Here is a 99,235-nt window from a genome sequence, read left to right as displayed (position 1 = left end):
GTGCCGAGTGGTGGGGCGAGGACCTTTTGGTTACTTTTGGGTCCTTCCAAAAGTGACCCGCTGTAAGAGCGGAACCACCAGCAGCCGTTACCACAGGAATGGATATGTACACCGACCCAACGCCTTCGCGGGCAAGCCCACTCCCACATTTGGAACGTGGGGCATCAGTTAAATAGGGGTCGGCTATCACGCCGCTATCGCAGGCAAGCCCGCTCCCACACTGGAATCGCGTGCACACCGTCAAATCCCACATAGCTCACGTAACAGTTCAGTATCCAAATGGTTTTCCACCAAGTCAGCCAGACGCTCGATATCACGCTCGCGCAAAGCGTGATAGTCCACTGCCTGCACATCCTCCAACCCCGCCCAACGCAGCAAAGCACTGCACGCCGCCGCTGTTTCGAACAAACCGTGCAGGTAAGTGCCAAGGATCTGCCCATCCGCACTCTGGGCACCATCGCTGCGCCCGTCATCCAACAACACCGCAGCATTCGACAAGCCATCGCCGGTCGTCACGCCCGCATGGATCTCATACCCGCTGACCTGCGCATCCTCGAGCAACAAACGCCCGCGCACGTTGCGCAGCTGCTTCTCTTCTTCCAGCGTGGTGCTGAACGCCAGCAACCCCAGGCCATCGCTGGAACCGGCGGGCCCTTCGAGGCCCAGCGGGTCATGCACCTGCTCGCCGAGCATCTGCAAACCGCCGCAAATACCGAGCACCTTGCCGCCATAGCGCAGGTGCCGTGCCACGGCGGTTTCCCAGCCGTTGGCGCGCAGATAGGCCAGGTCACTGCGCACGCTTTTTGAGCCTGGCAGGATGATCAGGTCGGCGGCAGGAATCGGCTGGCCTGGGCCGACGAACTGCAGATCCACTTGGGGATGCAGGCGCAGCGGATCGAAATCCGTGTGGTTGCTGATACGCGGCAACACCGGCACCACCACCTTGAGCACCTGCGCCGCCTTGTCGATCTGACGCCGGTCGATGCCGTCTTCGGCTTCCAGGTGCAGGTCCATCACGTAAGGCAATACGCCCACCACCGGTTTGCCGGTGCGTGCTTCCAGCCAATCCAATCCCGGTTGCAGCAATGCAATGTCGCCGCGAAAACGGTTGATGATGAACCCTTTGACCCGCGCCTGTTCCGTGGGCGACAGCAATTCCAGGGTGCCGACCAGGTGGGCAAAAACACCGCCGCGATTGATGTCGGCGATCAGCAGCACCGGGCAATCCACCGCCTCGGCGAAGCCCATGTTGGCGATGTCATTGGCGCGCAGGTTGATCTCGGCCGGAGAGCCTGCGCCTTCTACCATCACCACCGGGTAGGCCTCGCTCAACCGTGCGTGGGAGGCCAGCACCGCTTGCATCGCGATGGCTTTGTAGTCGTGATAGGCCACCGCGTTCATGCTGGTCACGGCGCGGCCATGGATGATCACTTGGGAGCCGGTGTCGCTGTTGGGCTTGAGCAGCACCGGGTTCATATCGGTGTGCGGCGCCAGGTTGGCGGCCTGGGCCTGCACCGCCTGGGCGCGACCGATCTCGCCGCCTTCGGCCGTCACCGCGCTGTTGAGCGCCATGTTCTGCGGTTTGAACGGCGCGACCGCCACGCCCTGGCGTATCAGCCAGCGGCACAGCGCCGTCACCAAGGTACTTTTGCCGGCGTCGGAGGTGGTGCCTTGCACCATCAGCGTACTCATGCAGCTTCCTTATAGGCGGCCAGGGCCTCGTCGAGGCGCAGCCAGTCGACCTCAGTGCCGGGCAAGCCAAAACGCAGGCTACTGTCGTGAACAAACAGGCGCAGCAGAATACCGCGCTGGGCCATGAATTCGTACAGGCGTTCGGCGTGGGGCGTGATCAGCCATTGGAATAAGGCGCAGCCGCCCTGGGGTTGAAAGCCGTGGCGCTCAAGCAAGGCGAACAAACGCTGTCCCGCCTCAATGCAACGCACGCGTTGCCGCGCCTGCCCGGCGGTGTCGCGCAGGCACACTTGGCCCAACACCCGCGTCGGGCCGCTGACGGCCCAAGGCCCGACCTGTTCGGCGAGCAGCTTGAGCAGCTTGCGTTCGGCCAATACAAAGCCCAGTCGCACGCCGGCCAGGCCGAAGAATTTACCGAACGAGCGCAGCACAATCAGGCCGACTTGATGCGCCTGGCCCGCCAGGCTCAGTTGCGGGGTGACGTCCATGAAGGCTTCGTCCACCACCAGCCAGCCGCCGCGCCGGGCCAGCCGCGAATGCCAGTCCAGCAAGCGTTGCGGGGTGAGGCTCAGGCCAGTGGGATTGTTGGGATTGACCACCACCAGCACGTCGAGGCTATCGAGAAAGAAATCGACTTCCTGCTCCTGCACTTCGCGCACCACGTAACCGGCACGGCGCCAGGCTTCGGCGTGTTCGGCATAGCACGGCGACAACACCCCGACCTTGCCGGCGCGGCGCAGGCGTGGCAGCAACTGGATGGCCGCCTGGGAGCCCGGCACCGGCAATAGGTGCGCAGCGCCGTAATACTCGCCGGCAGCCTGCTCCAGGCCGTCGTCGGTTTCCGGCAGGCGCGCCCAGGCGCGCAAGGGGATCTCGGGAATCGGCCAGGGCCAGGGCGCGAGGCCGCTGGACAGGTCAAGCCAATTGGCTTCGGCTATCCCGTACTGAATCGCTGCCTTGCGCAGCCGGCCACCGTGTTCAAGCATAGAATTGCGCCCCCGCACATAGGATCAGCAGCCACAACCATACGCCGCGCTGCACCAGTTGCCAGCCCCGGTCGATGGAATCGGCATCCGCCGCCGGGCCTTCGCCCAATGGCGGGCGCTGGTGCACTTCACCGTGATAGATCGCCGCGCCGCCCAGCTCCACGCCCAGGGCGCCGGCACCGGCAGCCATCACCGGACCGGCGTTGGGGCTGTCCCACGTCGGGCCTTGAGTGCGCCAGCATTGAAGCGCCAGTCGGGTTTTGCCGAGTACGGCGTAGGTCAACGCCACCAGGCGCGCGGGAATGTAGTTCAACACATCGTCGATTTTTGCCGCCGCCCAGCCGAAACGTTCAAAGCGCTCGTTGCGATAGCCCCACATGGCATCCAGGGTGTTGCTCAGGCGGTAAAGCACTACGCCCGGCACGCCAGCGACCACAAACCAGAAAATCGCGGCGAATACCGCATCGCTGCCGTTTTCCAGCACCGACTCGGTGGCGGCGCGGGCGACTTCGGTGCGGTCCAGCTCACTGGTCTGGCGACTGACCAGGTAGCTCACACGCTTGCGCGCTTCCTCCAGGTCATCGCTGCGCAGGGCCTGGGCCACGGGCATCACATGTTCGCCGAGGCTGCGCATGCCGAGTGCGCAGTACAACGCCAGGATCTCCAGGACCCAACCGATATACGGCGCCCACGACAAGGCGGTGGCCAGCAGCGTCAACGGCACCACGGCGATCACCCACGCGGTCACGCCATGGCTGCGCCAGCCGCGACCGCCGCTGTTGAAACGTTGCTCGATGCGCCCGGCGAAATTGCCGAACGCCACCAGCGGATGCCAGCGCCTCGGTTCACCCAGCAGCGCGTCCAGCGCCACGGCAGCGACACACAGCAAGGCCACACTCATTGACTCACTCCCCACACATTCTCATACAACATGTCACTTAATGGCCGAGGTTCGGTCCAGCCTTCGAGCTGCAACATCGGTGCCGGGTAGAACGCGTCCACTGGCCCCAGGCACAGCACGGCCAAGGGTTTCGCGCCGGGCGGCAAACCCAGCAGATCGGCCAAGGCCTGAGGCTCGAACAGCGACACCCAGCCCATGCCCAGGCCTTCGACGCGGGTCGCCAGCCACAGGTTCTGGATTGCACAGGACAACGACGCCATGTCCATTTCCGGCAAGGTACGCCGGCCGAAGATGTGCCGCTCGCGATCGTCCATCAACGCCGCCACCAAGACTTCGGCGCAATCGTGAATACCTTCGACCTTGAGCTTCATGAACGCGTCGGAACGTTCGCCCAGGGCCTCGGCAGTGCGCACGCGCTCTTCCTCCACCAACTGTTGAATCTGGCTACGTAACACGCGGTCGCTGATGCGAATAAAGCGCCAGGGCTGCATCAGGCCAACGCTGGGGGCCTGGTGTGCAGCCTGCAGCAGGCGGTGGAGCAATTCGGGGGCGACAGTGCCGCCGCTGAAGTGGCGCATGTCGCGGCGTTCGGCGATGGCACGGTAGACGGCCTGGCGGTCGGCCTCGGGGAAGGCGTTGTCGGTCATGGCCTCTTCGCGGGCAAGTCGAATCCTCGCACCGCCCCTCCCACAGGTTGATCTGTGAACACTGTCGCGGTGGGAGCTGGCTTGCCTGCGATGGCGGTCTCAAGGTCCGGCGCAAACAAGGCGGCCACCGCGGCCGGATTCGACGGGAAATAAAAATGCACGTAGGAAGCCGTCATCCGTCCCTGCCGATACACCGCCTCGGCCCCGCGCCCACCGTTGGGGCTCAGGCCACGGGCAATCGGTTGCCACTCGGTGCTGGTCAGGGAGTGATGATAGGTATGGCCGCGCAGGGTGCCTTCCGGCAATTCGACACTTTGCAGCGCCAGGGCCGCCAGTTTCTTTTGCATCACGGCATCGCCCTGCAGCAGGCCGAGCAGTTTGGCACGGGTGCCTTCAACGTCAGTCAACGAGTCGAGCAGGTAGAGCATGCCGCCGCACTCGGCGAGCAAGGGTTTGCCGGCCACGTGATGGGCACGGATGGCGTCAAGCATCGAGGTATTTTCCGACAGCGCCTGATGATGCAATTCCGGGTAACCACCCGGCAGATAGAGACTGTCGGCGTCAGGCAATTCGCGATCGTGGATCGGCGAGAAGAAGCTCAACTCGGCCCCCATCGCACGTAGCAGGTCGAGGCTGGCGCCGTAGGTAAAGGCAAAGGCTTCGTCGCGGGCCACAGCGATGCGCACGCCATTGAGCAACGGCTCAGCGGGGATCATTTGCGGCGCGGCAAAGGTCACGGGTGGCGGCAAGGCCACTTCGCAACTGCTGCCCAGCGCTTGCGCAGCGGCGTCCAGGCGCACATCGAGGTCATTCAGTTCACTGGCCTGCACCAGGCCGAGGTGCCGGCTGGGTAATTCGATACCGGTCTCGCGGGACAATGCGCCGTACCAGCGCAAGCCTTCGGTGAGGCTGCCTTCAAGCAATTGCGCATGCCGCAGGGTGCCGACGCGGTTGGCCAGCACGCCCGCGAACGGCAGGTCCGGCTGATAACGCGCCAAGCCCAACGCCAGCGCGCCGAACGTCTGCGCCATCGCGGTGCCGTCGATCACACCCAGCACCGGCACGCCGAAGTGCCGCGCCAGGTCGGCGCTCGAGGGTGTACCGTCGAACAGGCCCATCACGCCTTCGATGAGGATCAGGTCCGCCTCCCCTGCCGCTTCCCACAGCAAACGGCGACTTTCCTGCTCGCCGACCATCCACATGTCCAATTGATACACCGGCGCACCGCTGGCACGTTCGTGGATCATCGGGTCGAGGAAGTCCGGGCCGCATTTGAACACGCGCACCTTGCGCCCCAGGTTGCGGTGCAAACGGGCCAGTGCGGCGGTGACGGTGGTTTTGCCCTGGCCGGACGCCGGTGCGGCGATCAATACGGCCGGGCAATGACGGGGCTGATTCAAAGTTCGACGCCCTTCTGTGCCTTGATACCGGCCTGGAACGCGTGCTTGAGCATGCCCATTTCGGTGACGGTGTCGCCCATTTCGATCAGCTCAGGCTTGGCGCCACGGCCGGTGACTACCACGTGTTGCATCGGCGGGCGGGCTTGCAGGTCGCTGAGGACCTGGTCCAAGTCAAGGTAGCCGTGCTTGAGGGCGATGTTCAATTCGTCCAGCACCACCAGGCCGATGGTCGGGTCTTGCAGCAATTCACGGGAAACCGCCCAGGCGGCTTCGGCGGCGGCGATGTCGCGCTGGCGGTCCTGTGTTTCCCAGGTGAAGCCTTCGCCCATCACATGGAAGCGCACTTGCTCGGGGAAGCGGCGGAAGAACAATTCTTCGCCGGTGCTGTTGCGCCCCTTGATGAACTGCACCACGCCGCACTGCATGCCGTGGCCCATGGCCCGCGCCAGCATGCCGAACGCGGAGCTGCTCTTGCCTTTGCCGTTGCCGGTCAATACCAGCAGCAAACCGCATTCGTTGGGGGAATTGGCGATGCGTTCGTCGATCACGGCTTTTTTGCGCAGCATGCGCGCCAGGTGGCGTTCGTCGCGTTCGGGGGAATCGGTCATGGCAGCTCTCCGTTGGGGCTGGACAAAAACGGCGGGCAGGAAAAAGAAACACAGACAGCCAAGCATCGCCCACCGTGATGCTGTTGGATGTTTCAGGCCGGTCTCCGGGCTCATGAGTGGCGCTTGCGTTAATCAAGCAGGCAGGCCGACGGTGCGCCTTCCCATATCGCTGGCGATACAGTGGCAAAAGGCACCGTCTTGACTCATTTACCGTTGCGGGGGCAGCGCCGGAATTGCGGCAGCACTGTGTACAAGTGCGCTCACTCACCGGCTTCCCTGTTTCACTCCGTCGACCCATGGGTCACGGAGCACCTGGAACAAGCCGCGAAGGTTAGTGGGTTGGGGGTGGAGCGTCAATTAAAGCTGGCTTTGGACTTGAACCAACGCCTCGGCTACCTCCTCTACCCTTACAGGTATTAAGGAGAACACCATGCATAAAACCAGACTTGCCCTACTCATCATGGTCGCCGGCACCGTCGCCGCCTGCGGTGAAAGCTCCACCCTCCAGGTCTCCGACGGCACCGGGCCTTCGCCCAAATTGCCGGAACCGAACAAAACCCTGATCCCCACGGTGAATATCGCGCCCGCCATCGGCTGGCCCGAAGGCGTGAAGCCAACCGCCGCTGCCGGCACTCAGGTGGCGGCGTTCGCCGAGGGCCTCGACCACCCGCGCTGGCTGTATGTACTGCCCAACGGCGACGTGCTGGTGGCGGAAACCAACGCGCCACCCAAGCCGGATGATTCCAAAGGCATTCGTGGCTGGGTCATGGAAAAGGTCATGGGCCGCGCCGGTGCCGGGGTACCGAGCCCGAATCGCATCACACTGCTGCGTGATGCCGACCACGACGGCGTCGCGGAAACCCGCACGGTATTCCTGGAAAATCTTAATTCGCCCTTTGGCATGACACTGGTCGGCAACGACCTGTACGTGGCGGACTCGGACAAGCTGTTGCGCTTTGCCTATCAACCGGGCGAAACCGCGATCAAGCAAGCCGGTACTAAGGTGGTCGACCTGCCAGGCGGGCCGTTGAACCACCACTGGACGAAAAACGTGGTGGCCAGCAAGGATGGCAGCAAGCTGTACGTGAGTGTCGGTTCCAACAGCAACGTGGGGGAAAACGGCCTTGAAGCGGAACAGGGCCGTGCGGCGATCTGGGAAGTGGACCGCGCCAGCGGCCAGCACCGCATTTTCGCCTCCGGCCTGCGCAACCCCAACGGCATGGCCTGGGAACCGCAGACAGGCAAGCTGTGGACAGCGGTCAACGAGCGCGATGAGATCGGCAGCGACCTGGTGCCGGACTACATCACCTCGGTCAAGGATGGCGCCTTCTATGGCTGGCCGTTCAGCTACTACGGCCAGCATGTAGACGTGCGCGTCAACCCACAGAATCTCGACTTGGTGGCCAAAGCGATTGCACCGGATTACGCGGTAGGCCCGCATACGGCGTCGTTAGGCCTGACATTCGCAGAGGGCAGCAAGCTTCCAGCGCAATTCAGCCACGGCGCGTTCATCGGCCAGCATGGTTCGTGGAACCGCAAGCCGCACAGTGGCTACAAGGTGATCTTCGTGCCGTTCGAAAGTGGGCAACCCAAAGGACAGCCGGTGGACGTGCTGACCGGGTTCCTCGACAAGGATGAGAAAGCCATGGGCCGGCCGGTAGGTGTGGTGATTGATCAGCAGGGGGATTTGCTGGTGGCGGATGACGTGGGGAATAAGGTGTGGCGCGTGTCGGCGGCTAAATAAACACCGCAAAGCCAATGTGGGAGGAGGTTTGCTGTGATTAGGGAGGCGCGACGATTCGACTTGTCCCCCGCCGGGTTCACTGAGGATCCGGTGGGGCCGCTTCGCAGCCCAGCGCAGGGCAAGCCTGCTCACCACAGCAAGCCCACCTTTGGGCCTGGGTTTAATTCAGGGATTACGCGCCAGATTCGCCGGCAACACGCGTTTGGCGCTCAGGTAGGCATTCTGCCAATACGCCTTGGACAGGGTATCCAGCTTCACCGTACCGCCGGTTTGCGGCGCGTGCACAAAGCGGCCCTCCCCCACGTAGATCCCGGCATGGCTGACCTGGGAACCGCCACCGGTGGCGAAGAACAAGAGGTCGCCGGTCTGCAGGTTTTGCTCGCTGACATCCTGGGCGCGCATCACAATCAGTTCACGGGTGGTACGCGGCAAGGAGATCCCGGCAGCATCACGGAAGACAAACCCAATCAGGCCGCTGCAATCAAACCCCGAGTCCGGGGTATTCCCCCCCCAACGGTACGGCGTACCAACCAGGCCAAGCGCACGAAAAAGCACGTCTTCGGCCGCAGGCGAGAAATTCTGGGTGGAGTAGTTGAACACCGGCTTAGGTTTCACCGCGACAGGCGCGGGCGGCGGTGGACGGCTTGCGCAGGCGCTGAGCAGCGCGGCGCAAACAATAAGAATCAGGCGGGCCGAGGTCGACATGTGCAGAACAATCCTGGTCTGGATGCGGCTTTCGCTGCCGAACGCTGAAAACCAGAACGCGCAAGCAAAGCTCGCGCGAACGGATTACAACAATGTCCAGGGATTCTAGCGCTTACACGTCAAACTTCAAGTATCACTTTAAGTTTACTTGCTAGCAGTAACCGTAGTCGGGGCCATGGCGAGTGCGCGCTTGGCTTCGATGAAGGTTTTGCTCCAGTAGCTGTCACCCAGGTTGTCGACTCGAACACCGCCACTGCGACGGCTGCTGGAGTGGATAAACTGGTTATCGCCCAGGTAGATACCGGCATGGCTCACTCGACCACGGCCAGCTGTACTGAAGAAAAGCAGATCACCGGGCTTGAGGTTGTTGCGTGCGACCAACGGTGCATTCACGTTGATCATTTCGCGGGTAGAACGCGGCAGGTTCATGCCAGCTTCTTCGCGAAACAGGTAACCGATGAAGCCGCTGCAGTCGAAACCGGCTTCAGAGGTACCACCGAAACGGTAACGGGTACCGATCAGGGACATGCCGCGTTCGAGGATGCTGTCGGCCAGCACAGGAAGCTGATAAGGCTTGCTGCCGGCGAAGTTGGCCAGCTCTTTTTCGGTTGCCATTTCTTCTTCGTAAACAGAAGCAGACTGTGCAGCAACGAACTTTGCCTGATTTTGAACCTGTGGTTTTTGCTGTTCCGCCACCTGCTGAGGGTGGGAGGCGCAACCAAACAACAGGGTAACGAGTGCGAGAGGCACGAGGGGTGCGAAGCGATTTAGCATGGGCACGACCGTGGCTGATATGTAAAGAAGTCGAGACTATGCCCACTATCACATCGATTTGCAAATTCAATCGTGATCTATGTGACTTCGCGATTGGACTATGACATCTAAGCCGTAATTCCATTTATCGGTTCAAATGCGTAGCCAACGCGGCTCAAACGCAGGTTTCCTGGCGCCTGAAAACTGGCGAAACCCGTAAATTCAACGAGTTACCAGCCCAACGTTTCCTTGAGAAAAGGGATCGTCAATTTTCGTTGAGCTTGCAAAGAAGCCTGGTCGAGCTGTTCGAGCAAGTCGAACAACGCGCTCATGCTGCGCGTGCCACGGGTGAGGATAAAATGCCCGACCTCGTCGGTGAGGTGCAGGCCGCGACGGGAGGCGCGCAGTTGCAAGGCACGCAACTTATCTTCGTCGGACAGCGGGCGCATTTGGAAGATCAGTGCCAAGGTCAGCCGTGACTTGAGGTCGGCCAGCTTGATCGGCAGCTCACGTGGCGAGCTGGACGCCGCAATCAGCAGGCGCCGACCGCTGTCCCGCAAGCGGTTGAATAAGTGAAACAGCGCTTCTTCCCAATCGGCCTTGCCGGCGATCGCTTGCAGATCGTCCAGGCATACCAGCTCGTATTGCTCGAGGTGGTCGAAGATGCCGATGCCACGGTCCATCAACTCAGCCAGAGGCAAGTAAACCGCCGGCTCACCCATCTGCTCGAAACGCAGGCAAGCGGCCTGCAACAGGTGGGTACGCCCTACGCCGTGCTTGCCCCACAGATAGATCAGGCTTTCGGTCCACCCGGCGTCGGCTTCGCAAAGCCGCTCGACATAGCCGAGTGCAGCGGCATTGGCGCCTGGGTAGTAGTTGATAAAGGTGGCGTCATCACGCAGACGCACACCCAAGGGCAGCTGAATCGGTTTCATGCTGACTGAACGGCTCCAAACGAACCGTTAGTGGCCTCTGTGTAAAGTTTGCAAAGTTTATACCCGTGACGCCGGGCGCACAATGCAACAGACCCCAAGCAAAATCAAAGGTTTGCGTTAACTTGTTGGATTTACGCAGATTGTTTGACGCCGCCGCTCCAGAAACAACAAACCCGGCCTGGGCCGGGTTTGCAAAGAAGCGGTTACAGGTCGGGGTCTTCGACCCCTGTATACACCTCCGAATCCTTGTACAGATCATGCACATGACGCACCAGCACCATGATCACCGCCGCCACCGGCAGCGCCAGCAGGATGCCGGTAAAGCCGAACAGCTCCCCGCCCGCCAGGATCGCAAAGATCACCGCCACCGGGTGCAGGCCAATCCGATCGCCTACCAGCAACGGCGTCAGCACCATGCCTTCCAGGGCCTGGCCGACCATGAACACCGCCACAATGCCCAGCATCGGATACAGGTCACCGCCAAACTGGAACAGCCCGGCCACCAGTGCCGCACCGATACCGATCACAAAGCCCATGTACGGCACGATCGCGGCGAGGCCGGCGATCAGGCCGATCAACAGGCCCAGTTCCAGGCCGATGGCCATCAAGCCGGCCGCGTAGATGATCCCCAGGGCCAGCATCACCAGCAACTGCCCACGCACGAATGCACCGAGCACCTCATGGCATTCCTCGGCGAGCGAGACGATTCGCTCCTCACGGTTGCGCGGCAGCAGGCTGCGGATCTTGGCCATCATGATGTCCCAGTCGCGCAGCAGGTAGAACGCGACCACCGGGATCAGCACCAGGTTGGTCAACCAGCCAATCAGCGCCAGGCTGGATGCGGTTGCCTGACTGAGAATGACACCGACGATATCGGTGGTCTGCCCCATGTGTTCGCTGATGGCCGCCTTGACCTTGTCGAACTTCCAGAAGCCATCCGCCAGGCCTAACTTAGCCTGGGCCCACGGCATGGCCGTGTGCTGCAGCCAATCGAGCATCTGCGGCGCCAATTCATACAAGCGGAACAGCTGCTTGGCCAACATCGGCACCAGCACCAACACCAACGCCGTGATAATCAAGGTAAACAGCGCGAACACCGCCACCACCCCCCAGGTCCGCGACAGCCCGGCCTTCTCCAAGCGATCCACCACCGGATCGAACAGGTAGGCCAGCAGCAACGCGACCAGGAACGGCGTCAGGATCGAATGCAGCAAGAAGACAAAAACGCACAGCAGGACGATCCCGCCAAGCCACACCCAACGACGCGTATCCGCCATATACCACTCCACCTATATAAAGAAGAAAACTTCTACCAACGAAAACGCAGCTGCGCCTGAGGCTCAGGTGCTACCGCAGGCTGCGTGCCATCTGTCACGGGTTGCTGGGCCGGCGCCTCGCCTGCGGGAATCTCCTGCAACTTGGCCAAGCTCAACTGGGTGCGCAACTGATCGGCACTGCCGTTGACGCGATACACAATGCGATTGCCATCCACTAACTGTGGTTGGCCGCCAAAAGGCTCCAGCAGATGGCCCAGCGCTGCATAGCGCTCCAGGGTCATGCCTTGCACTTCGAGCAGTTGTTCCGTGCTCACACCCGGCTTGACCGCAAAACGTGGCGCCAGCTTCTGGCTGACCGCCAGCATCACCGCATCCGCCACGGCGCCGGTGTCGGCCCCTTGGGCGGTGCCCTGCTCGCTCTTGTCGCCCAACCACAAACGCCATTTGGCTTGCCATTGACTCCCTTCCTGGCGCGCATGCACAGCCAGCAAGGCGTCGGCGCCGTAACGCTCGGAAGCGGCACGCAAAGGTGTGGCGTCAGCACTTTCCAGATTCGGTGCGGTGGCGACCACCTGCTCATCCAAGTCACCCAGCGGCAGGCGCAGCGGCAGGCCACGGTGTTGTGCCGCACGACGCAGCGCCTGGGCCACGGTCTGGCCATCGCCCACCAGGCTGCTGCCTTCGGTGGAGTCGTTCAGCCACCAGCCGAGGATCGATGGCCGATTGCTGCCCCAGATCGACAGGCCCGCTTCACGCAGGACGCGATCAGTGCTCACCGGGTCGAAATCCACTTGCAGGCTTTCCGGCGGGCCGGCGTCGTAGCCGTATTGGCTGATGATTTGTTGCGGGTCCTTGCGAACCGCCGCCAGGCCCGGGCCATCGGCGGCCTTGGCGTCGCCGGTCAGGCGGATCACCAGGGTCTGCACGGCACGCTGGGTGGCTTGGTCGCGCTCTTGCGGCGATTGGCTGCTGACGGGTTCGAGTACTTGATAAAGGCCATTGAGGGTTTCGGCATGACTCGCCAGGCTGACCAACGACAAGCAGCCTACAAAGAAGAATTTACACAGACGCATGGAAGATTCCCGAACGACAAATTTAGCGGCTGAAACAGACCGCGTGAACTCGGTTTGGCAAGGCTGTGACCACAGCCACCGGTAAAACATTCACAGGGTCTTGGTAAGTTTTCGTACTGTCATAACGATAGCGGGTTAAAGGCTATACCTTAATACGCGCCGAAGCAGACCCCATCAGCATTTTTTTAACCGGCTTTTTTAACCTATATGGCCCTGCCCGTCGGCCCGAGGATGGCCGCTGCCCCTCAAGCCTGATAAAATCGCGCGCCTTCGCAGACCGTCAACGGCTGGGCCTTTTACCAAAAGCGCCTGCCCGCTCGGTCGTTACCCCTGAATCCCCCCTAAAGGCCTGGATCATGAGCAAGCAACCCTCCCTGAGCTACAAGGACGCCGGTGTAGACATCGACGCCGGTGAAGCATTGGTCGAACGCATCAAGAGCGTCGCCAAGCGCACTGCGCGCCCCGAAGTCATGGGCGGCCTGGGCGGTTTTGGCGCCCTCTGCGAAATCCCGGCCGGCTACAAGCAGCCTGTCCTGGTGTCCGGCACCGACGGCGTGGGCACCAAGCTGCGCCTGGCACTGAACCTGAACAAGCACGACACCATCGGCATCGACCTGGTTGCCATGTGCGTCAACGACCTGGTGGTGTGCGGCGCCGAGCCGTTGTTCTTCCTGGACTACTACGCCACCGGCAAGCTGAACGTGGACACCGCTGCCCAAGTGGTCACCGGCATCGGCGCGGGTTGCGAGCTGTCGGGTTGCTCCCTGGTCGGCGGCGAAACCGCTGAAATGCCAGGCATGTACGAAGGCGAAGACTACGACCTGGCCGGCTTCTGCGTCGGCGTGGTGGAAAAAGCCGAAATCATCGACGGCTCCAAAGTCGCTGCCGGTGACGCCCTGCTGGCCCTGCCCTCTTCCGGCCCACACTCCAACGGTTACTCGCTGATCCGCAAGATCATCGAAGTGTCCGGCGCCGACATCGAGAACACCCAGCTCGACGGCAAGCCGCTGACCGACCTGCTGATGGCCCCGACCCGCATCTACGTCAAGCCACTGCTCAAGCTGATCAAGGACACTGGCGCAGTCAAAGCCATGGCCCACATCACTGGCGGCGGTCTGCTGGACAACATCCCGCGCGTACTGCCAAAAGGCGCCCAGGCGATCGTCGACGTGGCCAGCTGGCAGCGTCCTGCGGTATTCGACTGGCTGCAAGAGAAAGGCAACGTTGACGAAACCGAAATGCACCGCGTGCTGAACTGCGGCGTCGGCATGGTCATCTGCGTGGCGCAAGAACACGTTGAAACCGCGCTGAACGTATTGCGTGAAGCCGGCGAGCAGCCATGGGTCATCGGCCAGATCGCCACTGCCCCGGAAGGCGCAGCTCAGGTCGAACTGAAGAACCTCAAGGCTCACTGATGCCTCAGACCTGTGATGTCGTGGTGCTGCTTTCCGGCACCGGCAGTAACTTGCAGGCCTTGATCGACAGCACGCGCACCGGCGACAGCCCGGTGCGCATTGCTGCGGTGATCTCCAACCGCAGCGACGCCTACGGCCTGCAACGCGCCAGGGACGCGGGTATCGAAACCCGCTCTCTGGATCACAAGACGTTCGATGGCCGCGAGGCCTTCGACAGTGCCTTGATCGAACTCATCGACGCCTTCAACCCCAAACTCGTGGTACTCGCCGGTTTCATGCGCATCCTCAGCGCTGATTTCGTGCGGCATTACGAAGGGCGCCTGCTCAATATCCACCCTTCCCTGCTGCCCAAGTACAAAGGCATGCACACGCACCAGCGTGCGCTCGACGCCGGCGACAGCGAGCATGGCTGCAGCGTGCACTTCGTCACCGAGGAACTCGATGGCGGGCCTCTGGTCGTACAGGCAGTGGTTCCGGTAGAGTCTGACGACTCGGCGCAGAGCCTTGCGCAACGGGTTCACACCCAGGAACACAGGATTTACCCGCTGGCCGTTCGCTGGTTTGCCGAGGGGCGGTTGATTCTCGGTGACCAGGGTGCATTATTGGACGGTCAGTTACTTGCGGCCAGCGGCCACTTGATTCGAACCTAGGAGATTTTATGCGTCGCGCCCTGCTCTTCGCTTTTGCGCTGTTCGCCTTGCCTGCCGTGCAAGCAGCAGACCTACACCCTTTCTCCGTCAGCTACACCGCCGACTGGAAACAGTTGCCCATGAGTGGTTCGGCCGAACGCAGCCTTGCCAAGAATGGCGATGGCACTTGGACCTTGAACTTCAAGGCGTCCATGATGATCGCCAGCCTGACCGAAACCAGCGTGATCCAGTTTGACAAGGACACCCTGCAACCGAAGAGCTACACCTTCGAGCGCGGTGGCCTGGGCAAGGCGAAGAAGATCAACCTGGACTTCGACCAGACCGCCAAGAAAGTCACCGGTTTTGAAAACAAAGATCCGGTCAACGTCGCCCTGCAAAGCGGCATGCTCGACAAGTCGACCTACCAGTTGGCCCTGCAGCGCGATGTGGCTGCCGGCAAGAAGAGCATGAGCTACAACGTGGTCGAAGGCACCGACGTCGACACCTACGACTTCCGCGTGATCGGCCCGGAAAAGGTCCAGACCAAGGTCGGCTCCATCGACGCCATCAAGGTCGAGCGCGTGCGTGACCCGACACAAAGCAAGCGCATCACCCAGATGTGGTTTGCCAAGGACCAGGGCGGCATCCTGGTTGCCCTGCGCCAGGTGGAAACCGACGGCAAGGAATACAACATCATGCTGCAGGACGGCACCGTTGACGGTAAGGCTGTCAAAGGTAGCTGATCGGTAGATGGAACAAGGAGCCTCGCGAATGCGGGGCTTTTTTTCGCCTGTCGATTGAGCTGCCCCTGACGCGAACATGAAACTTTTGTCATAAAACTCAGCACCCTGCGGCGCAATGTCGCGGTTTACGCGGCCTACAGGACTGTTGCATTTGCTGCAATGAATTGTTGCGCGAAAAGTCGGTTTACTTAGCAAGCTAACAAAACATATAACAAAGGCCTGCGACGACTTGCCGCAGATCCACCAGAGATTGGAGCAAGCAGATGACTGTAAAAGTAACTGAACGCGACGACGAACATATGTCCCACGAAGCACTGGGCCATGGGATTCACATCTGGGATGTACACCAGCAAGACCTGCTGGTCGGCATGTTTCACAATGAGAGCGACGCTCATAATTATAAAAACGAGCTTGAATCGCTTGAGATGAAACGCCAGGCACAAAGCTCCTGAAGCTAACGTGTAGTGAGCGGGCTTGCCCCGCGCTGGGTGGCGAAGCCGCCCCACAAAAAACGCCGCATTCTTTCAGGGAGAATGCGGCGTTTGCGTTTTCGGGGCCGCTTCGCAGCCCAACGCAGGGCAAGCCTGCTCACCCCAGGCAAGCGCGCTCACCAAAGGACAAGCGCGCTCACCACAATGGGTTGCTACCGCCTTACCACATCAGATCATCCGGGATCTGGTAGGCGGCGTACGGATCATCCTCGTCAGGCACCTGGCTTTCGGTGAGGATGTTGAGCTGCACGATACGCTCCGGTGCGCGCTCCTGGATCTTCAGCGCCGCTTCGCGCGGGATCACCTCATAGCTGCCACCGTGATGCACGATCGCCAGGGAGCCGTTGCTCAGCTTGTTGCGCATCAGCGTGTTGACCGACAGGCGCTTGACCTTCTTGTCATCCACGAAGTTGTAGTAGTCCTCGGTGGTCAGCTTAGGCAGGCGCGAGGTCTCGATCAGTTGCTTGACCTGCGCCGTACGGGCCTTGGCCTCGGCTTTTTCCTGCTGCTGGCGGTTCAGTTCCTGGTCGCGCTTGACCTTCTCGGCATGTGCCTCGGCTGCCAGGCGGGCCTGGGTGTCATCGACCTCGGCCTGGCCTTTGTGAACCAGGCGTTGCTGTTTCTGTTTCTCTTTGCCGACCTGCTTGGCCTGCTTTTGGTTGACCAGACCTGCTTTGAGCAACTGGTCGCGAAGGGAAAGGCTCATGGTGCTTACTCACTTAGGCAACTGCTCAACCGCAGCTGGACACGTTCTTTTCCTGACGTTTGGCTTCGCCCCAGAGGGCATCCAACGTTTCGAGGGTGCAATCTTCTATGGGTTGGTGCGTGTCGCGCAATGCCTGTTCGATAAATCGGAAACGTCGTTCGAACTTGGCATTGGCCCCACGCAAAGCGGTTTCCGGGTCGACCTTGAGGTGACGGGCCAGGTTGACCGCGGCAAACAGCAGGTCACCGACCTCATCGGCAATGGCCGACGGATCGTTATCGGCCATGGCCTCGAGCACTTCATCCAACTCTTCGCGCACGTTATCCACCACCGGCAAGGCAGACGGCCAGTCGAAACCGACCTGGCTGGCGCGCTTTTGCAATTTGGCGGCACGGGACAAGGACGGCAACGCGGTAGGCACATCGTCCAGCAGGGATAGTTGCTCCGGTGCGTCGGACTTTTCCGCGCGCTCCTCGGCCTTGATCTGCTCCCAACGCGCCTTGACCTGCTCTTCGCTCAGGTGCGGGATATCCAGCGGCGCATACAGATCGCCGGTGGGGAACACATGGGGATGGCGACGGATAAGCTTGCGCGTAATGCTGTCGACCACTCCGGCAAATTCGAAGCGACCTTCCTCCCGTGCCAGCTGGCTGTAATACACCACCTGGAACAACAGGTCGCCCAGCTCGCCTTGCAGGTGATCGAAGTCACCGCGCTCGATGGCGTCGGCGACTTCATAGGCTTCTTCCAACGTGTGCGGGACGATAGTCGCGTAGGTTTGCTTGATGTCCCATGGGCACCCGTATTGCGGGTCGCGCAGGCGGTTCATCAGGTGCAGCAGGTCTTCGAGTGAATACATCGGTCTCTTTCCGCTGACGATCAAATGTGGGAGGGGGCAAGCCCTCTCCCACATTTATGACCGCATCAAGGGGTGCGGTTGCGCCGGGTTTCAATGATGTTCGGCAACTGGGAAATCCGCCCCAGCAACCGCCCCAATGCGTCCAACCCCGGAATCTCGATGGTCAGGGACATCAACGCGGTGTTGTCCTCTTTATTCGAGCGGGTGTTGACCGCCAGCACGTTGATGCGCTCGTTGAGCAGCACTTGCGACACGTCACGCAGCAAGCCGGAACGGTCGTAGGCGCGGATGATGATGTCCACCGGGTAGGTGAGCACCGGTACCGGCCCCCAGCTGACCTGGATGATCCGCTCCGGCTCACGCCCACCCAGTTGCAGCACCGAGGCGCAGTCCTGGCGGTGAATACTCACGCCACGGCCCTGGGTGATGTAACCGACGATGGCATCGCCCGGCAACGGCTGGCAGCAGCCGGCTATTTGCGTCATCAGGTTGCCCACGCCCTGGATCTGGATATCGCCGCGCTTGCCGGGCTTGTAGCCGGTGGCCTTGCGTGGGATCAGTTCCAGCTGTTCGCTGCCGCGCTCCGGCTCGACCAGCTGCTGGGCCAGGTTGACCAGTTGCGCCAGGCGCAAGTCGCCGGCACCCAGCGCGGCAAACATGTCTTCGGCGATCTTCATGTTGGCTTTTTCGGCCAACTTGTCGAAGTCCACCTGAGGCAGGCCCAGGCGTGCCAGTTCGCGTTCAAGCAAGGTTTTACCCGCCGCGACGTTCTGGTCACGCGCCTGCAACTTGAACCAATGGACGATCTTCGCCCGCGCCCGCGACGTGGTGATGTAGCCGAGGTTGGGGTTCAGCCAGTCACGGCTCGGCGTGCCGTGCTTGCTGGTGATGATCTCGACCTGCTCACCGGTCTGCAGGCTGTAGTTGAGCGGCACGATGCGCCCGTTGATCTTGGCGCCCCGGCAGTTGTGACCGATTTCGGTGTGTACGCGGTAGGCAAAATCCAGCGGCGTGGCGCCCTTGGGCAGGTCGATGGCGTGTCCGTCGGGCGTGAAGATATAGACCCGGTCCGGTTCGATATCCACACGCAACTGTTCGGCCAGGCCGCCGATGTCGCCGAGTTCTTCGTGCCATTCCAGCACTTGGCGCAGCCAGGAGATCTTCTCTTCGTATTGGTTGGACCCGGCCTTGACGTCGGTGCCCTTGTAGCGCCAGTGCGCACAGACACCCAGCTCGGCCTCTTCGTGCATGGCGTGCGTGCGGATCTGCACTTCCAGCACCTTGCCCTCGGGGCCGATCACCGCCGTGTGCAAGGAGCGATAGCCGTTTTCCTTGGGGTTGGCGATGTAGTCGTCAAACTCCTTGGGAATGTGCCGCCACAGGGTATGGACGATACCGAGCGCGGTGTAGCAGTCACGCATTTCCGGCACCAGCACACGCACGGCACGCACGTCGTAGATCTGGCTGAAGGCCAGGCCCTTGCGCTGCATTTTGCGCCAGATGGAATAGATGTGTTTGGCGCGACCGCTGATGTCGGCCTCGACGCCGGTGGCCTGCAACTCGGAGCGCAACTGGTTCATCACGTCGGCGATAAAGCGCTCACGGTCGAGCCGCCGCTCGTGCAGCAAGGTGGCAATCTGTTTGTATTGATCGGGTTCGAGGTAGCGGAAGGACAGGTCCTCCAACTCCCATTTGATATGGCCGATACCCAAGCGGTGCGCCAGGGGTGCATAGATGTCGAAGACTTCGCGGGCAACGCGGTTGCGCTTTTCATCGTCGGCCGTCTTCACCGCCCGGATGGCACAGGTGCGTTCGGCCAGCTTGATCAGGGCGACACGAACGTCGTCGACCATCGCCACCAGCATCTTGCGCAGGTTCTCGACCTGGCCCTGGGTGCCCAGCACCATGGATTGACGCGGGCTGAGGCTGGCGCTGATCGCGGCCATGCGCAGCACGCCGTCGATCAGCTTGGCCACCACGGTGCCGAAACGCTGGCTGACGATGGGCAACGCGATGTGCCCTTCGCGTACGCCGCGATAGAGTACGGCGGCGATCAGCGAGTCCTGGTCCAGTTTAAGATCGGCGAGGATCTCGGCGATCTCCAAGCCGGTGCGAAAACTTGAAGTGCCTTCGGCCCACAGGTTCTTGGCCGCATTGTCTTGCTGCTCAGACTCACGAGCGAACTCGCAGGCTGCTTTCAAGGCTTCACGGTCCAGTGCCGGGTCGACACTGACGGCATGATCCAGCCATGCCTCGAGATTGATACTGCCGTCGGTGTTGATCGGCTGGTGTGCTCTCACCTGTACCATCTTGCTTACCTTCCCTACGACGCACCTTGGATGCGTCAAAAATCATCGCTGACCTGCTTTACCTTGATAAAGCTTACACACACTCCCTGGCAGGTCGCGGCCTTGGAGAATGCAGGCCAGTCGGATTAAACGGGCATCCTAGCCCGCTTCAAATAACGCCATGGCCTCGACATGCGCGGTTTGCGGAAACATGTCGAGGATCCCGGCACGTTTTAGCCGGTAGCCTTGCTTGACCAACTCAACCGTGTCCCGCGCCAGCGTGGCCGGGTTGCAGGACACATACACCAGACGCTTGGCCTTGAGGGTAGCGAGCTTGCGCACAACCTCCAGGGCACCGTCACGAGGTGGGTCCAAGAGTACCGCAGAAAAGCCCTGTTTGGCCCATTCCGCGTCGGTCAAAGGCTGAGACAAATCGGCCTGAAAAAACTGCGCATTATGCAAATTGTTGCTGACGGCGTTGACGGCCGCCCGGTCCACCATGGTCTGTACGCCTTCCACCGCCACCACTTCCCGCACTTGGCGAGCGAGCGGCAGGGCGAAATTGCCCAGGCCGCAAAACAGGTCCAACACCCGCTCATCGGGTTGGGGCGCCAGCCATTCCAGGGCCTGGGCGACCATCGCCGCGTTGACCCCGGCGTTGACTTGGACGAAGTCTCCAGGCCGGTAAGCCAGCTCCAGATCCCACTGGTCCAATCGAAACCCCAGAACCGCATCGGCGTCGACCGGTTCCGGCTGACCCTCGCCATGCAGCCACAGCTGGGCATCATGGAAGGTGCAGAATTCTTTCAAAATGTGCAGGTCCGCTTCGGACAGCGGCGCCATATGCCGCAGCAACACGGCGATGGAGGTCCCACTGAACACTTCCACATGCCCCAGCGCCTGAGGTTTGCTCAGGCGGCGGAGCATGTTGGGCAGACGCTGCATGATCGGTTGCAAGGCCTGTACCAGTACCGGGCAATCGTCAATGGCGACGATGTCCTGGCTGGCCACGGCGCGGAAACCGACTGCCAGATGTTTCGCCTTGGCGTCCCAACGCACGGCCACACGGGCGCGGCGACGGTAGCCGAATTCCGGCCCACTCAACGGTGCGGCCCACTCTTGCGGTTCGACATCGGCCACACGGGACAGTTGCTCGGCGAGCATGCGCTGTTTCAGGGCAAGTTGTTCGGCGTGGGGCAAGTGCTGCACGCTGCAACCGCCGCAGCGGCCGAAGTGCGCGCACGGCGCCGGACGCCGCAGTTCGCCGGACTTGAACACCCGTTCGGTGCGCGCCTCCACGATTTTGCCGTGGGTGCCCAGCACGCGCGCTTCCACGTCTTCGCCGGCCAGCGCGCCGTTCACAAACCAGGTGCGGCCTTCAAAGAACACGATGCCGCGGCCGTCATTGGCCAGGCGCTCGATGGTCAAGCGTTGTTTCTTGCCTACCGGAATCTGCGGGGCCCGGCTGCCGCCCGTCGGCTGGAAGCGCAGGCCTCTCTCGTGCTTGGCCATCAGTTGGGTTCGTCGAAAATGCCGGTCGACAAGTATCGGTCGCCTCGGTCACAGATGATCGCGACGATCACCGCGTTTTCCACCTCTTTGGACAAGCGCAACATGCCGGCCACGGCACCACCGGAGGACACACCGCAGAAGATGCCTTCTTCACGGGCCAGGCGGCGCGTGGTGTCTTCGGCTTCACGCTGGGCCATGTCGATGATGCGGTCCACGCGGGTCGCGTTGTAGATCTTCGGCAGATACTCTTCGGGCCAGCGGCGGATGCCCGGGATGGCCGCGCCTTCCATCGGTTGCAGCCCAACGATCTGGATCGCCGGGTTCTGCTCCTTGAGGTAGCGCGAGTTGCCCATGATGGTACCGGTGGTGCCCATGGAGCTGACGAAATGGGTGATGGTGCCCTGGGTCTGGCGCCAGATTTCCGGACCGGTGGTGGTGTAGTGCGCCTCGGGGTTGTCACCGTTGGCGAACTGGTCCAGCACCTGGCCACGGCCTTCGGCGGCCATGCGCTCGGCGAGGTCGCGGGCACCTTCCATGCCCTCTTCCTGGGTCACCAGCACCAGTTCGGCGCCATAGGCGGTCATCGCCGCCTTGCGCTCGGCGCTGCCGTTGTCGGGCATGATCAGCACCATCTTGTAACCCTTGATCGCCGCGGCCATGGCCAGCGCGATCCCGGTGTTACCGGAGGTGGCTTCGATCAGGGTGTCGCCGGGCTTGATCTGCCCGCGCAACTCGGCGCGGGTGATCATCGACAGCGCCGGGCGGTCTTTTACCGAACCGGCCGGGTTGTTCCCTTCAAGCTTGAGCAACAGGGTATTGCTGGTTTCACCCGCCATGCGTTGCAAGCGGACCAGGGGGGTGTTGCCGACGCAATCGGCGATTGTAGGGTACTGCAAGGTCATGGCGTATTCGCAATCCAGACTGCGGGGGCGAACATCATACCGGGAAAGGCCGGCGGGCCATATCACGCAAAGTGCGGTGCTTATGGCTTATAGGAATAAGCGAGCGAGGTGGTGGCTGGGCAGACGCTATCGGGGGCAAGCCCCCTCCCACATTCGCGCGCATTCTCGTGCTGGAATTCGGTCAACTGTAAGAGGGGGCTTGCCCCCGATGGCCGCACCTCGACAACCCGCCTAGCCCAAATGCCGATCGCCATGATTTTTCTGAAAAACCTCCTCCCCCATCGCTGCAATCTGCCCGTCGATCAGCGCCTCAAAGGGTTTGAGCAGCAGCTCGAACGATGCCGGTGCCTCCAGCACCTGCAACGCCTGCACAATGGCCTCAACCGTTGACAGGGCTCCCGGCCCGGGCGCTTTGCGCAGCCGATAACGCGATACAGCGCCCTCGGCCAGCGTCACCCGTGGCAGCGCTGCCAGCAACGGATTGAGGTGCAGCAATTTGCGCGCCTTGCGCCAGGTGCCGTCGGGGACCACCAGCAACAGCGGTTGATCCCCAGGCACATAGGCTTGCAGCGGCTGGGCGTCGTCAGCCGGAAACAACAGCCGCGCCTGATAGCCAGGCGGGTTCAATAAGGCCGGCAGATCATCAAAGACCTCACCCACTATCAACTGCGCATTGTTCAAGCCCAACGCCGCCAACCGCGCGGTATTGAGCGCATGGTTGACCTCGCTCGGGTGCTGCAACAGCAACACGCGGGTGCGGCTGTCGAGGCTGGGGATCAACGCGCACAGGCAATGGGTGGCGGGTCGCAGGCAGCGCGGGCATTGGGGTCTGGACATGGATTATCAGGCCTGGTTGAGCTGGGCTTTGAGCAGATCGCGGAAGGTCTGGATCAACGGTTCACGGCTGCGCCCGCGGCGCATGATCATCGAAAACGGCGCCTGGTAACCGAAGGTGGCCGGCAGCAATACGCGCAAATCCCCCTTGTCGGCCCAGGCCTGGGCGTAGTGCTCAGGCAGGTAGCCGATATAGGCGCCGGACAGCACCAGGATCAACTGAGCCTCCATACTTTCCACGGTCGCCGCGCTGTGTTTGAAACCATGGCGCGCCAGTTCGGCCTGGCTCCAGTAGCCGCGACCGACCATGCGTTGCTGGGTGATCACTTGCTCCGGGATGCGGCGCTCGTTGAACAGCGGGTGCCGGGTGCTGCAATACAACCAGTGCTGCTCGCGGTACAACGGCATGTAGATCAGCCCACTCATGCGGTTGGAGAAAGCACCGATGGCCAGGTCGAGGCGATTGTCCTGCACACCGAGTTGCAGTTCGTAGGGGCTCATCACCGACAAATGCAGGTGCACCGCCGGGTGCTCCTGGCTGTAGGCGCCGATGACTTCGGCGAACGGCAGCGCCTTGTCGCTGACGGTGGAGTCGAGCACCCCGAGCTTGAGGGTGCCGCGCAACTCGCCTTTCAAGGCTGCGGCGTATTGCTCGAAACCTTCCAGTTCGCCCAGTAACCGCAGGGTTTCCTGATGGAACAGCTCGCCTTTGCTGGTCAGGCTGAAACCGCCCCGGCCGCGATGGCACAGCACCAGGCCCAACGCCGATTCCAGTTGGCTCATGTAAGTGCTGATGGCCGACGTGGATAGGTTGAGTTCGTGCTGGGCATTGGCGAATCCCTGGTGCCGCACGACGCTGACGAAGATCCGCAGGAGTTTCAGGTCGGGCAAGGCGTTGGCCATGGGGTCTCCAAGATGATCGGGCTACTTGTAGTGAGCGGGCTTGTCCCGCGCTGGGGGGCGAAGCCGCCCTAATGAGGACGCCGCAGTGTTTCAGAGAGACCGAGGTGCCTGGGTTTAGGGCGGCTTCGCCCCCCAGCGCGGGGCAAGCCCGCTCACTACAGTCCAGCTGTCGTAGTTTAACCGCTGGTATTAGTTTAGAAAAATCTGAACTAAGTATTTGCCCCTGCCGATTCTTTCGTATCGGTGTATTTCGCAGAATCGGCCCCTAATAAACAAAACAACGATGAGGCACTCCCGTGGACAAGATTTTCCACCAACCACTGGGCGGCAACGAAATGCCGCGCTTTGCCGGCATCGCCACCATGATGCGTCTTCCCCACCTGCAAACGGCCAAGGGCCTGGATGCCGCCTTTATCGGCGTGCCGCTGGACATCGGCACCTCGCTGCGCGCCGGCACCCGATTCGGGCCGCGTGAAATCCGCGCCGAATCCGTCATGATCCGCCCCTACAACATGGCCACCGGCGCCGCACCGTTCGACTCGCTGTCGGTCGCGGACATTGGTGACGTGGCGATCAACACCTTCAACCTGCTGGACGCCGTGCGCATCATCGAAGAGGCCTACGACGAGATCCTCGAGCACAACGTAGTCCCGATGACATTGGGCGGCGACCACACCATCACCCTGCCGATCCTGCGGGCGATCCACAAGAAACACGGCAAGGTCGGGCTGGTGCACATCGATGCCCACGCCGATGTGAACGACCATATGTTCGGCGAGAAAATCGCCCACGGCACCACCTTCCGCCGCGCGGTTGAAGAGGGCTTGCTGGACTGCGACCGTGTGGTGCAGATCGGCCTGCGCGCCCAGGGCTACACCGCCGAAGACTTCAACTGGAGCCGCAAACAGGGCTTCCGTGTGGTCCAGGCCGAAGAATGCTGGCACCACTCCCTCGCGCCGTTGATGGCCGAAGTGCGTGAGAAAGTCGGCGGCGGCCCGGTGTACCTGAGCTTTGATATCGATGGCATCGACCCGGCTTGGGCGCCGGGCACCGGTACGCCGGAAATCGGCGGGCTGACCACCATCCAGGCGATTGAGATCATCCGCGGCTGCCAGGGCCTCGACCTGATTGGTTGCGACCTGGTCGAAGTTTCGCCGCCCTACGACACCACCGGCAACACTTCGCTGCTGGGCGCCAACCTGCTGTACGAAATGCTCTGCGTACTGCCTGGCGTGGCCCATCGCTGATGAGCACCCACGAAGTGCTGCAAGCCGCCGCCGACCTGGTCGCGGCCTTTGCGCGCAATGACCGCGCCGCCTACTTCGGCGCGTTCACCGCCGATGCGAGCTTTGTGTTCTACACCCTCCCCCAGCCGCTGCTGAGTCGCGATGCCTACCAGGCGTTGTGGGACAGCTGGCGCCGGGACGAGGGGTTCGAGGTGCTGTCCTGCACCTCAAGCAACGCCGTGGTCAGCCTGCAGGGTGACGTGGCGATTTTCATGCATGACGTGGCCACCGAGCTGCGCATGAACGGGGAGCAATTTTTTAGCCAGGAACGCGAGACCATTGTCTTCACACGGCAAGGGTCTGGCACACAACAAAAACAAGGCCTGTGGCTGGCCTGTCACGAACATTTGTCCGCTATGCCGGAAGGGCTGCCGCCCCCTTAGCCAATGTGATCGGAGCTGATCATGAATAATAAAAACAACGATAAAAGTATTCGAAAGATAGAAACCAACGGGGTCGAGCAGATCCCGGACCACGAACGTACCGCCGGCCCCAAGGATCTGTTCCGACTGATCTTCGGCGGTGCCAACACCTTTGCCACCGCCGTGCTGGGCTCCTTCCCGGTGTTGTTCGGCTTGTCGTTCCAGGCCGGCGTCTGGGCGATTGTGCTGGGCGTGCTGGTGGGTGCGCTGATCCTGGCGCCCATGGGTCTGTTCGGGCCGATCAACGGCACCAACAATGCGGTGTCTTCCGGTGCGCACTTTGGTGTACACGGGCGGATTGTCGGCTCGTTTCTCTCACTGCTGACGGCGATTGCCTTCTTCTCACTGTCGGTGTGGAGTTCGGGCGATGCGCTGGTGGGGGGTGCGAAACGTCTGATCGGCCTGCCGGAAACCGACTTGACCCTGGGCCTGGCCTACGGCGTGTTCGCCATTCTCGTACTGACGGTGTGCATCTACGGCTTTCGCTTCATGCTGTGGGTCAACCGCATTGCGGTGTGGGCGGCGAGCCTGTTGTTCCTGTTGGGCATCTTTGCCTTCGCGCCGGCGTTCGACAGCCACTTCGCGGGCACTGTAGCCCTGGGCCAGACGGGCTTCTGGGCCGCCTTCATCGGCGCCGCGCTGGTGGCCATGAGCAACCCGATTTCCTTCGGTGCGTTCCTGGGTGACTGGTCACGCTACATCCCGCGTGAGACGCCGAAAATGCGCATCATGCTGGCAGTGGTGCTGGCGCAAATCGCGACGTTAATCCCTTTCCTGTTTGGCCTGGCCACCGCGACCATCGTCGCGATCAAGGCGCCGGACTACATCGCGGCGAATAACTATGTCGGCGGGTTGCTGGCGGTAGCGCCGACCTGGTTCTTCTTGCCGGTGTGCCTGATCGCGGTGATCGGCGGCATGTCCACCGGCACCACGTCGCTGTATGGCACCGGGCTGGACATGTCCAGCGTGTTCCCGCGCCTGTTGTCGCGGGTGAAAGCCACGCTGCTGATCGGGGTGATGTCGATTACCTTCATCTTTATCGGACGTTTCGCCGCCAACCTGGTGCAAAGCGTGTCGACGTTCGCGGTACTGATCATCACCTGCACCACGCCGTGGATGGTGATGATGATCATCGGCCTGATCGTGCGTCGCGGCTTCTACTGCCCGGATGACCTGCAGGTGTTTACCCGCGGTGAGACCGGCGGGCGCTACTGGTTCAGCCATGGCTGGAACTGGCGCGGGTTGGGGGCGTGGATTCCGAGTGCATTGGTGGGCCTGTGTTTCGTCAATTTGCCGGGGCAGTTTGTGGGACCGCTGGGCAATTTGGCCGATGGCATTGATATCAGCTTGCCGGTGACGCTGGGGTTGGCGTCGGTGGTGTACCTGACCTTGCTGCGGGTGTTTCCGGAACCGACGGCTGTCTACGGGCCGACCGTTGTGGCGAGGGAGCTTGCTCCCGTTCGACCGCGAAGCTGGAGCCGGCTTTTTTGGGGCCGCTTCGCAGCCCAGCGGGAGCAAGCTCCCTCGCCACAACACGCGCCTTCACCACAGCAAGCACGCTCACCACAATAAAAAATAATTGGAGAACCGCCGTCATGGCTTTGGATTTATTCGTCGTACTCATCTACGCCGCCGGCATGCTCGTGCTCGGCTATTACGGCATGCGCCGCGCCAAGACCCACGAAGATTACCTGGTGGCCGGACGTAACCTGGGCCCGTCGCTGTACATGGGCACCATGGCCGCCACGGTATTGGGCGGTGCCTCTACCGTCGGCACCGTGCGCCTGGGCTATGTGCATGGCATCTCCGGCTTCTGGCTGTGTGCCGCGCTGGGCATGGGCATCATTGCGCTCAACCTGTTCCTGGCCAAGCCGCTGTTGAAGCTGAAGATCTTCACCGTGACCCAGGTCCTCGAAAAACGCTACAACCCCATGGCCCGCCAGGCCAGTGCGGTGATCATGCTGGCCTACGCGCTGATGATCGGCGTGACCTCGATCCTGGCCATCGGCACCGTGCTGCAAGTGCTGTTCGGCCTGCCGTTCTGGATCTCGGTGCTGCTCGGCGGCGGTGTGGTGGTGGTGTACTCGACCATCGGCGGCATGTGGTCGCTGACCCTCACCGATATCGTGCAGTTCGTGATCAAGACCGTCGGCCTGATGTTTATCCTGCTGCCGATCTGCCTGTACCGCGTCGGCGGCTGGGATGAGCTGGTGGCCAAGCTGCCCGCGTCGAGCTTCAGCTTCACCGCGATCGGCTGGGACACGATCATCACCTACTTCATGATCTACTTCTTCGGCATCCTGATCGGCCAGGATATCTGGCAGCGCGTGTTCACCGCCCGTGACGAAAAGGTCGCCAAGTACGCAGGCACTTTCGCCGGTTTCTACTGCATCCTCTACGGCCTGGCCTGTGCGTTGATCGGCATGGCGGCACACGTGCTGATCCCAGACCTGGATAACGTCAACAACGCGTTTGCCGCTATCGTGAAAGCCTCGCTGCCAGACGGCATTCGTGGCCTGGTGATTGCCGCCGCCCTCGCAGCGATGATGTCCACCGCCAGTGCCGGCCTGCTCGCCGCCTCCACCGTGCTGACTGAAGACCTGTTGCCGCGTTTGCGTGGCGGCAAACAGTCGAGCCTGGCCGTCAACCGCCTGTTTACGATGCTGACCGGCATCGCCGTGCTGGGCATTGCGCTGGTGGTGAGCGATGTGATCAGCGCACTGACACTGGCCTACAACCTGCTGGTGGGCGGTATGTTGATCCCACTGATTGGCGCGATCTTCTGGAAACGCGCGACCACGTCGGGGGCGATCACCTCCATGACCCTGGGATTCGTGACCGCGCTGGTGTTTATGCTCAAGGATGGGCTGGACGCGAACACGCCGATCTACTACAGCCTGGCCATTGGGCTGGTGAGTTTTGTGCTGGTGAGCGTGTTGTCGCGCCGGCCAGAGGGTGTGGCGACCCGCGCCGTTTGATCAGCAACAGGCGTTAAAGCGGTTTCTTCAGCGGGTGCGACGTCGGATGTCGCACCCGTTTTTTTATTCGTCGCTATTGCGCCGCGCCTTCAAACAAATCACCGCAATCCTTGCAGCCAAAATACTGCTCGGTCGCCGGGCACTCAATTTCCCCGGTAGCCCCCGCCCTCACCCGCCAGACGCAGGCCGTTTGCTGATATTTCAGCGTGCCTTCAAGGTAACAAGGGGCCCAGTCAAACTCATCGTGCAGCGTGCGACCATCAATAAGCGCGGCGCGTTTGAAAAAGGACGCTATCTGCCGCTCATCCAGCGCAACGTCACTGGGTCGGCAGCGTTCGGGCTCTTCGGAGTGAAAGCCAGAGATGCGAATGTCGTCGAGATCCAGCTGGGAGGATGAGCATCCGGCGAGTAATGCGCACACGCCAAACAACGCTGACCGTAGACTCATTGCCACTCCGCAGTACTGGCTTCACCTGGGTGTTTGTATGAGATTTGCGGATGCGTGTAGACATCTTTCGGCGTCAGGCGGAAATGGCCATGCAGCTCAGACACCAACCACCGCAGAGACTGCTTCTGCATAGCAGTCACCTCCTCATAACGTGCAGCATCCAGATGTTTGCCGACCAATTCGATGCCCAGGGAGTCCGCATTCATCGGGTATCGCTCAGGATAGTCCTTGGTGCGCTCATACCGGTCCAGCGCCCGAATCTGTAATGTCCACGTGAGCGCCTGAATGCTTTGGACCTCACGGCTATCGCAGGTGGCTTTATCCAGCGCCAGGCACTTGGAACGCAGGTAGCGCCCAACGTGATAACAACGCTTCTTGACGCTGGCTGTCTGGTAGATGGCGCCGTCTTTTTCAATCAAAAAGTGCGCACCATTACCTTTGGAGAGGTAACCGTTAAAGGTGTGCCGGGCCGTCGGTGCGTCGGTCTGGTGGATCACCAAAGCGCGCACACCCAGCAGATCACCATGCTCAATCGTTTGAAACCGACGGAGTTCGACTCGGTCGGAAATCAGCATACCTTCGCTATCAATGCTCGACATTTCAATGCCTCTTCGTCCATGAAAAGGCAAAAATATAGAAGCACGAACAGGGAAAAAGTGAGGATGACGGAGTAAGCAGAAGGGTCCGACAATGAAGCGCACCTCATCACACAGGGGACGCATCAAATGCCGGCTGCGCGCGGATTACAGGCGCCTCATCACGCCATGAAAAACGCCCGATAGTACAACGCCCGCACGATTCGACTCCGCGAGCGCTTCAGGGCTTACCTGCGACGTGGGCGACGCTGCTCATCATCGGTGCGAATCGGCACGGGTTGCAACGGCGGCTCGATCAAGCCCAGTGCAACACCCAGATCATGGAGCCAGTTTTGAATTTTCTCTTTCATGGTTGCCCCCTTTGAGGGTAATGCTGGTAGGCGCAAGTTCTTTCGCCTTTTCCTACACTGATAGTAGCCCTAAGTCCTACGTATTGCTTGAACGAAAACACAACGAACTATTACTGAATTGATCCAAATCCTGACGGATCGCTCAAGCAATCGCGCGTGCGTCGTGCAGCGCCTCGGCCCTGTCAGCTTGCTGCAGGTCGATCCATGCGTTGAGGTTAGCGCCGAGCATACCCTTTCGCCACATCAGCCAGGTGGTCGCAGTGGCAAAAGGCCCTGTCAACGGATGAACGGACACACTGTCCTTGCCTGGCAGGCTGTTGAGCATGGACTCGGACATCAACGCCACCCCGGACCCGGCGATCACACAGGCGAGCATGCCTTGATAGGACTCGATCTCAATCGCCCGCCCCATGGCCACGTGCTCGTGGGAAAACCAGGTTTCCAGCCGCGCGCGATAGGCGCAACTGCGGCGGAAGGTGAACACCGACCGGCCCGCCACATCCTGCGGCCCGCGTACCGGCGGGTGATCGGCTTCGCAGATCAGCACCAGACGCTCCTCGCACAGGGGAACACCGTCCAGGGACGCGATGGTGATAGGACCGTCCACAAAGGCAGCATCGAGGCGACCGGTAATCAAGCCTTCGAGCAGCTCGCCGCTCGGCGCCGATTGCACCTGTAGGTTCACCGTCGGGTAAGCCTTGTGGTAACGCGCCAGCAGCTTCGGTAAATGAACGGCGCCCGTGCTGTACATGCTGCCTAATACAAAGTCGCCAGCCGGTTGCCCACCCTGCACGGCGCCGTGAGCTTCGTCGTGCAGGGCCAGCAGTCGGGCGCTGTAGTCCAGCAACACTTTGCCCGCCGGAGAAAGCTGCAGGCGTTGGCGCTCGCGCACGAACAGCTCTACACCGAGCTGTTCCTCCATCTGCTTGAGCCGGGTCGACAGGTTTGACGGCACGCGATGCAGGCGCTCGGCGGCACGGGTAATGGAGCCCTCTTCCGCCACCGCCTGGAAAATGCGCAATTGACTGAACTCCATACCTTTCTCCAAAACTGAACAAGTTGCTCACTATTATTCAATTTTACAGAAAGTCAATGCGCTTTAGCCTGAGGGTATTCGCTTATCCGCAGGAAACCTGACCATGTCCCCCTTGATTCGCTTACTTGCCAGTGGTGTCGCCTTGATGATGGCGATGGGCATCGGCCGTTTCGCCCTCACCCCACAAATGCCGCATCTGCTCAGCGAGGGGCAGATCGACCTGACCGGCGCTGGCCTGATCGCCGCCGCCAACTACTTGGGCTACTTCGTCGGGGCGGTGGATTCGATCTTTGCGCGCAGCCATCAGCATGTGCGTGGGCGCTTGTACGGCGGGTTGTGGCTGTGTGTGCTGCTGACCCTGGCGTCGTACTGGGCTCATGGCTTCTGGCCGCATCTGTTGCTGCGCTTTGGTACCGGTGTCGCGAGTGCCTGGGCATTGGTGATGATCACCAGCCTGAGCCAGCCACTGGCGATTGCCGCCGGGCGTCCGCGCCTGGGCGCATTGGTATTCGCCGGGCCCGGACTGGGGATCCTGCTGACCGGGTTGCTGGCGTTGGGCTCCAACTTGCTGGGGCAAAGCTCGGCAACCTTGTGGTGGGTGTACGGCACGGTGGCACTGGTGATGTTGTTGGCGATTCTGCCGTTCCTGCCCAAGCCTTCTGCCGCCAGTGCCGCGGTTGCCAGCCCTACGGACGCGGGCAGCAACGGCAGCATTGCGCATTTGTGCTGGATCTATGTGTTGTTCGGCCTTGGCTACATCATCCCGGCGACGTTCCTGTCGCAGATGGCCAGTGCGCAGTTCAAGGGCGCCTGGCAGGCCGATCTGTTCTGGCCGTGCTTTGGTCTGGCAGCCGCGATGGGCGTCGGCGTGGCGACCCTGCGCCGCAAGGATCCGCACACGACTCGCCGCTGGCTGATGACCACCCTATGGCTGCAAGCGGCCGGCGTGTTTGCCTGCTTGCTGGGCAATGGCTGGGGCCTGGCATTGGGGGTGTTGCTGTGCGGCGGGCCATTCCTGGCGTGCATGCAACTCGTGATGGCACGTTTGCGGGACGTCGCGCCCCACGGCTACCAGCGCAGCACCGGGCTGCTGACCGCAAGCTTTGCCATCGGCCAATTGAGCGGCCCTTTGTTGGCATCGGTGAGCAGCCACCTGAGCGGCGGCCTGCAACCGGCGCTGGTAGTCGCCGGTGCAGGCTTGCTGGTGGCGGGTTCGGTGTTGGTCAGCCGGCAACCAAAGGCGCAGGTGCGCGCACCTGTTCACGCCGTGCCAGCACCAGGAAAAACAGCCCACCCAGGAAGCATCCGGTAAACCAGGCGAAGTTGGCCATGCCCTGCAACGCAGGGGTGAAGGTGATCGCAACGCCCGCCAGCGTCGCGGGCACCAACGCCTTGACCGCCGTCCAGTTCACGCCACCGTCGAAGTAATAGCGCCCGCTGGGGCTCTCATCAAACAGCGCATCCACATCGATCTTCTGCTTTTTGATCAGGTAGAAATCCACCAACAGGATCCCGAACAGCGGTCCGATAAAGGCCGCGAGGATATCCAGGGTGTAGTGGATCATCAGCGGGTTATTGAACAGGTTCCACGGTGTAATGAAGATCGATGCCACGGCAGCGATCATCCCGCCTGCGCGCCAGCTGATTTTGCTGGGGGCGACGTTGGCGAAGTCAAACGCCGGGGAGACGAAGTTGGCAACGATATTGATGCCAATGGTCGCAGTGACAAACGCAAAGGCGCCGAGCAATACCGCCACGTTGTTATCGATGCGCGAAACCGTGGCGATCGGGTCGTGGAGCATTTCACCAAACACCGGCAACGTGCCCGAGACGATCACGACGGTGACCAGGGAAAACGCCAGGAAATTCACCGGCAGCCCCCAGAAATTGCCGCGTCGTACGTCGTTCATACTGCGGCAGTAGCGGCTGAAGTCACCGAAGTTCAGGGTCGGCCCGGAGAAATACGACACCACCAGCGCCGTCGCCACGATCACCTGGCCAAACGCCTGCCATCCCGACAGCGACTTCTCCGCCAAGGTAAAGCTGATGTTCGACCAACCGGCCTTCCACACGATCCAGCCGGCCAAGGCAAACATCACCGCATACACCACCGGCCCCGCCCAATCGATAAAACGGCGGATGGACTCCATGCCCGCCCAGAACACCGCCGCTTGCAACAGCCACAGGCTGAGGAAACCAAACCAACCGAGGTAGGAAAGCCCAGCGAAATGCGGCTCTGCGTACACGGCCATCTGTGGGAAGAAACGCAGCACCACGATGATCAAGGCACTCGACGCCAAATACGTCTGAATTCCGTACCAGGCCACCGCGATCAAGCCGCGAATCACCGCAGGAATATTCGCGCCGAACACCCCAAACGCCAACCGACAAATGACGGGGTAAGGCACTGCGGCTTGCTGGCTCGGCTTGGCCACTAGATTAGCGATCAATTGCACAATGCAGATACCGGCGAGCAAGGCGATCAACACCTGCCAACTGGCCAGCCCCAAGGCGAACAGGCTGGCGGCAAACACATAACCGCCGACGCTGTGCACGTCACTCATCCAGAAGGCGAAGATGTTGTACCAGTTCCACTTTTGCGGCAGTGGCCCAAGGTCCTGGTTATACAGGCGCGGGCTGTAGCCTTTGGGCAATTGTTCGGTCATCGCTGGGCTCCTCGAAATACCAGCCTGCACGTGCGTCGCGGTGTGCATACGGAAGGCGGCATGGTTTGTATACGAGAGAGTCAGCAGAATACGTGCCAATTGAACGCAATCCCTCTGGCACGGCGCTCCAAAGGGATTGATATGGGTATAGACATGGGACGATGCTCAGCAACGGTGCACCGAAATCCTGTACACAATCAGCGGTGCACTCGATGTGCACACCAATGACCCACCGTGCAGCACGCGGCAGTCAGGAAGGTGCCCCAGGCCATGTCCATGATCGCTAACTGGGCTGACCAGCCCTGCAGCGTGGCCCAGTTACTCAGGTCGTAGGTGCCATAAGCGACCAGCCCAAGCAACGCCCCCCTGCGCGCAGCGCGCTGCCAACTGGCACTGGGCAGAACCACGAATACCACGCAACCGAACACATAGAGGAGGTAGAAGAGCAGAGCCGGCAATAGGCGGGGCTGGTCCAGCATCAGCGGGCCCAGCAGGGACTTGTAGGTTGGCCCCATGAGCACGCCGAGCCAAAGGCCGTCGAGGACCAGGAAAGCCAGCAACGTGCCGAGGTAGGCGAAAGATGTTTTCTTGGTCATTGATGCACCTCTGTAAGCGCCAACGGGCGCCTACAGAAGAGCAAAGCGTACTCAGCTTAGTTCAATGCGATCCGCGTGAATCACAATATGGCCCTGCTTATACAGCGCACCAATGGCTTTCTTGAAGTTACCCTTGCTCACGCCGAACAAGTTGCTGATCACCGCCGGGTCGCTCTTGTCGCTGACCGGCAAGGTGCCGTTGTTTTCACGCAACTTGGCAAGGATCTTCGAGTTCAGGCTCGAGGCTGCTTCCTGGCCAACCGGTTGCAGGCTCAGGCTGATATTGCCATCCGCACGGATCTCCTTGATAAAGCCTTTTTCTTCCTTGCCCGGGCGCAGGAACTTGAACACTTCATTCTTGTGGATCAGGCCCCAATGCTTGTTGTTGATGATCGCCTTGAAGCCCATGTCGGTGGCTTCGGCCACCAGCAGGTCGACTTCCTGGCCCACCTGGTAATTGGCAGGCGTCTTGTCCAGGTAGCGGTCCAGGCGTGCGGTGGCCGTGATGCGCTTGGTGTGTTTGTCGAGATAAACGTGCACCACGCAGTATTCGCCAGCGGTCATCTGACGCTTTTCTTCCGAATACGGCAGCAACAGATCCTTGGGCAAGCCCCAGTCGAGAAACACGCCGATGCTGTTGACTTCCACCACTTTCAAACTGGCGAATTCGCCCACTTGGACTTTGGGCTTTTCGGTCGTGGCGATAAGTTTGTCATCGCTGTCCAGATAAATGAAAACGTTTAGCCAGTCTTCATCTTCACTGGGAATATCTTTGGGGATATACCGATTAGGCAAGAGGATTTCGCCATCTTGCGCACCGTCTAGGTACAAACCAAAGTTAGTGTGTTTAACCACTTGCAAGCTGTTGTAGCGCCCGACTAAAGCCATTTCCAAATACCCTCATTGCGTGGGCGGCATTCTACCCGAGTTGCGCTCGTCACGCGCGCGCGCCTGAAAAATCACGGCCTGGCGTGGCCTTGCGATGGCATCGCCCCGCTCGTCCGATCAATCCGGCTGATTTTTCTCAGGCAACCCACCGCAGCCAGCACCAGGGTTTCGAATTAAAACAGTAAGTTAGGGGTTCATTTCAAAGATGAAACTTGGCTGTTTTCAGCCGCCGCACTTATTCTTCGAGGATATTTACCAAGCAATTGTCAAGTATTTCCTGTACGATGCCTGGCCAAGTTAATTTTCTACAGGTTAGTGGCCGCCATGCGTGTAAAAGCATCCAACAGCAAAGCAAAGCCAGCTCCCGCCGTTGAAACCAGCGAATCGATCAACAGCCAGATTGCTGCTTTCCTCAAGTCCGGCGGCGAAATCCAGCAAATTGCCAAGGGCGTCAGCGGCCAGACTTTCGGCCCATCCAAGCAGATCAGCCTGGGTAAAAAGTAATACCGCGCAACACCACTGGTCCCTAAGCGTCTTGCCTTCAAGGCGCTAGGACTAGAGCCCGAAATACCCTCGCTGCCTATTTTCCATTAGCGCTAATCGACGAACGGGCCTCACCTCCCGACATTCGCCGGTATCCTTGCACACGTCTAGCACGGGCATCTGCCCGATTCCTTCGTCACTGCTCCTCGCTTTTCATGGAGTGAAGCATGCTCAAACCGTGCATTTTTCTGGTCAGCGCCCTTGTCGCGTGCCCCCTTGCCCAAGCGCAAATATTCCAGCGTGAACTGGGCGACTTCGACCTGAAATTGGGCACCACCCCCAGCCGCAGCATGGCCCAGGGCCTGGTCAAGCCGACGTCTCCCGGCAGCGACTCGTTCCACGGCGGGCTGGACCTGAGTCATGACAGCGGCCTGTATTTCGGCCAATTCTCACCGAACATGGGCCTGTCCTCGGCCAGCACCCTTGAAGTCGATTCCTACATGGGCTTCAAACACCCTTTCGACCAGACCCTGGGCTATGAAGTCGGCTTGATCCACTACAGCTACCCCAAGCTCAGCCCGCTCGACAGCCAGGAGTTCTACGGCGGCCTGAACCTGCTGGGTAATCGCTTCGGTGCCTCTTTCAGCAACGACCCGGATCGCCAGGACAGCACACTGTTCGCCGACCTGGGTGGCACCCAGCCTTTCGGTATTGGCGTCAGCATGAAGTACACCACGCATCAGTTGGGCACGCCGGTCTCGGTGGACGGCGGCTCCATTCGCAGCTTCAGCGACTGGTCGGTGCAATTCTCCCGAGAATGGATGGGCGTTGACCTGAACCTCATCTACAGCGACTCCAGCCTCAGCGGCGGGGACTGCTCGGCCTATTCCGGACACAATTCGCAATGCGATGGTCTGTTGACGCTGAAGGCGGCGCGGTCGTTTTATTAATCGGCTGAACTGTCGCCCCCCGCGCAGGCTCACATGTGATAACCCACATTGCGAAGGACCCGCCCATGCTGCGTCGGCTCAAATTACTCGTCGTACTGCTGACCCTGAGCCTGGTGCTCGCCGGCTGCAATCGCGTAGGCTTGGCCTATCGCAACCTGGACGTGATCATTCCTTGGACCCTCAACGACTACCTGGACATGAACGCCGGGCAGAAGAGCTGGTTCAACGACAAGCTCAAGGAGCATCTGGCCTGGCATTGCACCACACAACTGCCGGGCTACCTGGACTGGCTGGACCGCCTGCAGCAGATGGTCGACGACAACCAGGTTACCGACGCGGCCTTGCAGACGCGCACCGTAGAGGCCAAGCAGGCCATCGCCGAGGTCGCCCGCGAGGTCACACCGTCGGCCATCGAGTTGTTGCAGGGGCTGGACGATCAACAGGTCAAAGAGATGAACGACGCGTTGGCCAAAGACCTGCGCAAGCGCCAGGACGAGTACCTCAAGCCACCGCTGGCCAAGCAGATCCAAGAACGCGCCGAGCGCATGAATAAACGCCTGGATGCGTGGATGGGGCCGCTGAGCGATAGCCAGAAAAACCGCGTCACGGCCTGGTCTATCAGCCTGGGTGAGCAAAACCAGCAATGGATCGGTAACCGCGCGCATTGGCAGGCGCAATTTATCGACGCCGTGAAACAACGCGAGGGCGCCGACTTCCCGCAGAAAATGCAGCAACTGCTGGTGGACCGGGAAAGCCTGTGGACGCCGGAGTACCGCGTCGCTTACGCCGAGACAGAAGCGGCGGCACGCAGCCTGATCGTCGACCTGATGGCGCAAAGCAGCGTGCAACAGCGCCTGAAACTGACGCAAAAAATCGACGGCGTACGCAGCGACTTCAAGGCACTGAAATGCCTCAAGGGCAGCGCAAGCTAATGTGAGAGAGGCTGGCCCCCGCCCACATTAGATGAGCGCGGTGGCCGATCAGGCAATCTGAGCCTTGGAAGCCACCTCGGCAAAGGTCGCCGGATCCAGCGCGTCCGCCTGCTCATCCAGCACCTGACGCGGGTGATCATTGCCGGGAATCGAACTGTCGATCAGCGCCAACAGTTGTGCGCCCAGCGGAGTGAGGATGAAATTCTCGCCATTTCCGCCCTCTTCCTCAGGGCGCGACTCAATAAAGCCACGCTTGAACAGCAGCGCTTCATAATCGGCCGCCGTCTTCTTGAGCGCATCCAGGTTGCCGGTGGACTCGCCCGCCGTGGCCTTTTCGGCCGCTTCCTGCTCGGCGTATTTGCGCGGGGCGAAGCTGCCCTCGCCGTTCTGCACTTCATGCAGCAGACGTTCGATCAGATCCCAGTTGTAAGTCGTCATCCTGATTCCTCCTGCAGGCTGGTGGAAAGTAGCCCGTCAAGGTTGTGACAGGCCACGTCACTGGCCGTTCAGCCGAATAGACGGACGTCATTTCTCTGAACTTTCCAGACGTTCGCGGCCTCAACAGCACATAACCGCCAAGGAGGTCTGCCCATGAAAACCCTGATGAACCTAGCCATCGTCGCCACGCTAACTGCCGCCCTGCCCGCTTGGGCCTGCACGCCCGACGAGGCCACGGCCAAGCGCGAGCAACTGGCCCAGGAAGTGGCCAAGCTGACCGAACAGAACCCGACCAAGGCCAAGGAGATGAACGACGAGCTGCAGAAGATGGACCTGGATACCGAAAGCGCTGAGTTCCCCGATAAATGCCAGTTGATCGACGCCCGTCTCAAGGAGCTCAAGGAAGCAGCGGCCAAAGCCAAAAGCTGATGGCATAAAAAAACCGGACAAACGTCCGGTTTTTTCATATCACTCAAGCCTTATTCAGCAGCCGGCGCTTCCGGCTTGCGGCGCTTGAGTGGCGCCATGCCGTCCTTGCTGACGAGCGACAGGTTGTCGGTCTTCGGCCGGTTGGCAATCTTGCGTTTGGTCGGCGACTTGGCGCCGGCCTTTTTCTTGTCGCCCTTGGCGTCGGTCTTTTTCTTCTTCACGCCAACGGCCTTGCCCGATGCCTTGACCTTCTTCGGCCCGGTGTAGGTGCCTTTGACTTCCTTGATGGTGCGACGCTCGAACGACTGCTTGAGGTAGCGCTCGATGCTCGACATCAGGTTCCAGTCGCCATGGCAGATCAGCGAGATCGCCAGGCCATCATTGCCGGCACGCCCGGTACGGCCGATGCGGTGCACATATTCGTCGCCGCTGCGTGGCATATCGAAGTTGATCACCAGGTCCAGGCCGTCCACGTCCAGGCCGCGCGCGGCAACGTCGGTGGCCACGAGGATCTTCACACCGCCGGCCTTGAGGCGGTCGATGGCCAGCTTGCGGTCCTTCTGGTCTTTCTCGCCGTGCAGCACGAACGCCTTGTATTCCTGGGCAACCAGGCGGCCGTAGATACGGTCGGCGGCAGCGCGGGTATTGGTGAACACGATGGCTTTCTGATAGGTCTCGTTGGCCAACAGCCAGTTGAGGATCTGCTCTTTGTGCACATTGTGGTCAGCCGTGACGATCTGCTGGCGCGTGGTCGCGTTGAGGTCGCTGACGTTGTTGACCTGCAGGTGCTCAGGGTTGTTCAGCACCTTGGCGACCATCTCGCGCAGGGTGGAACCGCCGGTGGTGGCGGAGAACAGCATGGTCTGCTGGCGATTGATGCACTCGGCCACCAGGCGCTGCACGTCATCGGCAAACCCCATGTCGAGCATGCGGTCGGCTTCGTCGAGCACCAGCACTTCGACTTCCTTGAGGTCGAGGTTGCCGGCGTTGAGCTGCTCGATCATGCGGCCTGGGGTGCCGATCAGGATGTCCGGCACCTTGCGCAGCATGGCGGCCTGCACCTTGAAGTCTTCACCGCCGGTGATCAGGCCGGACTTGATGAAGGTGAACTGCGAGAAGCGCTCCACTTCCTTCAAGGTCTGCTGGGCCAACTCGCGGGTCGGCAGCAGGATCAGGGTCTTGATGCTGACACGGACTTTGGCAGGGCCAATCAGGCGATTCAAAATCGGCAGGACGAAAGCGGCGGTCTTGCCACTCCCGGTTTGAGCCGTCACCCGCAGGTCACGCCCTTCGAGCGCGAGCGGGATGGCCGCTGCTTGCACCGGCGTAGGCTCGACAAATTTAAGCTCGGCCACGGCTTTGAGCAGGCGTTCGTGCAGGGCGAATTGGGAAAACACGGGTGCTACCTCGAAGAAATACAAAAAATCAGCTGCATAGGGTACCGGTTTCGGCCGTCCAAACCGAGTTTCTTTACGCGAACGGTGTCATTCAGGCGCTTTTTTGTCAGGGCATTTGTCCATGACATCAACTTTGTTGCACTTAAATGCTCTAATCGCCCCGTCTTGTCCCATAGAAGAATCGGTTTCACCCATGGATATCAAACAGCTCTGGCTCAACGTCCAAGACCTCTGGGGCGCCCTCGATCAACACCCGCTGCTGCATGCCAGCCTCGGTTTTGTGGTGTTGTTGGTGGTGGCTCTATTGCTTGGACGGGTGGCACGTTACCTCATCCTCCACGCCATCAAACTGCTCGGCCGGCAACCGGCCCTGCATTGGCTCAATGACCTGCGGCACAACAAAGTCTTCCATCGCCTGGCACAGATGACGCCCTCGCTGGTGATCCAATTCGGCCTGTACCTGGTGCCGGACCTGAGCAAGACCGCCATCCTGTTTATCGGCAACGTGGCCCTGGCGCTGACCATCCTGTTCCTGGTACTGGCCATGAGCGCCCTGCTCAGCGCCCTGCTGGACATCTACGCCCGCACCGAACACGCCCGCACCCGCTCGATCAAGGGCTACGTGCAGTTGGCGAAGATGGTGCTGTTCGTGTTTGGCGCAATCATCATCGTCGCCACCCTGATCGACCGTTCGCCGCTGTTGCTGCTGTCGGGTCTTGGCGCCATGTCAGCGGTGATCCTGTTGGTGTACAAGGACACGCTGCTGTCGTTCGTCGCCAGCGTGCAGTTGACCAGCAACGACATGCTGCGGGTCGGCGATTGGATCGAGATGCCCCAGGTCGGCGCCGACGGCGATGTCGTGGACATCACCCTGCACACGGTCAAGGTGCAGAATTTCGACAAGACCATCGTCTCCATTCCTACCTGGCGCCTGATGTCGGAGTCGTTCAAGAATTTAGGCAGTCCAAATGGAAACCCTACTATCAAACCTGAAGCCCCCGAGTCCCCTGACCTCCAGATTAGTACCCCTACCCATCCACATCTACTATCACGATTCGACGCAGTTCAAGGTTGCCCGGCTCGCCCGGACGCCGCGCGCTTCTCCCCGGCGTGCAGCCCCTCCCACCTGAACACATGCACGTGATCTCCCCGACGGATTTTCCCAAAGTCGTCCCCCCCTTCAGAAGCCCGCCTAGTCCCCAAAAACTACCCCCGCCTCAAAAGTCACACCCGCCTCCAAACCCGCTGTCCCTTCATCAGTCCACGAGCAACGCACCAACCATGCACCCCACACCACTAGACTAAGCAATCGACCCGACCCCATCATGCTTCCCAAAGGATGGTGCGGCCAGCCCTTGATCAACAATGGCCACGACAAGAGCTGGCAAACACACGCTTCGTCAGTGCACCCAGAACGCCCATCAGCCATAAGCAAAAAAAGGGACTAGCGCCGTGCAGCCATTGAAGGAACAAGAAAAAACACAGCTTTGGCTCAGCCAGTTCGACAACAGGCCTGGCGATCGACTACTGGCGGAAAAACTGCTTGACTCAATTAGCTATTGCCCAATTAGCGACTTCAAGAACAGCTTGATCAAGCTAACTAAAAATAAACTACCACTGAGATCCAGTTCAGCCTTATTCATCGAGCGCGAACTACAAAAAACAACTTCAGATCTGCCACCCCCGATCTACAAGCAAGAAAAGACAAAAAGCCCCAGATCAAAAAAGAAACACATGCGAGCCTATGGCGCAGCCATGCACGTAGTCCAGTCGCTTACTTTTAAAACGCAGGACGTGGGGAGCGAGGGTCTAGTAGCATCAATTGCCAACACGCTGTGCCGCTCCAACCCCGCACGATTCTTGCTTCAACCCGCTGCGGATAATGTCAGAGATTCACAAGTCAGGAACTTCGTCATTCTTACCGACTTCATTGGTAGCGGAGATCGAGCATCACGGATGCTTGACTCCATGTGGAACGTGGCATCAATAAGAAGCTGGCACTCTGGCAAATTTCTAAATTTTTGGGTATTGGCTTACAGCGGCACCAAGCAAGGCGTCGAGAAGGTGCGTGGTCACAGGTTTGCACCCCAAGTGCATGTGGTGACAGAGTGCCCTACCGTGTACAACAGCTTTGGTGAAGATCTGAATGAAATGATTGATCTTTGCAGGGATTATGGCGCACATAGCAAAGACCCGCTTGGCTGGGAAAACACCGCTGCCCTACTAGCTTTCGAGCACGGGGCTCCGAACAACATGCCAGCCATTTTCATCTCGGAGAAAAACAGAGGGTCAAAAAAATGGGCTCCACTCTTCCCCAAGCGCGTCACGGAAAATCTTTGGCAGTCACCCCAAATCAACATTGGCAGCATCGTCAAAAACGCACTAGCCGACTTAAACGTACCAGAAATATCAAAATCCGCCCGCTTTCAGAGATCAAGCGATGAAAGCAAGTACGCCATCATCACTCTTCTCGCTCACGCTCAGGGAAAACGACGCGTTGCGGAGCTCCGTCGAGTCCTACCGCTTTCTCTAGACGCCGTCATTAGTGCAAAAGACCGTGCCGTCAAAAGGGGCTGGCTGACACAAACTGGAGCACTGACCCTAGCTGGACATAGAGCCATCCGCTATCTCCGCCGCCAGGGGAAGAAGTTTTTTGTAGCGCCAGACCCCTTCACTTCGTATTATCCAACGCAGCTGAGGGCTCCGCAGTAGCGGAATCTAGTATTCCCGCGCGTTGCGCGGGGCGTTTTGGGAGCAAACTATGCTTACCGTCGAACGATCTCACGCCTGCTGGAGGTTGGCAGCCTTCATGGTGTTCGCTATCGAAGTCTGGCGCCAGAAGGCTTCCATCCGCCAGGGCGGAATCTAAAGGTAGATGAGTCGCTGGAGCTCTCAGCTTTATTTAACTACAGGCCGTAAGGCTGGTGTGCCTGGGGACATACTGCAAAATGCCGTGCAGACGGCAAAGCAGATGGAACACGGTTGCCCTCCCATCCTCACCCTGAACCACCTCGCCCACTTGGCGGGTGTTCCCTACCCATTTTTGCATCGAACGATCAGCCGAACCTATAGGACAGAGGCGTACAACGTCTTCAAGCTCCGTAAGGCGAACGTGGGGCATAGCCCTGATCGCTTCAGATGGATATGCGCACCCAGCGAAGATTTACTTCGAGTACAGCGTTGGATTAATGTCCACATCCTGTCCAAGGTCGATCCCCACGAGGCCAGTTACGCCTATGACAAACGCCACGGTGTGTTGGAAGCAGCCGTACTCCATTGCGGGGCTGAATGGCTGATCAAGCTCGATCTCACAAACTTCTTTGAGTCGATCCTGGAACCACGGGTTTATAAGCTTTTCAGGTCATTCGGGTACCAACCACTGGTGGCATTCGAGCTTGCCAGGCTTTGCACGCGCGTACGTAAAAGCGGCAACCCGGATCGAAGGTTCGGCAACACAACGCTTCCTGTAGGGCTCCCCTACTCCGGCGACCCTCGTATTGGCCATCTACCCCAAGGTGCCGCCACTTCTCCGCGAGTCGCCAACCTTGTCATGCAGTCCTTGGATGAGAACCTGCAAGAATACGCGCGGGAAAACGAGCTGGTGTACTCCCGATATGCCGACGACCTGGTGTTCTCATCAAAAAATGCTTTTGACAGGTCACAGGTGGCCCTGCACATCAAGATGATCAACGCGTGCTTGATTAAGGAAGGGTTTTGGCTTAACGAGGCCAAGACGAAAATTATTCCACCGGGGGCCCGCAAGATCGTCCTAGGGCTGTTAGTCGACGGCGATAGACCCCGGCTTACCAAATCCTACAAGAAGTATGTTACGGATCACCTCTACTACTTGGCCCATCCTAATATCGACGCGATGACTCATGCTAGGCATCGTGGATTTCAATCGCTTCAGGGGCTGATTAACCATGTCAGCGGGAAGATCGCCTACGGCTTCAGCGTTGAGCCCGACTGGGCCAGGGTGAATGGAGCGAGGCTCAAGGAAATCTGCTCCAAGATACAGGTTGATTACGTGCTCTTCCCCTAAACACGCCCTGATCTCTACTCCTAGACCTGGTTATCCTGCAGGTACCTGTCGCATGGCACCGCTTGAACATCACCGGAGCTGGCGGTAAAGGTTAAACAGGATAGGGATTTGTAGCCGATCTTCGAATCGGAGCCCTCACGCTCCACCGCTCGACAATCAGCTGGCTAAATTTCCACTCCCCACGACCGAATTTTTTCCTTCAACGCCTCTCGGTGTGCCTTGCTTTCGCTCTGCTCTAGGTAGTGGGTACCAACCAGCAAGTTGAACTCAGGGCGTATTCCGGGAGTGATCAAGGGCCTACCTTCTTTTAGACCCAAATGTATTTCGACATTCCTGAATGTCAGCTCTTCAGCTGCTTCGTAATCCATCTCGCCTGAGAAAATTTCAAGAATGTCGCTGAACGGTTCGACTAGGACTTTAATCAACGAGAAGATCGTTCTCCCCTCATACAGCTCACCGAAGTGACGGTGGAAGAACGACGGAACTCCAGTACCACAGATCTGCGCTCGCTCAGCTGGAGAAGGGTACCTGGGCGACTCACCAGTTGGCACGAATACGCGATCATAGACTTGACGTAATGCTTCACCGTACGGCGAGAGCAGCCCGTCTGAGCCTTCAGCATCAAAAGCGGGAGTACTCAAACGCTTGATGATAGCCGCCAGATGCTGACACCTAGCTACGGCAGTGAACAAGAGCCTGGTACCAAAAAAGTCTGCCCACATCTCGATGGCTTTGCTATCGAGATCGTCCCTGTCCAAATGCTTGGTATGAGCGTTCGTCCAGTGGGCCAGCTCATGGGCTGCGATAATCAGGCAGTAAAACATATCCGTGTGATTACTCACCACGTTGTCAGCAAAGCGGTAGGAGAATCTCAATGTCGGGATACCCGCCACCTTGACGACCTGGGCGAGTACAGCGGGGTCGCCGTCAAAATCGCATCTCACATCCGGCTGTAGGATGCTGAAGTGCATTAATTTGAAATCGGCGATCAACGCTTCGATAACTTCCTTGTTGGTGATCTGCACCTGACAACTCCAGATTTGTAAGGCCGTCATGATCGCCTGATCGTGAGCCCTACGCCAGCGCAACTCACCCTCTTAAAGAGGTGATTTCTTAATCCAGACCGGCTGGCGGAGTGACCCCATAACGCGGCTTAGCAAGTGGGGCGAGGACTGTCCCTATGCCGCTATGGCCTGGCCTCACGCCGTACTGCTCAGACGTTGGCCCGCTGAGGATCACTCCAACCTCAGTTGCCAGACCGCCACCGCAAAGGCAGTTGACGGTTCACAGAGCTAGCTGCCCCCCCCTCCCTTGATTCCCCTGCGGATCTGCCCTAACCTATGGACACTGGCTTGGCGGCTCGAAGAGCCTGAAGGTGAGCCAGGGCATCCCTCCCCTACCGAATCACCTTCTGCAACACTGGCATCTGAGCTGATCACAGCTCACGAATTGCTATGGTTTAACTCGATATTGGGGGGGGGATTAGATATCGGAGTTAGCCATGATCGACAAAGATCAGTTCAGCCCTTTCGTTAAAGCCCTCCATCTGCACCTCAAGCACCACCACCCTCATTTCAACAGCAGCCTCAGTGCTGTGCGCGAGCTGGTGTCTCATGCGCTTGCGGACATGCCCAGCAATGGGCTGGTGAATGACCATCTCAAGCACTCCCCCATCCCGTTCGGCGCTGCGGCATTCGAACGCTTGAGTTCTGCAGTACAGCAGGCGTATGGGATCTCGATGCCATCAGAATTCTGGCGCTGGCCACTTCCCGTGGCCTTCAAACTAAGCCCAGCAGAACGCATTGAGATCTGGCAAGCCGCGCTTAAGCACACCCTGAGCACGACAGAGATCGACGGCGTGTGGCACGACGGCTATGTCGATGCTGAGCCCTACATAAAGCCTATGGGTGATGGCAGGTGGGCTCTGTGCAACCGCTCACCGGTACCGTTCTGGCTCTGCCGGGATGTGTTTACTCCGGAGTGGATTACTCGTCGAGACGCTGATAATTCCATCGCCGATGACATGGCTGGGCGCCAGCTGAAGGATCGCTCATACCACGCTGGACTGTCGGCCCTTTGGAAGAAGGACTACAACACTGCCCATCAACGCCTTCAGGAAGCCCATGAGAAAGGTCATCCCATGGCGTCCTTCAACCTTGGCTGGATGTACAGTGAAGGGTTAGGCCGAGATCGTGATTTCACCAAAGCAGCCGAGCTGTACGAGCGTGCAGCCGACCTCGGTGTTCTCACTGCCCACCACAACCTGGGCCGGATGCACCTTGAGGGGGATGAACACTTCCCCAAAAGCATCCCCGACGCTATCCGGCATTTCGAGCTGGCTGCAGAGGGCGACATCGCCGCTTCGATCGGCTGCCTGGGAATGATCTACCTCAATGGCAATGGGGTGCCCGAAGACCGGGATCGTGCCATCGACTTGCTAATGCGGGCCGCTTATCTGGACGACGATCACAGCATCAATACGGTAGCGACCATCCTCGACCATCAGAACGGTGGCGCATCCACTCCTGAGTCCTTTGCTCTGTACCGGAAGGCTGCTCGCTCAGCCCGTCAGCTCAATCACATCATGCCGATCTACAACCTCGGGCTGTGCTTCCTGCACGGCAACGGCGTTGGAAAAAACTTGGTGAAAGCGCGACGGCTGTTCCGCATAGCGGCAAACGCGGGCGATGCCGATGCTGCAATGAACCTGGGGCTGATGCTTCTCAATGGCGAGGGCATTCCAGCTGACTCCATTGAAGCACGGCACTGGCTCACAATGTCCGCAGCTCATGGGAGTGGCGATGCTTTCAACGTACTGGGCACGATCGAGTTCAATGGCCAGTGCGGTGCACCGAATCATCGTCTGGCCTGGCTTCTTTTCTCCGAGGCTGCGCAGATGGGCTCCGTTATCGGGCTGGCTAACCAAGCGAGATGCCTGGTAACTGGCCAAGGGGTCGAGCAAGACGTTGAGCTCGCATGTGAGCTGCTTGAGCAGGCGGAAGCACAAGGGCATCCAATGGCCCGAGAAATGCGCATCCAATGGGAGTCTCAGGTATGACGTCTTTCTTGCTGGGAACCGACCTGGACGACGAAGAAATATCGGACGAAGGCTTCATCTGTAGCCAGTGCGGTTGTGAGTTTTCGCTGGATGACTTCGAGTTCGTTGACGCTGAATTTGACGAGGTCGAATGTCGATGCCCGGGCTGCCAGTTCAGTGCCGACCTGAATGGTCATCCGTGCGATTACTGCTCAGAGCCCGCTGTCCATGCTTTGGGCTCAACCTTCTACTGCGCAGAGCACTTTGAAGACCTAGTCGGGGACTGATCCGCAAAGGCCGCCCCCTGCTGCTGCCCTCCTTCACACGGAGGGTAGCTCTATATCTCATTCGTGCCATAGAAAAACAACCGACCCATTTATAGGTAGCTATCTATAGCTCTCGCCGATCGGAAGAGTGCCACGGAAGGCGCTGACATTATTCCTTCGCACATGCTCAAGCAGCCTGCGATCATCTCCCTCGGCTGTCAGGCCCTGACTGAAAACAACATCAGGAGTGAGCGACGTGCCATGATATGGCTGCCCCAGGTGGCTCCGTCGAATCTCTGTTCCGTCGGGTAGAATTGGCATGGCTCCTGTCATTGAGCTGTTGCAAGCCCTTGCAGACGACTCTAGTTACCCTCCCATTTCGCCCAAGGTGGAGCCGTGAGTCGCCACGCAGGTGACTCAAAGGAGAGAGTGTAACGGGCAGTCCGGGGCCGTCCAAAGCGTCGGGCGGCGGCCCCCAAGAGCTACATCGCCTTGCTCGAGAGCAGGCGTCATCGGAAATTCGCTAACGAGGTTGAGTTACCTCGGGTAAACGACTGATTCAAGGTATCTACTGAGTGCTTGAGGTTGATCATGTCATCGTTACCGAGGCAGCGTTTCCTTCCATCTGTCTGTCGGTATCTGCGCCATGATCGACCTGCGTTGAAACCCCGGCACGTGCTGTGCTGTCGAGATGGGTCGTCCGGTGGACAACCCGCAGTGGCATCGGATAATTTTCTAGATGGCCAACGAGAAGCTGGCCATCATTCTTCAATTCAAAGATTAGAGCTGAGCATGGTACCTGTTCGTAAGCCCCAGCATTTAGGCGCCCTAAGGGATATTTTGAGCCCTTACCGATACCTACTATGCGTCGATCTTGAGGCTACATGTGATGAGGACGCCAAGCCCGGAGAGCCACCACGTCAGTTGATCGTGCGACGCGAGGACATGGAAACCATTGAGATCGGCTTGGCGGTGATCGACCTGTCCTCGCTTAAAGTAGTCGACCAATTTCAGAGCTTTGTCCGGCCTACCCTGCATCCGGTGCTCACCGACTTTTGTCGAACGTTAACGACAATCAAGCAGAGCGACGTGGACGCAGCACCTGGTTACGTCCGGGTGGCCCAGATGCTTGATGCATTCCTCGTGGACTATCCCAACTCGATGTGGTGTTCATGGGGCGATTACGACTTCAAGCAGCTTCAGCAAGATGCCTCACGCTTAAATTCCAGACCAATGCTCGACGGGATGCACCACACCAATTTGAAGAAATGGCATTGGAAGGTTTACGACTGCCGCGCTCTCGGCCTGCAGCCTGCGGTGGAAATGCTAGGGATGGAATGGAAAGGCACGTACCACCGAGGCATAGATGACGCCCGCAACGTCGCTCAGGTGGCGATCCACATGCTGGATTGATGAGATCGGGAGTAGGAGAAATGCTCAGCGGGCCCTGTGTCATCGGCTAGGGCCCGCGCGCAAAAGCTCATAACACCAGGTACGCTCAGCGATAACTCAGTTGGATTGACTTGAGAACCTAAGCAACAACCTTATTGCCCGCCTCATCGCCCGCTGCAACGCGATCCAGCAAATGTCGTGCAACATCGGCGAAAGCGGCGAAGCAGGTTTCGTAGTCAGGCCTCTCGTGCGCGTAAAGCAGGGGCATGAGACGCTGCTCGAAATTAGCCTTCAAGCCCTCATGGGTGGCGGCAACCTCAAGGGTTTGTCGCAAGACCCCGAACGGATCCGCTCCAAATTCAGGGTGCTGCCTGCCAAACTCAGCGACGTCCTTGGCCACCGACGAGGCGAAAACACCTGCAGCAGGCTCTATCGCTTCAGGGTAGCTGGTCGCGATACGCCACACATCGTACACATGGCGAACCAACGCGGTGTCGAACTCACCGACCTGGCGCCCATCCCAGCAACTGGCACAGCGCCGCAGCAGTGAAAGCACTTTTTCCGCGAGGGTTTCCGCGACGGTGATGCACTGCATGGAGAACAGGAAAGGGTCGTTACTCCCACTCAGTTTTTCCAGCATATAGCCCAGATTCTGCGTTTCCGAGGGGATCATGGGTGGCCTACAAACGAGCTCGATCTTCAGCTGCGAGCGCAGAGTACCAGTCGCATCCTGAAAGTGCGCTGCATACGAAACCAAGAGGCAGTAGTAGCGATGAGTGTCCCTGCGAGTCGGATTACCCGCGTCGACAACCCAATGAAAATCAAGCCCAGCCAAGGCCTCCTCTACCGCTGCATGCAGCGCTTTCAGGCGGCTACGATCGCCTAGGTCTTTTGGAAAAGCATAGCCTTCAGGCGGCGCATCCAACTCGACTTTGATGTCGATGTCTTCAGACATCCGCTCAATAAGACCGTAGGCCTTCGAAAGACAGGTGCCTCCCGCAAAAACCATTCGCGTTGCCACATTGACCGTTGCAGCCCGGGTATCGCCCTTTTGCCGGTTCAACTGAGAGGCGACGTGGGTGACTCGAATTTGCGAAAGGGCATGAAGGGCATCAGTGATGTGCTGGTCTTTCTCTGCGACGGCAGCTGGCATGCTTTTCAGAATGCCAGCCGTGGACGCATCTTCAATGTTAAACCGCAGCTGCTCTGGAAGAGTTTTCATAGACGACAGTGTTGTTTCCTACAATCACTTTACGGGAAATACGTCGGTTCCCAGTGTTGACGACCGTGCCCATAGGGATCTGAGTCGATTTACCGCTGTTGTACTCGGCAACAAGGGTGCTGGGGGCAATCGAAATTTTCAGCTTGCGGAAAAGCTCAGCTGCGATCATTTCCAACGTGCCTGCGGGCGTTGGTTTGCCCGTGTACTGGTTGATGCGAGCTTTCGCAAACGCACCTTTACTGACGCGCACGAGAATGCCGTTCTCCACAAATCGAGCCAAAACACGGCCCACCTGGGAATCACTACCCATGCTTGTAAAATCTGAGCGCAACACGACGATGCTCGTGCGCAGCTTGATCGAACGGGTCATGCGGTCTTCGAGTTTCATATATCAGCTCTCCTAAGACAGGCTACTTACCTTAAGGTCACAATAGACCTTAACCGCAGATTCGTCCAGTGAAAGCAGGGCTTTCGCCTGGCAAAACCTGCGCATCCATGCGTGAGATTCTAACTCAAAATTGTGGCGAAGCAGAAGCTTTTCGTCGATGATCCATTCCTCTCACGGGTGTTGAGCGAGAGCTGCCACGTACTCAGGTTCGGAGGGTTTCAACTGGTAACCGCACGAAAATCTAAAAGCAGCAGCTCAAGCGATGGCACGAGCTGACATCATAGGGATAAGCAGGCATGGGCTTGTACGGTGGCTACATCGAGAGGTTAGCCAAGAAGGTGGAGGCACGCCTCCAAGACATCGAGGCGATCTACAATTTCGACCTTGGCGACGAATTCGAGCTCGCCCTTTGCGCCCTTCTGGAGGATGTGCTTCCCGCCAAATACGGTGTCTGCCGGGGCTTCGTCGTTGCTGAGGATGGCAGGACGGCTGGTGACGACGTCATCATCTACGACAAGATGGCCAGTCCAACGTTGCGCTCCAGCCTGAGCCGCCAGTTCCCAGTAAAGGAGCAGATTCCGGTTGACGCGGTGTACGCCTACATCGAGTGCAAGCACGCCATTTCGAACCCAGACGTACTGGAGAAAGCTATAGGTCAGGCCGAAGCCGTAAAGAAGCTCCTGCTCACCCGTCGTGCCCGCGTGAACCCTGAGTACGAAGAAGCTGGGCCGGTCTACAACGGCAAGGTCAGAGACTGGCCGCGCACGCACCCACCCCTGAAAAACCAACCGTTCTGCGCAATCTTTGCACGAAAATTTGCACCTGAGGTTGGACTCCCAAGCACCTTCAATGAGCACACGCCTGACCTGATGGTTCTCGGCAACAACCACATCGCAACTCAGACCGTAAACCTCGGCCCAGACGGCCTAAAATCCTCTCTTTTCTTTGACAGCAAATACTGGGCAGGCCTTTGCGTTGAGTCAGCGGCGGGTAATGCCTATGGACTGGGCTTGGTGACATTGCTTGAAGCGCTAAGCTGGACTGAGCTGCTGCCTATTGACTGGGCAGCAACGCTGAACGCTACCTTCTACGACAATCTGAGCAAGAAACTCTGAGCTAGAAGGCCAGAGAATCAGCCAAGCCTTGCCGGTGCCGCCACGCACTGGCAGTACCGAACCACGATACAGCGCGATGTGGGAGAGTGCGAAACTGGCTAATCAGTATTTTTTAACGTCCCTGAATCAACGAGACGCGCATGACCTTATCCGATGCCATCCTCGTTCTGATGCTAGCTGACCGAATCCATGGTTCGGATGAAGCAGTCCGCCGCGCGGGCAAGAACATCGTTAAGAAGTTGCCTCGCAGCAAAAGAGACATCATCTACGAACTGATCAGTAACCCCCGCCCCAGGGAATTGATCCACCACATCGCGCTGAATATCGACGATTAGCCCGCCCCCGCCGCCCTTGAACCGAAGCCTCTGACAGCTCGGGGCACTTTAACTCACCCCATGCTCGTAACCCGACATCGTGCCCCTCTCGGGCGTAGCTTCTCACGTCCGTATACTCCGTTTGAGGCAAGGGTGGCTCGCGCTCAATCGCCTCACTAAAGAGCAGAGCATGCCCATGGCAATGAGCTCCAATAAGACACGATACCAAACGCATCGGCTATGCATCGCTCCCACGCATCCAAGTTGATCAGCGGGGGGCTTTCTAAACTGGCTAACTAGCGCAGAGGCAGCGATGGGTGAATGGCCTCCGCAAACGCTCGGCCTGAATTGCTACTGGGAAACCAGGTGCCAGGCTCCGGCTCGGGTCAGCCGTTGCCCTAGGCCACAATTCGCCTCTCCGCCATACTTTCCGAGACGCTCGGTATCTGATGCCTTCAGTTCACCGTTGATCACCATGAACGTCATCGGGCCGCAATGAGTACGCAGCTTGATGCTAGAAGCCCCATATCCATGCCCCGCAATTTCATACGGCGCTTCCAGCGCCGCAACCTCAGCGCCTTGCTGAATGACTACACGAGCCTCCCCTCTCGTACCATGTACCAGGCTAGAACTGCTGAGTTCCAGCCATGCGCCGTCCCCCAATGCCTGTGCGGTAGCGCCTGTATCGATTCCTGGGCACAGGATGCAGATGACTCCAACCATTGCGACCACATTGCTTGCCGACTTCTTCAAAACTGACACATCTGGCTCCTTCTCACTTTCTCAAAGATGCCCATAACAGTTGAGCAATGACTCAAGCTATCAGGTCTGTCAGGAAGAAACCTCCGAAGTCAGCACAACCACTCACAGGGCTCTTCTTGGCGTGCCTGCAGGACGGAAATTGGGAGCGGGAGTCAGTTCGGACAGATGTTGATGGCAGGCCAACTGGTAGGGAAAATCCGACGCTCTGCGTCAACAGCAGCTAGCTTGCTCAAATTACTGGCTTCAAGCGCATTTATCGAACGACAACCCCATACTCTGCCAGCTCACGCACCAGAGTCTCACGGCGCAGCAGACCGGGTATTTTGAAAGCGCTTCTGTACGCATAAAACAATCCAACCGGTATGAATACCAATCCAACGCCGAAGGTCGCTGTCGCGATGATCAGCCCCGCTGGGATGGCCGCCACGGCAAAAATAATGCCTTTGATGACACTGGACTTCGCGACCGCCCGCATGTGTTCCAGGTCATACTCAACCTTTCCGTTACTTTTTTCGAATGCAACGAGAACAATCGACTTCTTGCCAAGATGCTTGTAGTACCAAGTGCGCCGAGCATCTGTAGCGATCGCACCATGCCTCCTCAAATAGTTGAGCATCACGACTTCTTTAAAGTAAAAAGTCGTCCCTCCTTCATCCTCACACCGAACATTTCGATAGAGGGCATCTAGATCACCACTCGCTTGAAGCTCAAAGTTCTTAACTGTGACTGCAATCTTTTTAAGTTCAGACATGCATTATCCTTAAGTGCACTTATTCACCACGGAGGCTTGCGCGTAAATCTCATCGGTAGCGCCATACGTCGCCGCCTTCAGACAGATAGGCGGCTTAGAGATCTGGAAAACTGCACCGGAGGTAGAGCCCTGCGATCCGGCGTTATTGATACCTAGCACTGAGTAGCAGCGCCCTGCGAAGCTCGGCTACATGTTCAGCTCGCTAGTGATTACGTAATAATCCTTACCACTGACACTACGCATCAATTTGAAACCCGACCTGGCCTCGACATATTCAAGAGGCGGTGTCGCGATGGTCATGCCATCCTGATTCACCCCTGATCGATCGCCGTAGACCAAAGCGGCATATCGCCTCCCGGCCCGAGCAGCATCGGCTAAGAACGCGTCGATAGGGACATTCCAATCAATGCCCCGCGCCTGGATTACCTCAAAGGGAAAGTCCCGCACAAGGGAATCGGAATCGAGAGCGAACAAAGGTTGCTTGCTCAAGTGATTAACCATCAAATCTGGATCTCGAAATAGGGATCAAAGCCCGTGTTTTCATTTGGATAGCCCTTAGGGTTCGAGATCACCCGGCAGCCAGCTAACTCAACGTCGACGGCGTAGTGCGTATGGCCAAATACCCACACATTCGCCTGAGCAATGAGCTCATTCCAGTCGTTTGCATAGGAGGCTGTGAGATGGCCTTCGTGCTCGTTACCGATCACCATCGGAGATGGTGAGTGATGTGTCAGCACGAGTGTTTTGCCCTCAAATTTTTTTGCCAGCTCCTCACGGAGCCAAGCCTTGGCGACGTGGTTCTTGGCAATGACATCATCGGGCCGCAAACGCCTGTAGTTTGAATCAGTACGAATGTATTTGAAGTCGCTCATCCACTCCCGGGCCATATTGGTCGCCGCCACCTGGTCACCTGTCGACGTGAAATCAGTCCACCCCGTCGTGCCCAGGATCCTGAGATTGCCAAGCGTTAGGGTTTCATTCTCTAAAATGTGGACGTGGCCAGAGACGGCGTCCCTCATCTTCTGCAGCGTTCGATCAACATGGCCGTCGTAAAATTCGTGGTTACCACTGACGTAGGCCACTGGGCATTCGAACGCCGAATTGGCCCAACTGACACCTCGCCCCTTCTTGTCAATGTCGCCCCCCAATAGGACGAGGTCGACGCCAGTGCAATCCGGGGCCTCCCAACCGTCAAACTCTCGGTGCAGGTCAGAATAAATCCGCACTCTCAAACCCTGACCTCCATTGAACTGGCAACCTCTCGGAAAGGATGGTTGCGACGCGATTTAGGGGTTAATTGATCGTCAGGAGCCCCCTGAGGAGCATGACGAAGGGCGCTTGGCATGTGCAGGCTCGGCCCCACGCGGGCTCATCATCGCCGGCCAGCCCAGAGCAACACATGGCGCAAAAGCGCCTTCGGACAGCTTTATACACTATATGATGTGTAACTGTACACGCCGACGTGGCTACATCCTCAGTTTTTGAGGACAACGACTTGACGTCGATTAGGCCCGCGCTTGCAGCAGTCATACGCTCAGTTCGTGGTAGCTTGGGTTTGACTCAAGAGGGTATGGCGCAGGCAACCTCCCGCACCTATCTGACCAAAATTGAAAGTGCCCAGAGCTCTCCTACCCTGGATAAATTCATTGAGCTTGCGGCTGCGCTCGAACTGAGCCCAGTGGCGTTGATGGCCTTGGTACTGGGTACGCGTGACGAGCAGCCGAGCGCTGATCTACTGGCCCAGGCTAGAGAGGAATTGGAGGCGCTTCAGGTGCGGGTGACCCCGGATGACATCGCTGCACAGATCGTGGGCACCGAGGTCGTTAAAAGGCCCCCCGCACGTCCAGCGGATCTGATAAAGCTGCAGAAGGTTCAGGCGTGCAAGGAATCTGGGTTGAGCCAGGCAGCAACAGCCCGACAGCTGGGAATCAGCAGATCAACTGTCAGCTTTCTATGGAAGCGAGAGCTGCCGGATGCGCCCTAAACCGGCGGCCCCATCAACCCCTGCTTTCCCCAAGACGCTTACCCTTGATCACACGTTCTGCAAACTGAACGAGATCGGAGAGAGATCCAGCTCCCGTTCTATCCAAAAAGTGCCCGGAAATCCCGACAGCCCTAGGGCCTTTTTGATCACATTGCAGGGAATCGCCGACCATCACGACCTTGTCACCGGAGGTAGTCAAATCCGACCCCAAGCGTGCCCCTAATTGACGGCAGATCTCGCGATAGATTCCCTCATGAGGCTTCATAAGCCCGACCTCATAGCTCAAGGCAAACCCATCCATGTCGTTCAGCAGATGCCTGAGCACAGGGCCGTAGGGCGCGGCCAGATTCGAACAGACCCCCATCACCATTCCCTCTGCCTTTAGTAACTGTTGCGCCTCAACGGCATCGGCATACAACGAGATCGACTCCAGCTCATCAAGGAGGTCATCCTGCAACGCCATCAGTTGCTGCGAGCTCAATCTAATGCCGAAAACTTCAGCAGCCCTCTCCAGGGACAGGCTCGACGTCATCAGGCAATGGAGGTCTGAAACGCTTGGCTTGCGACCTTGCTGAGCACCAATGTGCAGCAGCTTCCGGAATGGATGGTGCTTGCGCCTGATGTGAACCACAGTCCCGAAAGCATCAAACACTGCAGCAACGATTGGCATAAGACTGGCTTCCAGGAGTGCCGGCTAGAGTGCCGGCGGAGTACGAACGGCTGGATCGTAGTAAGCAGTAAAATGGCCACAGGTACACAACACTGAATCACCATCGAGGAGCGGGTATGCCCTCCAATGGATGCTTTCCGATTTCACGTCGTCGTGGACATACCCGTAGCGGTAATCCGAGAAGCTGAGGGGTCTCGAACACTTTCTGTTACCACAGACCACAGTGTCGGGCCGTTGCTCATGGTGTGAAGGCATGATGGTTCGCTCTCAATGGTGAATAGTCTGCGGAGGTAGCCCGTTCACCAAACCCTGCTCCACTACTAGTGATCGCCTTACTAAAATCGCCTGGGCTTTGAAAACACGCCTGCTGCGGGCACGACTGAAACAGGCAATGAATGGCATGCCCCGCTCACCGCCCCCAGCCAGGGATGCCGCATACTAAAACTTGAACAGGGGTGACTGAGATTACGTTGAAATATCGATACTTCTTTTTTCTAGCCGCCGCTTTCGCTTCGGCTTCCGCAATCAATGTGCTGAGGGTATCGGCATCATGAGTGAACACGTCTTCCGGCCCTTCGAAGTCCTTAGTGACGTGCAAAATGACACGCAACCTGGAAGACAGGCGTCTAACCCTGGATGGCTTAAAAGCCTCTAGCAACGTGGCCTGCTGCTGAATCGGCTCGCCGACAGGGCCACCCATGTTGCCGAACAACGCGGCCCTCATCTCTTCTTCGCTTAGGGTCTCACTCATTTCACAGATCTCAAGCACTTCAATTTCACGGTGAATACCGTAAACGGGCCATAGGACGCTCAAGGGAGGCATTTTACACGTACCGCTAGATCACTCATGACTTCAGAGTCAAAGCAACTCCTGCTGCGAGGCTGGCACGACCTCCTCTGACAAAGGTTGCCAATGAACGCAAAAGCACTACACGTAGACAAAAAACGCACAAAAACAGATAAAGAACACTATATATAGAATTTTTTAAAAAATTTACGTTTGGTTTGTAATCAAAGCAGAAGCAGCAGCCACGGCTGCAAAGTAAAGCGATCTCCCCACGCTGCCCAACTCCCCTGTCAACCTCCGCTTCACTGTCAGGCTTCAAACCATGTGGTTTAGAAGCCGGAAGAATCAGATGTAAAAGCCGGCTGTACCCTGTGAAATACACAGGTGTCTAAGTCAATACCGCTTTCTTCTTGCCTTCAAATATAGAACTCCGTCGCGCTTTAAAATTTTCAAGAGGGAGGGTGCTCAAGTAGTCGCAAATTCGACTCTTTTGTCGCATTAGTATAAGTTTGTCCGACGTTACCAGAGCATTCCGGCAGAATTCCGACCTTCCAAGGTGAGCTTCAATTGGCCAGAACGCCCCCGCGTCACGACTCCAAAACAGCGTCATGCCAGGTCGCGCAAAAATGGCGGAGCCAACAACAATACGCTGGACGTTTTTCAGTCATCTCAAGTCATATGAATGACGTGCAATAGCGAGGCAGAACGCTGCGATCGGCTGAGGCCAAGGAAATGGAGCTAGGTGCACAAGCCGTGTTCCAGGCGTGCGATCAACTCCAATACCTGCTCGACATCCGCATCAACAGGGCGTTTAACGCCGAGTGCGCGAGTGGGTGTGGACAGCCACTCAACCGCACGGGGTTCGTTGCCAAATAACTGAATAGCTGCGGCCAGGATCACCGGATCGATCGCATCTACTGATGAAGATGGCTTGGCTTCCCAGGTACCTTCTGGCCCCGGATCACACTGACGTTGAGCAATAACGTCAAGCAAAGCTTGTTCAAGCATGGCGCTGAGGTTCACATCCAACTTCGCTCCTTTTTCGAGCAGGTCAGCGTTAATGCTGAGGCTTACTGATTCGTTGGGGGCAGTCGGGTCGTGATCTGCGGGCACGGACGTTCTCCAGTGTTGAGAAGGCCATAGACTGGCTTGATACCAAGCGTATGCCTGGGAACCCAAGCCTGCCACGAAAATTGCCCCACCACTGGCTTACAAAAGGCAATCTGTGTCTCAGAGCCCAAGGTCATCGGCGAAATGCTCATCGCGGATCGAACTGAATGCAAAGCCGTCGCGGACAAGTCGCTCCCCTAAATATCGCTTCAGGTGCATCCGAAGCTGCCAGCGGAGCTCGATAAAGTCGGGATGACGCACATGCCAGGCTTCCCTAGAGTGGCATTCCAACGCCTCTCCAAGCAGCTCAAATCCGAGGTTGGTCAGCATGACGAGGTGCATGCGCGTCAGATCATCCAGCCCAGGCTTTCGACCGAAAAAGCAAAGCGCATCATCGAGCATTGACGCCAACTGCCCCGCGTATTGCGAGCAATCCTGGCGCCAGATTTCAGATTCAACATCAGCCTTGGCCATCATCAGTATATGGGCCAAGGGAGGTACTACTCCCTTGGCTCTCCTTAGGTCACTCTTCAATCAGGCCTCGTGTTCTCCACCGGGCTCGTACGAACTTTTCAAAGACGTATTCCCCCTCCAGCGGCAGGTTGTCAGCATGGTCACACACAATGATCTGCGGCATTACGCCGGTTTCCTTGAATGTGACGTCACAGAACCTTGCGAGGTTGGTGAACATTTTGGAGACGGCATTGATGTCCTCATCTACCGTCTTGGCGGTCTTCCTATCCCCACGCAGGTCATCTGCTTTGAAGAGCTCCGCATCGTCCGTCGAGGGGAAATAAACCTGGGTCGGCTGATCCAGGAACAGGATCGGCGGCACCTTACACTTTGCATGTGCGGCGAATTGGTAGTGCAGCGCCATGAACAGGGTCAGATGGGAATACAACCAGTTGGCACCACTGCCCATGCTTCGCAGGAATACCTTTTTGACAAGGCCTCCTGCAACGGGTCTTTCGTGCCAGAGATCAAAAGTCTCAACATCGAATTTCAGTGAGCCGCTCTTATAGGTGTCTTCAAAATCAAAGTCCTTTCCAAGGGCCTTCATTTTCGCATTAATGTCGTTCTGCAGAGCCCACAGCTTCGACTCGACGTCATATTGCGCCATCTGCTCATCAAGCTTATCGACCTCCTTTTGCCAGAAGTCGACCATGCCACTGACTTCAGATGGAGGGTTCGCGATGCGTTTCTCTACAGCCAATTCGAGCTTGATCTTCGCCTTCTGAGCGCCACCGTCGACTGACTTGGACTTCTCCAACCGTTCAGCCTCATCGTCCAGGGGCTTGAGTGCCTGCTCAACCACTGCAAGCTGAGCACGAAGCTTTTTGAGCTCGTCGTCGATCGCCCGGCGCTCCTCGCCAAAGCCTTCACGCGCGTAGGTCGACACCTTGAGTTCGCCATTGAGCCAGTGGATAGCCGCCGACAGCTTACCCGCCTCATCTTCTGCCACCTCCGATGGCGATGCGCAAACGGGACATACGGCATGCTCCAGGTTGACCGCTTTGGGGATCGGCAACGCAGTGAGTGCATCAGCGAAACCCGATGCTTGCTCTCCAGACACCTTCAGCAGATAACGGGTGTTAAGCGCTTTCTGAATGCTGGACATCAGCTCGGCCTTTTGTTCCCGCAGCTCAGTCCTCCTGGTTTCGAAGGCACTGGAAAGGCCATCGACTCTTACAGAGATCCCTGTGAAGCGCTCAAGGGCGGGCTTGGGCTTACCCCAAATTTCCTCTGGTGTGAGCTCGGTCAGCGGCTGACCGGCAAACGCTTCGTACTCCTTCAGCAGATTAGAAAATTCAGTCAGGTATTCGCCTTTGACCTTGTCCTGCTTGGGTATCTGGGCCTTGGCGCGCTTGAGCTCGTAAAGGGCCTCGGTGCGAAGCTTGGCCAGGTCAAAATAGTCCTCACCAACGATGTTCATAAAGATCTTGAACTGGTCAATCGCCTGGTCGCGTTTACGCTTTTCTTCGAACCTGTAGAAGATCGCATGCCGGTTGGCCACAAGGTTTTGATGCTGCAGCATGAGCGAAGCAAAACTGCGCACCGAGGGAGTCGCGCTCCACTTGCCAGTCATTTCCTTTTGCAGTGGATCTGTGTCGATGTTCTCCAGGGTAACGCCGAAGTAGCGACCAACGCTCTTGATGAATTCGCTCTTATACTGGAAGAAATTTGAGGAGAAGAAAGTGTCCACGCCCTCAATGAGCTCAAGCACATTGTCTACCGCTGACCCGGAAATCTCACGCAAGAAGCAGCGGTTACCGGACGCCTCCCGCCCAGTGACGACCGAGATGGTTGGGAAACGCAACACGGTGAAGAAAAGCTTGGCGCGATCCGTGATAATGCCCTCTGGAATCGTGTCTTCAGAGCTTCCCAAACAATAATCAAAGATGTCCAGGATCGCGCTCTTCCCCTTGGACGACCTGCCAGTCACGATGTTGAGACCGGGCTTGAAGGGAACGTGGTGGACACCGTTCTCTTTATCTACGACACCGATGTACTCTACATAACACTTCATAGTGATTTAAGCCCCAACATCCTGTAGATAGAAACAACGTTTTCCCCGGACAGCACCATCGCCAGTTTTTGCCCGTACTTCATCAGCGCCTTGTCAGCGTTCGCCGACCGAGGGTTTTGGAGCGTCCGCACAGAAAGATTGGACGTGATTTCTAGACTTTTTTCAGCGGCCAGGATGAGCAGCGCGGCATTGGTGATCGGCTTGAATTCCTTCACGCGCATGGCCAGCCCAATGAGCCGCTCCACGTCGGCAGCCATGGTGCGGATGGAGCTGTCCCGCCGAGCTCGGTGCAGGAAGCCATGCATCGGCTTGTAGGTCACCAAGGGAAGAATGAGGTAGCTCAGAAGGACATCCTTCTCGATCGGCTCCCAGTGCTGATAAAAGCTCTGGATGACAGGTGCAAGGGCGAAAGGCGTTCTGTGCAGGGTGTATAGGTGATCAGAGACTTGGGTATTCATTACCAGAGCCTCCAGTGGAACTCGTCATCTTCGTCCTCAGGCGTCTCTCCGGCGAGCATGTGGTAGATGCCATTACGAAATTCGATCATCGTGTGCTCCAAGCCACAGAAAGGCTCAGCGGGTAGACCGTTGCGATTCAGGAAAAACATCAAGGACTGGGTGTTCAACTGGGTCTGGCAGCTAACCCCCAGGCAGCCGAGCATTGCGTGCTCACGCCCAAACTGGTGTTGGGTAAGGTGATTGCTCAGATATGTGTCCAACATGTGCTTGAACAGCACCCCGTCCTGATAGAGATCGGAGATCGTCGTCTGGGCAACAACACGGTGCAGGGCTGCCCTCTTAAGGTACTGTTCTCCACCGAACTCCACGATCTTCTGGGCGAACGGCATGGGCCGAATTTCTTCGACGTCGATGTTCTTCTTGAGCGCTGCCACGTCGACCTTGGGGAAGGTTTGCGGGTGCTTCATGTACCGATGGGTGAGCTCTGACAATTTGTCTGTAAAGGCTTGGTGGGTGATCTTCCACCCTCCGATAACCAGTTCGGGACTGCACATAAAGCCCAGCAGCTCGTAGATGAATTGCTGCTGTTTGGAAGGTCGAATGGGCTTGAGATGGCGCGTCTCGTAGCTCTTGAGGCGTTGCTCCAATGACTCGGCGCCCGTGGTGATTCGCATCCGTTCCAGCACCTCCATCAATGCGTCACGGCGCTCGGACGCCATCACCTGCTGCTGAAGCGACTGGGACTTTGAAGGTTTGGAAGTGGCTTCCCCTGTCTCAGGTTCGGTACCTGCATTTTGGTCACCGCCAGCTTGAGAAGGCCCTGCGATGCTCTCCATGATCGCAAGCCGCTCTGCTGGTGAAGCTGTGTTCCATCCCTTCAACACACTTTGCGAGCCAAACTCCTGCGTTGTCAGCAGCACCAAGCTTTTGAAGGACGTGCGATCAAACTTCTCATGGAGCCAGTTTTTCACCGTGTTCCAGAAGTTGGCGTGACTGTCGGTGAGGCTCCCGGAATAGAGCTTCACCTCAGTCTGAACTCTTCCAGGAACGGTGACGTCCCCCATTACCTCCAACCACAGACACTCGTCGGATGCCAAGTCATGGCAATACTCAACAGCGACGAGCAACTGGTACTGGAGGGCTTTGAACAAGAGTGTCGCGTCGAACGGCAAGGGAGCGTCGCCAACTGGCGCCGCATCTTGGGATTGCGTCGTTTCCATACCCATTCCAATGTTACGCATGCTTCCCTGACCAGCGACTCGCTATCGAGCACACGCATCTCCCCTTGGACACGCGTCAGCAAATCAATGCCAAGGGTCAGCCTGGCATTGGCAAGGGCACATAACCGTTATTCCTAAACTGTATATAAATACAGTAACCATTCAATATTCCGGTATATGCTACCAGCACTTTCATGCCGCAGTCGCAAAAAGCCACCATCACTGCCTCGCGATTCCACCAACTAGGTCAATTAGGCCGCCAATTTCTACGCTACGGTGCGGCGCCTACGTCGCCTGCCGCCCTTGATCGCGACCTGAAAAACCGTAGTGCGTTCGCGGTAACGCTTCTCCCTTCGACTGAAGCAGCCAAGCGAGTCTTCAAGGATTTCGGCCAGCTGCCATTGATATCTTAAGCAAGCATGGCGCCAGATCTCAGCTTCGACACCAGTCGTTCAAAACGACCTCAGCCATCTCAGCATTGGGGGCCAAGTGAGTACTTGCTCCCTTGCTACTCAAGGTTACTATCCGATGAATCACCGCGTTCTCCATCGGGTACGAACGAATTCCTCAAAGACGGAGTCACCCTGCAGCGATAGCCTGTCGGCATGGTCACATACAATGATCTGCGGCATTTCTGCCAGATCTGCCGAGAAGCTGGCTCGGCTTGCCAAAGTGTTCGAAATGCCCTTGAGCTGGAGGGCATGAGGTCTGATCGGAGAGTAGAACAGGACGCGCCATTGTCGGAGCGGAAGACGGCTATCGGCCGATTCTGTTGAAAAAGTCGGCTTGCCCAAAACGCTCGAATATTGATGGATGAAAACATCTCTTTTGCACGCTGCTACGTGAAATTCGACTCCTGAACCTCTGCGCAAAACTCAGATTTCAATCTCAGGCGCGTACTTTTCTGCCGTGGAATTCGAAGCCGACTTTTTCAACAGAATCGGCCAATAGCAGCCATTAACGACCGGCAGCAACAGTAGAAAACGGCCAAAGGCGCCCAATCGGATTACCAGAAAAAAGTCAGAGACTCTTTAACCAATCGCGGATTCGTTCAAAATTTAGCATTGGGAGGGGGAGCTACTCAAACGAGCATTGCCTAGCTAAATCTAGCTTAAGACCGGTATTTTGACTCGCAAATCGGGTACAGTCCGTTAGTGAGCATATCGAAATAGACAGTTAGTGAGAATAAATTATGGAAGGATCATCTTGTCTATGGATCAGTCTTTTTCAATAAAAAATCTTAATGACTTACTTAAAGGCGATAGGGAGAAAGGAGGCGATCTTGAAGAACGATATATTCCTGCTGCCTTCGATATAAGAGTCAAACTCTACGAACTGAACAAACTTAAATCCTTTTCTAGGTACCGATTCCGCACTGGAAAAATTACGCCAGCGTTCTATGAGAAGCGTATGTCGCGCCTAACCATGGTTATAGAAAAGCGCAAAATTCAGCACGGACGTTTAGTTGACTTTGAGCTTGAAAGAGTCTCTAAGATAGTTAGTGGAAAAGAATTCAGAATAAATGTAGCTCTCCTACCTGCTCTGGTTGGAGGGAAAAAAGTTTACGGAGTCGGGAATAGTTTAGAGCAGGTTCTTGCAATTAGATTTGTTCAGAGAGCACTGAAGGTTCTTTACGAGCTTCGCATGCCGCCACGCGACATACTAGTTAGTCAAATAAAGTCATTAGCTTTAGATGGTGTGCCAAAATATATAATAAGGTCGGATGTCGAGTCGTTTTATGAGTCAGTCAGACACAAAGAGTTGCTTGATGGAATTCACCAGGCTCCAGAACTATCGGTACTAATTAAAAGGATTTTAACGCGACTTATGAAAGATTACGTCGTCGTTTCTGGGGATGAAAACGGATTGCCGCGCGGCATAGGAATAAGTGCATATCTATCTGAGATATATCTGTCGAGTATTGACGCAGAAATTAGACGGCAAGATAATTTATTTTATTACGCCAGATATGTTGATGACATGGTGCTTATGTATGCCCCCCAGCGAAAGGAGCTTGCAGCGAAATACTTAGAAACTCTCAGCGAAATACTTGATGGAAAGGGGCTAAAATTCAACGATAAAACGAAACCCATTGATTTACTAGAAGGGTTCAAAGGTAAATTTGATTACCTTGGATATACATTTGACTTATCTAGTAGCTCTTCCGGCGTACAACTGAGCCAAAGAAAAATCAATAAATATAGATCGCGTATCGACAAGGCCTTCTCAGATTACAACTCAAAGTTTACATTCATCCCAAAGAAGTCTGAAGAGGAGTTGGTGCTTAGGTGTCTTTTCTTAACCGGAAATATGCGCTTGTTTAATAGGAAAAGCAACGCATTCATCGGTATTTACTTTAGCAATAAATATATAACTGATACGAGTCAGCTATCCGGACTAGATCACTACTTTCGCAATAAAATCAAAGGTGTAGCTAGTCCATCATTGACGAGAAAGCTCTCAAAGCTATCTTTTGAAAAAGGTTTCAAAGAGAAACTATTTAGAAATTTTGATTCTAAGCAGCTTTCAGAACTTTCGCGAGGTTGGAAGCATGTCTAGAAAAAAAGCATTATCTATAAACTTTCCTGTAGAGCGGGTAGTATTGTCTGATGTGCTTCCATATGAAGTCCCGATAGTTTTTTCGAATAGATATTTTTATAGATTCCTATGTGAGCACGATATAAAATTTAACGGAAACAGAATTTCATGGCGCTACAGCGATGAAGTGCTAGACAACCTTGTAAAAATGGTTCTGGGTGTTCAGCCTACTACGGCTGTTCGACATGCTGCCGATAAGGGCAGACCTGTATCCATAATAGATCTAGACAAATCAGACCTTGTCCATACTGTTCCTTTTATTTTCTCGACTACGCATAAGCAGGATCAGTTGCGCCAGTTGTCGCTAATGCATCCAAAGGGCCAGTTACTGGTGGTAGATTTTTATGACCAATTTAAAGATCTGATAATTTATTACACTGGCCGAAGTGAATTCAGCCTGCGCTCACCAAGGCGAGTTGCTGGATGTACGTATATTGACTTTCGCTCGCAAATTGAGCGGCAGGATAAAACTGACACTTTGGTAGAAGTAGATGGCGAAAATTATGAAAACTTAAAATCTTTTTTTGTATATGAACGGTTCAGTAATGTTTTCAAATTTTACGAGTCGAGAGAGCACCTCCGTAGCGAGCGCGATTTCAGAACCCTTACGAAATTTGATGTTTCAGGGTGTTTTGATAGCATATATACTCACTCACTAGCATGGGCGATATACGGAAAAGATTTTGCAAAGCAGAATCTTAAATCTATATTAGGATCATTTGCTGGCAAATTTGACTCATTGATGCAAAAGTTGAACCATAACGAAACGAATGGAATACTAATCGGCCCGGAAGTTTCAAGAATTTTCGCTGAAATAATCCTTCAGGCAGTTGATATTGATATCGAAGGCAAGTTGCTTGAAAAGGGATATGTACACAACTCAGACTTTAAGATTTATCGCTATGTAGATGATTACTTCGTCTTCTACAATAGTGACGAAGTCTGTCACCAAATAAAAATGACACTTCAGGAAAGCTTAAAACTATATAAGCTATCATTAAATAAGGGGAAAGAGGAAACCCTAGGGCGCCCTATAATCACGCCGATATCTATCGCAAAAAAGCGTATCTCTGATCTTTTTGATCGTGCGCTAGCTTATGAGGTCGCTTCAGAAGTTAAGGAAGGTGAAACATTGCCAAGGGGTCAGATCTATATTGGCAGGTCTTCACTTATAACTGACTTTAAGTCCATTCTTGCAACCTCTGGAGTCAACTACGGCGAAATTCTTAATTACTCTCTTTCAGTAGTCGAGCGAAAAATTGGCTCTTTGATTGAATCTTACAAAAAAATAGAGAAAGTTAGCGGTGTAGATAAAAGTTTTTCAAAATCAATGGAAGCCCTTCTAGGCTTTGTATTTTTTATCTATGCGGTATCGCCAAAAGTCAATACAACGATTAAGCTTTGTCGAATATGTCAGCGCGTTCTTTCTTTTTATAAGCTTGAAACCATAGGGCTCAGCTATGAGGCATTAATCTCGCAAGTGATATACGAAAGATGCCGGAGCGTTATGGATCATAATTCAGATGGCAAAAGCGCGAAAATTGAGGTCATGTATCTTCTGGTTTTAATGCGCCAGCTTGGTAAAAACTATCGTATAGATGAAAAAGTGCTTGGGCATAGCTTCGGCTTTGAACTTTTAGACGGGTGCTATCAAGCGAAATCCAATTTGAATTATTTCTCCATAGTAACTCTTCTTTTTTATATGGAGAACAAAACTCGTTATTCATTGCTAAGAAATGCTTTGGAAAAACACATATTGGAGAGGTTTAGGCTGAAGCAGGACTCGTTGGTCGGTGACTCTGAAATGATTCATTTAGCGCTAGATCTTATCGCATGCCCCTTCGTGAGTAATGAGACCAAGATTAGAGTTTTACAGTTGTACGGCGTACCTGCAAACAACCTGCTAAGAATTCAAAAGTATAGTGAATATTGGTTCACCAAATGGGGCGAATTCGACTTTTCTAAAGAGCTAGACGCTAAGGTCAGTCAGGAAGTATATTAAGCGGGATGCATCACGCACACAGAAGACCGTTTGCGGTCGCACACACCAGCATCATGGCCCGGTTGTTCTATGCACGAAAACCTTGCCTCGTTGAATCCTCGTGAGTTCTGCGGTCTTGACTCCTTCACTTTCCTCATAGCTTTAGGCCTACCAGGGGAGTGAAGGATGCTCGATTACTTCAGCAATCATCCCGGATGGCTGCATTTGGCCGTTCTCTGCCGCTCATGGTGACAAAGCCTGCTGGTCAAATCCGATGCAAATCGTTGGTCAGAACGAATGCAAGCGGGTGGTCAAGTGGAGTGCAATTTCGCATTAAGAACTTGTACAAGAATTTCGCCACTTGCTATCCTGCAGATCAGGGCCCAGAGCCCAGGTCGCCGTACACCGCCCTGCTGCGTGGGAGAGTACGGTGCAGTAGCTGCCAATCACATTAGTCCCCCGTGGCCAGCCCGGCTCGCAGCAAGCCCAGCAAAGCGCATCAGATCTGCAAGGGTCTATTATCTAAGGTGCTTTTACGGCCATGACAGTGGAGCTAATGTCATGAGTTTTTCTGCTGAATCCATTCTGGAAACCTTCAAAGACACGAAGGTGGCGGATGCGCCAAAGCTTAAGCACACCCAGTATCTCAACTACCTGGCTAAAAGGCTCGGCTACCACGATTACAACCACTTCAAAGGTTGCGTCAGAACCGCTCCTTCTGATCGCATCGGTGATTTTTACCTTGGCCTAATGCAGAAGATATGCGCCCTAAGACTGCCAAAAGAGGGCGTAGACCATGTACGACTGAATGATTGTACGTGGACGTCGGTTGGTTTTGACTCGTACTTCATTGGCTGGGACAAGCGGGGACGCGAGGTTCGAGTGCCAACTCCCGGCCATGGGGTGTTTAGCGCCATGGACTTCCGTAACGTTTTTGATGAACCTCTGTACGTCATTGAGACCGAAGCGGAGTTTCACGCTTGGCAATTGAAGTGGGGGGCGTTCGCCTTGGTGCCTGTAGCGATGGCCAAGTCTCGATTCCCTTCGCTCTTCAACCAGCAATCTAAAGTTGTCGAAGACCCACCGATCGCGAAAATTAAACGCCGTGTCCAGCGAGAACTGAAGGACAAAGGGCTGATCTGAAGCTGCACACATGGGTAGGGAACCCCCTGCCCATGTGAAATTCTTCAGACGCCCCCGCGAATGATCAGTTTCGTGAAAGTCAACGACAGTAGCCTTATCCAAGAAATGCCCACCTACAGAGGCACCTATAAGCTCACATAATCTTCAGCACCTTATCGATAGCTTGCATGGTGGCTGGTTTGAAAATTGCCTTACCATCAGGATCAAGGACATCACCGGACTCGCCCCTCTGAAGCTTCCAATCCTGAATGAAGTCGTCAGACCTCAAGTATTCAATGGCCCGACGCTCAAGACGGCTGAGCTTGAAGTCCGGAGCCGTACCCGTACGATCATCTACCTTGATCACAGTGCCAGGAGGAATAATCTCCTTGATCGCTCGCTGAGCTTCTGCAAGCTCTGCTAGCGTCTGCTGAACGAGGATCCGAATGCGAGGATCCTCAATCTCGTCCGCCCAAGCATGTCCCGCCCTCGGCCTGAAGCGCTTGCGTGTCCCTTGCTGTGCGGCGAAGCATTTGATCAATGCCTGGTAGTTGACGCCCGTTTCGTTGTAGATGCTTTGGCTTTTGGGCACCCCGCGCCCCTGTCCCAATCGCGAGATATTGGTGTAGGAATAATCCGTACTCCCCGAGGTCTGAATTTCTCTGCAGACTGCAAAGATTGCCTCCAGTGTTTTCTTTTGCCGAGGCGCTTTCTCAACCAGCCGAGCTAGCATTTCATCGGGAGACATATATTTCCTTTACTGCGATATGCACGCAGAACGTAATAGAGGCGGGAAATCTGAAAGGGCTCGTACTGAACCCTGGAGCAGCATGGGCGGCTTACCCAGCAAAGCAGGACTCCGCCGTTTCGATGCTGTGAGCACTGTGGCCAATGCCACGTTCAGATCCTTCACCACCACTCGCCAGAACCCGCGCAAATTCTTCGTGGGATATTGCGTCTGGGCCATGAAGCTCACTCAGCAGCAACTCGCCGCTGAACAACTGGTCGACCAGCACCCGGCTGTTGAGGCGCTTGAAAAAGAAGTCGGTTACCTGGTTGCCTAGCACTAACTGCTCGGACTCGCTCAATTCGAACATCCGGGGACGGATGTTGTTGAGCATGGCCATACGATCAATGATCTGGGAGCGTCGAGGCGTCGCCATTACCGCCGATGCGGACTGGTAAATGGTAGCGTTCACGCAAACTTCATTGAGCTGCTGGAAAAGTGATGTCTCGCGGTACCCGACCGTAAGCTCGCTCCGATCCGAGGCAATGAGCTGCACTGAACCACCATGTGCGACCGCGCCTTTCGATTGAGCCTGGCGATCCAAAGCAATTTTGGAGTCCTCGATCAGCTTGGTGATCGCCTGCATGTCGCATAGGTACATATCCATCTTTGTGGCGACCCCTTCCATTTCGGAGTGCAGCTTGCGGTTGGCCCTCTCGCACTGCAGTCGCTCCAGCTCATCGAACTCTCCCCCGCTGGCTTCCATCTGTGCTTCGAGGTAGTCCAGTTCTTGGATCCTGTTACGGTGCTGCTGTTGTTCATTTTCCAATGTGCTGTAATGCTCCCAGAGGAGATTCGCGCTTAGGCTGATTTCGTTCCAAAGAGCAGCTAAGCCTCCCATGAACACTGGGCCGCTCACGAAATGCCTGCAGCGCGGGCAGTTCTGGATCCCTATGTAACCTGCAGGCGCAGGCGTCCACGAGCTACTGGTGAGTTTCTCTCCGCCGTCCGTACATCGGGATCCTGCATATGGACAAATGCCGTAATCACGCACTAGCTGCGTCCCCGTCTGACCGGAGAGAATTGCCGAAAGCGCCTCTTCGCTGTTAGAAACCATTTGCTCCTGCAAATCGTCGAGACGCTGCTGTTCAACCATGATCTGGATATCTTGGGTCTTCCTCAGCAGAGCTCGCTTCTCAGCCTCAGCCATCTCGAACCTGAGCTTCGCGGATCCGACCTTGGTGTAGTAGAGGCTCATCACAATGGACGAGTGACCAGCAATCTTCATGATGATCGAAACCGGAAGCCCGAAATCCAGGACGTAGGCAGTAATCAAAGAGACGCGCATGCTGTGTGGTGTATAGATCGAGCTATAACGACTCAAGGCCGACTTTGATCCTCCAGACTCAAAGGTTGCCAACTCAACACTGTTGGACTGAGTGAAGTACAGGGCCGCAGCCAAGCGCGAGGTCATTGATGGAGCAAAGATAGGTGGCTGGTCTTCACGCCACCCTCGAAACAGAAAGACGTTCGGCGTTTTCTTGGCGAGCTTTTTCTTGGAGAGATTGCAACGCGTTGCGCAATCAATCCAAGGCGTGACGCGGCTCACCGGGTTATATTTCCGCTGCCAATCCCGCAAGACCGTCAGCCAGTACACGAGCCTGTCCGGAATCCAGGCTACGTTGTAACCAACGCCATCGTAGCTGGTCTTGTTACTGGTGAAGTACATCCCCCAGTCGCCTTCAGCGGAATGAGTGATAAAGCCTTGCTGCCTGCCAAGGGTAGCCAAGCGCCTGGTATTTTTTACCCAGGTAGGAGCACCGCTCACCAATTCCACAATGTACTCATCGGCCTCGCCAGAGTCGTTGTACATAATCTGACGTCCTCGCGCAGGCACCGAGACCAACGTGTATAGCGCCATCCAGTGGACTGGGTACCAGATGTAATATTGGTCACCCGACTTACGGTAGATACAATTCGGATCATCACGGTCAATCACCGACTCATTGACTGGGTAATAGTCACCATCAAACGACTGGATGTTCTTCAGATCTCGGAAACTCGTCGCGTCTTCAGGAACAATCCACTTCCGAGCTTCCTCTACGCAAAAGTAGGCTAGCACCGGTTTGACGGACTCAGAGGGTGGGGCCTTGCCGCCTTCGACCTCAACGCCTGCGAGCGGATTCGCAGCTCCGGCAACCCGGTAGAGGTAACCCTTCTCGTCCTCCTCAGTGAAGTGGCGTTTGAGCGCATCCTCCAGGTATTCGTTGATCGCAAACCATGCCCGGCGGCCATGGTGAGTTTCCCCATAGGTGTCCAAGAAGGCCTTGAACGATTTGATATCCGCACGCCCACCGGTCAAAAAATCCTGGACGCTTTTGCCTAGGCCATTGGGCATGATGTAGTCGCGAACGAATCGGCAGACCCACAACTCGCGCTGCCCTTTCGACCGAGCGCTGTTGATATGGATCTGAATATCGTCACGCCACAAGCGACACTCCTCTGGCATATAGATGAGTTTTGCTGGCAAGTCATTACCTAGGAACTCATAAACGTTGACCCACTCCTCATACTCATCTTCAGGTTTCCAAGGCATGCGCGGATCTTTGAGCTTTGTCCAAAGCTTTCGGTATTCATCCAAGGTCTTACACTTGTGCAACTGAGCGAGCTCCTGCAACTCAGAATAGCTGTAAGGCGTCGGAAGCCCGCATGCATCTGGCCAGCTAACCCACTCATCCGCAAAAAGGAGATCAGGGGCTTCAGGCAGAACAGGAAATCTCGTCCTAGCTTCCTCATAATCATCTCGACTTTTAATCTTGAGGATTTTTGATGCCAAACGAATGTCGTCTAGTTGATCGTAAACATCTGGCAACAGGAACACGTCAAACCCTGGGAAATCCTGATACTTCTTGATAGGATTTGACGACAATCGATCGTCAACCTTATACCTGGCGTGATAATCCTTAGAGCCGAAGAAGCGATGTTGCAAAGCAGCTTTCCTTGCCTCTTGCCAAGTATCATAGTGAATACCCCGCCCAGCCATCGCACGCTTCCAACCTTCCCACTCTTCAAAATAGGTATTGTCAGGATGACTAGGAAGCTTTGAATCCCTAAAGTAACCCAACTGATATTCACGCTGAGTCCTAATGCCTAGCCTAGCAACAGCCGCCTTAAACTCCTCATAAGTTGAATAGAACCCACGTTGCTCGGGAGTAATAAGAAACTCGATTTTTATTTGAAGAAAGTCAGCCCACCCCTTCCAATCGTTAGGATATGCCCAACTAGGGCCGACGGGCAATTTAGGATCTCTCTTTCTATTTCTAAGATATGAATCACGCGAAGTGAAGCCCAACCGAACGGCAGCCGCGGATGCTTCGGCATAAGTCTCATAAGGAGGAATTTCCTTCCCAATGAACTCTGCAAATTTCTTTGGAAAATTCTCATATACGATCGATGGGTCAGCTGGAAGCCTCGGATCTTCGAACCGCCGTTTTTTGTAATCAGCCAATCCTTCAATCCCAATAGCCAGGGCCGCATCTCGGCACTCAGCAAGAGTGGCGTAAGGCTCGGGAATACCAAAGAACCTATTCCAAGTATCCCACTCCCCGCCGTAGTGGACGTCGGGTTTCCTTGGAAGTTCGGGATATTTCTTTCGCAACGCATTGTATTGCTGCTTCTGAGCAACCCCATTCGCAACGCAAAGCAGAGACGCCTCGTCATAACTTAAAAAGTCCGCAGAAATCAATAAAGGGCGAACTTTACCTGGAGTAACACGGGTAGGCAGCCTCTTACCCGTAATCTTGGAAACGCGAACGTCATCACCACTATCTTCAAAATCGTGACTAATACTCAAACCCTGATCAAATATATTCATTAGCGTGCTGCCTTGGCGTATAGCTGGAGGAGACGACATAAGCTATACGAAATTATTTTCTAACAAAAGCCCTCCGAAAATTGGCATTGTCAATACACTTATAAATCGAACCACCTTGATTTATAAGTATATTGACACCAATTCAGAATTATCAGATCGCAATTTTAAATTTAACTCGCGAGCTTCAAAACCAGCTAACTCGCACCCTGCTGGGTAATCAAAAATCGCGTAGAAAATCTCAATTCAGAATTGAGAGTGGCAATATACGTTTAAAGGCTTGTGCGCCAAGGGTTACAAAAAGGAGTCGCTCCGCAATATTTTGTTACATTTTGATATCGAACATTTCCGCTAGACGTCTCTTTCCGAAGGTTTCAAGCACGACCTACGACGGATTCTATGATCAGCGCAGCAATGAAGGAGGCTTGAAAACGCCCTCCCTCCATCTCGCCAGCTGCCCTAGCTAAGCGGGGCTAGCCCTATCCTTGCTGCTTGTTTTGATTCGCGCGCTCACGTTCGGCAAATACTTTACGAATGTCTGCTGCAGTAGGCTCTTTGTATGTTTCTTGGGACTCAATACTTTTGTGGTGCATTGCCTTCTGAATAATGCGTGGCGAAACTCCAGCCTCTTCCAAACGATACCCAAAAGCATGCCTGTGACCGTGTTCGCTCGTCCCGTATTTCTTAGCATGTTCTAGACCAATTCGATGAACAGCAGCTTTATGCTGTCGATTGAAATTCGCCATGGTCTCCGGATTTCCTTGACTGTTGGTGAAAGCATAGGGGTGGTCACAACCCCTGGTAGGATTTACCCGCTGCTGCTTCAGATAACAGATGTAATTATGGAAAAAAACTTTAGCCATTGATAGCGGGTAAAAAACAACCTCAATGTATCCATCAGAGCCATCAGTTAACAGTGGTGACTTCCACCCTGCAGCCCGTGAGTCGGACTTCCTGTAGTCAGTTCTAGGCTTAAGCCGAAACTCCCTATTCAAGTAGTCACGCCGATTTGAATAACCTTCAGCAAATTCAACCCGTCCATCAGAAGGATGCCAAATTCGGATAATCACCTCTTTCTGCTTACGATCATAAATGATATCGCTCAGATATAGGTGAAACAGCTCACTCTTACGCAACCCCCCATAATGCATGAGGATCGTCATTGCTCGACCCTTGTAATCGATTAGGTCATCCGCTGTGGCATCCGGATCGGCACTACGTAGAACGAAACCATTCTCCAGAAGAGTTTTGATTTCTGACTCAGGAAACCGCTTTGCAATCTTCGCTCCAGCTTTAGCTGGTCGCCTGGACTGGATCTTCCGAGCGAAAGTATTATTGCGCTTCGCCTCGTCGGGATCGGCCAGGTGGTTCAGAAAGACATTTGCTTGCTGCTGATAATAGGCGCACCAGTTCAATCGCTCCTCGTCCGACGTAGCTCTCACTAAAGGATTCAACCGAGAAGTTTTATATTGTGGCTCTTCAGCGAGCCAATCCGTGTACTTTGTGATGTGGCCAAGCAAAGTCCTGACATCTTCCGCACCACGTGGCGTCCAATACAAACCGCTTGGATCACTCTGAGACTCAACGTTGATGGTGCCGTATTCTAGGGCTTGAACAAAACCCTCAAGCAGAAGCGTACCTTTCTCGAAACGGCCTTCATGAGCAGCAATGTAGGAAAGGAGCAGCCTCATCGCGAAGCGACTCCGCTCCCTCCATGAAGCGCTCCGGCTCACCTGTCGTGAACTGCCCAAGTATCGGAGGTGGGAAATCAATAGGCCGTCTTGAGTCAGAAGACCTGGCAGTTCAACCTCTCGACCAGTGTTGTCGTTGATGTAGTTGGTGTTAATATTTAGCGCGAATGCCATGATAATTAGTAGTAATAGTAGATTTATATATCCATTATAATATTAAAAGTTTACACACTGACAACTATTGAGATTTTCTTCGCAATAAAATATCGCGCGAAGGCATACAACCGACTCTGGTGCGAACCTTTGCGCCTGCATCAAGCCAGCGCGACCTTCACATCAGAGGCCTCAGTGGGCCTGCGGATTTGATTTGCCCTGAGGCGCTCATCAAAGATCACCACAATGCCAGGGAAGTAACGGTGCCCCTCAACGTAGTCGGGACTTCCCAGCTTCGGGAAAATGTAGGCGAACTGGGTGGATTTCAATGACCATCCTGGGAAATAGGGTTCATCCGTGAGCCAGCGATTCAGCGAGGCCTTGACCTTGTCAGGACAGATCTGAACCCGCTTGCCTGCACCGATCCGAACCTCGCTCAAGGGGATGGTAGGCACAACGAATGTCACTGCGAATCGGCGATTAGCCTCCCAATGGCCAAGATCCCCCGTGTCATCCCATGCCGCTTTCAGGGCCTTGTTCATATAGGTTTCCCCATCCGCCCGGACGCCTATCCGCTGTACGGCCTGCTTGGCCTCAATGGCGATGCTCTCTTCTGGGTTGCGAATGAACAGATCACAACGTCCATTGCGCAGGTGGCCCTCATCTACGCCAGGCTTGAGCGTCCGCATGCGCTTGATGGTGCTGAATTCCTCAAGCGCGAACCAGTCCTTCAAAGTCCAGGCAGCGCCTGCCAAGACGCTCAGCGAGGCGCGCTCGTTGTACCACCACGGGTTGTCTTTAAACGCTTTCGTGTAGCGTTCGACAGCTTTGATCCAGGCGCTCAGAAGCTTCTGAACTGATTCGTCATCATCATGGGCGTGGACATGCTTGAAGGTCTTCAACTGCTGCACCACCTGCTCCTTGCGAAAAGGCGCGACGCTACCACAAGGCAGACAAATGTTGTGCAATTGGAGGAGAAGGAAGTGGCCCTCAAAAGCGAAGGCCAATTTCGATACTTACCGCTTGTGCATGCTGTTGGCGGAGTTGACCAGAAGCAGTATTGCCGAAGCGGTCATGTGAAGCGTGTAGGATACGATGTGAGGCTCTACGGTCTTCACCTCAACGCCCTGGCCATGCCCTCCTTCATTATTTCGAATGGCAGGCACTCCGCTTTCAAGGAGGTTGGACAGGGCTGAAAGATGGCTTTGATAGTAGCTGGGGAACAGTCCTCTATCGATGCAAATCATGATCAGCTTCCTAGCGGTATCCCCCTTCTTGTACTCCCAGCCCTTTTGCTCGCAAATGACCTTCATGGAGCTCTCGAAAGCCTTGTTGGCTGCAGTGATCGCTTCCTTGTAAAGGCCGTGCCGATAGTGAGCGTGGGCGGTGAAAAATTCTTCCTGAGGCCCCTCAAAGTCTGGAGCATTGAGGAAGTGCACGACTGGCGTGACAACCTCGGTATGCATCACTTCGGAGTCCATTCGGATGATCTCATCGTTCACGAAGGCGTAGCCGACACCATGCTCCTTGAACCGGGTGTTCAGCTCTTCTATGCAGTCATCCACATGCTTTCGACCATCGAGTCCAGGATAATATTCAGGATTGCCAGCCTCACGATCCGCACATCGGAACACCAGCTCGATGACGTCAAGCGAGCGCTCAACATCTGGCTCATTGACAAAAAGGTCTACCAAGAAGCGTTCGAAATAACGCTCGTACCTATGCTGAAGTAGGTTGGGCTCAGCCCACTCCTCTGCAAGGGCGTGCACTATCCGTGCATAGACCTGAGCAGCCATGTAACTATTTGGGGTCTCCGAATTGCCGAGAGCCTGCTCAATCAACATCCCCACCTGCTTTTTCAAATCGATCGGCAGGGTGTCGCACTGCAAAACATCCGGCATTTCACCGCGCTGCCGGCGTTGACGCTTCGAAAACAGATCATGAATCACGTGACACATCCTTTTCACTGAAGGTCGAGGGCGGGAGCTCGTACACGCGCTTCCCATAGGTCGCCTACCACCATAGCCATGCCTGGCGGTAGACGGCTAATTTATCGGGTTGAGGCGACTACTGAGCAACTTGGCTTTCGATGATCGCCATAGCGCCGTCCAAATCCTTCAACAAGTCTCGGCTCGGCTTGCATTCACCATAACCATCACTAACGATCTGAATGACACGCTTCAGAGCGGCGACTTGATCTTGCGCCGAGGAGTACGTGGGAGGTTCGCCGCCGTAATAGGTCTCGTAGAAACCCACCTCACGATCGCCCTCCCGGTACTCCAAGAACATCCAGTTTTCCAGGGTCGAGCACCACGTGCGAACCTTGTCATACGCCTTGAAGGGCATAGGCGAGATCATCAGGCACTGAAGTTCTGCCCCAACCCGCTTGTGATCAGGCTGGCTCAATGACTTCTCAGGACGCCAGAGCAATGGATGACCCGCTTCCCGGTGATACTCAACAGCGCCTTTGCTGAAGCCATAAGTGGTGCCAGGACGAACCCGTCGAGCGACACCGCTCGCTTTTCTCGCAGGGCTGATGAACCGAGCGTTATAGGGTTCGGAAGTACCAGGCCACGGTTGATCGTTGGAGGGCATTGTCGCAATTGGCGTTAGCGCTTCGAGACTTTCAGTGATCTTGGCCACCAAAGCCTCAGTTGGGGAAATGAGATGTGGTACAGCGTTATCCGGGTAGTACAGGCCTGCCCAGACTAGCTTTGTGAGGTGCAGAGCCTTATCCGAGATCCAGGCAGCGCGTATTGTGACATTCGACACCTTGTTCACGTGCCCATAGGGTTCGTCCAACGCGACCCACACGCCCGATGCAGGATCGACCCACAAAGAAACGTGGTCTTTCAATGGAAAGTCAGTGAGCAGCTCAAGCGCTTGCCTTTGCTTTTGGGAGGTGGCCGGGCGCAGTCCACTTACTTCCATGAACTGCAGAGTGAGCGCCGCACGAACCAGCAACTCCCATGCCCGAGTCTGACTGTTCGCATTGGAGATCATTTCAAAATGATCAGGCGCCTCTTGCCGGAAGCCCTCAAGGTTGCGGGCGTAGGTTGCCTGGTGCTTCGACACGATGCTGTTCAACGGACGCGGTAGAAAGATTTCCAGCGTTTCACAACCCGCCGAACGAGGTCTGGTATCCGTGTCCCGCCAATAGGCGGAGAGGAAGACCGAGTGCTGGGTTTGGTGCAATGCCGTTTCCGGCAATCCCCCCCCTGATGCCAACTTCTGCTGTGCCTGGTAGTAATCGCGATAACCGAGTTGACGCGCAACGATATCAAGCGCCTCAGCATGCTTTTGGCCGGGCAGGCAGATTTTCTTGGCTCGTTTCTTGATGCCCTTGAGTGTCTTGGGCAGGGTCTTGGTGACACTGACGCGCTCGGGGAGCGAGGATGGTGTGCTCATAATCTTCTCCAACCCCATGACCAACGCCACCCGCCTACGTCTTACTGGGGCCGCAAAAAATCATGGCCTAGGAGATCGTGATGTTACAGGTATACAGGTAGTGCCCTTGCGAGCTGCCACTGACGGGTGAGGTACGCCTACCTTGCGCAGCTCAGAGACTATCGAGACATACGCTGATTTGCAATGCACGCATTGAAATTTCACCGAAGAGCAAATAGCCAGCACGGTTTCCATTACTATTCGCTGACCGGCCTACTGCCCCGCAAGCCTCTATGACAGGAACACACGGATGTATTTGTCAGCACTGAAGGTTCAGAATTTTCGTCAGTTCGGTGCCGACACGAACGGCCTTGTCATCGAATTCACCAAGGGCGTCACGGCGTTGGTGGGAGAGAACGACGCGGGTAAATCGTCGGTCATCGATGCCCTGCGATTCGTCCTCCAGACGCGTGACGGAGAGTACGTACGCTTGCAACCCGAAGACTTCCACATCCCGATGGAAGGGCCTCAGGCGAGCCAAATCACGATCATTGCCAAGTTTTCGGATTTGTCTGTCGCAGATCAGGGCGCGCTGTCGGAGTACGTCACCTTCAACGGTGGAGCTGCGGTCGTTTACATCCACTGGACTGCCCGCAGACTCACAGACGATGCCCTCGCGCGTCGATGGGTTGATATTGCTGTCCGTAGTGGCCATAGCGGAGGTGGCCCAAGTATTGATACCAATGTCCGCCAGCTGCTAGCTGCTGCATACCTGCGTCCCCTTCGTGATGCCACACGAGAAATGTCTCCAGGCCGTGGATCGCGCCTCTCTCAGGTACTCAAAAACTTCCCCAGCATCAAAGACGGCACCGGGTTCGATATCGACAACCCGCTTGAGAACCCTGCGTCGCTGAGCCTTGCCGGCTTGGCGGGCTATCTAAGGCATCTGGTAAATCTCCATCCAGGTGTCGCTGCCGCCCAAGATTCGGTCAACGACAACTACCTGTCTCACCTCTCACTTGAAGGTGATGAGCTACATGGACGCATCAATTTTGTTGAGGGAATCTCGGAGTCGGCCCGCCTACGACAGATCCTGGAGCGGATGGAACTGAGCCTGCTCGACCAAGGATCACGAGAGGGTCGTGGCGAGTACGGACTGGGCTCTAACAATCTGTTGTTCATGGCGTGTGAGCTACTACTGCTTGGGAAGGAGCCAGACGGACTGCCTCTGTTGCTCATCGAAGAACCCGAGGCTCATCTTCATCCACAGCGACAACTTCGCCTGATGGAGTTTCTGACTGCTGCTGCGACGCCCAAACCGAGCTTGCTCACAGTCACTCAACCGATGGCGGTAGATGAGCGAGAGGAAGACACACTTCCATGGAGCGAAGGCACCGAAGTTCTATCAGCTCTCTCCTCTGGTGAGGATGGTTCGACTGCAAATGAGGTCAACCAGGAAAGCGAAACGCGCCCAGTTCAAGTCATCCTCACAACCCATTCACCCAACCTCAGTTCCAAGATCGCCTTGGACAACCTAGTACTCATGCACGGTCGAAAGGCCTACTCGCTCGGCAAAAAGCACACGAAGTTGGATAAGGGAGATTATCGATTCCTCGCCCGCTTCCTGGACGTTACCAAGGCAAATTTGTTCTTCGCACGCGGCCTCCTCATCGTCGAGGGCGATGCTGAAGCCATCCTGTTACCAGCACTGGCAAAGATGCTCGGACGAGACCTGACCCGCCATGGCGTCTCGGTGACGAACGTCGGGGGCGTTGGCTTGGGACGATATGCCCGGATCCTTCAACGTGCACATCCGGAGCATGGCATCCTCAAAATTCCAGTCGCCTGTATCTCGGACATGGACGTCATGCCGGATTGCGCACCACAGATTCTGGGTTTGGTCGAAAATGATGACGACCCCAAGTGGGGGGTGGCAGGCGAAAGTGGCGAGCGATCCGCGACTTCGGCGCCGATGAGGAAACTCGGCTTCGACGGTTGGCTGAGTGGAGAAACTCGCGCAAAGCGAACGACGAACAGAACGTACAAACGTTCGTCGCGGGACAATGGACACTGGAGTACGACTTGGCCTTTAGTGGCATGGCACGTGAGCTGCTGGTAGCCGCCCGGTTGGCTGCAAATGACGATGCCATTCATGCTGCTCGGAAAACGCATGATGAGGTGATCACGCTAGCCATCTCTGAGTATGAAGGCTTCCAAAACTCGGGTATGACTGCTGAGCAAATCTGCTCGACTATCTACGACCTGTTCCACCGCAAGATAGCCTCCAAGGCGATCACGGCTCAGTACCTCGTGGAAATTCTGGAGCAGCGCTATCAAAGGATCGTGGTGCGTCCGGATGGCCTGGCTGAACGGCTCCCCGGCTACCTTGTCGAAGCGATCACCTACGTGACCTCGCGCATGGACATACCCCAGAGCCAACCCTCGCAGCAGCAATCGCAGAGCCAAACTCCATGACCGCGTTCCGCGACCTGGTGCCCGAGATCACCGACGAGGACATCGAATGGATCTCTGGTCTTATGAAGCTGGAGGGCCTGGATGATCAGCGCTTGGCATTTCTTCGATCTCGGGAGACGCTCGATGTTTCGGCATGCCCAGGCAGTGGGAAAACCACTCTGGTGGTCGCCAAGCTCGCAATCCTTGCCCGCAAATGGAAAAGCCGCACACGTGGGATCTGCGTGCTGTCCCACACCAACGTCGCTCGCCATGAAATCGAGCAGCGGCTCGGAAATACCGATGTTGGCCGGAGGCTGCTGAGTTACCCTCACTACATCGACACGATTCATGGCTTTGTCAGACGCTTCCTCGCAACACCCTGGCTCCTCTCCGCTCAATACCGTTTCACAGCAATCGATGATGAGCTGACCCACCGGATGCGGTTCAGGTCTTTGCCACAGGAGGATAAGGAATTCCTGCGCAGTTTCTTGTCTCGAAGAACCTTCGACACCTCATTGCTGCGGCTAGCCGATGCAGATTTTGCCAACCCACGCATCCGAGTCTCTAAAGGAAACCTTCCCTGCGGGTCAGGTACTCAGAGCTACCAAATCATGGCAAGGGCAGTCGTGGACACGGCAAAGCGAGGGTACTTTTGTTATGACGAAATCTTCGTGCTGGGTAGTGCTCAACTGGCTTCGCGGCCAAGCGTAGCTGAGGGACTGCGGTACCGTTTCCCATGCGTTTTCATCGACGAGATGCAGGACACCTCGGCGATGCAGAACGAGTACCTCAGCGCCATTTTTCACCGTGAAAATCCTGCAATATGCGTGGTTCGAGTTGGCGATTCCAATCAGGCAATTTTCGAATCGGACGCCCAAACCAGTGGCAGTGACTTCCCAGATCGGAGTCGAGCAGTCGACATTTCCAGCAGTTTCCGCTTCGATGAGTCTATTGCCAGATTGGCAAACCCTTTCGCCCTCCATGCCGTCGCAGGCAGGCTCTCAGGGCGGCGCAACATAGGAGAGCAAGGGCCGCTTCGACACACCATCTTTGTTTTTCCTGATGGGGACTGTAGTGCCGTATTGGATGCTTATGCGCGACTCGCATTTCAACAGCTTCCTGTGTCCCTTCACGACAAGGCGATCGTCAGTGCCGTTGGCTACACCCACAAAGATATCGACCCCGACGACACAGATCAGCTGCACTACCCCAAGACGGTCGGGCATTACTGGGAGGGTTATGATCGCGATGCAGCTTTAGTAGCGTACCGTCCACCCACTCTGATCGAGCGTGTTCGTCAAGCCAAGCGTGGTCTCATCAAGAGCGACACTGCCCACCACAGCGTCGAAGAGATCGCAAAAGGCCTTCTCCACTTGGTGAACCTTGCCAACCCCAGCACCAAAATCAAAGTGGGAAGTCGACAGCATGTCCAAGTCCAACAGCTGTTAACCGACCCTAACGACTTGGCCAGCTACCAAAAGCTGGTGGTTGAACTGCTATTTGCGCCTCATGTCATCAGCGACGAGTCCTGGGCAACCTTCGTTCAGCGTTTCTGGTCATTGGCATCTGTCCTTGCCGGCACTCATGAACAGCCTGAGGCAGCTCAGGGATACCTCGCATGGGTGCCTGAGGACGGTGAGGCTCTACAGGAAGGCACTGTCCAGCTTGGGGTGAATACCTTTCGAAGCACTCAAGATCAGGACGTCCTGGACATCAGGCTGGGCTCTATTCACTCCTGCAAGGGGCAAACCCACACCGCAACGCTGGTACTCGAAACATACAACTACGAGCATTTCATCGATACCCTCTTGCCTTGGCTTGCTGGGCAAAAAAGCCACGGCGGTACCAGGCCGCGTAAAAGAATCGTGCAACGCTTGCTTGCCATGTATGTGGCGATGACCCGCCCGACGCACCTGCTGTGCTTGGCCATAAGCAGGCGCACGCTCGGCGACGGAACGGAATTCGAAGCCAACTGCGTACAGCTGCGCGAGCAGGGTTGGGATATCCAGCATCTGTAGGCACCACAACATGGCATTCATCCACCGAAGGCCGGGCGTGCACCTAATTCAAGTGGAACCATACCTGCCCCATCAAGCCAATTTCCTGTGGACGCTCAGCACTTGACCTACCTCAAGCAGGTGTCTCAGAAATCTTGTAAACCTATTTTCGTAACTGTAAAGCACGGTGGTTTACACCTCAAAAAATAGATTTACAGACACGTCCTGGGGCTACAGGTCATCAAGCAAGCGCGTTTAGAACAGAAGGCTTCCTCAATCCCTGAACAGGTCATGCTGAGGTTGATTCAGCCTTTTTCACCTAACGCTCACGCTGCCGAAAACGCTTGATGAAATCAGCGTCCACCATCTCGTCCACCGCTAAGCCAAGTCCACAGTTCACGAGAGACGCCAAGCTGCCGTCAGAGAGCGCGAAGCTGTTAGGTATGAAGCCACATTCACGCACCCGGTTGTCATCAATACGAGCCAGAAACGCTCTCACAAAATCTGAGCGGCCCGATTTACGGCTTGCAGTCGCAGCTTCAGTAGCCGGGTCGTTGGCAGTCACCTCTGCCATTTCGGCATCAGTACCGATGGCCTGAATCACCTCACTCAAGCTGGGCCAATACTTGGGATCGTATCGATACTGCAGACGCTCAACATCCTCCTTCGCGTAGCTTTCGTAGTGGCCATTGTGCTCCGAGGCCTCGTGCACGATATCCAGGATCTGAGATTGGGTATTGGAGCTAAACCCCGAGTAGTTGTGAAGGTCATCTCGGCGATCGAGCAGTGCGGCTAGCTGATCAGCGAGCTCGCTGATTTGCGTGTTAACGCCGATCAAATCTTCCCGAGCCTGCCGCGCCGCTCGGTTCTTCTCAAGGTTCCAGCCGTCAGCCGCATGGACGAAGACGTCCCAGAACATGTAGAGCGCTCGGGGCTTTTGAGAGAGGGAAGCATGAACCTCCTCATAGACCTCAATCAGTTCGATACGGCGCTTCAGCATGCTTTCTATGATGCTCTGGACATTGGGCCAGATATCGTTGGCCCGGAAGCTTTCCATCATCTCACGCAGAAGGGTTTCGCAGTGTTGAACAGCTTCAGTGGGTGCGTAGGACACTCGGGTATACCTGATTGGAGAAAGTGCGCATAGGCTATCGCCTCAAGCGAATACACTCGGTACCTATTGGAAATTCTTTCCATCATCAATAGGTACCTGCTCAACGCCCGGCGGTTTGGCTGGCTATTTCGAAAGATCTTTAGCCCATGATCCGCCCGTGTCGGTAGAGCTCCAACGGGAGGAGGCGCTGCGCTCCTGGCTGTGGCGCAATGCATCCGGGCCCAAGAGAAGCAAGGTTTTGTGCTGATTCTCAGCACTAGGTTTCTGGCCCTGCGTCCAATATGACCAGCAATTGAAGAAAGGCTTTTCCCTGTCCTCAATGATGTCCGGTCGCAAGCGCACGATGTCCGGAGGGGCTGGATGGGCCTTCTCCGTGGCCTTGGTGGGAATGGCATCGTTGAGTTGAGCCAGGAACTCCTTGGGGATCAGGAGTTGCCCGCTAGCACCGTCTTCCTTGAGAACCTCCAACAGGTCGCCGTACATATCGCCTAGGTAATCACGAATCCGATAGCCTGCCAGGACATCGAACCGGAAAAATCCTCGCGCTTTCCCTCGGGCTGTGAGCGTAAGCACAAAGGGTGTGTCCCGCGTGGAGAAAAGGCAGTCGAAACTCGCCGCTCCAGTTCTCACCAAAAATTGCTGCATGTCGCTGCCAATCGAAATCATGCTGCGGTGGAGCAGCCTCAGCGAAGTCATTTCCATGTGGTGAGCTCCTTGATCGAGAGCCCATGATGATGGAGAGGTTTGTCAGGATGGACAAGCGGGCACGGGCCATAGTGCGTCGGCCTGCTGCCCCCTCTGTCTGTCATCAAAATTCAGGCAGCAAGCCTGTACCCCGAGAGACTCTCAGTCACTGAAAACTCTCTCATGATGGGCTAATCTGAGCGAAACGACTTCACTGAGGCTTTGGTATGAACTTGGACAAGCACTCCCGTACGATCCCCCTCCACTGCCCGACCTGTGCTGGCACGACGTTCGAAAGCGAGTCACCGGAAAGTCATAGCGTAACCTGCACTGGGTGCGATCGCTTGATCAGCAGGGAAGATCTGCGCCGAGAAAACGAGGAGAACATCCAGGCGCATCTAGGAGAGGTCAAGAAGGAGGTCTCGAAGGCCGTGGCTAACGATTTGCGTGAGCGTCTTCAAAAAGCGTTCAAGGGTAGCAAAGGGTTCAAGCTCAAATGATCAACGTCACCTTCGAATCCGGAGACATCATCGCCACCTTGGCTCTGCTTTTTTCCGTGTACGCCACTTTCAAAACCGTTCAGTTCAACAACCGGCAGCAAGAGGTCATCAAGAGCCAAGCAAAGCTGAATGAGTTGCTCCTGAACAAGGAGGCCGCTGGTGTAGAACTGGACAAGCAGGCTGACCTAGGGGCGACATTCCTGAAGCTGGGCAATAGCAAATACCGGCTAAAGGTCTTCAACAAAGGAAAAGCCCCTGCGCACCACGTAACGATTGACTTCCCTGAGGGCAATGAAGTCATCCTTGAAAGTGACATTGAAAGCAAATTTCCGCTTCAACTCCTCGATGTGCATCAGTCGGTAGAGCTAATTGCCGCCGTTCATTTGGGTACAAAATCAAAGCACTTGGTAAAGCTTGAGTGGGAGGATGGACGGACTGGCAGAGTGGTGAAGGAGTTATGGGCTACCTTGTGAAAAATTGGCAGCCGTAGGTAATCACACTCAATTGAATGTCTGGTTCGTGTAGATACTCCCAACTAGATAAACCTCGAAAAACAACAGAAGTTTTTCTAAAAGTGCTGGCTTGTTTTCCTCAACATCAGCCCAATATGGAGCCAGCTAGTGGCATTTTGCCCTGGCCCATCACTAGGGGTTAAAGAAATGGCGTGGTATCGCGACACCGAAAACGTTCGACGAACTGGCGACAAGTACAAAGACAAATACACTAAAATCTGGAAGCCAGGTCAGAATCCCGATTTCCCAGGTATCTACAAGTGCCAAGTGTGTACCTATGAGGACGTCATCAACCGGGAGTGCTCCTCCCTGCCCCCATGCAGCAACTGCAAACCCGGATCTATGACTTGGAAACTCTTGGTGCGAGCGATGGACGCCGGCGAGTAACCTCCAGCTGTCATTTAGCTGAGAAGAGGCTAGCGAAGGTAACCCGTACGCCCTCAACGGCGCGAAGTTCAGCGCGATCTTCGAAGGGGCTACAGCCCTCGTCACCATCTAGCGGAACGCCTCAACGTGGCGCTCCACTCCTAGCTATTCCACAAAGCATCAGGGCCGAGGAAGCAGGGTCAGCGAGGTCATTTCCATGGGATGACCTTCTTGATCATGATCTTATGAAGGAAGGGTAGTACGGGATGTACAGGTAATCGCAGGACAACCTGGTCTGCATGCCCTCCGCCCCGGGTTGGGGTCAAGGTTCAGAAGTCGGGCTCCCCTACTAAAGTCGGTTTGCCATCCCTCAAAGGTTCATCAGCGGCCTTGTACTTCACCTCAGAAATAGCGTGCTCAACGAGGCTGCCCGAAACGTACTCGATGCAAGGCCCGTGAAAACCGTCGTTTGCGTTGATAGCAAAACTATCTTCCAAACGGCCCCATGAAGGCTTAACGGGACAGGCCACATGTGAAAATAGCACGATGTTACTACCCGCACTCTGCTGCACCGACTTGAAAATCACACCATCGATCCGGGGCTTGCAATGCGATGCCAGGTATTCAGCAATGACCTGTGTGGTCAGATAGTCCCGCTCAGCCCCTGGCAATACCGGCACAGTGATCTCGTTGTGCAGGTATTTCAGAAGCTCTTGGCGTCCAGTCTTGGCGTGATGCTTCGGATCAAAAAAGCTCGGCGGTGGGCCAAAATCTGCCTTCTCAAACCGCCCGAAATCCAAAACCCTCACCATCCTGTTCAACCTGAATTCGCCGCTGACGACAGTGCCACCAACAGGGGGGCGCAATTCGGCAATGCACGTTTCGCGTTCAAATGCCCCATAGAACGCCGGGACGCCCGCAGGATTCATCCTCCCATCCCCAGCCCTTTCCTTCGGTGGAGCACCCAGATTGCGCCCCGGATTGGCCGCAATGCCGTTAACGTCCGCTGAGGTCATACAGGTGCGAGCGCGGTAGATTGGTGGGGCGTCCTCCGGGGTAAGCAAGCGCACAACTGCCTCTTCATCAGAGGAAGCTGAGTACCGGTACAGATCTTTGAAGATCCAGTCCAAGAACGTCTTGGCGTTGATGTTGAAGAACCGCTGTCCGTGCTTCATTCCTTCCTGGAATTCGAACCACTGGAGGCCGATGTCGCCCAGCCTGTAAATCCGCTTGGAGTAGTTGGTGTCCAGACTGTAGCTGTCCAGGCGATTGCATACGGCCCCCACAATCAACTCGACGTTGTCGCAGCCAAAAATCGCGCTGACCCAAGTATCGAGGCTGTCCCCTTCCTGACTGTCGCCCCAATCAGCCCAACGGCGATAGTACTCGCCCTCAATGACGTAGGCATCAAGGATCCCCTCGACCCGTACTACAACGCTGGATAAAGGGATGCATTTTCTAGTGGCGCTGCAGAGGGTGCAGATGGTGGAGGTGCCAGTACGCTTGATCTGGCGGCCCAGGTAAGCATCGTGCACACATGTGTAACAGACCTGCTCGTGATGAGCGCTAGAAGCCATGTGGTTCCTCATTTATCCCTTTCCCCACCGCCGCGACGGAATGCCAAGCTTTTCAGAGGGTCGCAATGATCGCTGAAGATGCGCTTGCCACCAACTGTTCGTGAGCGAACCCGGTTTATCTCGGTTGGGCATGCATTTGTAGCCGTTGCGCCTAGTCTCGCTCCTGCTGCAGGATGGAAATATGGGCCAATGAATGAAGCAGCCCACGTTGATACAGGCCAATTCAGAAAAATAACAAACGAGCCAATCATGAAATTTCTTCAGAACAACCCGTTCACGGGCTACCGCGACAATCTCATCCTGACCGCTCTGGTGGAGATCGACCACTTGAAGCGCCTCAGCTCATCATCGATGAGCCTCTCCAAAGCCCTCTCCCCCTTCAAGGAGCCAGAGGGCTTTGTGGATCTCGTCAATCAGTTCGCCTATCACGCGATTGATCGCCAAGTGCCGGAGGTTTTCGCCGAGTCGGTCGAGGAAGAGTTGCAAGACATGCCCATCAGCGCTGATGAAATTGAAGAAATTCTCAAAAGACCAATCGGCTCGGCTTTACAGATGCTCGTGCGCCAACACGCGTAGGCGCTCGCTTCGATGATAGGTATTGAAAAAGAGTCCTGAATCGAAACTCAGCGTGTGCTGGTGCAGAACTGTGGAAGTTTCAGTGGCAAGATCAATCTCCACCAGTACAAGGTCAACTAGGTCGCTCCCACAATCTTCATTGCCAACTCGATGATTATCAAAGTACAAATTAATCCTCCTGCGCTTCACCCCCTCCTTTCGCCTTACAAACATGAATCTATCGACTTCGAAACCGATAGAGTTTCTATTTATATCACTAGAAACTTCTTCACTAACCTTGCAACCAAAGGCATCCCGCCCCTCTGTCATATAAGCAAAACCAAATGGCAAATTATACAGCGTAATCGCCCTGTATTTATGACCATCATTAGATTTGAAGTCCTTAAGCAGCCCTGCCACCAACGCATCTGTAAACTTCATTCCCGTTGATTTTTCGAGAACATTTATCACCAGATGCAGATGATTCCGCAACGCGTTCAGAATCTCATCGTTCTTGGTTGCACTCTTACGAAGAGTCTTGCTATCAAATCTCTCAGGGTTGTGCAGGGGACAATCTTCGTATGCATCCTGATTATGGTCTGCGACTCCCGGCACAGATCTCCCAGAATGCCGTGCATACAAAACTTGGGAATCGGTGGTGGGAACGTTCCTGTTAACAAGGGTTACAGGATTTTGACAAGCAGGACACAGCGCGTAAGAGTGAATCTTTTGACCATCATTGATGACGTAAGGAGCAGACCTTCGCGTTTTTTCGTTGTACTTCTGTTGGGTGAGGGTGATGGCCGATTTCGGGCTGGTCTTGGTGCTGAATACGTTCAAGCGGTTTTCCTTAACGTGTTTCGGGCAAGGAGGCTTGCTGAGGGCAGCGTCTGGGCCGTCTGGGTTGCCGGATTGCTCTCTGGTTTGCAGGCACCGGTTTAGAGCGCTCGGGCGTTGAGGGGCATCATGGCGGCATGGCTTTCAGGTGGCAACCCTGGGGGTGGAGGCCGGGGGCACACTGCCGTGTGTGGCGAGTGGGGAATATTGAGTGGGGGCTTCTGAGGGGGGTGCGATTGCACGGTGAACCAAGCACGGGGTTGTGAGCGCTCAGGGCCTGGAGGGAGCAGGGAGATGAAGGAAACAGCTAGTAGTAGACAGTAGGTAGTATGGATGGATTGGATGTTTTTCCAGGCTTAGCACTGCTGGGCGAGGCCTGGGAATGTGTCTGAGGGAGGGGGATTTAAGAGGGTTTTGGGGTGAGGGAGTAGTGGGGAGTCGGGGATTAGTAGGATTTCGGTAGGAGAGATAACTGGCGCGGCATGCAGGCCTCCGGCGGACGGCGCATCAAGCGCAGCCTGTTTATCGACGCCAGCGGCGTGCGCTTCCTGCGCGACGACGAAGAACTGCGCATGACCCAGGTGCACCTGCTCACCGACTACATCGGGCGCAAGCAGGCTGAGCTCAAGGCCTGGAACGAAGCCCAGGGCCACAGCGCAGAGCTGTCGGCCAACCGCCGCCGCATGACCAACCTCGGCACCTTTCGCGCCTATGCCCTGGCCTACCTGAAAAGCCATCCGGACATCCAGCCGAACATGACCTGCATGGTGCGCCAGATGCAGACCACCGCCCAGGGCGTGCCGCTGGAGATCTACTGCTTTACCCGCACCACGGCGTGGGCGGATTACGAGCGGATCCAGGGGGACATTTTTGATTACCTGCTCGCGGTGTTGCCGGAATTTGGCTTGAGTTTGTATCAGCAGCCGAGTGGGAATGACTTGCGCGCGGGGGTGTTGCCGGCGGTGTTGGGGGCCAGTCATTTGCCGGCCCCTGAAAGTCGCGCTGGCTAAACCACGGAGCGGTTGGGCGCCTTCACGCCCAACCGGCTGATCCACACCGCCGCCAGAATCACCAACCCACCCAATGCCAGTCGCCCCAACGGCTCGTGCTGATTCCAGATCAGCAGGTTCAGCAGCAACCCCACCGGCACATGCAGGTTGTTCATCACCGCCAGGGTGCCGCCCTGCACCAGGCAAGCCCCCTTGTTCCACCAGTACATGCCCAGCGCAGTGCTGACCAACCCGAGGAACACCAGCACACCCCATTGCAGCGGCGCTTCAGGCAGGAAGTTGGCTTTGCCGAACAGCAGGAATGCCGGCAATACCACCAGCAACGCGCCCAGGTAGAAATAACCGAAGCGTCGGTAGTGCGGCAGGTCGCTCGGGTAACGCGCCACCAAATGTTTGTACATCACTTGCCCGGCGGCATAGGTGAAGTTGGCCAGTTGCAACAGCAGGAAGCCTCCGAGGAAGTGCGGGGTGATCTGGTCGAAACGGATCACCGCCGCGCCCGCCACCGCGACCAGCGCGGCGATCAGCGCCCAAGGGTTGAAGCGCCGGTTCAGGGCGTCTTCGATCAGGGTCACGTGCAACGGCGTGAGGATGGTGAACAGCAACACCTCCGGCACCGTGAGCACGCGAAAGCTCAGGTACAGGCACACGTAGGTCACGCCAAACTGCAGCGCGCCGATCACCAGCATGCCCCGCATGAACGCCGGTTCTACCGAGCGCCAGCGGGTCAGTGGGATAAACACCAGACCGGCCAGCAACACACGCACCAGCACCGCGAAGTAACTGTCGACGTGACCGGCGAGGTATTCGCCGATCAAGCTGAAGGAAAATGCCTGAATCAGGGTGACAACCAGTAAGTAGCCCATGCGCGCCTCATTTCGAATGGGCGGGACATTAAAGGTTTTCGGCGAGTGAAGAAACTCGGGGTAAAAAAAACCCGACCTCGCTAAAGCGTCAGTCGGGCGGTAGCACTCAGGAGCAAAAGTGCAAAGGGAGGTTCGTTACGCGTACTTGAAGGGTTTGCGTGGAGCGATATAAACACTGCGCGATTATGTGGCGATTAAAGGATCAAGCGACCTGTGCCAGCAGCGCCTTGGCGTGGTTGATGCCCTTCTCCTGGAAGTCCCCGCTCAAGTTCACCCCTTCGGCGTGAATGAACGTGACATCGTGAATCCCGATAAACGCCATGACCTGACGCAGGTAGGGTTCCTGGTGATCAGAGCTGGCACCGGTATGGATGCCGCCGCGAGCGGTGAGCACGACGGCACGCTTGCCGGTGAGCAGACCCTGAGGGCCGGTGGCGGTGTACTTGAAGGTCACGCCGGCTCGCAACACATGGTCCAGCCAGGCCTTGAGGGTGCTGGGGATGGCGAAGTTGTACATCGGCGCGGCCATTACCAGCACGTCGGCGGCCAACAGTTCGTCGGTCAATTCGTTGGAGCGATCCAGGGACGCCTGTTCGTGGCCATTGCGCTGATCCGCCGGCTTCATCCAGCCGCCGAGCAGGTTGGCGTCCAAGTGCGGCACCGGGTTGAGGGCCACGTCACGCACGGTGATCTGATCCGCCGGGTGGGCGGCCTGCCATTGGCTGATGAACTGCTGGGTCAGTTGGCGAGAGATCGAATCCTGCTGGCGGGCACTGCTTTCGATGATCAGAACATTGGACATGGCGTTGTAGGCTCCATCTGTAATTGCTGTAAGTCGATGGAGTGAAGATTAAACAGAGCCAATTCGATTAAAAAGCGCAAAAAACTGCTATAACCCATCTATAAATTTGTTTATAGGCGGAGTGCGCCGTGGGCATGCTCCGCTGCAGCGTTACTTGGGTGCGCAGGTCAGTGCAATGCGCATCTTGATAATGGCGCGGTTGAACTTGACCGTGGTGTTGGTGCTTTTGCCTGCCGGCACCGTGACCGTTCTGCGACGCGGCGCTTCCGGGCCGTTGGTGAAGATTACCGAGCAGACGGCGTCCTGGGTGCCGTAGTTATTGAGTTGGATCGAACTGATATCGCCGTCCACATCGGAGGCGGTGTAATCGATGCTCACGCCGTCGATCTTTTTAGTCACGTCGATCGGGTAGGCAAACGCGCCCATCGGCAGCAGCGCCAGCAACACACAACAGAATTTTCTCATTCGGCAGTCTCCAATAAGGACCGCCAGCTTAGGACAAGAGGAACCCATCTTGAAAGCGCCCCGCGTTACCCTCGATCAATGGCGCACGCTGCAAGCCGTGGTCGACCATGGCGGCTTCGCCCAGGCGGCCGAAGCGCTGCACCGTTCGCAATCCTCGGTGAGCTACACCGTGGCCCGCATGCAAGACCAGCTCGGCGTGCCGCTGCTGCGCATCGATGGGCGCAAGGCGGTCCTCACCGACGCCGGTGAAGTGCTGCTGCGCCGCTCCCGGCAATTGGTAAAAAACGCCAGCCAACTGGAAGACCTCGCCCACCATATGGAGCAGGGCTGGGAAGCCGAAGTACGCTTGGTGGTGGACGCGGCGTATCCAAACGCACGCCTGGTGCGCGCGCTCACCGCGTTCATGCCGCAAAGCCGTGGTTGCCGGGTGCGCCTGCGTGAAGAGGTGTTGTCGGGCGTTGAGGAGTTGTTGATTGAGGGCGTCGCCGACCTGGCGATCTGCGGCTTCAGCATCCCCGGTTACCTGGGCACGGAAATGAGCGACGTAGAGTTTGTCGCCGTGGCCCATCCCGAACATGCCTTGCACCGCATGCACCGCGAACTGAGCTTCCAGGACCTGGAAAGCCAGATGCAGGTGGTGATCCGCGACTCCGGCCGCCAGCAACCGCGCGACGTCGGCTGGCTCGGTGCCGAACAGCGCTGGACCGTCGGCAGCCTGGCCACCGCCGCCGCCTTTGTGGGCAGCGGCCTGGGCTTCGCCTGGTTGCCTCGGCACATGATCGAACGCGAACTCGCCGAGGGCGTGCTCAAGCAGCTACCCTTGGAACAGGGTGGCAGCCGCCACCCCACGTTCTACCTGTATTCCAACAAGGACAAACCCTTGGGGCCGGCGACGCAGATCCTCGTGGAACTGCTGCGCACCTTTGACACCGCCCCGCTGGACGCGCCTTTCGCCGCGCCCCGGCAGGCCTGAAACGGAGTTCACCGATGGCCTGGTTCGACCACGAAGGCTGCAGCCTGCACTACGAGGAATACGGCCACGGCACGCCGCTGATCCTGATCCACGGCCTGGGTTCCAGCAGCCAGGATTGGGAGTTGCAGGTTCCGGTACTGGCCAGGCATTACCGCCTGATCGTGGTGGATGTGCGTGGCCACGGACGCTCGGATAAACCGCGCGAACGCTACAGCATCCAAGGGTTCACCCACGACGTGCTCGCCCTTATCGAGCACCTGCACCTGCCGCCGGCGCACGTGGTGGGCTTGTCGATGGGCGGCATGATCGCCTTCCAATTGGCGGTGGACGAGCCTGCGCTCGTTAGAAGCCTGTGCATCGTCAATAGTGCGCCCGAGGTCAAAGTGCGCAGTGCCGACGACTATTGGCAGTGGGCCAAGCGCTGGACCCTCGCGCGGGTGCTCAGCCTGGCCACCATCGGCAATGCGCTGGGTGAACGGCTATTCCCCAAACCGCACCAAGCCGACCTGCGCCGCAAGATGGCCGAGCGCTGGGCAAAAAACGACAAACGTGCTTATCTCGCCAGCTTCGATGCGATTGTGGGCTGGGGCGTGCAGGAACGACTTTCGAGGATAACCTGTCCAACCCTGGTCATCAGCGCCGACCACGACTACACCCCCGTGGCGCAGAAAGAAAACTATGTAAAACTGCTGCCCGATGCGCGACTGGTGGTGATCGAAGATTCCCGCCATGCCACGCCCTTGGATCAACCCGAAGTCTTTAACGCAACCCTGCTCGATTTTCTAAAGACAGTCGAAACCACTACCCAGGATCACTGACCCATGCTGAAAAAAATCGCCTTCTTTGCCGGTTCTGTTTTGTTCGCTGCTAACCTGATGGCGGCCCAGCCGGCCAAGGCGCCCCACGTATTGATCACCACCACCAACGGCGACATCGAGATCGAACTGGACCCGGTCAAGGCGCCGATCAGCACCAAGAACTTCCTGGCCTATGTCGATAAAGGCTTCTACACCAACACGATTTTCCACCGCGTGATCCCAGGCTTCATGGTCCAGGGCGGCGGCTTCACCCAGGCAATGACACAAAAACCCACTGATGCACCGATCAAGAACGAAGCCAACAACGGCCTGCATAACGTACGTGGCACCCTTTCCATGGCGCGTACCAGTGACCCGGATTCGGCCACCAGCCAGTTCTTCATCAACGTGGCCGATAATGCCTTCCTCGACCCAGGCCGTGATCGCGGTTACGCGGTATTCGCCAAAGTGGTCAAGGGCATGGACGTCGTTGATGTGATCGTCAACTCGCAGACCACCACCAAGCAGGGCATGCAGAACGTGCCAATCGATCCTGTGTACATCAAGTCGGCCAAGCGCATCGACTGAGATAGCAGGTAGTTCCGCGCGCAGCCCACAAGGCCGCGCGCGCATTTGAACAGGAGAGCCCGCGCGGCGGGCGTCAACCCTAATGCTCTATCGTCGTTTTGAACAACTGATCGATATTTTCCGCGATGCCCCTGGCGCCGCTCCTCCCGATAAAGTCCTGCCCTTCTATCTCTTCTACCTGCGCCAAGTGTGGCCGTGCTTCGCCGCGTTGCTGGTGGTGGGTCTGGTCGGCGCCCTGATCGAAGTGGCGCTGTTCAGCTACCTCAGCCGCATCATCGACCTGGCCCAGGGCACGCCACCGGCGAACTTCTTCCAGATCCACAGCACTGAGCTGATCTGGATGGCCGTGGTCGCCCTGCTCCTGCGTCCGATTTTCAACGGCCTGCATGACTTGCTGGTGCACCAGACCATCAACCCTGGCATGACCAGCCTGATCCGCTGGCAGAACCACAGCTACGTGCTCAAGCAGAGCCTGAACTTCTTCCAGAACGATTTCGCCGGGCGTATTGCCCAACGCATCATGCAAACCGGTAACTCGTTGCGTGACTCGGCGGTAGCGACGGCGGAAGCCATCTGGCACGTGTCGATCTACGCGATCACCTCCCTGGTGTTGTTTGCAGAAGCCGACTGGCGGCTGATGATTCCGTTGATCACGTGGATCATTGGTTACTGCCTGGCCTTGCGTTACTTCGTGCCGCGGGTCAAGGAACGTTCGGTGATCTCCTCCGAAGCACGCTCCAAACTCATGGGGCGTATCGTCGACGGCTACACCAACATCACCACCTTGAAACTGTTCGCCCATACGCAGAATGAGCAGGAGTACGCCAAGGAAGCGATCATCGAGCAGACCGAAAAGACCCAATTGGCCGCACGCGTGCTCACCAGCATGGATGCGGTGATCACGGTCCTGAACGGCCTGCTGATCGTCACCACCACCGGCCTTGCGTTGTGGCTGTGGACCCAGTCGCTGATTTCCGTGGGCGCCATCGCCCTGGCCACAGGGTTGGTGATTCGCATCGTCAACATGTCCGGCTGGATCATGTGGGTGGTCAACGGCATTTTCGAAAACATCGGCATCGTGCAGGACGGTCTGAAAACCATCGCCCAGCCGCTGGCCGTGATCGACCGCGACAACGCCCCGCGCCTGAGCGTCCCCCATGGCGAAGTGCGCTTTGAGCAGGTGGATTTCCACTACGGCAAGAAAAGCGGGATCATTGGCGGCCTCAACCTTGAGATCAAGGCCGGTGAAAAAATCGGCCTGATCGGCCCGTCCGGTGCGGGCAAGTCGACCCTGGTCAACCTGCTGCTGCGTCTCTATGACCTGCAAGGCGGGCGCATCCTGATCGACGGCCAGAACATTGCCGAGGTCGCCCAGGAAACCCTGCGCGAGCAAATCGGAATGATCACCCAGGACACCTCGCTGCTGCACCGTTCGATCCGCGACAACTTGCTGTACGGCAAGCCGGATGCAACCGAGGAAGAGCTCTGGGCGGCGGTGCACAAGGCGCGCGCCGATGAGTTCATTCCGCTGCTGTCGGACGCCGAAGGCCGTACCGGGATGGACGCGCACGTGGGCGAGCGCGGGGTAAAACTCTCCGGCGGGCAGCGTCAACGCATTGCCATCGCCCGCGTGCTGCTCAAGGACGCGCCGATCCTGATCATGGACGAAGCCACCTCAGCGCTGGACTCAGAAGTGGAAGCCGCGATCCAGGAAAGCCTGGAGACCCTGATGCAGGGTAAGACAGTGATCGCGATTGCGCACCGCTTGTCGACCATTGCACGAATGGACCGCCTGGTGGTGCTGGAGAAAGGCCAGATTGCCGAGAGCGGCAGCCACGCCGAATTGCTGGAACACGGCGGTTTGTATGCGCGGTTATGGCAGCACCAGACCGGGGGCTTTGTCGGCATCGACTGATGCCACGGTTTTCTAAATGGGGGAGCAGGCTTGCTGTGGTGAACAGGCTTACTGTGGTGAACAGGCTTGCTGTGGTGAACAGGCTTGCTGTGGTGAGCAGGCTTACTGTGGTGAGCAGGCTTACTGTGGTGAGCGGGCTTGCCCCGCGCTGGGCTGCGCAGCAGCCCCAACCCCTGGCACTGCGGCTTTCCTGAAAGAATGCAGTGCCTTGGTCAGGGTCGCTTCGCAACCCAGCGCGGGGCAAGCCCGCTCACCACAAATACCACCTGCCCTTTCTTCGACGTGTCATCCACGGGTCCCTCACCGACGGACTTTGCTGCCCATCTATGCAGCAGAATCACTCGCGCGCACAACAGGATATAGCACGCCCTTTACACCTGCCGATAAGGCAGGGCTGCCCTCGCCTCTTCGGCATACGCCACAATCCCCACCCGCTCGCGCTCAAGGAAATCCTCCACGGCGTTCTTCAACCCCGGATGACGCAGGTAGTGCCACGAGCGCGTAATCACCGGTTCAAACCCGCGAATCAATTTGTGCTCGCCCTGTGCCCCCGCGTCGAAGCGTTGCAGGCCGTGGGCGATGGCGTAGTCCATGCCCTGGTAGAAGCAGGTTTCGAAGTGCAGGCGATCGAACTCTGCCAGGCAGCCCCAGTAGCGGCCATAGAAGCTGTCGCCGCCGATCAGGCTGAAGGCCATGGCCACCGGGCGTGTGCCTTGTTTGGCCAGCACCACGCGGATCGATTCGGGCATGCGCTCGGCCAACAGGCTGAAAAACGCGCGGGTCAGGTAGGGCGATTGGCGGCGCACGGCGTAGGTGTTGGCGTAGCAGGCGTAGACGAAATCCCACTGGGCTTCGCTCAGTTCATGGCCTTGCAGCCACTCGAAGTCGATCCCCTGCCCCGCCACTTGTTCACGCTCTTTGCGCATTTGTTTGCGCTTGCGTGAACTCAAGGCGTCGAGGAAGTCCTGGAAGTCGCGGTAGCCGCGGTTCTGCCAGTGAAACTGACACCCCAGGCGCTGCAACCAGCCCGGTTGTTGGGCCAGTGCCTCATCGGCCAGGTCATCGGTGAAGTTGACATGGGCACTGGAGAGCCCTTCGATTTCAAGGTAACCCGGCAGGCTTTTGAGCAGCTCGAAACCGTCCTCGGCACGGGCCGCCAACAGGCGTGGGCCACCCACGGGACTGAACGGCACCGCCGTCAGCAGCTTGGGGTAGTAATCGATACCGGCCCGCTCACAGGCATCGGCCCAACCGTGATCAAACACGTACTCGCCGTAGGAATGCCACTTGCGATAACTGGGTAACGCCGCCACCAGTCGATCGCCCTCCCAATGCAACAGATGCTCCGGTTGCCAGCCCGATTGCGGACCCAGGCTGGCGCTGTCTTCCAACGCGCTCAGGAACGCATGGCGCACGAACGGCTGGCCCTGTGGCACCAGCGAATCCCAGGCTTGCGGGGCGATTTCGGACAGGCTGTCCAGGCGTTGCAACGGCATCGGCATCCTCACTACTTCAGGGCGTGAAAGCTTGGCGAGTATCGCTGATCGCCGGCCTTCGCACACCCCCGATTCGCGCGACAAGGCTCTAAACCAATAGTTCCGAAGATGAATAATTTGTCATGTAGATGACATCACTTAGCCACTGCGGCGTCATAAACGATCGTGATACTGACGCCTGTTTTTAGAGCGCCTGGTTCTATCAGGTGGTTATGTGTTCCGTCCGTCATCGGTCGGTTGTGTCCTGGATGGTTTGCCATCCCTCCTCACTTTCGGAGATTGATATGCGTCTTGCTTCCACTAAAACTGCGGCGGTCCTGTGCGGCGGCCTGTTACTGGCCCTGAGCGTTCCGGCCAGCGCTGCAGTCGACGCTAAATTGCTCGACATGCTCAAGGCCAACGGCCAGATCACCGCTGCGCAGTACACTGAACTGCAAAGCGAATTGGCCAAAGACCAGAAAGAACAGCAGATCGCACGGCAAGCTCAACAAGAGACCAACGAACAGATCGCGGCCACCGCGAAAAAAACCAACGAGCTGAGCAGCTTCGACCAGAAGCTGGCCTGGGCCGCCAAGACTCAGTTCAAGGGTGATGTGCGCATGCGCCACGAGACCATCAAGGTCGAAGGCGAAAATGGCGTCACCCGCGCCGGCGTCACCGGCCGTGACAAAGATCGCGAACGGATCCGCGCGCGCCTCGGCGCCTACACCGAGATCAACCCGCAGGTGGACACCGGTATTCGTATCGCCACCGGCGGCGGCAGCGATGCGCGCTCCACCAACCAGGACCTGGACGGCTACTTCGATAAAAAATCGATCTGGCTGGACCTCGGCTACATCGACTACCACCCCGACCAGATCAAGAACCTGCACATCATTGGCGGCAAAATGCTGCAGCCGTGGGTCAACATGGGCGACGTGATTTGGGATAGCGACATCAACCCCGAAGGCCTGGCAGTCACCTACAAGTACCCACTGGGTGGCAGCGCCGAGCTGTTCGGCAGCCTGGGTAACTACAACCTCAAGGACAACGTGGACGGCGACGGCGTGCAGTACCGCCACGACCTGCGCCTGACCACCGGCCAGTTGGGCACCCGTTTCTCGGTGACCGACAACCTGAAAGTAACCCTGGGCGGCAGCATCTACGCCTACCAAAACGACGAAGACAGCCGTGCCTCCGGGACCAGCACCCCGAACGTACTGGCGACCAACGGCAACACGCCAAACGGCGAGTTCCGCCTGTATGAAGGTTTCAGCCAAGTCGATATCGGCGGCCTGGCAGTGCCTCTGGCGTTCTACGGCCAGTACGTAAAAAACAACGACGCTATCGACGATGCCGACACTGCCTGGTTGTTGGGTGCCAAGTCCAAGGTGTTCGGCTTCAACCTGGACTACAACTATCGCGACGTAGAGAAAAACGCCGTAGTGGGTGCCTTTACCGACTCGGACTTCGGCGGCGGCTTCACCGGCTCCCGTGGCCACAAGTTCAAAGTCGGCTATGACATCGACAAGAACTTCGCCATCGGCGCCACCTACTTCCTGACCAAGACCGACACCTACAGCCGCACACTCGTGGACCGTAGCGCGAAAGCCAACACCTTCCAGCTGGACGCAGAAGCCAAGTTCTAACTGCACGCGTCATAAGCCTTGGGCCAGGACGGCCCGAGGTGGCTCTACAGCCTTGCGTGGGTGGATCGGTCCCCATCATCCGTCCGATTCAACCACGCGAGCCTGCTTATTCCCCGCCTTTGTGATCCTTGAGCCGCTCGGCAGCCAGCCGCTGCGCCAGGGCATCCACACCCTCTACCGGCTCATCCGGCATAATCTTCAGCGTCGCCTGCAGCAGGCGCATCTGGCGGATAAACCGACGGCAGTTCGGGCAGAACATCAAGTGATGACGCACCAGCAGACGCTCGCGAAAGGTCAATTGCCCATCGAGGTAATCACTGGAACGTGCCACTTGCTCTTTACAGGTCAACATTCGCCCGTTTCCTCAAAATGCTCCACCGAGGCGAAGACTTTAAGCCGCGCCCGATGCAACAGCACACGGACATTGGAGAGCGACAGCGTCAGAAGATTACAGATCTCTTCCAGCTCGAGGCCCTGGCGCTCACGCAGCACCAGCACGCTGCTTTGCAACTCCGACAGGCTCAGCAACGTATGCTCCAGGCATTTGCGCAGTTCATCTTCGGTCAGCAGCGCTTCCGGGGTGTCTTGATGCCAGGCGTAGGGGGCGACGGCCCAGTGGCCATCGT

Annotated in this window: 92 protein-coding genes, 2 pseudogenes and 1 riboswitch (1 of these 95 running past the window's edge); of the genes and pseudogenes, 38 read left to right on the top strand and 56 right to left on the bottom strand. The window is 56.9% G+C overall.

Going from position 1 to position 99,235, the window contains the following annotated elements; all coding sequences use genetic code 11:
* Positions 1-240: 240 nt before the first annotated feature.
* From AC3ZU9_RS08105 to cobO, 6 genes are read right to left on the bottom strand one after another with little or no spacing between them, the layout of a single operon-like run.
* Positions 241-1,692 (bottom strand): cobyric acid synthase, encoded by a 1,452-nt coding sequence (locus AC3ZU9_RS08105; RefSeq protein ID WP_015885236.1) that lies wholly within the window; start codon positions 1,690-1,692, stop codon positions 241-243.
* Entirely contained in the window at positions 1,689-2,678 is a 990-nt protein-coding gene (gene cobD, locus AC3ZU9_RS08100) for a threonine-phosphate decarboxylase CobD (protein WP_122810118.1), read from the bottom strand. The genes AC3ZU9_RS08105 and cobD overlap by 4 nt, the downstream gene beginning before the upstream one ends.
* Positions 2,671-3,579, bottom strand: coding sequence for an adenosylcobinamide-phosphate synthase CbiB (gene cbiB / locus AC3ZU9_RS08095; RefSeq protein ID WP_046036015.1), 909 nt, complete (start codon positions 3,577-3,579; stop codon positions 2,671-2,673). Before cbiB ends, cobD begins: the two co-directional genes overlap by 8 nt.
* Positions 3,576-4,226: a 5,6-dimethylbenzimidazole synthase gene (gene bluB / locus AC3ZU9_RS08090; protein ID WP_490090547.1), complete on the bottom strand. Its 651-nt coding sequence runs from the start codon at positions 4,224-4,226 to the stop codon at positions 3,576-3,578. The genes cbiB and bluB overlap by 4 nt, the downstream gene beginning before the upstream one ends.
* On the bottom strand, positions 4,223-5,626 hold the full coding sequence (locus AC3ZU9_RS08085) for a cobyrinic acid a,c-diamide synthase CobB (RefSeq protein WP_102062007.1): 1,404 nt from the start codon (positions 5,624-5,626) through the stop codon (positions 4,223-4,225). Before AC3ZU9_RS08085 ends, bluB begins: the two co-directional genes overlap by 4 nt.
* Entirely contained in the window at positions 5,623-6,234 is a 612-nt protein-coding gene (gene cobO, locus AC3ZU9_RS08080) for a cob(I)yrinic acid a,c-diamide adenosyltransferase (RefSeq protein ID WP_015885241.1), read from the bottom strand. Before cobO ends, AC3ZU9_RS08085 begins: the two co-directional genes overlap by 4 nt.
* 78 nt (positions 6,235-6,312) lie before the next feature.
* Positions 6,313-6,565, bottom strand: a riboswitch (cobalamin riboswitch).
* Positions 6,566-6,664: 99 nt separating this feature from the next.
* Here cobO and AC3ZU9_RS08075 point away from each other — a divergent pair.
* A complete protein-coding gene (locus AC3ZU9_RS08075) occupies positions 6,665-7,978 on the top strand; it encodes a PQQ-dependent sugar dehydrogenase (RefSeq protein WP_490090546.1) in 1,314 nt (437 codons plus the stop codon).
* A 165-nt stretch (positions 7,979-8,143) separates the two neighbouring features.
* Here the strand turns inward: AC3ZU9_RS08075 and AC3ZU9_RS08070 are convergent, their stop codons facing one another.
* The 5 genes from AC3ZU9_RS08070 to AC3ZU9_RS08050 all read right to left on the bottom strand — a co-directional run bounded on the left by AC3ZU9_RS08070 (position 8,144) and on the right by AC3ZU9_RS08050 (position 12,721).
* A complete protein-coding gene (locus AC3ZU9_RS08070; protein ID WP_046036011.1) occupies positions 8,144-8,683 on the bottom strand; it encodes a C40 family peptidase in 540 nt (179 codons plus the stop codon).
* A 144-nt stretch (positions 8,684-8,827) separates the two neighbouring features.
* Positions 8,828-9,457, bottom strand: coding sequence for a C40 family peptidase (locus tag AC3ZU9_RS08065; RefSeq protein ID WP_043205719.1), 630 nt, complete (start codon positions 9,455-9,457; stop codon positions 8,828-8,830).
* A 209-nt stretch (positions 9,458-9,666) separates the two neighbouring features.
* Positions 9,667-10,371, bottom strand: a complete 705-nt coding sequence (gene hda / locus AC3ZU9_RS08060; protein ID WP_015885245.1) for a DnaA regulatory inactivator Hda — start codon at positions 10,369-10,371, stop codon at positions 9,667-9,669.
* Between the two features lie 203 nt (positions 10,372-10,574).
* Positions 10,575-11,648: an AI-2E family transporter gene (locus AC3ZU9_RS08055; RefSeq protein ID WP_064052705.1), complete on the bottom strand. Its 1,074-nt coding sequence runs from the start codon at positions 11,646-11,648 to the stop codon at positions 10,575-10,577.
* Positions 11,649-11,680: 32 nt separating this feature from the next.
* A complete protein-coding gene (locus AC3ZU9_RS08050; protein WP_046036010.1) occupies positions 11,681-12,721 on the bottom strand; it encodes a DUF2066 domain-containing protein in 1,041 nt (346 codons plus the stop codon).
* A 356-nt stretch (positions 12,722-13,077) separates the two neighbouring features.
* On the opposite strand from AC3ZU9_RS08050, the gene purM reads away from it, so the two are divergent.
* From purM to AC3ZU9_RS08030, 4 genes are all read left to right on the top strand, one after another.
* Complete coding sequence (purM, locus tag AC3ZU9_RS08045; protein ID WP_015885248.1) at positions 13,078-14,136, top strand: phosphoribosylformylglycinamidine cyclo-ligase; 1,059 nt, start codon at positions 13,078-13,080, stop codon at positions 14,134-14,136.
* On the top strand, positions 14,136-14,786 hold the full coding sequence (purN, locus tag AC3ZU9_RS08040) for a phosphoribosylglycinamide formyltransferase (RefSeq protein ID WP_015885249.1): 651 nt from the start codon (positions 14,136-14,138) through the stop codon (positions 14,784-14,786). Before purM ends, purN begins: the two co-directional genes overlap by 1 nt.
* An 8-nt stretch (positions 14,787-14,794) precedes the next feature.
* Positions 14,795-15,508 (top strand): DUF3108 domain-containing protein, encoded by a 714-nt coding sequence (locus AC3ZU9_RS08035; protein ID WP_015885250.1) that lies wholly within the window; start codon positions 14,795-14,797, stop codon positions 15,506-15,508.
* Between the two features lie 263 nt (positions 15,509-15,771).
* A complete protein-coding gene (locus tag AC3ZU9_RS08030; RefSeq protein WP_003175379.1) occupies positions 15,772-15,960 on the top strand; it encodes a hypothetical protein in 189 nt (62 codons plus the stop codon).
* Between the two features lie 199 nt (positions 15,961-16,159).
* Here the strand turns inward: AC3ZU9_RS08030 and AC3ZU9_RS08025 are convergent, their stop codons facing one another.
* From AC3ZU9_RS08025 to AC3ZU9_RS07995, 7 genes are all read right to left on the bottom strand, one after another.
* On the bottom strand, positions 16,160-16,705 hold the full coding sequence (locus tag AC3ZU9_RS08025; protein WP_003230516.1) for a DUF2058 domain-containing protein: 546 nt from the start codon (positions 16,703-16,705) through the stop codon (positions 16,160-16,162).
* 25 nt (positions 16,706-16,730) lie between these two features.
* Complete coding sequence (gene mazG, locus AC3ZU9_RS08020; RefSeq protein WP_015885251.1) at positions 16,731-17,564, bottom strand: nucleoside triphosphate pyrophosphohydrolase; 834 nt, start codon at positions 17,562-17,564, stop codon at positions 16,731-16,733.
* A gap of 65 nt (positions 17,565-17,629) precedes the next feature.
* Entirely contained in the window at positions 17,630-19,873 is a 2,244-nt protein-coding gene (gene relA, locus AC3ZU9_RS08015; protein ID WP_015885252.1) for a GTP diphosphokinase, read from the bottom strand.
* A gap of 138 nt (positions 19,874-20,011) precedes the next feature.
* Positions 20,012-21,364, bottom strand: a complete 1,353-nt coding sequence (rlmD, locus tag AC3ZU9_RS08010; protein WP_490090545.1) for a 23S rRNA (uracil(1939)-C(5))-methyltransferase RlmD — start codon at positions 21,362-21,364, stop codon at positions 20,012-20,014.
* Positions 21,364-22,266 (bottom strand): cysteine synthase CysM, encoded by a 903-nt coding sequence (cysM, locus tag AC3ZU9_RS08005; RefSeq protein WP_015885254.1) that lies wholly within the window; start codon positions 22,264-22,266, stop codon positions 21,364-21,366. Before cysM ends, rlmD begins: the two co-directional genes overlap by 1 nt.
* A gap of 231 nt (positions 22,267-22,497) precedes the next feature.
* Positions 22,498-23,103, bottom strand: coding sequence for a tRNA-uridine aminocarboxypropyltransferase (locus AC3ZU9_RS08000; protein ID WP_064052701.1), 606 nt, complete (start codon positions 23,101-23,103; stop codon positions 22,498-22,500).
* A 6-nt stretch (positions 23,104-23,109) separates the two neighbouring features.
* Entirely contained in the window at positions 23,110-24,003 is an 894-nt protein-coding gene (locus AC3ZU9_RS07995; protein ID WP_049712094.1) for a LysR family transcriptional regulator, read from the bottom strand.
* A gap of 296 nt (positions 24,004-24,299) precedes the next feature.
* On the opposite strand from AC3ZU9_RS07995, the gene speB reads away from it, so the two are divergent.
* From speB to AC3ZU9_RS07970, 5 genes are read left to right on the top strand one after another with little or no spacing between them, the layout of a single operon-like run.
* A complete protein-coding gene (gene speB, locus AC3ZU9_RS07990) occupies positions 24,300-25,250 on the top strand; it encodes an agmatinase (RefSeq protein WP_015885257.1) in 951 nt (316 codons plus the stop codon).
* Positions 25,250-25,672, top strand: a complete 423-nt coding sequence (locus AC3ZU9_RS07985; RefSeq protein WP_046036004.1) for a YybH family protein — start codon at positions 25,250-25,252, stop codon at positions 25,670-25,672. Before speB ends, AC3ZU9_RS07985 begins: the two co-directional genes overlap by 1 nt.
* A 21-nt stretch (positions 25,673-25,693) precedes the next feature.
* On the top strand, positions 25,694-27,283 hold the full coding sequence (locus AC3ZU9_RS07980) for a purine-cytosine permease family protein (protein ID WP_490090544.1): 1,590 nt from the start codon (positions 25,694-25,696) through the stop codon (positions 27,281-27,283).
* Positions 27,284-27,306: 23 nt separating this feature from the next.
* Positions 27,307-28,689 (top strand): sodium:solute symporter family protein, encoded by a 1,383-nt coding sequence (locus AC3ZU9_RS07975; RefSeq protein WP_046036003.1) that lies wholly within the window; start codon positions 27,307-27,309, stop codon positions 28,687-28,689.
* A gap of 46 nt (positions 28,690-28,735) precedes the next feature.
* Positions 28,736-29,086, top strand: coding sequence for a hypothetical protein (locus AC3ZU9_RS07970; RefSeq protein ID WP_490090543.1), 351 nt, complete (start codon positions 28,736-28,738; stop codon positions 29,084-29,086).
* A 47-nt stretch (positions 29,087-29,133) separates the two neighbouring features.
* Here AC3ZU9_RS07970 and AC3ZU9_RS07965 read toward each other — a convergent pair whose 3' ends face one another.
* From AC3ZU9_RS07965 to ptrR, 3 genes are all read right to left on the bottom strand, one after another.
* The gene (locus AC3ZU9_RS07965; RefSeq protein WP_490090542.1) at positions 29,134-29,736 is read right to left on the bottom strand and encodes a peptidoglycan recognition protein family protein; all 603 of its coding nucleotides are present in this window, start codon (positions 29,734-29,736) and stop codon (positions 29,134-29,136) included.
* Between the two features lie 224 nt (positions 29,737-29,960).
* Positions 29,961-30,083, bottom strand: coding sequence for a PA1414 family protein (locus AC3ZU9_RS07960; RefSeq protein ID WP_003193089.1), 123 nt, complete (start codon positions 30,081-30,083; stop codon positions 29,961-29,963).
* Between the two features lie 142 nt (positions 30,084-30,225).
* Complete coding sequence (ptrR, locus tag AC3ZU9_RS07955) at positions 30,226-31,119, bottom strand: putrescine utilization regulator PtrR (RefSeq protein ID WP_015885263.1); 894 nt, start codon at positions 31,117-31,119, stop codon at positions 30,226-30,228.
* Between the two features lie 103 nt (positions 31,120-31,222).
* Between ptrR and AC3ZU9_RS07950 the strand changes: the two genes are divergently transcribed.
* A complete protein-coding gene (locus tag AC3ZU9_RS07950) occupies positions 31,223-32,431 on the top strand; it encodes an MFS transporter (RefSeq protein ID WP_490090541.1) in 1,209 nt (402 codons plus the stop codon).
* On the opposite strand, the gene AC3ZU9_RS07945 is transcribed toward AC3ZU9_RS07950, so the two are convergent.
* The 3 genes from AC3ZU9_RS07945 to AC3ZU9_RS07935 form a co-directional block, all read right to left on the bottom strand.
* Positions 32,343-33,785, bottom strand: coding sequence for an NCS1 family nucleobase:cation symporter-1 (locus tag AC3ZU9_RS07945; protein ID WP_490090540.1), 1,443 nt, complete (start codon positions 33,783-33,785; stop codon positions 32,343-32,345). The two genes, AC3ZU9_RS07950 and AC3ZU9_RS07945, sit on opposite strands and share 89 nt — an antisense overlap.
* Before the next feature lie 197 nt (positions 33,786-33,982).
* Positions 33,983-34,381, bottom strand: a complete 399-nt coding sequence (locus AC3ZU9_RS07940) for a DUF2177 family protein (RefSeq protein WP_093543663.1) — start codon at positions 34,379-34,381, stop codon at positions 33,983-33,985.
* 51 nt (positions 34,382-34,432) lie between these two features.
* A complete protein-coding gene (locus AC3ZU9_RS07935; protein WP_122810126.1) occupies positions 34,433-35,269 on the bottom strand; it encodes a CvfB family protein in 837 nt (278 codons plus the stop codon).
* A gap of 324 nt (positions 35,270-35,593) precedes the next feature.
* On the opposite strand from AC3ZU9_RS07935, the gene AC3ZU9_RS07930 reads away from it, so the two are divergent.
* From AC3ZU9_RS07930 to AC3ZU9_RS07920, 3 genes are all read left to right on the top strand, one after another.
* Positions 35,594-35,773, top strand: a complete 180-nt coding sequence (locus tag AC3ZU9_RS07930; RefSeq protein ID WP_003193095.1) for a PFL_1563 family small protein — start codon at positions 35,594-35,596, stop codon at positions 35,771-35,773.
* 206 nt (positions 35,774-35,979) lie between these two features.
* Positions 35,980-36,702, top strand: a complete 723-nt coding sequence (locus tag AC3ZU9_RS07925) for a TorF family putative porin (protein ID WP_015885268.1) — start codon at positions 35,980-35,982, stop codon at positions 36,700-36,702.
* A gap of 65 nt (positions 36,703-36,767) precedes the next feature.
* A complete protein-coding gene (locus tag AC3ZU9_RS07920) occupies positions 36,768-37,634 on the top strand; it encodes a DUF6279 family lipoprotein (protein WP_490090539.1) in 867 nt (288 codons plus the stop codon).
* Positions 37,635-37,682: 48 nt separating this feature from the next.
* On the opposite strand, the gene AC3ZU9_RS07915 is transcribed toward AC3ZU9_RS07920, so the two are convergent.
* A complete protein-coding gene (locus AC3ZU9_RS07915) occupies positions 37,683-38,072 on the bottom strand; it encodes a hypothetical protein (RefSeq protein ID WP_015885270.1) in 390 nt (129 codons plus the stop codon).
* Positions 38,073-38,225: 153 nt separating this feature from the next.
* Between AC3ZU9_RS07915 and AC3ZU9_RS07910 the strand changes: the two genes are divergently transcribed.
* A complete protein-coding gene (locus AC3ZU9_RS07910; RefSeq protein ID WP_064052693.1) occupies positions 38,226-38,501 on the top strand; it encodes a hypothetical protein in 276 nt (91 codons plus the stop codon).
* A 50-nt stretch (positions 38,502-38,551) separates the two neighbouring features.
* Here the strand turns inward: AC3ZU9_RS07910 and AC3ZU9_RS07905 are convergent, their stop codons facing one another.
* Positions 38,552-39,898: a DEAD/DEAH box helicase gene (locus tag AC3ZU9_RS07905; RefSeq protein WP_043205730.1), complete on the bottom strand. Its 1,347-nt coding sequence runs from the start codon at positions 39,896-39,898 to the stop codon at positions 38,552-38,554.
* 193 nt (positions 39,899-40,091) lie between these two features.
* Between AC3ZU9_RS07905 and AC3ZU9_RS07900 the strand changes: the two are divergent.
* From AC3ZU9_RS07900 to AC3ZU9_RS07890, 3 genes and pseudogenes are all read left to right on the top strand, one after another.
* Positions 40,092-40,853 (top strand): annotated as a pseudogene (locus AC3ZU9_RS07900) (mechanosensitive ion channel family protein); the annotation flags it as partial.
* Positions 40,854-41,350: 497 nt separating this feature from the next.
* Positions 41,351-42,610 carry a phosphoribosyltransferase-like protein gene (locus AC3ZU9_RS07895; RefSeq protein ID WP_490090538.1) on the top strand — a complete coding sequence of 420 codons (1,260 nt, stop codon included), beginning with the start codon at positions 41,351-41,353 and terminating at the stop codon, positions 42,608-42,610.
* A gap of 163 nt (positions 42,611-42,773) precedes the next feature.
* Complete coding sequence (locus tag AC3ZU9_RS07890) at positions 42,774-43,940, top strand: reverse transcriptase family protein (RefSeq protein ID WP_038453484.1); 1,167 nt, start codon at positions 42,774-42,776, stop codon at positions 43,938-43,940.
* Positions 43,941-44,104: 164 nt separating this feature from the next.
* On the opposite strand, the gene AC3ZU9_RS07885 is transcribed toward AC3ZU9_RS07890, so the two are convergent.
* Complete coding sequence (locus tag AC3ZU9_RS07885) at positions 44,105-44,965, bottom strand: hypothetical protein (RefSeq protein ID WP_231501085.1); 861 nt, start codon at positions 44,963-44,965, stop codon at positions 44,105-44,107.
* Between the two features lie 476 nt (positions 44,966-45,441).
* On the opposite strand from AC3ZU9_RS07885, the gene AC3ZU9_RS07880 reads away from it, so the two are divergent.
* A complete protein-coding gene (locus AC3ZU9_RS07880; RefSeq protein ID WP_490090537.1) occupies positions 45,442-46,998 on the top strand; it encodes a tetratricopeptide repeat protein in 1,557 nt (518 codons plus the stop codon).
* On the opposite strand, the gene AC3ZU9_RS07875 is transcribed toward AC3ZU9_RS07880, so the two are convergent.
* Complete coding sequence (locus AC3ZU9_RS07875; protein ID WP_490090536.1) at positions 46,989-47,174, bottom strand: hypothetical protein; 186 nt, start codon at positions 47,172-47,174, stop codon at positions 46,989-46,991. The genes AC3ZU9_RS07880 and AC3ZU9_RS07875 overlap by 10 nt on opposite strands.
* An 861-nt stretch (positions 47,175-48,035) precedes the next feature.
* Between AC3ZU9_RS07875 and AC3ZU9_RS07870 the strand changes: the two genes are divergently transcribed.
* The gene (locus tag AC3ZU9_RS07870) at positions 48,036-48,656 is read left to right on the top strand and encodes a 3'-5' exonuclease (RefSeq protein ID WP_038453493.1); all 621 of its coding nucleotides are present in this window, start codon (positions 48,036-48,038) and stop codon (positions 48,654-48,656) included.
* A 118-nt stretch (positions 48,657-48,774) separates the two neighbouring features.
* Here the strand turns inward: AC3ZU9_RS07870 and AC3ZU9_RS07865 are convergent, their stop codons facing one another.
* Positions 48,775-49,857, bottom strand: coding sequence for a nucleotidyl transferase AbiEii/AbiGii toxin family protein (locus AC3ZU9_RS07865; RefSeq protein WP_490090535.1), 1,083 nt, complete (start codon positions 49,855-49,857; stop codon positions 48,775-48,777).
* A complete protein-coding gene (locus AC3ZU9_RS07860) occupies positions 49,826-50,245 on the bottom strand; it encodes a DUF6088 family protein (RefSeq protein ID WP_038453499.1) in 420 nt (139 codons plus the stop codon). Before AC3ZU9_RS07860 ends, AC3ZU9_RS07865 begins: the two co-directional genes overlap by 32 nt.
* 296 nt (positions 50,246-50,541) lie before the next feature.
* Between AC3ZU9_RS07860 and AC3ZU9_RS07855 the strand changes: the two genes are divergently transcribed.
* Together AC3ZU9_RS07855 and AC3ZU9_RS07850 are read left to right on the top strand one after the other, a co-directional pair.
* The gene (locus tag AC3ZU9_RS07855; RefSeq protein ID WP_490090534.1) at positions 50,542-51,360 is read left to right on the top strand and encodes a DUF6602 domain-containing protein; all 819 of its coding nucleotides are present in this window, start codon (positions 50,542-50,544) and stop codon (positions 51,358-51,360) included.
* Positions 51,361-51,500: 140 nt separating this feature from the next.
* Entirely contained in the window at positions 51,501-51,695 is a 195-nt protein-coding gene (locus tag AC3ZU9_RS07850) for a DUF7740 domain-containing protein (protein WP_038453505.1), read from the top strand.
* A 330-nt stretch (positions 51,696-52,025) separates the two neighbouring features.
* On the opposite strand, the gene AC3ZU9_RS07845 is transcribed toward AC3ZU9_RS07850, so the two are convergent.
* From AC3ZU9_RS07845 to AC3ZU9_RS07835, 3 genes are all read right to left on the bottom strand, one after another.
* Positions 52,026-52,436, bottom strand: a complete 411-nt coding sequence (locus tag AC3ZU9_RS07845; protein ID WP_490090533.1) for a hypothetical protein — start codon at positions 52,434-52,436, stop codon at positions 52,026-52,028.
* Positions 52,437-52,689: 253 nt separating this feature from the next.
* Entirely contained in the window at positions 52,690-53,187 is a 498-nt protein-coding gene (locus tag AC3ZU9_RS07840) for a hypothetical protein (RefSeq protein ID WP_038453510.1), read from the bottom strand.
* A gap of 500 nt (positions 53,188-53,687) precedes the next feature.
* Positions 53,688-54,419: a metallophosphoesterase gene (locus AC3ZU9_RS07835; RefSeq protein ID WP_490090532.1), complete on the bottom strand. Its 732-nt coding sequence runs from the start codon at positions 54,417-54,419 to the stop codon at positions 53,688-53,690.
* Positions 54,420-54,691: 272 nt separating this feature from the next.
* Here AC3ZU9_RS07835 and AC3ZU9_RS07830 point away from each other — a divergent pair, with 272 nt between their 5' ends.
* Entirely contained in the window at positions 54,692-55,171 is a 480-nt protein-coding gene (locus tag AC3ZU9_RS07830; protein ID WP_490090550.1) for a helix-turn-helix domain-containing protein, read from the top strand.
* 13 nt (positions 55,172-55,184) lie between these two features.
* Here AC3ZU9_RS07830 and AC3ZU9_RS07825 read toward each other — a convergent pair whose 3' ends face one another.
* The 7 genes from AC3ZU9_RS07825 to AC3ZU9_RS07795 all read right to left on the bottom strand — a co-directional run bounded on the left by AC3ZU9_RS07825 (position 55,185) and on the right by AC3ZU9_RS07795 (position 61,943).
* Positions 55,185-55,841: an HAD family hydrolase gene (locus AC3ZU9_RS07825; protein WP_490090531.1), complete on the bottom strand. Its 657-nt coding sequence runs from the start codon at positions 55,839-55,841 to the stop codon at positions 55,185-55,187.
* A gap of 409 nt (positions 55,842-56,250) precedes the next feature.
* Complete coding sequence (locus AC3ZU9_RS07820) at positions 56,251-56,592, bottom strand: hypothetical protein (RefSeq protein WP_490090530.1); 342 nt, start codon at positions 56,590-56,592, stop codon at positions 56,251-56,253.
* 774 nt (positions 56,593-57,366) lie between these two features.
* Positions 57,367-57,741 (bottom strand): antitoxin Xre/MbcA/ParS toxin-binding domain-containing protein, encoded by a 375-nt coding sequence (locus tag AC3ZU9_RS07815; protein ID WP_490090529.1) that lies wholly within the window; start codon positions 57,739-57,741, stop codon positions 57,367-57,369.
* A 117-nt stretch (positions 57,742-57,858) separates the two neighbouring features.
* Positions 57,859-58,230, bottom strand: a complete 372-nt coding sequence (locus tag AC3ZU9_RS07810; protein ID WP_490090528.1) for a hypothetical protein — start codon at positions 58,228-58,230, stop codon at positions 57,859-57,861.
* 31 nt (positions 58,231-58,261) lie between these two features.
* Positions 58,262-60,265, bottom strand: coding sequence for a DUF3732 domain-containing protein (locus AC3ZU9_RS07805; protein ID WP_490090527.1), 2,004 nt, complete (start codon positions 60,263-60,265; stop codon positions 58,262-58,264).
* Positions 60,262-60,723 (bottom strand): three component ABC system middle component, encoded by a 462-nt coding sequence (locus tag AC3ZU9_RS07800; RefSeq protein ID WP_490090526.1) that lies wholly within the window; start codon positions 60,721-60,723, stop codon positions 60,262-60,264. Before AC3ZU9_RS07800 ends, AC3ZU9_RS07805 begins: the two co-directional genes overlap by 4 nt.
* The gene (locus AC3ZU9_RS07795; RefSeq protein WP_490090525.1) at positions 60,723-61,943 is read right to left on the bottom strand and encodes a hypothetical protein; all 1,221 of its coding nucleotides are present in this window, start codon (positions 61,941-61,943) and stop codon (positions 60,723-60,725) included. The genes AC3ZU9_RS07800 and AC3ZU9_RS07795 overlap by 1 nt, the downstream gene beginning before the upstream one ends.
* Before the next feature lie 1,212 nt (positions 61,944-63,155).
* Between AC3ZU9_RS07795 and drt3a the strand changes: the two genes are divergently transcribed.
* The 3 genes from drt3a to AC3ZU9_RS07780 all read left to right on the top strand — a co-directional run bounded on the left by drt3a (position 63,156) and on the right by AC3ZU9_RS07780 (position 67,665).
* The gene (gene drt3a, locus AC3ZU9_RS07790) at positions 63,156-64,502 is read left to right on the top strand and encodes an antiviral reverse transcriptase Drt3a (protein WP_490090524.1); all 1,347 of its coding nucleotides are present in this window, start codon (positions 63,156-63,158) and stop codon (positions 64,500-64,502) included.
* A complete protein-coding gene (gene drt3b / locus AC3ZU9_RS07785; RefSeq protein WP_038453550.1) occupies positions 64,495-66,543 on the top strand; it encodes an antiviral reverse transcriptase Drt3b in 2,049 nt (682 codons plus the stop codon). Before drt3a ends, drt3b begins: the two co-directional genes overlap by 8 nt.
* A 540-nt stretch (positions 66,544-67,083) precedes the next feature.
* Positions 67,084-67,665 carry a hypothetical protein gene (locus AC3ZU9_RS07780; RefSeq protein WP_038453552.1) on the top strand — a complete coding sequence of 194 codons (582 nt, stop codon included), beginning with the start codon at positions 67,084-67,086 and terminating at the stop codon, positions 67,663-67,665.
* Positions 67,666-67,798: 133 nt separating this feature from the next.
* Here the strand turns inward: AC3ZU9_RS07780 and gmtX are convergent, their stop codons facing one another.
* From gmtX to AC3ZU9_RS07750, 6 genes are all read right to left on the bottom strand, one after another.
* Positions 67,799-68,392, bottom strand: a complete 594-nt coding sequence (gene gmtX, locus AC3ZU9_RS07775; RefSeq protein WP_038453555.1) for a gamma-mobile-trio protein GmtX — start codon at positions 68,390-68,392, stop codon at positions 67,799-67,801.
* Positions 68,393-68,483: 91 nt separating this feature from the next.
* On the bottom strand, positions 68,484-72,245 hold the full coding sequence (gene gmtZ, locus AC3ZU9_RS07770; protein ID WP_490090523.1) for a gamma-mobile-trio integrase GmtZ: 3,762 nt from the start codon (positions 72,243-72,245) through the stop codon (positions 68,484-68,486).
* Positions 72,246-72,721: 476 nt separating this feature from the next.
* Positions 72,722-74,107 (bottom strand): gamma-mobile-trio recombinase GmtY, encoded by a 1,386-nt coding sequence (gene gmtY, locus AC3ZU9_RS07765; RefSeq protein WP_038453558.1) that lies wholly within the window; start codon positions 74,105-74,107, stop codon positions 72,722-72,724.
* A gap of 140 nt (positions 74,108-74,247) precedes the next feature.
* Positions 74,248-74,997 (bottom strand): hypothetical protein, encoded by a 750-nt coding sequence (locus tag AC3ZU9_RS07760; RefSeq protein ID WP_490090522.1) that lies wholly within the window; start codon positions 74,995-74,997, stop codon positions 74,248-74,250.
* 105 nt (positions 74,998-75,102) lie between these two features.
* Entirely contained in the window at positions 75,103-76,044 is a 942-nt protein-coding gene (locus AC3ZU9_RS07755) for an abortive infection family protein (protein WP_490090521.1), read from the bottom strand.
* Positions 76,045-76,153: 109 nt separating this feature from the next.
* Positions 76,154-77,494 (bottom strand): DUF5623 domain-containing protein, encoded by a 1,341-nt coding sequence (locus AC3ZU9_RS07750; protein WP_490090520.1) that lies wholly within the window; start codon positions 77,492-77,494, stop codon positions 76,154-76,156.
* 289 nt (positions 77,495-77,783) lie between these two features.
* Here AC3ZU9_RS07750 and AC3ZU9_RS07745 point away from each other — a divergent pair, with 289 nt between their 5' ends.
* Genes AC3ZU9_RS07745 through AC3ZU9_RS07735 form a run of 3 tightly spaced genes read left to right on the top strand, consistent with a single transcriptional unit; the run spans position 77,784 to position 81,945 of the window.
* Positions 77,784-79,592, top strand: coding sequence for an ATP-dependent nuclease (locus AC3ZU9_RS07745; protein ID WP_490090519.1), 1,809 nt, complete (start codon positions 77,784-77,786; stop codon positions 79,590-79,592).
* Positions 79,571-79,948: a hypothetical protein gene (locus tag AC3ZU9_RS07740; protein ID WP_490090518.1), complete on the top strand. Its 378-nt coding sequence runs from the start codon at positions 79,571-79,573 to the stop codon at positions 79,946-79,948. The genes AC3ZU9_RS07745 and AC3ZU9_RS07740 overlap by 22 nt, the downstream gene beginning before the upstream one ends.
* Positions 79,945-81,945, top strand: a complete 2,001-nt coding sequence (locus AC3ZU9_RS07735) for a UvrD-helicase domain-containing protein (RefSeq protein ID WP_490090517.1) — start codon at positions 79,945-79,947, stop codon at positions 81,943-81,945. The genes AC3ZU9_RS07740 and AC3ZU9_RS07735 overlap by 4 nt, the downstream gene beginning before the upstream one ends.
* Positions 81,946-82,243: 298 nt before the next feature.
* Here AC3ZU9_RS07735 and AC3ZU9_RS07730 read toward each other — a convergent pair whose 3' ends face one another.
* Positions 82,244-83,038 carry a hypothetical protein gene (locus tag AC3ZU9_RS07730; RefSeq protein WP_490090516.1) on the bottom strand — a complete coding sequence of 265 codons (795 nt, stop codon included), beginning with the start codon at positions 83,036-83,038 and terminating at the stop codon, positions 82,244-82,246.
* A gap of 123 nt (positions 83,039-83,161) precedes the next feature.
* Complete coding sequence (locus tag AC3ZU9_RS07725) at positions 83,162-83,740, bottom strand: DUF6037 family protein (RefSeq protein ID WP_038453580.1); 579 nt, start codon at positions 83,738-83,740, stop codon at positions 83,162-83,164.
* Between the two features lie 209 nt (positions 83,741-83,949).
* Here AC3ZU9_RS07725 and AC3ZU9_RS07720 point away from each other — a divergent pair, with 209 nt between their 5' ends.
* Together AC3ZU9_RS07720 and AC3ZU9_RS07715 are read left to right on the top strand one after the other, a co-directional pair.
* On the top strand, positions 83,950-84,222 hold the full coding sequence (locus AC3ZU9_RS07720; RefSeq protein ID WP_038453583.1) for an ECs_2282 family putative zinc-binding protein: 273 nt from the start codon (positions 83,950-83,952) through the stop codon (positions 84,220-84,222).
* A complete protein-coding gene (locus tag AC3ZU9_RS07715; RefSeq protein WP_156046230.1) occupies positions 84,219-84,695 on the top strand; it encodes a hypothetical protein in 477 nt (158 codons plus the stop codon). Before AC3ZU9_RS07720 ends, AC3ZU9_RS07715 begins: the two co-directional genes overlap by 4 nt.
* Positions 84,696-85,429: 734 nt before the next feature.
* On the opposite strand, the gene AC3ZU9_RS07710 is transcribed toward AC3ZU9_RS07715, so the two are convergent.
* Positions 85,430-86,689 carry an RES family NAD+ phosphorylase gene (locus AC3ZU9_RS07710; protein ID WP_490090515.1) on the bottom strand — a complete coding sequence of 420 codons (1,260 nt, stop codon included), beginning with the start codon at positions 86,687-86,689 and terminating at the stop codon, positions 85,430-85,432.
* Between the two features lie 237 nt (positions 86,690-86,926).
* On the opposite strand from AC3ZU9_RS07710, the gene AC3ZU9_RS07705 reads away from it, so the two are divergent.
* Positions 86,927-87,253 carry a hypothetical protein gene (locus tag AC3ZU9_RS07705; protein WP_231501091.1) on the top strand — a complete coding sequence of 109 codons (327 nt, stop codon included), beginning with the start codon at positions 86,927-86,929 and terminating at the stop codon, positions 87,251-87,253.
* On the opposite strand, the gene AC3ZU9_RS07700 is transcribed toward AC3ZU9_RS07705, so the two are convergent.
* On the bottom strand, positions 87,224-88,072 hold the full coding sequence (locus AC3ZU9_RS07700; protein ID WP_490090514.1) for a hypothetical protein: 849 nt from the start codon (positions 88,070-88,072) through the stop codon (positions 87,224-87,226). The genes AC3ZU9_RS07705 and AC3ZU9_RS07700 overlap by 30 nt on opposite strands.
* A 467-nt stretch (positions 88,073-88,539) precedes the next feature.
* On the opposite strand from AC3ZU9_RS07700, the pseudogene AC3ZU9_RS07695 reads away from it, so the two are divergent.
* Positions 88,540-89,079, top strand: a pseudogene (locus AC3ZU9_RS07695) (mechanosensitive ion channel family protein); the annotation flags it as partial.
* Here the strand turns inward: AC3ZU9_RS07695 and AC3ZU9_RS07690 are convergent.
* The 3 genes from AC3ZU9_RS07690 to AC3ZU9_RS07680 form a co-directional block, all read right to left on the bottom strand.
* A complete protein-coding gene (locus AC3ZU9_RS07690; protein WP_015885274.1) occupies positions 89,076-89,945 on the bottom strand; it encodes a carboxylate/amino acid/amine transporter in 870 nt (289 codons plus the stop codon). The pseudogene AC3ZU9_RS07695 and the gene AC3ZU9_RS07690 overlap by 4 nt on opposite strands.
* Before the next feature lie 202 nt (positions 89,946-90,147).
* Positions 90,148-90,747 carry an FMN-dependent NADH-azoreductase gene (locus AC3ZU9_RS07685; RefSeq protein WP_015885275.1) on the bottom strand — a complete coding sequence of 200 codons (600 nt, stop codon included), beginning with the start codon at positions 90,745-90,747 and terminating at the stop codon, positions 90,148-90,150.
* A 150-nt stretch (positions 90,748-90,897) separates the two neighbouring features.
* A complete protein-coding gene (locus AC3ZU9_RS07680) occupies positions 90,898-91,212 on the bottom strand; it encodes a 3-phosphoglycerate kinase (RefSeq protein WP_122810128.1) in 315 nt (104 codons plus the stop codon).
* A 49-nt stretch (positions 91,213-91,261) separates the two neighbouring features.
* Between AC3ZU9_RS07680 and AC3ZU9_RS07675 the strand changes: the two genes are divergently transcribed.
* The 4 genes from AC3ZU9_RS07675 (at position 91,262) to AC3ZU9_RS07660 (ending at position 95,485) form a co-directional block, all read left to right on the top strand.
* Positions 91,262-92,185 (top strand): PA3225 family LysR-type transcriptional regulator, encoded by a 924-nt coding sequence (locus AC3ZU9_RS07675; RefSeq protein ID WP_015885277.1) that lies wholly within the window; start codon positions 91,262-91,264, stop codon positions 92,183-92,185.
* 14 nt (positions 92,186-92,199) lie between these two features.
* Positions 92,200-93,003: an alpha/beta fold hydrolase gene (locus AC3ZU9_RS07670; RefSeq protein ID WP_015885278.1), complete on the top strand. Its 804-nt coding sequence runs from the start codon at positions 92,200-92,202 to the stop codon at positions 93,001-93,003.
* A gap of 3 nt (positions 93,004-93,006) precedes the next feature.
* Positions 93,007-93,570, top strand: a complete 564-nt coding sequence (locus AC3ZU9_RS07665) for a peptidylprolyl isomerase A (RefSeq protein ID WP_015885279.1) — start codon at positions 93,007-93,009, stop codon at positions 93,568-93,570.
* 82 nt (positions 93,571-93,652) lie between these two features.
* Positions 93,653-95,485 carry an ABC transporter ATP-binding protein gene (locus AC3ZU9_RS07660; protein WP_490090513.1) on the top strand — a complete coding sequence of 611 codons (1,833 nt, stop codon included), beginning with the start codon at positions 93,653-93,655 and terminating at the stop codon, positions 95,483-95,485.
* Positions 95,486-95,856: 371 nt separating this feature from the next.
* Here AC3ZU9_RS07660 and AC3ZU9_RS07655 read toward each other — a convergent pair whose 3' ends face one another.
* On the bottom strand, positions 95,857-96,981 hold the full coding sequence (locus AC3ZU9_RS07655) for a GNAT family N-acetyltransferase (protein ID WP_102062017.1): 1,125 nt from the start codon (positions 96,979-96,981) through the stop codon (positions 95,857-95,859).
* Between the two features lie 284 nt (positions 96,982-97,265).
* Between AC3ZU9_RS07655 and AC3ZU9_RS07650 the strand changes: the two genes are divergently transcribed.
* Positions 97,266-98,609: a putative porin gene (locus tag AC3ZU9_RS07650; RefSeq protein ID WP_015885282.1), complete on the top strand. Its 1,344-nt coding sequence runs from the start codon at positions 97,266-97,268 to the stop codon at positions 98,607-98,609.
* A 106-nt stretch (positions 98,610-98,715) separates the two neighbouring features.
* Here AC3ZU9_RS07650 and AC3ZU9_RS07645 read toward each other — a convergent pair whose 3' ends face one another.
* The gene (locus AC3ZU9_RS07645; RefSeq protein WP_015885283.1) at positions 98,716-98,961 is read right to left on the bottom strand and encodes an anti-sigma factor family protein; all 246 of its coding nucleotides are present in this window, start codon (positions 98,959-98,961) and stop codon (positions 98,716-98,718) included.
* Positions 98,955-99,235, bottom strand: the final stretch of a protein-coding gene (locus AC3ZU9_RS07640; RefSeq protein ID WP_015885284.1) for an RNA polymerase sigma factor. 334 nt of this gene lie beyond the right edge of the window; 281 of the gene's 615 nt are visible here — the last part of the coding sequence; its start codon lies beyond the right edge, outside the window; the stop codon is at positions 98,955-98,957. The genes AC3ZU9_RS07645 and AC3ZU9_RS07640 overlap by 7 nt, the downstream gene beginning before the upstream one ends.

The organism is Pseudomonas sp. A39 (assembly GCF_058145955.1).
Note: the sequence above shows the minus strand (reverse complement) of the source record. Positions and strands in the feature narration are given on the sequence as shown.

What these genes read in the sequence shown, in the direction of transcription:
- AC3ZU9_RS08105 (WP_015885236.1), bottom strand. Translation starts at nt 1,692, where the DNA reads ATGAGTACGCTGATGGTGCAAGGCACCACCTCCGACGCCGGCAAAAGT.
- cobD (WP_122810118.1), bottom strand. Translation starts at nt 2,678, where the DNA reads ATGCTTGAACACGGTGGCCGGCTGCGCAAGGCAGCGATTCAGTACGGG.
- cbiB (WP_046036015.1), bottom strand. Translation starts at nt 3,579, where the DNA reads ATGAGTGTGGCCTTGCTGTGTGTCGCTGCCGTGGCGCTGGACGCGCTG.
- bluB (WP_490090547.1), bottom strand. Translation starts at nt 4,226, where the DNA reads ATGACCGACAACGCCTTCCCCGAGGCCGACCGCCAGGCCGTCTACCGT.
- cobO (WP_015885241.1), bottom strand. Translation starts at nt 6,234, where the DNA reads ATGACCGATTCCCCCGAACGCGACGAACGCCACCTGGCGCGCATGCTG.
- AC3ZU9_RS08075 (WP_490090546.1), top strand. Translation starts at nt 6,665, where the DNA reads ATGCATAAAACCAGACTTGCCCTACTCATCATGGTCGCCGGCACCGTC.
- AC3ZU9_RS08070 (WP_046036011.1), bottom strand. Translation starts at nt 8,683, where the DNA reads ATGTCGACCTCGGCCCGCCTGATTCTTATTGTTTGCGCCGCGCTGCTC.
- AC3ZU9_RS08065 (WP_043205719.1), bottom strand. Translation starts at nt 9,457, where the DNA reads ATGCTAAATCGCTTCGCACCCCTCGTGCCTCTCGCACTCGTTACCCTG.
- hda (WP_015885245.1), bottom strand. Translation starts at nt 10,371, where the DNA reads ATGAAACCGATTCAGCTGCCCTTGGGTGTGCGTCTGCGTGATGACGCC.
- AC3ZU9_RS08055 (WP_064052705.1), bottom strand. Translation starts at nt 11,648, where the DNA reads ATGGCGGATACGCGTCGTTGGGTGTGGCTTGGCGGGATCGTCCTGCTG.
- AC3ZU9_RS08050 (WP_046036010.1), bottom strand. Translation starts at nt 12,721, where the DNA reads ATGCGTCTGTGTAAATTCTTCTTTGTAGGCTGCTTGTCGTTGGTCAGC.
- purM (WP_015885248.1), top strand. Translation starts at nt 13,078, where the DNA reads ATGAGCAAGCAACCCTCCCTGAGCTACAAGGACGCCGGTGTAGACATC.
- purN (WP_015885249.1), top strand. Translation starts at nt 14,136, where the DNA reads ATGCCTCAGACCTGTGATGTCGTGGTGCTGCTTTCCGGCACCGGCAGT.
- AC3ZU9_RS08035 (WP_015885250.1), top strand. Translation starts at nt 14,795, where the DNA reads ATGCGTCGCGCCCTGCTCTTCGCTTTTGCGCTGTTCGCCTTGCCTGCC.
- AC3ZU9_RS08030 (WP_003175379.1), top strand. Translation starts at nt 15,772, where the DNA reads ATGACTGTAAAAGTAACTGAACGCGACGACGAACATATGTCCCACGAA.
- AC3ZU9_RS08025 (WP_003230516.1), bottom strand. Translation starts at nt 16,705, where the DNA reads ATGAGCCTTTCCCTTCGCGACCAGTTGCTCAAAGCAGGTCTGGTCAAC.
- mazG (WP_015885251.1), bottom strand. Translation starts at nt 17,564, where the DNA reads ATGTATTCACTCGAAGACCTGCTGCACCTGATGAACCGCCTGCGCGAC.
- relA (WP_015885252.1), bottom strand. Translation starts at nt 19,873, where the DNA reads ATGGTACAGGTGAGAGCACACCAGCCGATCAACACCGACGGCAGTATC.
- rlmD (WP_490090545.1), bottom strand. Translation starts at nt 21,364, where the DNA reads ATGGCCAAGCACGAGAGAGGCCTGCGCTTCCAGCCGACGGGCGGCAGC.
- cysM (WP_015885254.1), bottom strand. Translation starts at nt 22,266, where the DNA reads ATGACCTTGCAGTACCCTACAATCGCCGATTGCGTCGGCAACACCCCC.
- AC3ZU9_RS08000 (WP_064052701.1), bottom strand. Translation starts at nt 23,103, where the DNA reads ATGTCCAGACCCCAATGCCCGCGCTGCCTGCGACCCGCCACCCATTGC.
- AC3ZU9_RS07995 (WP_049712094.1), bottom strand. Translation starts at nt 24,003, where the DNA reads ATGGCCAACGCCTTGCCCGACCTGAAACTCCTGCGGATCTTCGTCAGC.
- AC3ZU9_RS07985 (WP_046036004.1), top strand. Translation starts at nt 25,250, where the DNA reads ATGAGCACCCACGAAGTGCTGCAAGCCGCCGCCGACCTGGTCGCGGCC.
- AC3ZU9_RS07980 (WP_490090544.1), top strand. Translation starts at nt 25,694, where the DNA reads ATGAATAATAAAAACAACGATAAAAGTATTCGAAAGATAGAAACCAAC.
- AC3ZU9_RS07975 (WP_046036003.1), top strand. Translation starts at nt 27,307, where the DNA reads ATGGCTTTGGATTTATTCGTCGTACTCATCTACGCCGCCGGCATGCTC.
- AC3ZU9_RS07970 (WP_490090543.1), top strand. Translation starts at nt 28,736, where the DNA reads ATGTCGCACCCGTTTTTTTATTCGTCGCTATTGCGCCGCGCCTTCAAA.
- AC3ZU9_RS07965 (WP_490090542.1), bottom strand. Translation starts at nt 29,736, where the DNA reads ATGTCGAGCATTGATAGCGAAGGTATGCTGATTTCCGACCGAGTCGAA.
- AC3ZU9_RS07960 (WP_003193089.1), bottom strand. Translation starts at nt 30,083, where the DNA reads ATGAAAGAGAAAATTCAAAACTGGCTCCATGATCTGGGTGTTGCACTG.
- ptrR (WP_015885263.1), bottom strand. Translation starts at nt 31,119, where the DNA reads ATGGAGTTCAGTCAATTGCGCATTTTCCAGGCGGTGGCGGAAGAGGGC.
- AC3ZU9_RS07950 (WP_490090541.1), top strand. Translation starts at nt 31,223, where the DNA reads ATGTCCCCCTTGATTCGCTTACTTGCCAGTGGTGTCGCCTTGATGATG.
- AC3ZU9_RS07945 (WP_490090540.1), bottom strand. Translation starts at nt 33,785, where the DNA reads ATGACCGAACAATTGCCCAAAGGCTACAGCCCGCGCCTGTATAACCAG.
- AC3ZU9_RS07940 (WP_093543663.1), bottom strand. Translation starts at nt 34,381, where the DNA reads ATGACCAAGAAAACATCTTTCGCCTACCTCGGCACGTTGCTGGCTTTC.
- AC3ZU9_RS07935 (WP_122810126.1), bottom strand. Translation starts at nt 35,269, where the DNA reads ATGGCTTTAGTCGGGCGCTACAACAGCTTGCAAGTGGTTAAACACACT.
- AC3ZU9_RS07930 (WP_003193095.1), top strand. Translation starts at nt 35,594, where the DNA reads ATGCGTGTAAAAGCATCCAACAGCAAAGCAAAGCCAGCTCCCGCCGTT.
- AC3ZU9_RS07925 (WP_015885268.1), top strand. Translation starts at nt 35,980, where the DNA reads ATGCTCAAACCGTGCATTTTTCTGGTCAGCGCCCTTGTCGCGTGCCCC.
- AC3ZU9_RS07920 (WP_490090539.1), top strand. Translation starts at nt 36,768, where the DNA reads ATGCTGCGTCGGCTCAAATTACTCGTCGTACTGCTGACCCTGAGCCTG.
- AC3ZU9_RS07915 (WP_015885270.1), bottom strand. Translation starts at nt 38,072, where the DNA reads ATGACGACTTACAACTGGGATCTGATCGAACGTCTGCTGCATGAAGTG.
- AC3ZU9_RS07910 (WP_064052693.1), top strand. Translation starts at nt 38,226, where the DNA reads ATGAAAACCCTGATGAACCTAGCCATCGTCGCCACGCTAACTGCCGCC.
- AC3ZU9_RS07890 (WP_038453484.1), top strand. Translation starts at nt 42,774, where the DNA reads ATGAGTCGCTGGAGCTCTCAGCTTTATTTAACTACAGGCCGTAAGGCT.
- AC3ZU9_RS07880 (WP_490090537.1), top strand. Translation starts at nt 45,442, where the DNA reads ATGATCGACAAAGATCAGTTCAGCCCTTTCGTTAAAGCCCTCCATCTG.
- AC3ZU9_RS07875 (WP_490090536.1), bottom strand. Translation starts at nt 47,174, where the DNA reads ATGACCATTCAGGTCGGCACTGAACTGGCAGCCCGGGCATCGACATTC.
- AC3ZU9_RS07870 (WP_038453493.1), top strand. Translation starts at nt 48,036, where the DNA reads ATGGTACCTGTTCGTAAGCCCCAGCATTTAGGCGCCCTAAGGGATATT.
- AC3ZU9_RS07865 (WP_490090535.1), bottom strand. Translation starts at nt 49,857, where the DNA reads ATGAAAACTCTTCCAGAGCAGCTGCGGTTTAACATTGAAGATGCGTCC.
- AC3ZU9_RS07860 (WP_038453499.1), bottom strand. Translation starts at nt 50,245, where the DNA reads ATGAAACTCGAAGACCGCATGACCCGTTCGATCAAGCTGCGCACGAGC.
- AC3ZU9_RS07855 (WP_490090534.1), top strand. Translation starts at nt 50,542, where the DNA reads ATGGGCTTGTACGGTGGCTACATCGAGAGGTTAGCCAAGAAGGTGGAG.
- AC3ZU9_RS07850 (WP_038453505.1), top strand. Translation starts at nt 51,501, where the DNA reads ATGACCTTATCCGATGCCATCCTCGTTCTGATGCTAGCTGACCGAATC.
- AC3ZU9_RS07840 (WP_038453510.1), bottom strand. Translation starts at nt 53,187, where the DNA reads ATGTCTGAACTTAAAAAGATTGCAGTCACAGTTAAGAACTTTGAGCTT.
- AC3ZU9_RS07825 (WP_490090531.1), bottom strand. Translation starts at nt 55,841, where the DNA reads ATGCCAATCGTTGCTGCAGTGTTTGATGCTTTCGGGACTGTGGTTCAC.
- AC3ZU9_RS07820 (WP_490090530.1), bottom strand. Translation starts at nt 56,592, where the DNA reads ATGAGTGAGACCCTAAGCGAAGAAGAGATGAGGGCCGCGTTGTTCGGC.
- AC3ZU9_RS07805 (WP_490090527.1), bottom strand. Translation starts at nt 60,265, where the DNA reads ATGAAGTGTTATGTAGAGTACATCGGTGTCGTAGATAAAGAGAACGGT.
- AC3ZU9_RS07800 (WP_490090526.1), bottom strand. Translation starts at nt 60,723, where the DNA reads ATGAATACCCAAGTCTCTGATCACCTATACACCCTGCACAGAACGCCT.
- AC3ZU9_RS07795 (WP_490090525.1), bottom strand. Translation starts at nt 61,943, where the DNA reads ATGGAAACGACGCAATCCCAAGATGCGGCGCCAGTTGGCGACGCTCCC.
- drt3a (WP_490090524.1), top strand. Translation starts at nt 63,156, where the DNA reads ATGGATCAGTCTTTTTCAATAAAAAATCTTAATGACTTACTTAAAGGC.
- drt3b (WP_038453550.1), top strand. Translation starts at nt 64,495, where the DNA reads ATGTCTAGAAAAAAAGCATTATCTATAAACTTTCCTGTAGAGCGGGTA.
- AC3ZU9_RS07780 (WP_038453552.1), top strand. Translation starts at nt 67,084, where the DNA reads ATGAGTTTTTCTGCTGAATCCATTCTGGAAACCTTCAAAGACACGAAG.
- gmtX (WP_038453555.1), bottom strand. Translation starts at nt 68,392, where the DNA reads ATGTCTCCCGATGAAATGCTAGCTCGGCTGGTTGAGAAAGCGCCTCGG.
- gmtZ (WP_490090523.1), bottom strand. Translation starts at nt 72,245, where the DNA reads ATGAATATATTTGATCAGGGTTTGAGTATTAGTCACGATTTTGAAGAT.
- gmtY (WP_038453558.1), bottom strand. Translation starts at nt 74,107, where the DNA reads ATGGCATTCGCGCTAAATATTAACACCAACTACATCAACGACAACACT.
- AC3ZU9_RS07755 (WP_490090521.1), bottom strand. Translation starts at nt 76,044, where the DNA reads ATGTGTCACGTGATTCATGATCTGTTTTCGAAGCGTCAACGCCGGCAG.
- AC3ZU9_RS07750 (WP_490090520.1), bottom strand. Translation starts at nt 77,494, where the DNA reads ATGAGCACACCATCCTCGCTCCCCGAGCGCGTCAGTGTCACCAAGACC.
- AC3ZU9_RS07745 (WP_490090519.1), top strand. Translation starts at nt 77,784, where the DNA reads ATGTATTTGTCAGCACTGAAGGTTCAGAATTTTCGTCAGTTCGGTGCC.
- AC3ZU9_RS07740 (WP_490090518.1), top strand. Translation starts at nt 79,571, where the DNA reads ATGGCACGTGAGCTGCTGGTAGCCGCCCGGTTGGCTGCAAATGACGAT.
- AC3ZU9_RS07735 (WP_490090517.1), top strand. Translation starts at nt 79,945, where the DNA reads ATGACCGCGTTCCGCGACCTGGTGCCCGAGATCACCGACGAGGACATC.
- AC3ZU9_RS07725 (WP_038453580.1), bottom strand. Translation starts at nt 83,740, where the DNA reads ATGGAAATGACTTCGCTGAGGCTGCTCCACCGCAGCATGATTTCGATT.
- AC3ZU9_RS07720 (WP_038453583.1), top strand. Translation starts at nt 83,950, where the DNA reads ATGAACTTGGACAAGCACTCCCGTACGATCCCCCTCCACTGCCCGACC.
- AC3ZU9_RS07715 (WP_156046230.1), top strand. Translation starts at nt 84,219, where the DNA reads ATGATCAACGTCACCTTCGAATCCGGAGACATCATCGCCACCTTGGCT.
- AC3ZU9_RS07710 (WP_490090515.1), bottom strand. Translation starts at nt 86,689, where the DNA reads ATGAGGAACCACATGGCTTCTAGCGCTCATCACGAGCAGGTCTGTTAC.
- AC3ZU9_RS07705 (WP_231501091.1), top strand. Translation starts at nt 86,927, where the DNA reads ATGAAATTTCTTCAGAACAACCCGTTCACGGGCTACCGCGACAATCTC.
- AC3ZU9_RS07690 (WP_015885274.1), bottom strand. Translation starts at nt 89,945, where the DNA reads ATGGGCTACTTACTGGTTGTCACCCTGATTCAGGCATTTTCCTTCAGC.
- AC3ZU9_RS07685 (WP_015885275.1), bottom strand. Translation starts at nt 90,747, where the DNA reads ATGTCCAATGTTCTGATCATCGAAAGCAGTGCCCGCCAGCAGGATTCG.
- AC3ZU9_RS07680 (WP_122810128.1), bottom strand. Translation starts at nt 91,212, where the DNA reads ATGAGAAAATTCTGTTGTGTGTTGCTGGCGCTGCTGCCGATGGGCGCG.
- AC3ZU9_RS07670 (WP_015885278.1), top strand. Translation starts at nt 92,200, where the DNA reads ATGGCCTGGTTCGACCACGAAGGCTGCAGCCTGCACTACGAGGAATAC.
- AC3ZU9_RS07665 (WP_015885279.1), top strand. Translation starts at nt 93,007, where the DNA reads ATGCTGAAAAAAATCGCCTTCTTTGCCGGTTCTGTTTTGTTCGCTGCT.
- AC3ZU9_RS07660 (WP_490090513.1), top strand. Translation starts at nt 93,653, where the DNA reads ATGCTCTATCGTCGTTTTGAACAACTGATCGATATTTTCCGCGATGCC.
- AC3ZU9_RS07655 (WP_102062017.1), bottom strand. Translation starts at nt 96,981, where the DNA reads ATGCCGTTGCAACGCCTGGACAGCCTGTCCGAAATCGCCCCGCAAGCC.
- AC3ZU9_RS07650 (WP_015885282.1), top strand. Translation starts at nt 97,266, where the DNA reads ATGCGTCTTGCTTCCACTAAAACTGCGGCGGTCCTGTGCGGCGGCCTG.
- AC3ZU9_RS07645 (WP_015885283.1), bottom strand. Translation starts at nt 98,961, where the DNA reads ATGTTGACCTGTAAAGAGCAAGTGGCACGTTCCAGTGATTACCTCGAT.